At 68.9% G+C, this 115,343-nt stretch carries 85 protein-coding genes (1 of these 85 only partly in view); 51 read left to right on the top strand and 34 right to left on the bottom strand.

What is annotated here, in order from left to right:
- Positions 1-104: 104 nt before the first annotated feature.
- A complete protein-coding gene (locus ACGF7Y_RS22840; RefSeq protein ID WP_393236600.1) occupies positions 105-581 on the top strand; it encodes a LysM peptidoglycan-binding domain-containing protein in 477 nt (158 codons plus the stop codon).
- 9 nt (positions 582-590) lie between these two features.
- Entirely contained in the window at positions 591-776 is a 186-nt protein-coding gene (locus ACGF7Y_RS22835) for a LysM peptidoglycan-binding domain-containing protein (RefSeq protein WP_051175252.1), read from the top strand.
- Between the two features lie 212 nt (positions 777-988).
- Here the strand turns inward: ACGF7Y_RS22835 and ACGF7Y_RS22830 are convergent, their stop codons facing one another.
- The 3 genes from ACGF7Y_RS22830 to ACGF7Y_RS22820 form a co-directional block, all read right to left on the bottom strand.
- Positions 989-1,318 (bottom strand): DUF3140 domain-containing protein, encoded by a 330-nt coding sequence (locus tag ACGF7Y_RS22830; RefSeq protein WP_393236599.1) that lies wholly within the window; start codon positions 1,316-1,318, stop codon positions 989-991.
- 4 nt (positions 1,319-1,322) lie between these two features.
- On the bottom strand, positions 1,323-1,541 hold the full coding sequence (locus tag ACGF7Y_RS22825; protein WP_393236598.1) for a DUF2945 domain-containing protein: 219 nt from the start codon (positions 1,539-1,541) through the stop codon (positions 1,323-1,325).
- A gap of 139 nt (positions 1,542-1,680) precedes the next feature.
- Positions 1,681-2,550 carry an NAD(P)-dependent oxidoreductase gene (locus tag ACGF7Y_RS22820; protein ID WP_393236597.1) on the bottom strand — a complete coding sequence of 290 codons (870 nt, stop codon included), beginning with the start codon at positions 2,548-2,550 and terminating at the stop codon, positions 1,681-1,683.
- 143 nt (positions 2,551-2,693) lie between these two features.
- On the opposite strand from ACGF7Y_RS22820, the gene ACGF7Y_RS22815 reads away from it, so the two are divergent.
- From ACGF7Y_RS22815 to ACGF7Y_RS22790, 6 genes are all read left to right on the top strand, one after another.
- Positions 2,694-3,050, top strand: coding sequence for a winged helix-turn-helix transcriptional regulator (locus ACGF7Y_RS22815; protein ID WP_393236596.1), 357 nt, complete (start codon positions 2,694-2,696; stop codon positions 3,048-3,050).
- A gap of 171 nt (positions 3,051-3,221) precedes the next feature.
- On the top strand, positions 3,222-24,926 hold the full coding sequence (locus ACGF7Y_RS22810) for an SDR family NAD(P)-dependent oxidoreductase (RefSeq protein ID WP_393236595.1): 21,705 nt from the start codon (positions 3,222-3,224) through the stop codon (positions 24,924-24,926).
- Positions 24,923-36,904 carry a thioester reductase domain-containing protein gene (locus tag ACGF7Y_RS22805; protein WP_393236594.1) on the top strand — a complete coding sequence of 3,994 codons (11,982 nt, stop codon included), beginning with the start codon at positions 24,923-24,925 and terminating at the stop codon, positions 36,902-36,904. The genes ACGF7Y_RS22810 and ACGF7Y_RS22805 overlap by 4 nt, the downstream gene beginning before the upstream one ends.
- Positions 36,901-38,730 carry a thioesterase domain-containing protein gene (locus ACGF7Y_RS22800; protein ID WP_393236593.1) on the top strand — a complete coding sequence of 610 codons (1,830 nt, stop codon included), beginning with the start codon at positions 36,901-36,903 and terminating at the stop codon, positions 38,728-38,730. The genes ACGF7Y_RS22805 and ACGF7Y_RS22800 overlap by 4 nt, the downstream gene beginning before the upstream one ends.
- 15 nt (positions 38,731-38,745) lie before the next feature.
- Positions 38,746-39,162 carry a hypothetical protein gene (locus ACGF7Y_RS22795; RefSeq protein WP_040867020.1) on the top strand — a complete coding sequence of 139 codons (417 nt, stop codon included), beginning with the start codon at positions 38,746-38,748 and terminating at the stop codon, positions 39,160-39,162.
- Between the two features lie 88 nt (positions 39,163-39,250).
- Positions 39,251-39,976: an NAD-dependent epimerase/dehydratase family protein gene (locus ACGF7Y_RS22790; RefSeq protein ID WP_393236592.1), complete on the top strand. Its 726-nt coding sequence runs from the start codon at positions 39,251-39,253 to the stop codon at positions 39,974-39,976.
- Here the strand turns inward: ACGF7Y_RS22790 and ACGF7Y_RS22785 are convergent.
- Positions 39,954-40,682: a polyprenol monophosphomannose synthase gene (locus ACGF7Y_RS22785; RefSeq protein ID WP_357044323.1), complete on the bottom strand. Its 729-nt coding sequence runs from the start codon at positions 40,680-40,682 to the stop codon at positions 39,954-39,956. The two genes, ACGF7Y_RS22790 and ACGF7Y_RS22785, sit on opposite strands and share 23 nt — an antisense overlap.
- 116 nt (positions 40,683-40,798) lie before the next feature.
- Here ACGF7Y_RS22785 and gmd point away from each other — a divergent pair, with 116 nt between their 5' ends.
- From gmd to ACGF7Y_RS22745, 8 genes are all read left to right on the top strand, one after another.
- Complete coding sequence (gene gmd, locus ACGF7Y_RS22780) at positions 40,799-41,821, top strand: GDP-mannose 4,6-dehydratase (RefSeq protein ID WP_393236591.1); 1,023 nt, start codon at positions 40,799-40,801, stop codon at positions 41,819-41,821.
- Positions 41,818-43,071, top strand: coding sequence for a class I SAM-dependent methyltransferase (locus ACGF7Y_RS22775; protein WP_393236590.1), 1,254 nt, complete (start codon positions 41,818-41,820; stop codon positions 43,069-43,071). The genes gmd and ACGF7Y_RS22775 overlap by 4 nt, the downstream gene beginning before the upstream one ends.
- A gap of 1 nt (position 43,072) precedes the next feature.
- On the top strand, positions 43,073-44,020 hold the full coding sequence (locus ACGF7Y_RS22770; protein WP_393236589.1) for a GDP-mannose 4,6-dehydratase: 948 nt from the start codon (positions 43,073-43,075) through the stop codon (positions 44,018-44,020).
- 1 nt (position 44,021) lies between these two features.
- Positions 44,022-45,206 (top strand): class I SAM-dependent methyltransferase, encoded by a 1,185-nt coding sequence (locus ACGF7Y_RS22765; protein WP_393236588.1) that lies wholly within the window; start codon positions 44,022-44,024, stop codon positions 45,204-45,206.
- A gap of 4 nt (positions 45,207-45,210) precedes the next feature.
- Entirely contained in the window at positions 45,211-46,389 is a 1,179-nt protein-coding gene (locus tag ACGF7Y_RS22760) for a nucleotide disphospho-sugar-binding domain-containing protein (RefSeq protein ID WP_393236587.1), read from the top strand.
- 55 nt (positions 46,390-46,444) lie between these two features.
- Positions 46,445-48,013: a glycosyltransferase family 87 protein gene (locus tag ACGF7Y_RS22755; RefSeq protein WP_393236586.1), complete on the top strand. Its 1,569-nt coding sequence runs from the start codon at positions 46,445-46,447 to the stop codon at positions 48,011-48,013.
- A 115-nt stretch (positions 48,014-48,128) separates the two neighbouring features.
- Complete coding sequence (locus tag ACGF7Y_RS22750; protein WP_393236585.1) at positions 48,129-49,406, top strand: flavin-containing monooxygenase; 1,278 nt, start codon at positions 48,129-48,131, stop codon at positions 49,404-49,406.
- 11 nt (positions 49,407-49,417) lie between these two features.
- Entirely contained in the window at positions 49,418-50,767 is a 1,350-nt protein-coding gene (locus ACGF7Y_RS22745; RefSeq protein WP_393236584.1) for a cytochrome P450, read from the top strand.
- Between the two features lie 107 nt (positions 50,768-50,874).
- Here the strand turns inward: ACGF7Y_RS22745 and ACGF7Y_RS22740 are convergent, their stop codons facing one another.
- On the bottom strand, positions 50,875-52,110 hold the full coding sequence (locus ACGF7Y_RS22740; RefSeq protein ID WP_393236583.1) for an MFS transporter: 1,236 nt from the start codon (positions 52,108-52,110) through the stop codon (positions 50,875-50,877).
- Between the two features lie 81 nt (positions 52,111-52,191).
- On the opposite strand from ACGF7Y_RS22740, the gene ACGF7Y_RS22735 reads away from it, so the two are divergent.
- On the top strand, positions 52,192-52,671 hold the full coding sequence (locus ACGF7Y_RS22735; RefSeq protein WP_393236582.1) for a winged helix-turn-helix transcriptional regulator: 480 nt from the start codon (positions 52,192-52,194) through the stop codon (positions 52,669-52,671).
- Between the two features lie 58 nt (positions 52,672-52,729).
- Positions 52,730-53,062: a hypothetical protein gene (locus tag ACGF7Y_RS22730; RefSeq protein WP_393236581.1), complete on the top strand. Its 333-nt coding sequence runs from the start codon at positions 52,730-52,732 to the stop codon at positions 53,060-53,062.
- Positions 53,063-53,151: 89 nt separating this feature from the next.
- Here ACGF7Y_RS22730 and ACGF7Y_RS22725 read toward each other — a convergent pair whose 3' ends face one another.
- The gene (locus ACGF7Y_RS22725; RefSeq protein ID WP_393236580.1) at positions 53,152-54,078 is read right to left on the bottom strand and encodes an NAD-dependent epimerase/dehydratase family protein; all 927 of its coding nucleotides are present in this window, start codon (positions 54,076-54,078) and stop codon (positions 53,152-53,154) included.
- Positions 54,079-54,169: 91 nt separating this feature from the next.
- On the opposite strand from ACGF7Y_RS22725, the gene ACGF7Y_RS22720 reads away from it, so the two are divergent.
- Entirely contained in the window at positions 54,170-54,532 is a 363-nt protein-coding gene (locus ACGF7Y_RS22720) for a hypothetical protein (protein ID WP_393236579.1), read from the top strand.
- Positions 54,533-54,552: 20 nt separating this feature from the next.
- Here the strand turns inward: ACGF7Y_RS22720 and ACGF7Y_RS22715 are convergent, their stop codons facing one another.
- Positions 54,553-56,979: a beta-ketoacyl synthase N-terminal-like domain-containing protein gene (locus ACGF7Y_RS22715; protein ID WP_393236578.1), complete on the bottom strand. Its 2,427-nt coding sequence runs from the start codon at positions 56,977-56,979 to the stop codon at positions 54,553-54,555.
- A gap of 107 nt (positions 56,980-57,086) precedes the next feature.
- Between ACGF7Y_RS22715 and ACGF7Y_RS22710 the strand changes: the two genes are divergently transcribed.
- The 4 genes from ACGF7Y_RS22710 (at position 57,087) to ACGF7Y_RS22695 (ending at position 60,428) form a co-directional block, all read left to right on the top strand.
- Positions 57,087-57,590, top strand: a complete 504-nt coding sequence (locus ACGF7Y_RS22710) for a GtrA family protein (RefSeq protein ID WP_393236577.1) — start codon at positions 57,087-57,089, stop codon at positions 57,588-57,590.
- Positions 57,591-57,718: 128 nt separating this feature from the next.
- Positions 57,719-59,080: a M20/M25/M40 family metallo-hydrolase gene (locus ACGF7Y_RS22705; RefSeq protein ID WP_393236576.1), complete on the top strand. Its 1,362-nt coding sequence runs from the start codon at positions 57,719-57,721 to the stop codon at positions 59,078-59,080.
- A gap of 22 nt (positions 59,081-59,102) precedes the next feature.
- Complete coding sequence (locus ACGF7Y_RS22700; protein WP_393236575.1) at positions 59,103-59,636, top strand: YbhB/YbcL family Raf kinase inhibitor-like protein; 534 nt, start codon at positions 59,103-59,105, stop codon at positions 59,634-59,636.
- A gap of 366 nt (positions 59,637-60,002) precedes the next feature.
- A complete protein-coding gene (locus ACGF7Y_RS22695) occupies positions 60,003-60,428 on the top strand; it encodes a hypothetical protein (protein ID WP_393236574.1) in 426 nt (141 codons plus the stop codon).
- Between the two features lie 436 nt (positions 60,429-60,864).
- Here the strand turns inward: ACGF7Y_RS22695 and ACGF7Y_RS22690 are convergent, their stop codons facing one another.
- Complete coding sequence (locus ACGF7Y_RS22690) at positions 60,865-61,071, bottom strand: DUF397 domain-containing protein (protein WP_393236573.1); 207 nt, start codon at positions 61,069-61,071, stop codon at positions 60,865-60,867.
- Positions 61,068-61,910: a helix-turn-helix domain-containing protein gene (locus ACGF7Y_RS22685; protein WP_393236572.1), complete on the bottom strand. Its 843-nt coding sequence runs from the start codon at positions 61,908-61,910 to the stop codon at positions 61,068-61,070. Before ACGF7Y_RS22685 ends, ACGF7Y_RS22690 begins: the two co-directional genes overlap by 4 nt.
- Positions 61,911-62,287: 377 nt before the next feature.
- On the opposite strand from ACGF7Y_RS22685, the gene ACGF7Y_RS22680 reads away from it, so the two are divergent.
- Positions 62,288-62,683, top strand: a complete 396-nt coding sequence (locus tag ACGF7Y_RS22680) for a DNA-directed RNA polymerase subunit beta (RefSeq protein ID WP_393236571.1) — start codon at positions 62,288-62,290, stop codon at positions 62,681-62,683.
- Positions 62,684-62,782: 99 nt separating this feature from the next.
- The gene (locus ACGF7Y_RS22675; protein WP_393236570.1) at positions 62,783-63,010 is read left to right on the top strand and encodes a hypothetical protein; all 228 of its coding nucleotides are present in this window, start codon (positions 62,783-62,785) and stop codon (positions 63,008-63,010) included.
- A 12-nt stretch (positions 63,011-63,022) separates the two neighbouring features.
- On the opposite strand, the gene ACGF7Y_RS22670 is transcribed toward ACGF7Y_RS22675, so the two are convergent.
- The 4 genes from ACGF7Y_RS22670 to ACGF7Y_RS22655 all read right to left on the bottom strand — a co-directional run bounded on the left by ACGF7Y_RS22670 (position 63,023) and on the right by ACGF7Y_RS22655 (position 68,024).
- Positions 63,023-63,667 carry a class I SAM-dependent methyltransferase gene (locus ACGF7Y_RS22670; protein WP_393236569.1) on the bottom strand — a complete coding sequence of 215 codons (645 nt, stop codon included), beginning with the start codon at positions 63,665-63,667 and terminating at the stop codon, positions 63,023-63,025.
- 112 nt (positions 63,668-63,779) lie between these two features.
- Positions 63,780-65,612, bottom strand: coding sequence for an AMP-dependent synthetase/ligase (locus ACGF7Y_RS22665; protein ID WP_393236568.1), 1,833 nt, complete (start codon positions 65,610-65,612; stop codon positions 63,780-63,782).
- 190 nt (positions 65,613-65,802) lie between these two features.
- Entirely contained in the window at positions 65,803-66,546 is a 744-nt protein-coding gene (locus tag ACGF7Y_RS22660; protein ID WP_393236567.1) for a GTP cyclohydrolase II, read from the bottom strand.
- The gene (locus ACGF7Y_RS22655) at positions 66,543-68,024 is read right to left on the bottom strand and encodes a carbohydrate kinase family protein (protein ID WP_393236566.1); all 1,482 of its coding nucleotides are present in this window, start codon (positions 68,022-68,024) and stop codon (positions 66,543-66,545) included. The genes ACGF7Y_RS22660 and ACGF7Y_RS22655 overlap by 4 nt, the downstream gene beginning before the upstream one ends.
- 742 nt (positions 68,025-68,766) lie before the next feature.
- Here ACGF7Y_RS22655 and ACGF7Y_RS22650 point away from each other — a divergent pair.
- A complete protein-coding gene (locus ACGF7Y_RS22650; protein ID WP_357124762.1) occupies positions 68,767-69,150 on the top strand; it encodes a hypothetical protein in 384 nt (127 codons plus the stop codon).
- Positions 69,151-69,162: 12 nt separating this feature from the next.
- Here the strand turns inward: ACGF7Y_RS22650 and ACGF7Y_RS22645 are convergent, their stop codons facing one another.
- From ACGF7Y_RS22645 to ACGF7Y_RS22635, 3 genes are read right to left on the bottom strand one after another with little or no spacing between them, the layout of a single operon-like run.
- The gene (locus ACGF7Y_RS22645; RefSeq protein ID WP_393236565.1) at positions 69,163-70,239 is read right to left on the bottom strand and encodes a quinone-dependent dihydroorotate dehydrogenase; all 1,077 of its coding nucleotides are present in this window, start codon (positions 70,237-70,239) and stop codon (positions 69,163-69,165) included.
- Positions 70,240-70,243: 4 nt separating this feature from the next.
- Positions 70,244-70,543 carry a DUF5703 family protein gene (locus ACGF7Y_RS22640; protein WP_245663831.1) on the bottom strand — a complete coding sequence of 100 codons (300 nt, stop codon included), beginning with the start codon at positions 70,541-70,543 and terminating at the stop codon, positions 70,244-70,246.
- Complete coding sequence (locus ACGF7Y_RS22635; protein WP_393236564.1) at positions 70,543-71,556, bottom strand: YncE family protein; 1,014 nt, start codon at positions 71,554-71,556, stop codon at positions 70,543-70,545. The genes ACGF7Y_RS22640 and ACGF7Y_RS22635 overlap by 1 nt, the downstream gene beginning before the upstream one ends.
- Before the next feature lie 151 nt (positions 71,557-71,707).
- Here ACGF7Y_RS22635 and ACGF7Y_RS22630 point away from each other — a divergent pair, with 151 nt between their 5' ends.
- From ACGF7Y_RS22630 to ACGF7Y_RS22620, 3 genes are read left to right on the top strand one after another with little or no spacing between them, the layout of a single operon-like run.
- The gene (locus ACGF7Y_RS22630) at positions 71,708-72,064 is read left to right on the top strand and encodes a hypothetical protein (RefSeq protein WP_391467908.1); all 357 of its coding nucleotides are present in this window, start codon (positions 71,708-71,710) and stop codon (positions 72,062-72,064) included.
- Between the two features lie 6 nt (positions 72,065-72,070).
- Positions 72,071-72,604 carry a hypothetical protein gene (locus tag ACGF7Y_RS22625; protein WP_393236563.1) on the top strand — a complete coding sequence of 178 codons (534 nt, stop codon included), beginning with the start codon at positions 72,071-72,073 and terminating at the stop codon, positions 72,602-72,604.
- Between the two features lie 16 nt (positions 72,605-72,620).
- A complete protein-coding gene (locus ACGF7Y_RS22620; RefSeq protein WP_393236562.1) occupies positions 72,621-74,714 on the top strand; it encodes an MMPL family transporter in 2,094 nt (697 codons plus the stop codon).
- A 205-nt stretch (positions 74,715-74,919) separates the two neighbouring features.
- On the opposite strand, the gene ACGF7Y_RS22615 is transcribed toward ACGF7Y_RS22620, so the two are convergent.
- From ACGF7Y_RS22615 to ACGF7Y_RS22590, 6 genes are all read right to left on the bottom strand, one after another.
- Positions 74,920-75,504, bottom strand: a complete 585-nt coding sequence (locus ACGF7Y_RS22615) for an isochorismatase family protein (RefSeq protein ID WP_393236561.1) — start codon at positions 75,502-75,504, stop codon at positions 74,920-74,922.
- A gap of 111 nt (positions 75,505-75,615) precedes the next feature.
- Positions 75,616-76,896, bottom strand: a complete 1,281-nt coding sequence (locus ACGF7Y_RS22610; protein ID WP_393236560.1) for an MFS transporter — start codon at positions 76,894-76,896, stop codon at positions 75,616-75,618.
- A 423-nt stretch (positions 76,897-77,319) separates the two neighbouring features.
- Complete coding sequence (locus ACGF7Y_RS22605) at positions 77,320-78,153, bottom strand: heme ABC transporter ATP-binding protein (protein ID WP_393236559.1); 834 nt, start codon at positions 78,151-78,153, stop codon at positions 77,320-77,322.
- An 88-nt stretch (positions 78,154-78,241) separates the two neighbouring features.
- Complete coding sequence (locus tag ACGF7Y_RS22600; RefSeq protein WP_393236558.1) at positions 78,242-79,336, bottom strand: FecCD family ABC transporter permease; 1,095 nt, start codon at positions 79,334-79,336, stop codon at positions 78,242-78,244.
- Entirely contained in the window at positions 79,333-80,391 is a 1,059-nt protein-coding gene (locus tag ACGF7Y_RS22595) for a hemin ABC transporter substrate-binding protein (RefSeq protein WP_393236557.1), read from the bottom strand. The genes ACGF7Y_RS22600 and ACGF7Y_RS22595 overlap by 4 nt, the downstream gene beginning before the upstream one ends.
- 10 nt (positions 80,392-80,401) lie before the next feature.
- Entirely contained in the window at positions 80,402-81,364 is a 963-nt protein-coding gene (locus ACGF7Y_RS22590; protein ID WP_393236556.1) for an aldo/keto reductase, read from the bottom strand.
- 279 nt (positions 81,365-81,643) lie between these two features.
- Here ACGF7Y_RS22590 and ACGF7Y_RS22585 point away from each other — a divergent pair, with 279 nt between their 5' ends.
- The 7 genes from ACGF7Y_RS22585 to ACGF7Y_RS22555 all read left to right on the top strand — a co-directional run bounded on the left by ACGF7Y_RS22585 (position 81,644) and on the right by ACGF7Y_RS22555 (position 87,818).
- Positions 81,644-82,573 (top strand): undecaprenyl-diphosphate phosphatase, encoded by a 930-nt coding sequence (locus ACGF7Y_RS22585; protein ID WP_393236662.1) that lies wholly within the window; start codon positions 81,644-81,646, stop codon positions 82,571-82,573.
- Between the two features lie 16 nt (positions 82,574-82,589).
- Entirely contained in the window at positions 82,590-83,348 is a 759-nt protein-coding gene (locus tag ACGF7Y_RS22580) for a histidine phosphatase family protein (RefSeq protein WP_393236555.1), read from the top strand.
- 73 nt (positions 83,349-83,421) lie between these two features.
- Complete coding sequence (locus tag ACGF7Y_RS22575) at positions 83,422-84,006, top strand: DUF3090 domain-containing protein (protein ID WP_063020586.1); 585 nt, start codon at positions 83,422-83,424, stop codon at positions 84,004-84,006.
- Between the two features lie 4 nt (positions 84,007-84,010).
- A complete protein-coding gene (locus ACGF7Y_RS22570) occupies positions 84,011-84,817 on the top strand; it encodes an SCO1664 family protein (protein ID WP_393236554.1) in 807 nt (268 codons plus the stop codon).
- Positions 84,818-84,892: 75 nt separating this feature from the next.
- The gene (locus tag ACGF7Y_RS22565; protein WP_393236553.1) at positions 84,893-85,315 is read left to right on the top strand and encodes a hypothetical protein; all 423 of its coding nucleotides are present in this window, start codon (positions 84,893-84,895) and stop codon (positions 85,313-85,315) included.
- 137 nt (positions 85,316-85,452) lie between these two features.
- Positions 85,453-86,691 (top strand): cysteine--1-D-myo-inosityl 2-amino-2-deoxy-alpha-D-glucopyranoside ligase, encoded by a 1,239-nt coding sequence (gene mshC, locus ACGF7Y_RS22560; RefSeq protein ID WP_393236552.1) that lies wholly within the window; start codon positions 85,453-85,455, stop codon positions 86,689-86,691.
- 47 nt (positions 86,692-86,738) lie between these two features.
- Complete coding sequence (locus tag ACGF7Y_RS22555) at positions 86,739-87,818, top strand: MBL fold metallo-hydrolase (RefSeq protein WP_393236551.1); 1,080 nt, start codon at positions 86,739-86,741, stop codon at positions 87,816-87,818.
- Positions 87,819-87,839: 21 nt separating this feature from the next.
- Here the strand turns inward: ACGF7Y_RS22555 and ACGF7Y_RS22550 are convergent, their stop codons facing one another.
- Together ACGF7Y_RS22550 and ACGF7Y_RS22545 are read right to left on the bottom strand one after the other, a co-directional pair.
- The gene (locus tag ACGF7Y_RS22550; RefSeq protein WP_393236550.1) at positions 87,840-88,490 is read right to left on the bottom strand and encodes an enoyl-CoA hydratase-related protein; all 651 of its coding nucleotides are present in this window, start codon (positions 88,488-88,490) and stop codon (positions 87,840-87,842) included.
- A gap of 36 nt (positions 88,491-88,526) precedes the next feature.
- Positions 88,527-89,132, bottom strand: a complete 606-nt coding sequence (locus tag ACGF7Y_RS22545; protein WP_393236549.1) for a TetR family transcriptional regulator — start codon at positions 89,130-89,132, stop codon at positions 88,527-88,529.
- 211 nt (positions 89,133-89,343) lie between these two features.
- On the opposite strand from ACGF7Y_RS22545, the gene ACGF7Y_RS22540 reads away from it, so the two are divergent.
- A complete protein-coding gene (locus ACGF7Y_RS22540) occupies positions 89,344-89,892 on the top strand; it encodes a TetR/AcrR family transcriptional regulator (RefSeq protein WP_040867073.1) in 549 nt (182 codons plus the stop codon).
- Between the two features lie 10 nt (positions 89,893-89,902).
- Here the strand turns inward: ACGF7Y_RS22540 and ACGF7Y_RS22535 are convergent, their stop codons facing one another.
- Positions 89,903-91,759 carry a Na+/H+ antiporter gene (locus tag ACGF7Y_RS22535; RefSeq protein ID WP_393236548.1) on the bottom strand — a complete coding sequence of 619 codons (1,857 nt, stop codon included), beginning with the start codon at positions 91,757-91,759 and terminating at the stop codon, positions 89,903-89,905.
- A 127-nt stretch (positions 91,760-91,886) separates the two neighbouring features.
- Here ACGF7Y_RS22535 and ACGF7Y_RS22530 point away from each other — a divergent pair, with 127 nt between their 5' ends.
- Positions 91,887-92,789 (top strand): alpha/beta fold hydrolase, encoded by a 903-nt coding sequence (locus tag ACGF7Y_RS22530; protein ID WP_393236547.1) that lies wholly within the window; start codon positions 91,887-91,889, stop codon positions 92,787-92,789.
- A 151-nt stretch (positions 92,790-92,940) separates the two neighbouring features.
- Entirely contained in the window at positions 92,941-93,912 is a 972-nt protein-coding gene (locus tag ACGF7Y_RS22525; protein WP_393236546.1) for an enoyl-CoA hydratase/isomerase family protein, read from the top strand.
- 60 nt (positions 93,913-93,972) lie between these two features.
- On the opposite strand, the gene ACGF7Y_RS22520 is transcribed toward ACGF7Y_RS22525, so the two are convergent.
- Entirely contained in the window at positions 93,973-94,119 is a 147-nt protein-coding gene (locus tag ACGF7Y_RS22520) for a hypothetical protein (RefSeq protein WP_393236545.1), read from the bottom strand.
- A 148-nt stretch (positions 94,120-94,267) separates the two neighbouring features.
- Positions 94,268-94,699: a 4-oxalocrotonate tautomerase family protein gene (locus ACGF7Y_RS22515; RefSeq protein WP_393236544.1), complete on the bottom strand. Its 432-nt coding sequence runs from the start codon at positions 94,697-94,699 to the stop codon at positions 94,268-94,270.
- Between the two features lie 94 nt (positions 94,700-94,793).
- Here ACGF7Y_RS22515 and ACGF7Y_RS22510 point away from each other — a divergent pair, with 94 nt between their 5' ends.
- Positions 94,794-95,387, top strand: a complete 594-nt coding sequence (locus tag ACGF7Y_RS22510; RefSeq protein WP_393236543.1) for a TetR/AcrR family transcriptional regulator — start codon at positions 94,794-94,796, stop codon at positions 95,385-95,387.
- Positions 95,388-95,461: 74 nt separating this feature from the next.
- Here ACGF7Y_RS22510 and ACGF7Y_RS22505 read toward each other — a convergent pair whose 3' ends face one another.
- Together ACGF7Y_RS22505 and ACGF7Y_RS22500 are read right to left on the bottom strand one after the other, a co-directional pair.
- On the bottom strand, positions 95,462-97,675 hold the full coding sequence (locus tag ACGF7Y_RS22505; RefSeq protein WP_393236542.1) for a molybdopterin oxidoreductase family protein: 2,214 nt from the start codon (positions 97,673-97,675) through the stop codon (positions 95,462-95,464).
- Between the two features lie 386 nt (positions 97,676-98,061).
- Positions 98,062-98,646, bottom strand: a complete 585-nt coding sequence (locus ACGF7Y_RS22500; protein WP_393236661.1) for a YitT family protein — start codon at positions 98,644-98,646, stop codon at positions 98,062-98,064.
- A 1,018-nt stretch (positions 98,647-99,664) separates the two neighbouring features.
- Between ACGF7Y_RS22500 and ACGF7Y_RS22495 the strand changes: the two genes are divergently transcribed.
- Positions 99,665-100,594 carry a hypothetical protein gene (locus tag ACGF7Y_RS22495; RefSeq protein WP_393236541.1) on the top strand — a complete coding sequence of 310 codons (930 nt, stop codon included), beginning with the start codon at positions 99,665-99,667 and terminating at the stop codon, positions 100,592-100,594.
- A 132-nt stretch (positions 100,595-100,726) separates the two neighbouring features.
- Here the strand turns inward: ACGF7Y_RS22495 and ACGF7Y_RS22490 are convergent, their stop codons facing one another.
- Positions 100,727-101,761, bottom strand: a complete 1,035-nt coding sequence (locus ACGF7Y_RS22490) for a hypothetical protein (protein ID WP_393236540.1) — start codon at positions 101,759-101,761, stop codon at positions 100,727-100,729.
- A gap of 386 nt (positions 101,762-102,147) precedes the next feature.
- Here ACGF7Y_RS22490 and ACGF7Y_RS22485 point away from each other — a divergent pair, with 386 nt between their 5' ends.
- From ACGF7Y_RS22485 to ACGF7Y_RS22470, 4 genes are all read left to right on the top strand, one after another.
- A complete protein-coding gene (locus ACGF7Y_RS22485; RefSeq protein ID WP_393236539.1) occupies positions 102,148-102,672 on the top strand; it encodes an AAA family ATPase in 525 nt (174 codons plus the stop codon).
- A 361-nt stretch (positions 102,673-103,033) separates the two neighbouring features.
- Positions 103,034-103,750 (top strand): metal-dependent hydrolase, encoded by a 717-nt coding sequence (locus tag ACGF7Y_RS22480; protein WP_062970672.1) that lies wholly within the window; start codon positions 103,034-103,036, stop codon positions 103,748-103,750.
- Between the two features lie 326 nt (positions 103,751-104,076).
- Positions 104,077-105,075 carry an SMP-30/gluconolactonase/LRE family protein gene (locus tag ACGF7Y_RS22475; protein WP_393236538.1) on the top strand — a complete coding sequence of 333 codons (999 nt, stop codon included), beginning with the start codon at positions 104,077-104,079 and terminating at the stop codon, positions 105,073-105,075.
- Between the two features lie 44 nt (positions 105,076-105,119).
- Positions 105,120-106,370 carry a lipase family alpha/beta hydrolase gene (locus ACGF7Y_RS22470; RefSeq protein WP_393236537.1) on the top strand — a complete coding sequence of 417 codons (1,251 nt, stop codon included), beginning with the start codon at positions 105,120-105,122 and terminating at the stop codon, positions 106,368-106,370.
- Between the two features lie 46 nt (positions 106,371-106,416).
- Here ACGF7Y_RS22470 and ACGF7Y_RS22465 read toward each other — a convergent pair whose 3' ends face one another.
- Entirely contained in the window at positions 106,417-107,508 is a 1,092-nt protein-coding gene (locus tag ACGF7Y_RS22465; RefSeq protein WP_393236536.1) for a hypothetical protein, read from the bottom strand.
- Positions 107,509-107,609: 101 nt separating this feature from the next.
- On the opposite strand from ACGF7Y_RS22465, the gene ACGF7Y_RS22460 reads away from it, so the two are divergent.
- The 4 genes from ACGF7Y_RS22460 (at position 107,610) to ACGF7Y_RS22445 (ending at position 112,208) form a co-directional block, all read left to right on the top strand.
- Entirely contained in the window at positions 107,610-108,407 is a 798-nt protein-coding gene (locus ACGF7Y_RS22460; RefSeq protein ID WP_393236535.1) for a HugZ family protein, read from the top strand.
- A gap of 82 nt (positions 108,408-108,489) precedes the next feature.
- A complete protein-coding gene (locus tag ACGF7Y_RS22455; RefSeq protein WP_393236534.1) occupies positions 108,490-109,809 on the top strand; it encodes a family 1 glycosylhydrolase in 1,320 nt (439 codons plus the stop codon).
- Between the two features lie 116 nt (positions 109,810-109,925).
- Positions 109,926-110,753 carry a proteasome subunit beta gene (prcB, locus tag ACGF7Y_RS22450; protein ID WP_393236533.1) on the top strand — a complete coding sequence of 276 codons (828 nt, stop codon included), beginning with the start codon at positions 109,926-109,928 and terminating at the stop codon, positions 110,751-110,753.
- A gap of 651 nt (positions 110,754-111,404) precedes the next feature.
- Positions 111,405-112,208, top strand: a complete 804-nt coding sequence (locus ACGF7Y_RS22445; RefSeq protein WP_393236532.1) for a hypothetical protein — start codon at positions 111,405-111,407, stop codon at positions 112,206-112,208.
- Between the two features lie 144 nt (positions 112,209-112,352).
- Here the strand turns inward: ACGF7Y_RS22445 and ACGF7Y_RS22440 are convergent, their stop codons facing one another.
- Complete coding sequence (locus ACGF7Y_RS22440) at positions 112,353-113,651, bottom strand: NtaA/DmoA family FMN-dependent monooxygenase (RefSeq protein WP_393236531.1); 1,299 nt, start codon at positions 113,649-113,651, stop codon at positions 112,353-112,355.
- Positions 113,652-113,734: 83 nt separating this feature from the next.
- The gene (locus ACGF7Y_RS22435) at positions 113,735-113,905 is read right to left on the bottom strand and encodes a hypothetical protein (RefSeq protein ID WP_393236530.1); all 171 of its coding nucleotides are present in this window, start codon (positions 113,903-113,905) and stop codon (positions 113,735-113,737) included.
- 182 nt (positions 113,906-114,087) lie between these two features.
- On the opposite strand from ACGF7Y_RS22435, the gene ACGF7Y_RS22430 reads away from it, so the two are divergent.
- Positions 114,088-114,342: a hypothetical protein gene (locus ACGF7Y_RS22430; RefSeq protein ID WP_393236529.1), complete on the top strand. Its 255-nt coding sequence runs from the start codon at positions 114,088-114,090 to the stop codon at positions 114,340-114,342.
- Positions 114,343-114,374: 32 nt separating this feature from the next.
- On the opposite strand, the gene ACGF7Y_RS22425 is transcribed toward ACGF7Y_RS22430, so the two are convergent.
- On the bottom strand, positions 114,375-115,013 hold the full coding sequence (locus ACGF7Y_RS22425; protein WP_393236528.1) for a TetR family transcriptional regulator: 639 nt from the start codon (positions 115,011-115,013) through the stop codon (positions 114,375-114,377).
- A 174-nt stretch (positions 115,014-115,187) separates the two neighbouring features.
- Here ACGF7Y_RS22425 and ACGF7Y_RS22420 point away from each other — a divergent pair, with 174 nt between their 5' ends.
- Positions 115,188-115,343 carry the 5' portion of a VOC family protein gene (locus ACGF7Y_RS22420; protein WP_393236527.1) on the top strand. 387 nt of this gene lie beyond the right edge of the window, so 156 of the gene's 543 nt are visible here — the first part of the coding sequence; the start codon lies at positions 115,188-115,190; its stop codon lies beyond the right edge, outside the window.

The raw sequence follows: 115,343 nt of genomic DNA, 5'->3' as shown, positions 1-115,343 counted from the left end.
GTCGTTCCGGCTGTACGCTGAGATCGTCGATCCGGAATCCGGAATCATTCGCCGGGTTCTCGACATTCCTACGAAATTCTGCAGTTCCACGAGAGGGTCACTCAATGATCAATACACACACGGTAGTCGCAGGAGACACTCTCTCTGCGATTGCGAAGAGATTTTACGGCCAGGCCGCGCTTTTCGAACTCATCGCCGTGGCCAGTGGCGTTCCGGATCCCGATTCGATACGCGTCGGGACGGTGCTGATCATCCCCGAGGTGAACCGCAAGCACACAGTGGTGCGAGGCGAAACACTGTCCGGATTGGCAGGGCATTTCTATCGCCCGCAGAACTCGCATCTGTTCCCGCTGATCACCGCGGCGAACGGAATCGACGATCCCGACCAGATCCACCCCGGTCAGGTATTGATCATTCCCGGCATCTCGTACAAAGTCGTTTCCGGCGACACTCTGTCCAAACTCGCCAAGCGCTTCTACGGTGATGCCACGCTGTTCCCGCTGATCGCCGACGCGAACGAGATCCTGGACCCCGACGTGATTCACGTCGGCCGAGAATTGATTATTCCCCCGAAGAACTAGGAGATAACCATGGCAGCCGAATGGCATACGGTCGTCGCTGGCGAGACCCTGTCGGGAATCGTCAAGAAGAAGTACGGTGATCTGAGATTCTTGCAGAGGATTGCCGACATCAACGGTATCGAGAACCCGGACTTCATCAGAGTCGGCCAGCAGATCATGCTCCCCTTGCGGTCCATCCTCGCCTCGGCGGGCTAGACCGGATGCCGAGTCGTCCTCGCAATTGCGGCGGCCTCCGATCGCTCACTCGGGACAGCAAGGGCCGACGGTATTGCGGTTGCCCTCCCAGCAGCGGATGCTCCCCTCCTGGGAGGGCAACGTTTCGCCGCCCGACGGGATCGCGCAGGCGACCGGCGACCCGATCGGTCACCCGGCAGGAGAACAGCGACCAGTGGAATCGTCGGCCTCCGTCAGGGTTTGAGCGGATCGTGGCCCCAGTTCATCAGCGAGTACCGCCACTTGCTGTCGACGATGTCCCCGGAAGGTCGTTGCTCGAGATGGCGGTGCGCGTACCCGACGACTTTGCGCATGTGCGCGTAGTCATCGTCGGTCAAGTCGTTCTTCTCGAGGATGTCCACGATGCGGCGTCCGCTCCTGTGCCCGGTCGACTCGCCGCCGCCTTCCGATTTCTGTCCCACCGATTTCGACTCGTCGGTGTCGAGCCAACGACGTAGTTCTTTCGCCGTCATATTGACGAGGTTTTCGAATTCCGCACGCGTGTCCTTCTTGTCTGTCGTCATGATTTCAATCGTCCTGCCGACGAAGAGCGTCGGGTTTGTGCACCGCGTCACGACCGCTTTTCGCACTGCGCACCCGGTATTGCGGATCTTCTTCGGATGCTCGGACGGTCCGACCGGCGGCTTCGGTGTCCGATGTGATCACCTCTTCCACCTCGCCTTCGGCAGTACTGCCGTGGCTCTTCCATTCCACTTTGTCACCTTTGCTGAAGGATCGCTTACTCATCGCAGTTCCTTATCTATTCCCGTTTCCGACGTGCATGTCGTACCCCGGCCGGGACGCCGCAAACCGATAGCTGAAGCGATGCTGCGTCGTTTGGGCATCGGTGCGGAGGGGTCGCGGAAATGAAACCGTGACGTGCGGGTCAGAGGAGTTCTTCAAATGTTCGTTCGAATCCCAGCGCGCCGCGGCCGTCGGCGACCTGACGGTCGAGAAGGTTTTTCAGGGGAGCGACGAAGTCGGGGGTGACATTCGCGTCGCGACCGGCACGGTGGATCGCGTCGAGTGCGGACTTGTGAAAGGCGATGGATTGGATGGGGTCGCTGTATGCGGCGGTGTCGATGACGGCGCCCTGATGCGGCAGGGACTGGGCCATCGCGCCGACCCACGCGGCGGCGCGCCGACCGAATTCGGCGGCTGGGACGCCGACGGAGCGCATCATGGCCGCGCCGTGCAGGAAGCCGCCGAACATGGCGTACATGGTGGCAAGCAGGGCGAAGTCGTAGGTCGAGGCGAAGCCCGCGTCGTCGCCGAAGTATTCCGCGGCAGCGAGCAATTCGAGGGTTTCGCGGTGTGTGTCGAAGACCGTCCGGGAGCCGCTGTAGAGGATGGAGGCGCCGGGTTGGCCGATCATGGGTGGCACCGCCATGATTCCGCCGTCGAGGTAGTCGCAGTCGTGACCGGCCGCCCAGGTGGAGAGTTCGCGAGCTTCGCCGGGGGCGGTGCTGGTCAGGTTGATCAATTGTCGTCCAGCCAGTCGGGCGGCGACCGGGTCGAGGGTGGCGTGCACCGAGGCGTGGTCGAGCAGTACGGCGATGATCGGGCCGTCGGCTGCGATCGCCTCGGTGACGGTCGCGGCGGTCGCGGCTCCGGCCGCGAGGAGTTCGGCGTCCTTGCCCCGGGTGCGGTTCCAGACGGTTGTCGGCACGCCGGCCTTCAGGAATGTCGCGGCCAGCGCCTGGCCCATCGCACCGAGTCCCAGGATGGTCACCGGGGTCTTCGTGTTCTCCGCCATCGCGGGTTCAACTCCTTGGGTTCGAGAAACGTCCTGGTCAGCGCGCTGTGACCAAGAGTGCTCGTTGCCCGGCGGAGAGGCAAGTACCTACTATTTTGTCCGGTACTTACCAATTGGTTTGTGAGCAGGTAGCGAGGTGGACGGTGGGCGCGAAGCGATCGGGACCATACTTCTGCGGTATCGACGCCGCGATGGATGTGGTCGGCGGCAAGTGGAAGGCGCTGATTCTCTGGGAGCTGGAGAACCACGGCGTGCGGCGCTTCGGCGAGCTGCGCAAGGGGCTGCCGGGAGTCTCGGAGAAGATGCTGATCCAGCAGCTGCGGGAGCTGGAGGAGGACGGGATCGTGAGCAGGACCGTCTACCGCGAAGTGCCGCCGCGCGTGGAGTACCGGCTGACCGAGAGCGGCGTCGCGCTCAACGCGGCACTGGAGCCGCTGGGCGCCTGGGGACGGGACCGGATCGATCGGATCGGAGCGCTGCGCGTGCATCAGCAGTCCTGAGGTGAATCCTTCAAAAGTGAATGTTTCACTCGGGCAACATCGTTCAGCGGAAGATCAAGCTACTAGTTGGTAACTTGAGTTACTTTTGTGCACACCCGGTGTAATTGACGCATAACCGGGCCCGTCGTATGTTCCACGTCACAACTTTGCAAGATGTGGGTGGCAGCGCAGATGTCGGATGATGGGTATGACCTACGGGTCTTGCTGACGCGGGCGCTCCGCCGGATACAGGAGTTGGAGGCGCGGCCGCAGCGCGAGCCGATCGCCATCGTGGGTATCGGCTGCCGGTTTCCCGGTGGTGCGGAAACGCCGCGGCAGTACTGGGAACTGCTGTCCTCGGGCCGCGACGCGATCGTCGAGGCACCGCAAAGCCGTTGGGCAGTGGCGGATTCCGCTCCTCGGCGAGCGCGGCGGCGGGCGGGCCTGCTGGCCGGTCCCATCGATGCCATCGATGCCGAGTTCCTCGGCATCGCGCCGCGCGAAGCGGCGTCGATGGATCCGCAGCAGCGGCTGGCGCTCGAAGTCGCCTGGGAGGCAATGGAAGACGCGGCGCTGGCACCGGACACCCCGGCGGCGGCCCGCACCGGGGTCTTCCTGGGCGTCAGCTGGCAGGAGTATCAGCGCACGATCACACCGGATTGGGTGAGTTCGGTGGACGCGCACACGCTCACCGGGACGATGTCGAGCATCGTCGCCGGGCGGGTGTCCTATGTGCTGGGGTTGCGCGGTCCCGCCGTGGCGATCGACACGGCGTGTTCGTCATCGCTGGTGGCGGTGCATCAGGCATGTCGCAGCCTGCGGGCGGGGGAGTGCGACGTCGCGTTGGCGGGCGGGGTCAATCTGCTGCAATCCGAACTCACCTCGGAGGCGCTGGCCCGCATGGGTGCGCTTTCACCGGACGGGCATTGTCGTCCTTTCGACGCTCGCGCCAACGGGTATGTGCGCGGCGAGGGCGCGGGAATCATTGTCCTGAAGACGCTTTCGCGGGCGATCGCCGACGGCGACGCGATCAGGGCGCTCATCCGCGGCTCGAGTGTGAACCACGACGGTCGTTCCATGGGGTTGACCGCGCCGAACCCGATGGCCCAGCGCGAACTGCTGCGCGACGCGCTGACCGACGCCGGATGCGCCGCCGACGAGATCGGTTACGTGGAGACGCACGGCACCGGCACGCCGCTGGGCGATCCGATCGAGATCCAGGCGCTGTCCCAGGTTCTCGGTGCGCCGCGGGCGGACGGGTCGGTGTGCCTGCTGGGGTCGGTGAAGTCGCAGATCGGTCACCTCGAGGCGGCCGCGGGTGTCGCCGGGCTGATCAAGGTGGTGCTGCAACTCGAGCACGAACGCGTTCCGCGTCAGCACGATTTCGCCACGATGAACCCCAAGATCACGCTCGACGGCACGGCGCTGGCGCTGCCGACCCGCGATGTCATCTGGCCGCGCGCGGAGCGGACGAGGCTGGCGGGCGTGAGCTCGTTCGGTTTCGCGGGCACCAACGCGCATGTGGTGCTGGAGCAGGCGCCCGCACCGCAGCCGCGTGCGGACCCGGAAGGACCGGCGCTGCTCGCTGTTTCGGCACGCACCCCGTCCGCGCTCGACATCCTGTCTCGCCGCTATGCCGAGCAGTTGGAGCGGCCGGAGGTGCCGCTCGCCGATGCCGCCGCCACCGCCGCGCTGGGCCGCACGCATTTCGTGCATCGTCGCGCGGTCGTGGCGCGAACGGCCGAGGAGGCGGCGCACCGGCTCGCGGAACCTTCACCTCGATCGACGGACTCGATCCCGGGCAAGCCGCGGATCGCGATGCTGTTCACCGGACAAGGCGCACAGTATGCGGGGATGGGTGCGGCACTCGACCGCAGATATCCGGCTTTCCGCGCGGCGCTCGACCGCTGTGACGAGTTGCTCGGACCGCTTCCGGGCGGAATCCGTCTGCGGTCGCTGCTGTCCGAGGCGAACGAGGAGTCGCTGTCCCGCACCGAGTACGCGCAACCGGCTCTGTTCGCGATCGAGTGGGCGTGCACCGAACTGTGGGCGGCGTTCGGCATTCGACCCGATGTCGTGCTGGGACACAGCCTCGGTGAACTGGTCGCGGCGACGGTCGCGGGGGTGCTCGATCTCGACACCGGGTTGCGACTGGCCGCCGAACGCGGCCGGATGATGCAAGCGGTGCCCCAGCGCGGGGCGATGGCGGCGGTCTTCGCCGCACCCGAGGAATTCGGAACGCTGTGGGAGGAACTCGCGGCGAGTGTGTCGGTGGCCGCGGTCAACAGCCCCGGACAGTTCGTCGTCTCCGGAGCGGTGGACGCGGTGGAGCAGGTGATGCGAGCCGCCGATCAACGGTCGATCCGCACGGTGCGGTTGCCCGGCACGACGGCGTTCCACTCGCCTCTGTTGGATTCGATGCTGGCGGACTTCGAGGTCCGGGTCGCCGAGTTGGTGCCCGCCCCGCGCGTGGCGGCGATTCCGCTGGTGTCGAACGTCACCGGCGCGCGGCTCGAAGGCCCCGTGGATGCCGCGTACTGGCGTGCGCATGCTCGCGGCACCGTCCGTTTCGCCGAGGGCGTGCGCGCGGCCGCCGAGTTGGGCGTGGACGCCTACCTCGAGGTGGGACCGCATCCGGTGCTGCTGGAATTCGGACGGCACGCCGATCCTGATGCCTCGTGGCTGCCGAGTATGCGCCGGACCGCCACCGACGATGAGGTGCTGCTGACCGGTCTCGGCGCGCTGTACTGCGCCGGCGCGGAGATCGAGTGGACCTCGGTGGTGCCCCCGGACGCGCGGCGGCGCAACGGTCTGCCCACCTATCCTTTCGAGCGAGAGCGGGTCACCGTGCCGATCGCCGGCACCGCGCCGCGCACCGGATACCTTGCCGAGCACCGGTTTCGGGACCGGGCGGTGGTGCCCGCGGCGGAACTCGCGCTGCGCGCGTTGCGTGCGGCCGGAGGACCCGACGACGAGCTGATCGATTTCGTCGCCGCGCGGCCGGTGCCGCTGGAGGAACTGGCCGAGCCGCACGTGTCCGTCGCGGGAGACCGCACCGAAGTGCGGTTTCACGTCGACAACGGCAGTGTCACCGCGGTATCCGCAGCGGTTCGCGCCGCCGCGGGTGAGGCGCGCGACCCCGGCGAACTGTCCGCGGCGCGGCTCGCGCTGACCACCGAATGGGATGTCGGAGACTTCTATCGTCGCTGCGCGGACGCCGAATTGACGTTCGGTCCACGCTTCCGCTGGCTTTCGCGGTTGCAGCTGGGCGAGGGCAGCGTGCTGGCCGAATTGAAACGCCCGGCCGAACTGGCCGACGAACCAGACGCCTGGCTGCCCTGTCTGCTGGATGCCGCGGTGCAGACCGGTCTCGCGTTGGTGTCCAGGGACAGCGACACGGCTCGGCTGCCGATTGGTATCGGCCGTTTGCGTTTGTCCAGCGTGAACGCGGGTGCCACTGCGTGGGCGCTGGCCGAGCGCACCGACCGCACGGTTCGTATCACTGTTTTCGATACCGCCGGCGCGGTGGTCTGCGATATCGAAGACGTATGGTTCGCCGAGTCCGGCACTGCCGGGCAGTCGCAGGATCGGGATCGCATGTCCGGCCTCACTCACCGCCCCCTCTGGGAACCCGCCGTGGGGTTGCCGAGCGGACGGGGCCCTGCCGCCGTGTTGGTGATCGGCGTCGGGCCACAGGCCGAGCGGCTCGCCGCAGCCTTGCGTGCCGCGGGCACCGATGCGGTGACAGTGGAGCGCACGACCGATCCGGCACGGTGGCCCGGCGACGAGCGGGCAGTGATCTATCTGTCCGATGCCGAAGCGGACGACAGTGCCGAAGCGGCGCGTGTGGAAACGCGATTCGCTCTGAATGCTGTGCAACGGATGGCTCGGGCAGTCACCGACGCACCGCTGTACCTGGTGACCGTCGGGGCAACCGGAGCACTGTCCGGCGAACCCGTGCGCCCGGCCGCCGCAACCCTGTGGGGACTGGGGGCGGTGGTGCGCACCGAGCTTCCCGAGTTGCGCTGCCGTCTGATCGATCTGCCCGTCGGCGCGCGCTGCGACGACCACCGCCTGGTGAGCGAAATCTGTTCCGATGCGGCGGACTTCGAAGTCGCTTTGCGCGGACGCCACCGCTACACGATGCGGATGCAGCCCTCCGATGAACTCGGGGCAATGCCTCGGCTGGACCGTGGCGGGGCGTATCTGGTCACGGGCGGTCGCGGAGCGCTGGGGTCGACCGCCGCGCGCATCCTGGCGGAGGCCGGTGCGGGCATGGTCGTGCTCGCCGGTCGCAGCGCCCCTGGCCCGGAAGACGAGCAGGAGATGGCGCGGATCGCCGCTTCGGGGGCGGATGTCGAGACCGCGGTGGTCGATGTAGAAGACCGGGAGGCGTTGTCCCGGCTGCTCGCTCGCTTCGGTCGCGAGCTTCCGAGGCTGGCCGGGGTGGTGCATTGCGCGGGTGTTCTGGACGACGCCCTGCTGATCGAGCAGACCCCGAGCCACATCGATCGGGTGTTCGCGGGAAAAGTCGTCGGCGCTTGGCACCTGCACGAGCTGACCGCGGACAGGTCGCTGGATCTGTTCGTGCTGTTCTCGTCGGTCAGCGCCGTGGTGGGCACGGCCGGGCAGGGCAACTACGCCGCGGCGAACGCGTATCTCGATGGCCTCGCCCGCCTGCGTGCGGCGCAAGGGCTGCCCGCGGTAAGCATCGCGTGGGGCCCGTGGACGGGTACCGGCATGGCCGCGGGACTGAGCGACACGGCCCGCCGAGCGTGGGCACGCCACGGCGTCGCCGAACTGGCCGCCGAGGACGGTGTTCGAGCGCTGCGCTCGCTGCTGTCGGCCGAGGGAGTCGTCGCGGTATTCCCCTCCGTCACGGTCGTTCCGGCGGAGCAAGAGGCGATAAAACAGGGCGACTCGCAGGATGTTCGAATCACACGTGAGCCGGCGGAACTGCTCGATCTGGTGCGCACCCACGCCATGACGGCGCTCGGCCGCACGACAGCCGTTTCCGATCGCACGCCCCTGCGGGAACTCGGGCTGGATTCGATGATGGCCGTCGAGCTGCGCAACGCGCTCTCCGCTGATCTGGGAGTGCGACTTCCGGCGACCCTGCTGTTCGATCATCCGACCGTCGCCGCGGTGTCCGAGGAGATCGCCCGGCTCGATGCGAAGTCAGCGCCCGGTCGCACGGGTCCAGAGCAAGCCGCACAGCGACCGACCACGCGCACCTCCGAGCAGCTCACGCCCCCGGTGTACCCACCTGAACTCCCGGTTACACCTAGTACACCGAACGTGGCGCAGCTCACATCGGGCGAAACAGGCGCTGCCGCGGACGATTACGCCGACGCCATCGCGATCATCGGCATGGGCTGCCGCTATCCCGGTGGCGTGCGCAACCCTGCCGACCTGTGGCACTTGCTCACTACCGAAACCGACGCGGTGACCGAGGTGCCCGCGCAGCGCTGGGATGTGAACGCCGTCTTCGATCCGGACCCGGACGCCGAGGGCAAGACCTACACGCGTTGGGGCGGCTTCGTCGACGGTGTCGAGGATTTCGACGCGGGATTCTTCGACATCTCCGTCGGCGAGGCGCGGATGCTCGACCCGCAGCAGCGGTTGCTGCTCGAAACGTCCTGGGAGGCCCTGGAACATGCCGGATATCCCGCGAGCCGTCTGGAAGGCAGCCGGACCGGCGTCTTCGTCGGTCTGATGTCCAATGACTATGCCGAACGGATGGCGCGGGCCGGTGTCGCGCCTGACGCGTGGTTCGGCACCGGCAATCTGTCCAGCGTCGCCTCCGGGCGGCTGTCGTACTTCCTCGGCGTGAACGGTCCGAGCCTCACCATCGACACCGCGTGCTCCTCGTCGCTGGTGACGGTGCATGCGGCGGTGCGCAGTCTGCGCAGCGGCGAATGCGATCTGGCGTTGGCCGGCGGTGCGACGGTGGTGCTCACGCCCTCGCTCGACATCTACTTCGCGCGGGCGCGCGGCCTGGCCGCCGACGGCCGGTGCAAGACCTTCGACGCGCGTGCCGACGGGGTGGTCTGGAGTGACGGGGCGGGAGTGCTCGTGCTCAAGCGGCTGGCGGACGCCCAACGCGACGGCGATCGGGTGCTGGGGCTGGTGCGCGGCTCGGCGGTCAATTCCGACGGTCGTAGTCAGGGATTGAGCGCGCCGAATGGTCCGGCGCAGGAACGAGTCATCCGTGCGGCGCTGGCGGACGCGGCGGTCGAAGCGGGCGACATCGAGTACATCGAAGCGCACGGCACCGGCACCGCGCTCGGTGACCCGATCGAGGTGCACGCCCTCGCCTCGGTGCTGGGCGAAGACCGCACCGAAGCCGCGCCGCTGTGGATCGGGTCGGTGAAGTCGAATCTCGGCCACACCCAGGCGGCGGCAGGCATCGCCAACATCATCAAGGTGATCGAGTCGATGCGGCACGAGCGCATTCCCGCCTCACTGCACTTCCGTTCGGGCAATCCACACATCGATTGGGATTCGATCGCGGTCCGCGTTGTCGCCGAGGAGCGACCGTGGCGGCGTTCGCGGCGACCGCGCCGGGCGGGGGTGAGCGCGTTCGGGATCAGCGGGACGAACGCGCACGTGGTGATCGAAGAAGCGCCTCAGGTCTCCGAACCCGGTGCGGTGGCCGTTTCCGGTCCCTACCTGCTGGCGCTGTCGGCGAAGAGCGCCGCGGCCCTGCGTGCGCTGGCGGCTCGCTACCGCGATTTGCTGGTCGCCCGTCCGGAGACGGCATTGCTGGATGTGTGCGCGTCCGCTGCCGTCGGCCGTACACATTTCGGTGAGCGCGTCGCGATCGGCTTCGATACCGCCGCGCAGTTGCGCGCCGCACTCGAGGATGTCGCCTCGGGAGTGACCGCGAGCGGGTCGGTCGTCGAGGTGACGAGTGGTTCGGTCGAGCTGGGTCGCCGGTATGCCGCAGGGGACGAGATCGACTGGGCGACAGTGTATTCCGATCGCCGGTGGCGCCGTGTCGACCTGCCGACGTATCCGTTCCAGCGGAAACGGCACTGGCTGGAGTTCGAGCCGCGCTCGGAGGACACCGGCTCGTCGCACACTCTGCGGCTGGCACCGGAGATGTTCGACGGGCACCGGCTGCGTGGCGTGCCGACGGTACCCGCGGCGTGGTTGTGCGTTCATTTGAACGACATCGCCGCTCGGTTGCCCGGGAAGTGGGAGGTCGCCGGGCTGCGATTGATCAAGCCGCTGGAGGTCACCGCCGAAGCGGTGGTGCGGGTCGTGCTCGAACCCGGCAAGGACGGCTACGACGTGCGCTTCGTCGGCCCCGGCGATGCTCGGATCAGCTTTGCGACAGCGACTCTCATGGCCGCGGCCGATGATTCGGTCGAATCGCACGATGGTGTGACGAGTGATTCGGACGCGCGGGTCTGGCCCGCCTACTACGACACCGTGGCTGGGCTGGGCCTCGAGTTGGGCCCCGACTACCGCCGCGCCCTCGACTTCCGGCGGATCAGCGACACCGAGTCCGAGGCCGTGTTCCGCGTGCCGGATAGCGGCACACCCGTGCTCGACCCGATCGTGCTCGATGCCTGCCTGCACAGCATCGTGGTGACCGCCAACGCAGGCGAAGGGATGTTTTTGCCCTCCGAGATCGGTCGTGCCCGATTCTTCGGCGGTCCGGCGCTCGGAGAATCGATCGTCCGATGCCGGGTGCGGGTGACCGAACACAGTGCGCGCGTCATCGTCGGTGACGCCACGCTGCACTCGACGTCCGGGCGACCGCTCGCCGCATTGCGCGGGGTGAGCCTGCTCAGCGCGAAACCCGATGCCGTATCGAAAGCCGTCGCAGCCGACTCGTCCAGGCTCGGACGTCTGCTGCACCACCTCGAATGGGTTCCCGTCGAAAGTGGAGAATCGGCGAGAGAGCAGCCGGCAGGTCGCTGGTTGATCTTCGGTGACGGGCCGGTCGGTGCTGCCGTCGCCGCCGGACTGGGCGCGCGCGGCATCGAAACCGTGGTTGTTCGCCCGGAGGACGAGCACGCGACCGACACCGTTTCGTCGGCGACCACGCGCCCGTTCCATGGTGTCGTGTTCGCGTGGACGTCGGCGTCCGCGCAGACTCGTATCGAAGCCGTTTTGCGGTTGACCCGCGCGCTGGATTCGCTGGCGCACCGTCCTGCCGCGCTGTGGTTGCTGACGCTGAACGCCCAGCGTGTGGCACCGGCCGACCGGCCGGATCCCGATCAGGCACTGTTGTGGGGCTTCGGACGCACACTGGCCACCGAGCACCCCGAGTTCGGGTGTCGCTTGCTGGATCTGTCCGCCGGATCGTCCGTCGACAGCGCACCGATCGTCGACGGCTTGCTCGGCGGTCGCACCGGAGAGTTCGCGATTCGGGACGGCCGTTGGCTGACCGCACGTCTCGCCGACGGCCTCGCGCCCGCCGACGACTACCGGTTGGTCGCGGACCGCTCCGGCGACTTCGACCGGATGCGGCTGACGTCCGCAACGCGGCGCGCACCGACGTCCGGTGAGGTCGAAATCGCTGTCGCCGCGACCGGTCTCAACCCTCACGACCTGTGGGTGGCCTCGGGCATACATCCAGAAGGTGTGCTGCCGTTGGGTTCGGAATGCGCGGGCCGGATCACGGCGGTCGGCGCCGGCGTCGAGGGACTCGCGATAGGTGACCGTGTTGTCGCCTTGGCGACTGACGGTTTCGCTCGTCACGTGACGGTGAATGAGGGCATGGTGGCCCGGCTGCCGGATCACCTCTCCTTCGCCGAAGGCGCGACCGTGCCGTACTCCTTCACCGCGGCCTGGCATGCGCTGTTCGACCTCGGCGAGCTGCGCGCGGGGGACCGTGTACTCGTCAACGCCTCCGCCGACGGCATCGGCATGGCCGCGGTCCAGCTGGCCGCGCACGTCGGCGCGCAGGTGCTCGCGACCGCCGCGCTGTGTCGCTGGGCTGAGAGCGCGGGTCTGCCGGTCACGCGGATCGAAACCTGGCGCCGCGACGAGGTGGGTGAACGCGTTCGGGCGGCGACCGCGGGGCGCGGAGTGGATGTCGTCGTCGACAACTTGGGGGACGGCTTCGCCGCGCACGCCCACGAGATCCTGTGCGCGGGAGGTCGATTCGTCGAGGTCATCGATTCGGTGCAGACCGGCACGGTCCACCCGCGCGACGATGCCGACCATCGGCCGTTCGATCCGGCCGCTGTCGGCCCGCGGCGGCTCGGCGCGATTCTGCGCGGCGTGATGGACCTGTTCGACCAGCGTGCACTGACTGCGCTGCCGCACGCGGTGCACGGTATCGACCGTGCCGCCGAGGCGTTTCGCGCCATGTCGCAACGAAATCATCCGGGTCGCGTCGTCCTGCTCGGCAGGGATGGCCCCGCCGCGCGCGGGGACCGGTTGCCCGATGGCACCTACCTGGTGACCGGAGGGTTCGGCGGCCTCGGCGCGGCGGCCGCACGGTGGCTGGCCGACCGTGGCGCCCGGCACCTGGTGCTGGTCGGCAGACGCGCACCGGACGCGGCCGGGGAGCGGCTGCTGGAATCGCTGCGCGCCGTCGGAGTCGGTGTGACGGCGCGGCAGGCGGATGTCAGCGAGCGTGCGGCGGTCGCGGCACTGTTGCGCGGCATCGCGGAGTCCGAGTTCCCACCGCTGCGCGGCGTGATCCACTGCGCGGGAGTGCTCGATGACGGTGTGGTGACCGAGCAGACCTGGTCGAGGTTCGAGACCGTGCTCGGGCCCAAGTATCACGCGGCGCGTCACCTCGACGAGCTCACCCGAGACCAGCGATTGGAACTTTTCGTCACCTACTCCTCGGTGGCGGGCCTGCTCGGCACCCCGGGTCAGGCGAACTACGCCGCGGCCAACGCGGCCTTGGACGCGCTGGCCTGGCGGCGGCGGGCCGAGGGACTGCCCGCCCTGAGCGTCGGGTGGGGACCGTTCGCGGATGTGGGTATGGCCGCCGATCGCTCCGATGTCACCGCGCGGCTCGTGCGGCGCGGTCTGCCGCCGCTGTATCAAGACGATGCGGTCGCGGCGCTCGAGCATCTCCTTCGGCACGACAGCACTGCTCCGGGCGTCTTCGAATTCGCGCCGGAACGGTGGTACGCGCACCGGGCGCCGCACGCCGCGATGACAGCGCCGCTGCGAACCCGACCGGAGACCACTCGGCGATCGGAGCCGCCGGAGGCGTCGAACGACATCGCCTCCCTGGAGGCGCTGGTGCAGCGCGTCGCGACGCGCGTACTGGACAGGGCTGGAGAACTCGATCCGGATGTGCCATTGCACGACACCGGGGTCGACTCCCTCACGGGGATGGAGTTGCGCGCCGCGCTCGCCACCGAGGTGGGGATGCCGTTGCCGGCCGGGCTCGTCTTCGACTACCCGACCGTGCGTGACATCGCGCGGTTCCTGCACCGAAAGGGTGCGCTCGCTTCCCCTGGAGGCGAGCACGAAACCGCCGATTACGTGCCTCCGGTCACGCCCACGGCGCACTCTGCGGTTCCGTCCACGCCGCAACCTCCGGTCACGCCCACGACACACTCTCCGGTCGCGCCCACGCCGCAACCTCCGGTCACGCCCACGACACACTCTCCGGTCGCGCCCACGCCGCAACCTCTGGCCACGCCCACGACACACTCCGCGGTCACCTCCACGCACCGACCTCCGGTGCCACGGCCGCGAGAACAGCCGGTGGAGGGGAACATTTCGGCCGAACGGGAGCCCAGAAGCGACCAGCCCACCGACGACCCGATCGTCATCGTCGGCATGAGCTGCCGTTTCCCCGGCGGAGTGCGCACACCGGAAGACTTCTGGGACCTGCTGTGGCATGGACGTGACGCGATCACCGAGGTGCCGCCGCAGCGCTGGGACGTCGACGCCTACTACGACCCCGACCAGGCGGCCCTGGGCACGATGTACACCCGCTGGGGCGGTTTCGTCGACGGCGCCGACGAATTCGATCCCGCGTTCTTCGGTATCGGTGCGGCGGAGGCGCGCGCGATGGACCCGCAGCAACGCCTGCTGCTCGAGACCAGCTGGGAGGCGCTGGAGCGCTCGGGCCGCGCACCCGGCACGCTGGCGGGCAGCCGCACCGGCGTATTCGTCGGACTGTGTTTCAGCGAGTATCCGGCAACACCGACGCGTGCCGCCCAGCCGACCGCGATCGGCGCCTACTCGGTGATCGGTTCGGCGCCGAGCGTGGCGGCCGGGCGCTTGGCCTACGTCCTCGGACTGCAAGGCCCGGCGATGACACTCGATACGGCGTGCTCCTCGTCGCTGGTGGCGCTGCAAGCCGCCTCGGACGGATTGCGCGCGGGCCGTTGCGATCTGGCGCTGGTAGGTGGAGTCAACCTCCAACTTGCACCGGAGACCACCATCGGCTTCTGCCGTCTGGCCTCGCTCTCGCCCGACGGACGGTCGCGCGCGTTCGACGCCGACGCCAACGGCTACGTCCGCGCCGACGGTTGTGGCGTGCTGGTGCTGACCCGGCTGTCGCAGGCCCGCCGCAACGGCGATCGGGTGCTGGCCGTGGTGCGTGGCGTCGCGGTGAATCACGACGGCCGATCCAACGGTCTCACCGCACCCAACGGCCCGGCCCAGCAACGCGTCATCACCGACGCTCTGGAGAGGGCGGGCGTGCGGCCGGGCGCGGTGGACTATGTCGAGACACATGGCACCGGCACCCCGCTCGGTGATCCGATCGAGGCCACCGCGCTGGCCGAGGTGTATGGGGCGGGCCGCACGCAGCCGCTGCTCATCGGGTCGGTCAAGACCAATATCGGCCACGCCGAGGCGGCGGCCGGTGTCGCGGGGGTCATCAAAGCGGTGCTGATGTTGCAGCACCACCGGATACCGCCGAGCCTGCACTTCCACACACCCAATCCGCTGATCGACTGGGCCGCACTGCCGCTGGAAGTCGTGCGCGAAGCGCGGGACTGGCCGCGCACCGGCCACGAACCGGCGATCGGGATCAGCTCCTTCGGGATGAGCGGCACCAACGCGCACGTCGTTCTGGCGCAGGGCGACCCGGCGCAGGCGCCGCGACCGGAATCGCCGGCCCCCGAGGTACTCGTGCTGTCCGCGCGCGACGAAACAGCCCTCACCGACAGCGCCCGGCGTTGGGCCGACGCAATCGACTCGACGGGCGCGTTATTCGCGGATCTGGCCTATACCGCCGCGACCGGCCGCACCCATTTCGAAGAGCGGCTCGCGGTGGTCGCCGAGACCGGCGACGCCGCGGCGCGAGAGCTGCGGAACCGGTCCAACCTGATCCGCGGCCGGGTGGAGCGAACAGCGCGCGCGAAAGTGGCGCTGCTGTTCACCGGGCAGGGATCGCAGTACCCCGGCATGGCACGTGAGTTGTTCGATTCCGAGCCGGTCTTCCGCGACGCCCTGCGGCGCTGCGACACGGTGCTGGGACCGATCGCGGACGGAATCGGGCTTGTCGAAGCCGTATACGGAGATCACGGGCCAGAGTTGCTGCGTAGCACGATGTTCACCCAACCGGTGTTGTTCGCCGTCGAGTGGGCGCTGTGGGAACTGTGGCGGGCATGGGGGATCACTCCGGCGGCGGTGCTCGGGCACAGCGTCGGGGAGTACGTCGCCGCCTGCGCGGCGGGCGCGATGACCATGGAGGACGCCCTGCGCCTGGTCGCCGCGCGGGGGCGGCTGATGCAGCGCCTGCCTGATGGCGGTGGGATGGTGGCCGTCGACGCTCCGGCCGAGCAGGTCTCCCCGCTGGTGGCACGGCATGAACCCGCGGTGTCGATCGCCGGCTACAACGGACCGGCACAGGTGGTGGTCGCCGGACCACGAGCCGCGCTCGATCTGCTGCGGGAGGAGTTCTCGGCGGGCGGTATCCGGACCGCCGAGCTCGCCGTCTCGCATGCCTTCCACTCCGCGGCCATGGATCCGATCCTCGACGACCTCGCCGCGGCGGCCGCAGGCGCGACGATGACCGACCCCGCGATCCCGCTGGTCTCGAACCTCACCGGTGCGCCGCTGCGCGCGGGGGATCTCACGCCGGAGTACTGGGCGCGGCATGCGCGTCAGCCGGTGCGGTTCGCCCAGGGCATACGGGCCATGGCGGAGCTGGGCATCGGCGACTTCCTGGAAATCGGTCCGCAGCCGACGTTGTCCGCGCTCGGCGAGCGAGCGCTGGGCGGCTCGGCACGGTTCGCCGCGTCGCTGCGACGCGGACGCGGTGACCGCGAGACGATGATGACGGCGCTCGGGCAGCTGTATGTGGCGGGCGTGCCGGTGGACTGGGAGCAGGTGCACCGGCCGCGCGATCGGCGGCGTGTGCTCGCCCCGACGTATCCGTTCCAGCGGCAACGTTATTGGATCGACTCTCGACCCGAGGCAGCCGTGTCGACGCCGCCGGATCACTCGGGGCCGAGGCCGGATCTCGCGGTGCGATCCGAACGCGCACTCGCGGAGCGAGACACCGCGCCGGTGCGATTCGCGGGCCGCTCATCACGACCCGACGACGCGCCGCTTCCGGATCCGAACCCCGCTGCCCCTGAGTACTCCAGCGCTCCGGTGCCGACTCCCGCTCGACAGGCAGGCCGTTCCGGGTATCCGAATCCGCGCGGGGCGGCGTCTTTCGATCTGGTGCTCGGGCCGGAGTCTCCGCGCTATCTGGCCGATCACGTCGTCGATCGGGCTGTCGTCGTGCCGGGAGCGTGGTTCGTCGCGACGATCGCCGATGCCGCGCGTGAACTCGTCGCCGGTGACATCGTCGCGATCGAGGACCTCGTCATCGCCCGCGGTCTCACGCTGAGCGGCCCGCAGCCGGTGCGGGTGAACGTCGAGCCGACCGGCGACGGGTGGGCGGTGCAGGTGTCGACCGAAGGTTCCGGCACGCACGCCCGCGCGCACGTCCACAGCGGAACGCGCCGGATTCCGGGCGGTCCCAGCCTGGCGGAGATCCTCGGCGACTGTCCGGAACACCTCGCCGCAGCGAACTTCTACCAACTGCTGGCCCGAGCGGGCCTGCCCTACGGCCCGGCGTTCCGCCGTGTCACCGGCGTGCGCTATGGCCGCGGCGAAGCCCTGGTCACGTTGTCGGATCCCGACATCGAAAGCGGCGCGGGCATGGTGCATCCGGTTCTGCTGGACGCGGCGTTCCAAGCCACCTACGCGGCGATGTCGCCGAGGGCCGAGGAGCAGACGTGGGTGCCGTTCGCGATCGACCGGGCACTCGTCTCGGTCGCGGCGGGCACCGTTCGATTCGGCCATGTGCGCGTCGTCGAGCAGACGCCACAGCTGTGTGTCGCCGATGTTCGACTGCTCGATGAGGAGGGTCGCCCGGTGCTGGTCGCGAACGGATTGCGCGTGATGCCGACACCCACGCCGAACGCGGGCGGGCAGCCGTCCGGTGTGCCGCACGATCGGACCGTCACGGACGCCTACCGCATCGCCTGGCTGGAGACCGGCGCGGCGCTGCCCGCCTCGGCGGCCGGGCGCTGGCTGATCATCGGCGCGCCCGGAGACTTCACCGAGGGACTCGCCGACGCTTTGCGGGCGCGCGGCGCGGAGTGTGTCCTGGCCCGGCCCGGAAATGGTTTCGCGTTCTGTGCCGAAAACGAATTCGAGGTCGACCTGAGCGTCCCCGCGGCGGTGCGTGCGCTGCTCGGCGCGGTGAGCGACCGGCGAACATCGTTGCGCGGGATCGTCTCGGCGGTCGCCCTCTCCGCTGACGATGCCCCGGCGCCGGTCGCCGCGGAACGTCTGGTGGTGGGCGCTGTGCATCTCGTGCAGGCCGCGGCACTGGCCGGAGAGCCCGCGGTGTGGCTGCTCACCCGCCACGGTCAACGGGTCGATCCCACCGATCAGGTGGCTCCCGAGCAGTCCGCGCTGTGGGGCTTCGCCCGCAGTGCGCAGCTCGAGCACCGCGAAATCGGCTGTCGCATTGTCGATGTCGACCAGCTGGGCGACATCCGCTCGGTGGTCGACGCGCTCGTCACGCCGCAGGCGCCGCGCCAGCTCGCGCTGCGCCGGGGACGTCGGCGTGTGCCGCGGCTGGTGCCGTTGGAAGTCGCGCCGGGCGAGTCGGCGGTGGCGTCCGCGGCGGGGCGGACGGTGCTGATCACCGGTGGTCTCGGCGGAGTCGGCTTGCGGCTGGCTCGCTGGTTCGTCGACCAGGGTTGGCCGGAGCTGGTGCTCGCGGGGCGGTCGGCACCCGATGCCCGAGCGGAGTCGGTCATCGCGGAGTTGCGGGGGCGGGGGGCGCGGATCGTGGTGCGGTCGCTCGACGTCGCCGATCATGACGCCGTGGCGGCCACGCTGGACTGGATCGACCGCGAGCTGCCGCCACTGGCGGGCGTGGTGCATCTGGCCGGGGTGCTCGATGACGGCGTGGTCGCCGAGCAGACGGCGACACGCGTCGGGCGGGTTCTCGCGCCGAAGACGTTCGGCGCGTGGCACCTGCACGAGTTGACCGCGGGTCGTTCTTTGCGTTTCTTCCTGCTGTTCTCCTCGGCCGCGGCGGTGGTCGGTTTGCCCGGGCAGTCCAGCTACGCCGCCGCCAACGCCTTCCTCGACGGTGTGGCCGAGTCGCGTAGGTCGGCGGGCTCGCCCGCGCTGTCGATCGCGTGGGGTCCGTGGGCGGACACCGGGATGGTCGAGCGACTCGGCAGCGGTGCCGTGCGGCGGCTGGCCCGGCGTGGCTACGGCATGCTGCGCCCTGAACAGGCCTTCGACACGCTCGCCCACCTCCTCGGTTCGGTACTACCGGCGGCGGTCACCGTGCTGCCGCTCGCGCGGCCGGAGGCAAGCGGAGCCGACGTGCCGGACGTGCTGCGGGATTCGGTCGCGCCCACTGTCGCGGATGTCGACAACGTCCCCGCCGCAAGCGATCCGACCGCCGAGATGGAGGGCCTGGTTCGGCGCTGCCTCGGACTGGCGCCCGGTGACGACCTCGATCGCCCGCTGCACGAACTCGGGCTCGATTCGGTCGCGGCCCTCGAGATTCGCGACGAACTGTCCCGCCGCAGCGGTCACCGCCTGCCCGCGACGCTGGCGTTCGAGTACCCCACCCCGCGCGCAGTGGTCGGCCTGCTGGTGCGGCTCGGATCCGCCGCCGAGCCGTTCGTGCCGCCGTCGATCGAGAGCCATGGCGATTCCTCCGATCGACCGGCGGCGCGGACGCCCGCTCCTACGAGGCACAACACGGATGCTCCGATCACACCGAACGGGGACGCTCGACCGCAGACGGCCGACATCGGATTCGCGGCACGCACCGACGAGCCCGCAACCAACGGTGCGTCGGCTCCCGCCGGCCGCTCATTCGCGGACGACCGGCAGCTCACACACCAGCCGCTCGATCAGCGCGTCGCGGCCGACTCGTTCGCGACACCGACCGCAGTCGACGCGGCCCCCGCTTCGGATGCCGGCCGCGACACCGGCGCGGTAGGGGACATCGCGATCGTGGGTGTCAGCGGCCGCTACCCGGGCGCCGACGGACTCGACGCGTATTGGCGGGTGCTGGTCGAGGGACGCGACTGCGTCACCGAGATCCCGCCGCACCGCTGGGACCACACCCGCTATTTCGTTCCCGACCGGCACAACCCGTTCACCTCCTACACCAAGTGGGGCGGATTCCTCGACGACGTCGACTGTTTCGATCCGCTGTTCTTCGCCATCTCTCCGCGCGAGGCGGAAATCCTGGACCCGCAAGAGCGGCTGTTCCTGCAAACAGCCTGGGCCGCATTGGAAGACGCCGGGCATTCCCGCGCCGACCTGGCCCGTGGCGGCCTGCGCCCGGAGCAGGCCGGGGTGTTCGTCGGCGTCATGTGGGGGACCTACCAGATGTTCGGGGCCGAGGAGTCGCGGCTCGGGCGCGGCACGCTGCCCGGGTCGACATTCTGGAGCATTCCCAACCGCGTCTCGCACGCCTTGGACTTCCAAGGGCCGAGCATGGCGGTGGACACCGCGTGCTCGTCCTCGCTCACCGCGCTGCACCTGGCCTGCCAGAGCATCCGCACCGGTGAATGCAGGCTGGCGGTGGTCGGCGGCGTCAATCTGTCCTTGCATCCCTACAAGTTCGTCGCGCTCAGCCAAGGGCAGTTCGCCTCCACCGACGGCCGCTGCCGCTCCTTCGGCGCGGGCGGCGACGGGTATGTGGCCAGTGAGGGCGTCGGGGCGATGGTGCTGCGGCCGCTGGCCGACGCCGAAGCCGACGGTGACACCATCTACGGCGTCATCAAGGGCACCGCGATCAATCACGGCGGTCGCGTCAACGGGTTCACGGTGCCCAATCCCGACGTGCAGGCGGCGGTGATCCGCTCGGCGCTGCGCGCCGGTGGGGTCGACCCGGCATCGGTGTCCTACATCGAAGCGCACGGCACCGGCACCGCACTGGGTGATCCGATCGAAATCGCGGGTCTGTCCAAGGTTTTCGGTCGCTCCGGTGTGTCCGAGCTACCGATCGGCTCGGTGAAGTCCAATGTCGGCCACCTCGAGGCGGCGGCCGGTGTCGCGGCCATGACGAAGGTGCTGCTGCAACTGCGTCACCGGACCATCGTGCCGTCGTTGCACGCCACTCCGGCCAACCCGAACATCGACTTCGCGGCGACGCCGTTCCGGATTCCGGCCGAGCCGCTGCCGTGGCCCGGCGGGGATCCGGCGCGCCCGCGCCGGGCGACGGTGAGCTCGTTCGGAGCGGGCGGGGCCAACGCCAACGTGGTGATCGAAGAGTATGTCGACCGCAGGCCGCCGACCCGGTTCAGTGGCGGGCAGGTCGTTCCGGTCTCGGCTCGCGACCAGCAGCGGCTGGCGGAGTATGTCGCCGCGCTGGACCGTTTCCTCGCCGCGCAACAACCGAACCTCGCCGATCTGGCCTACACGATGCAGGTGGGCCGTCAGGCGGGCAGCGCACGCGCCGCGTTCGTCGCCCGCGACATCGACCAGTTGCGCGCCACCGTACGCGCCTGGGTCGACGACGCACCCGGCGCCAGGTCGTGCCGGGATGCGGGGGAGGACTCCCGGATCGCGCGCTGGCTCGACGGCGGTGACATCGATTGGGCCACCGTCCGCGATCCCGGACCTCGCCGTCGCATTCCCGCGCCGACCTATCCGTTCGCCCGGGAGCGATACTGGATTCCGGACGTCGCGCCGGTGCCCGGCTCCGCTTCCGCGCCGAGCCCGCAGACCGTGCCGGGCTCCGATTTCGTCACGAAGCCCACGCCCGGCCGGCAGTCGGCGTCCGAGCCGGACAGCGCATCGCCGCAACCCATGTGGAGTCGACGGTCTGCGCCCGGGTCCGTCACGGTGCCGCAGCCTGCGCAGGAGGGGGGATCCGCGTTCACGCCGGAGTCGCGGCCACGACCCGCATCGGCGCAACAGTCGGTGTCGGGGTCGGTTCCGGTGACGCCTGCGCAGAATGGCGGGTACGCGCCCGCGCCGGGGCTTGGACAGGGCTTGGTGTGGCCTGCCCCGGGTGGGGAGTTCACGCCGGAGTCGATGCCGCAAGCCTCGGCAGGTTCCGGCACCCCGAGACCGCCGATTTCATCGGACCGGATCGCCGCGGAGTCCGTATCGCCGCAATCCTCCTCGTGGTCCACATCCGCCGGCCACCCTGCGGCGATGCGGCAACCCGCATCAGCCGAACGCCGATTGCTGGTTCCGGTATGGCGAGAAGCTCCGCTCCCCAGCGGTGACCTGCGCGCCCGCCGCAGCTTGATCGTGTACGACGCACGCACTGCCCACCCTCTGGTGGAGGCTCTCGTCGCCGCGGCGGGCGATCGGGGCCGTCTGGTGCGGCTGTCGGACCTGCCGGGCGACCTGAATCGCGACGACTTCGCCGCGGGCGCGGCTCTCGGCCGGGCGCTCGCGGCGCGCTACCCCGATACCGACTGCGTGCTCGACGTGTGCGATCTCGCTCCCGCGGCGGCAGGTAGGCCCACGGGTGACCTCGGCCGGATGGGGCTGTATCAGGGTGTGCTCGAGGCGCGCGCCGGTTCGCTCGCGCTGGTGCACATCGGCGGCGGCCACGTCGGTGCCGACGGCCCGGAAGCCGCGCCGCTGGGCGGTCTGGTCGCCGCGCTCGCCGCGGAAATCCGTGACGTGCGCACACGCAGCGTCCATGTGGTCGCCCAGCGAGAGGCGGTGTGCGCCGATCCCGCGCGATTGCTGGCCATCCTGGGTGCGGAGTGCGCCGCCACCGAGGACAGCCGCCCCCGGGTGCGGTATCGCGACGGAATCCGTGAAGCCGTCGAACTGGCGGACGCGTCCGCACGTGAGGGTCTCGTCGTCGATCCCGCCCGCACCTACGTGGTGACCGGCGGGACGCGCGGACTCGGCGCGGAGTTCGCGGCGGCGCTGGTCGAGCGTGGGGCGCGCCGCTTGGCCGTGCTCGGCCGGGATCCGCTGCCGCCGGAACCGGAATGGGACCGCGTGGCCGCCGGATCCGGGCCGGTGGCGGAGAAGGTGCGGCGGTTGGTCGCGTTGCGTGATCGCGGCGTCGCGGTGCGGACCTACTTCGGCAGCCTCACCGACGAGACGGCGCTGTCGGGGTTCTTCGACCGGGTGCGGCGCGAGCTGGGTCCCATCGGTGGCGTGCTGCACTGCGCGGGAAGCGTTTCCGGCGAGAGTCCGGCGTTCGTGCGCAAGACCGGCCCCGCCATCGCGACCGTGCTCGAACCCAAGCTGGCGGGTACGGCGGTCCTCGCCGACGCGCTCGCCGCCGACCGTCCGGACTTCTTCGTGTTGTTCTCGTCGGTGTCGGCCGTGCTGCCCGGCTTGGCGGTGGGTCTGTCGGATTACGCGATGGCCAACGCGCATTTGGACCGCTTCGCCGAAGCCCAGCACGCGCTGGGACGGCCCTATTTCCGGTCGGTCGAGTGGCCGTCGTTCCGCGGCACCGGGTTCGGTGAGGTGACCAGCGCGGCCTATCGGGCCACCGGCCTTCCGGCGCTGAGCGCAGCGGAGGGGTTCGAACTGCTCGACGCGGTGCTCGGACTGCCTGCGCCGGTCGTATTGCCGTATCACGGTGCGGCAGCCAGTCTTTCGACACGCGCCGGTCGGCCCGCGCCGGAAACGGTGGCCGCACCGGCTGCGCGGCCCGCGGCCGCGACCGGGTCCGAGGAGGCGTATCAGGAGCTGCTGCGGATCTTCTCCGACGAGTTGAAGCTGGCGCCGGCCCGTTTCGAGGGCGACAAACGGTTCGAGGAGTACGGTGCGGACTCGGTGCTGATCGCCTCGGCGGTGCGCCGGATCGAGCAGGTCGTCGGTCAGCCCTTCGACCCGGCGCTGGTGCTGGAATTCCCGACGCTCGACGAGCTGGCGAGTCTGTTGACCTCGCAGTATCCGGAACGCTTCGCGCCCGCACCGCCACCGGATTCGCCTGCCGACCCGCAGCGTGCGTCCAGTGCCCCACCGCAGACAGGGCAGCGCGGAAAGTCCCGCCCCACCGCGGCCACCTGGGCGGCCGACGCACGCCGCGGCCGGGCAGCCGAGCCGATCGCCGTGATCGGCATCGGCTGCCGGCTGCCCGGCGGGGACACTCCGGAGGCGTTCTGGCGGCTGCTCGCCGCCGGTGCGTCCGGCATCCGCGAGGTCGACCCGGCTCGCTGGGATCCCGCCCGGTTCTACCGCCCGACCGGCGGGCCCGGACTGACCAACAGCAAGTGGGGCGGCTTCGTCGACGGTGTGGATCTGTTCGATCCAGAGTATTTCGCGGTCACCGACGAACTCGCCTGGCAGATGGACCCGTTGCAGCGGCTACTGCTCGAGACCTCGGTGCTGGCCACCACCGATGCCGGATACCGGCGTGACGAACTGGCGGGCAAGCGGGTCGGCGTCTACGCGGGCAGCCGAGCGGCGAACTACTTCAACCGGATTCCGGTACCCGACCGACACACCGTGATCGGCATCGGGCAGAACTTCATCGCCGCGCGCGTCTCCGACTTCTTCGACTGGCACGCGGGCAACGTGGTGCTCGACAGCGCGTGCTCGTCGTCGCTGTTGTCGGTGCATCTGGCCTGCCAGGCGCTGCGGTCGGGCGAGGTCGACGCGGCGCTGGCCGGTGGTGTGGAGGTGTTGCTCGACGAGATGCCGTTCGTCACCCTGTCGGCGGCGGGGGTGCTCTCGCCGCACGGGCGGTGTGCGACGTTCTCCGAGGACGCCGACGGTTTCGTGCCGGGCGAAGGTGCGGCGCTGCTGCTGCTCAAACGGCTCGACGACGCCCTCGCCGACGGCGATCGGGTCTACGCGGTGCTGCGCGGCTCGGCGATCGGCAACGACGGGCACACCATGGGCATCACCACCCCGAATATGCGCGCGCAGATCGAGGTGGTCACCGCGGCGCTCGAGGCGGCGGGCATGTCGCCGGACGCGCTGTCGTATCTCGAGGCGCACGGCACCGGCACCATGATCGGCGACCCCATCGAACTGAAGGGATTGGCGACCGTGCTGGGCGACCGCTCGCGGGGCCCGGAGCCGTGCGCGGTCGGCAGCGTGAAAACCAATATCGGCCATCTGCTGTCCGCGGCCGGCATCGCCGGGGCGGTCAAGACGATCCTCGCCGTGCACCACGCGGCGCTGCCCCCGTCGCTGCACTGCGACAACCTCAATCCGCGTTTCAAGTTCACCGGTTCGCCGCTGCAGGTCAACCGGGAACTGCGCCCGTGGCGGCCCGCCGACGGCAGGCCCCGCGCGGCGGGCGTCAGCTCGTTCGGCTTCGGCGGCACCAATGCCCACCTCGTCATCGAACAGGCGCCCGACGGGCACCGGCCGACGCGCCACCCCCTGGATCCACCCGCCTTCCGCAAGAGGAGCTTCATGCTGCCGAAAACGGTTCCCAGCACATCGACGGAGCCCGCGTCGCGGATCGTGGTCCCGCTGACGCCGAGCGCACCCGCGCCGTCGTTCCTGCGGGTGGAGCCGCTGCGATGAGCGGGATCGACCTGGACAGCTTCGCCACCACCCTGCGAGCCGAGGACCCGGTGGTGCGTGACCACCGGGTGCACGGTGTCCGCATCCTGCCGGGCGTGGTGTATCTCGACATGATCCTGCGTGCGGCGATGGCCGCGGGTTACCGGCCCGGCGACCTGACGATCCGGGAGGCGTTGTTCCAGCGTCCGGTGGCCCTCGGTGACGACGGCGCGGTACGCATCGCGTTCCGGGTCGATCGCCCGACCGGCCGCATCGCCATCGACGTGCAACGCTTGGACGCGGCGGGCCTGCCCGCCGGGCCGCGCGAGCCGGTCGCGGAATGTGTCGTGCTGCTCGCCGATTCGGCCGTCGAGCCGCCCGGAATCGACGTCGCCGGGTTCCGGGCGTCGGCGCAGGCGCGCGGTATGGCCGAGATGTACGCCCAGAGCGGCAGCCGGGGTATCGAGCATCGCGACTTCATGCGCGCCACAGGATATTTCGACCGCCGCGACGACCTGGTCACCGCGGCACTCGGTCTCGGCCCCGAGGCGGCCGCGCATCTGCCCGGATTCCTGCTGCATCCCACGTTCCTGGATGCCTCCACGATCGTGCCGTTCATCGATCCGCATCGCCTCGGCGTGGACGACGACAGCGCGTTCATCCCGATCTACTTCGGAGACGTGCGCGCTTGGCGGGCCACTTCCGAGGAGGTCTTCGTGCGGGCCACCGTCCGTGGCGGCGGGCACCGCGGAGACCTGCTCGAAGCCGAGGTAGCCGTCTACGACCGGGACGGATCGCCGGTGGTCGGCTATCGGCTGACATCCAAGCGGGTACGGGGCAGCGCGGACATCCAGCGGTTGCTGACACAGCCGGAGTCGACATCCCCGCCGCGACCAACCGCTTCCACCCGTGTGACCGTTGCCTCCGGTGATCCGCGTGCGGTGATCAGCGCCGACTTGGCTGCTCTCGTCGCGAGCGAACTCGGCGCCGATCCCGCCGGCATCGCGACGGATGTGGGGTTCTATGAGCTCGGCCTGGATTCCGGGCGTCTGCTGCGGTTGACCGCGGAGCTGGAGGCGCGGGTCGGCGAACCGCTCTATCCGACGCTGCTGTTCGAATACCAGACCATCGAGGCGCTCGCCGGACATCTCGCCGACACCGTCGGCACGAATTACCGGCCCCATGACGCGATAGCGCATCCCGCCCCCGGTACTGCCTTCGACGAGCCGGTCGTGACCGCAACAGAATCCGTCGCGGACGTGCGCACCGCCGAGACGCCGACGGAAGCAGTCACAGCCGTCGCCCCCGCCTCGGTTCCCGCAGGGCCGGACGACCTGATCACCTTCGGATTCGACTGGGAACCCGACGCCACCACGCATCCGCGTCGCGCACCGGAGGGGCTGCTCGTCTTCGACACCGCCGAGCACCCTTACCCGCACGACGAGGCCGCCACCGTCATCCGGGTCCGGCCGGGTATCGAATTCGCGTCCGGTGCAGACGCTTTCGTCGTCGACCCGGCGAATTCGCAGCACATGCAGCTGCTGGTCGCACAGCTGACAGCACGGCGGCTGCGCTTCGACGCCGCGTTGTATCTGTGGCCCGAAGCGGCCACAGATCCGCAGACGTTGATCGAGCGGGTGTACCTGCCGCTGCGCGATTTACTGCGCGCGGCGGCGGGGGTGCCGCAGTCGCCGGTGCGCCGGGTGCTCGCTTTCACGCCTGCTACCCCCGCGGGTGAATCGAGCTGCGCACTTTTGGGCGGCTTGGCGCGCACGCTGCGGCTCGAGCAGCCGCAACCGCTTCTGCGTGCCGTGCAGCGCGACCCCGCCCAGGCGATCGGCGACCTCGTGGCCGCCGAGCTGGGCATCGATGAACGCGATCCCGACACCGAGATCCGCTACCACGGCGGACGACGCCAGGTCCGCCGGGCCCGCCTGCTCACCGATTCCATGGCGAGTTCAGGCGACGCGGTGCTGCGCCCGGGATCGGTGGTCGTCGTCACCGGAGGCTTCGGTGGAATCGGGCAGCAGCTGTCTCGCCGCCTCGCCGGCGAGTACGGCGCCCGCCTGGTCCTGGTGTCGCGCCGTCCGCTCGACGCGGCGGCCGCCGAGCTGCTCGCCGAAATCGCCGGCCTCGGCGCGGAAGCCGTTCATGTGCGCGCTGATGTGTCGGTGGCCGCGGACGCCGAACGCGTCGCGGCGATAGCCCATGCCACCTTCGGGCCGGTCGATGTGCTCTACCACGGTGCGGGACAGTTGCGCGACGGGCTGCTGTCGAGCACCGGCCGCGACGACGCGCAATCCGTTCTGGCACCGAAGGTCTACGGCGTCGAGCACTTGACGCGGGCACTGCCGGAGACCCGGCTGACCGTGTTGTTCTCCTCGGTCTCTGCGGTGCTGGGCAATCCCGGGCAAGCCGATTACGCGGCGGCCAACCGCTATCTGGACGTCTTCGCCGAACAGCGCGATCGGGCCGGAAGCCGGACGATCAGCGTCGGCTGGCCGCTGTGGGCCGAGGGCGGCATGCGTCCGCCCGCCGAGCAGATCGCCGCGCTGCGGCGGGCCGGTGCCGGATTGCTGCCCACCGCGACCGGAATCGACCTGCTGTTGTCGTGCGCCACGCTCGACCGCGCGCAACTCGCGGCGATTTGGGGCGAGCCCGAAGCACTGCGGGCGCGACTGCGACCGGCAGCCGCGTCCACCGCCGCTGCCGCCGAGCCGGTACCGGGCGACGAGCACCGCGCGCCTGCCGAGGAACCCATCGCGATCGTCGGCATCAGCGGCCGTTATCCGGACGCCGACGATATCGAGGAGTTCTGGCGCAATCTGCGCGACGGGCATGACGCGGTGCGCCCGGTCCCCGCCGAACGCTGGTGGCTCACCGCCGTCGAGGGCACTCCCGGCGCGCCGCCGATGATCGGCGGATTCGTGCGCGATGTGGGCGGTTTCGACCCTCGGTTCTTCCGGATCCCGCCCGTCCAGGCGCCGTTGCTGGACCCGCAGGAGCGTTTGTTCCTGCAGCAGGCGTACGCGGCGCTGGAGCACGCCGGCTACCACCACACCGATCCGGCCGTGCGGGCACGCCGCGTCGGTGTGTTCGTGGGCGCCACCTGGAGCGACTACCGGCTGCTCGGCGTCGCGGCCACCCGCGACGGCGATCCCGTCGCGGTGGCCTCCGTCCCGTCGTCCATCGCCAACCGCACCTCCTACACCCTCGGCCTGCGCGGCCCGAGCCTCACCGTGGACACCGCGTGCTCGGCGTCGCTGACCGCGCTGCATCTGGCGCGGCGCAGTCTGCTGGACGGTGAATGCGACGCGGCGCTCGTGGGCGGGGTGAATCTGCTGCTGCACGAGGACAAATTCCTGCTGCTGAACAGCCTGGGCATGATGTCCGACAGCGGCCGATGCCGGCCATTCTCCGCCGGTGCCGACGGCTATGTCCCCGGCGAGGGCGTCGGCGCGCTATATCTGAAGCCGCTGTCGGCAGCCCGTGCCGACGGCGACACCATCCACGGCTTGATTCTCGGCAGCGCGGTCAACCACGGCGGGCAGACCTCGGGATACAGCGTGCCGCACCCCGGGTCGCAAGCCGAGGTGATCGGCGAGGCCCTGCGCGCGGCCGGGGTCGACCCCACCGCGATCGACTACCTCGAGGCGCACGGCACCGGGACACCGCTCGGCGATCCGATCGAAATCGCCGGGTTGGCGGCCGTGTTCGGCAGGTCCGGCGGCAGCGGTCGCTCCCGCGCACTCGGGTCCACGAAATCGAACATCGGCCATTTGGAAGCGGCCGCGGGCGTCGCGGGCCTGACGCGCGTGCTGTTGCAGATGCGCCACGGCCGGATCGCGCCGACGCCGCACGCCGCACAGGCTGATCCGGCCATCGCGTTCGACTCGGTGCCGTTCCACCTGCCACGGGAACTGGAGGATTGGCCACGCCGCACCGTCGACGGCGTCGCGGTGGCGCGGCACGCGGGCATCAGCGCGTTCGGCGCGGGCGGCGCCAACGCGCATGTGGTGCTCGCCGAATTCGTCGACGACCGGATCGCCCCGGCCGGGACGGGTGAACCCGAGATCTTCGTGCTCTCGGCGCGCACCCCGGAGCGGCTGCACCGCTACGCCGAGACCATGGCGCGGCACTTCCGCACCCTCGATCCCGCGGACTTCCTCGACGCGTTGCGCACCTTGCAGGTGGGCAGGCCCGCGCTGGCACACCGTCTCGCGGTGGTCGCCTCCTCCCCGGTGGAGGTGGCCGACGCGCTCGACCGGTTCCGCACCGACCGAATCGGTCCGGTGGTCACCGGAACCGTCGACGCACAAACCCAGCCGCTGCTCGCGCCGGTGACCGGCGACCAGGAACTGGCCCGCCGGTGGGTCGCGGGCGCCGACATCGATTGGCGTGGGCGCGGCGGGCCGCGGCGCCGGATTCCGTTGCCCGGCTATCCGTTCGAGCGCACCGACTACTGGATCATCGCCCCGCCACGCTCGAGCTTGGATACCGCGGTGCGGCGATTCGAGGCGGCGTTGCAGCCCACCGGCATCGTGGAGCCCGGTAGAGCCGAACTCGGCCGTTACGCGGCGATGCTGCTGTTCGCCACGCTCGAGGGCATGGGACTCACCGCGGGGGAGTGGACCGCGGAATCCTTGGACGCGCGCCTGGGCGTGCGCCCGGGGTTCGATCGGCTGCGCACCAGCTGCCTGGCCATCCTGCAACGACACGGGCTCGTGCGCCGGCACGACGACCGGTTCGAGGTCCCGGGCCCGCCACCCGGCACCAGCGGGATGCGCGCCGACCTGCTGGCCCGCTTCCCGGAAACCGCGCCATACGTGGCATTGCTGGATGCCTGCCTCGCGGCGTATCCGCGCGTGCTGCGTGGGGAGCTGTCCGCGACGGAGGTCCTGTTCCCCGGCGGCGACCTCGCATTGGTGGGCGCGATCTATCGAGGCAACGCCGCCTACGACTTCACCAACGGCTTGCTCGCCGAATTGGTGTCGGCGCTCGGGCAGCGGACCGGTGACACGCGGCCGCTGCGGATCGTGGAAATCGGTGCGGGGACGGGCGGTTCCACGCACGCGGTGCTCGACGCGCTCACCGCGCGCGCGATCGCGTTCGACTATCACTACACCGACGTCTCGCACAGTTTCCTCACGCACGGACGGCGTACCTTCGGCACGCGCGAGAATCTGCGTTTCGCGGTGCTGGATATCGACGCCGATCCGGTCGCGCAGGGATTCTCCGCGCACGAGGCCGACCTGGTGCTGTGCGCCAACGTTCTGCATGCGACACGGTCGATCGATGCGACCCTGCGCAACATCCGGCGGTTGCTGGCGCCCGGCGGTGTGCTCGCGTTCACCGAGGCGACCACCGACCTCGAGGTGCTCGCGCTGACCTTCGGGCTGCTGGAGGGCTGGCACGGCTACCGCGATCCGGAGGCGCGTATCCCGCACTCCCCGTTGCTGTCCGAGTCGCAGTGGCAGGCCGCGCTGTCCGCGGCGGGATTCTCCGGAGTCCGTTCGTGGGGTCCCGGGCTGTCGGCGGACGAGGAGCCGAGTTTCCGGCTGTTGGCGGCGGTCAGCGCCACCGCGCCCGCCGCTGCGCAGCCCCCTCCCGCTGCCGCCGCGCCGGCCACCACCGCGCAGCCCTCCCTCGCGGTCACCGCCGAACCCGCCGCCCGTGCGCAGCTCCACCCGGGGGCGGCGGCCGGACCGGCTCCCGTCACGCAACGTCACTTCGCGGCCGAGCCGGCTGCCGCCGCTGAACCGGCCGCCGTTCGGCAGGCCGAACCTTCGGTCGCCGCGCAACGGCTCCCCGCGGCGCAGCCCGGCAATGCTGCGGCGCTGGAGGCCGAACTCGTCGCCATCGTCGCCGACGGACTGGGTGTGGCGCGCGGCGAGGTGCGCGCGGACCTGCCGTTGTCGGAGTACGGGGTCGATTCCATTCTGGCGGTGAAGATCATCGACCGGGTCAACGCCCGCTACGGCTCGGCGCTGCGCCCCACGGTGGTGTTCGACCATCCGTCGGTACGGCTGCTCAGCGCTCACCTGGCCGGACAAGGAGCCACGGCGGCGAGCGCATCGGCGGCACAGATGCCCGCCCGGACATCTCCCGTCTCGAACGTGGCGCCGTCGGGCGCCCGAACCGTCGCTGCGCAGGCGGCGCAGTCCAGCGAGAGGTCGGCATCGATGGACGTCGCCATCATCGGCATGTCCGGGCAGTTCCCGGGCGCGGCGAATCTCGAGCAGTTCTGGCGCAATCTCGCCGATGGCCGGGACTCGGTGACCGAGGTTCCCGTCACGCGCTGGCCGATCGCCGACTACTTCCGGGCGGGGCAGGTGACGCCGGGCAAGACCTATTCCAAGTGGGGCGGATTCCTCGACGGTGTCGAGGAGTTCGATCCGGCGTTCTTCGACCTGGTGCCCGCCGAAGCCGACTACATGGACCCGCAGCAGCGGCTGTTCCTGGAGCACAGCTGGCTGGCGCTGGAAGACGCCGCCATCGACCCGAAGTCGTTGCGGCGCACCCGGTGCGGAGTGTTCGCCGGGTCGCCGGGGTCGGACTACGCCAACCTGCTGCGCAACCGTGGAGCGGCCGGTTCCCACCACATGTTCACCGGCAACAGTCCGGCCATCCTGCCCGCCCGGGTGGCCTATCACCTCGATCTCACCGGTCCGTGTCTGGGGCTGGACACCGCCTGCTCCTCGGCGCTGGTCGCGTTGCACCAGGCCTGCCGCAGCCTCGCCGCGGGCGAGTCGGAGCTCGCGCTGGCCGGGGGCGTCGCGGTGTTCGTGACGCCCGAGTACCACCTGCTCGCCTCCTCGATGGGCATGCTGTCGCCGCGTGGCCGGTGCGCGAGCTTCGACGCGGGCGCCGATGGTTTCGTGATCGCCGAGGGCGTCGGCGTGGTGGTGCTCAAACCGCTGGCCGCCGCCGAACGCGACGGTGACCCCATCCACGGGGTGATTCGCGGGATCGGCATCAATCACGACGGCCGCACCAATGGCATCACCGCCCCGAGCGTGCGTTCGCAGACCGAACTGGAACTGGCGGTGTATCGCGACGGCGAGATCGATCCGTCCACCATCGGTTACGTCGAAACACACGGCACCGGAACGCGGTTGGGCGATCCGATCGAGATCGAGGCGCTCACCGCCGCCTTCCGGCGCTACACCGGCGCGGTCGGCGCCGTGGCGGTGGGGTCGGTGAAATCGAACATCGGGCACGCTTCACATGCCGCGGGCATGGCGAGCCTGTTCAAGGTGCTGCTGGCCATGCGCGCCGGACAGCTGCCGCCCTCGCTGCATGTCGATTCGGTGAACCCGCTGCTCGGATTGGACGAGTCGCCGTTCTTCGTCAATACCGAGCTGCGCGCGTGGAACAGCGCACCACGGCGGGCCGCGATCAGTTCCTTCGGTTTCAGCGGCACCAACGCGCACGTGGTGGTGGATGGCGCACCGGAGCCGGTGACGGCCCGCCGTGACATACCGGGCGGCCCGCAGCTGGTGGTGCTCTCGGCCCGCAGCGCGACGAGCCTGGCCCGGATGGCACGGTCGCTGCGCAGGCACCTGGCCGCGCATCCGGAGCTGCCACCCGCGGACATCGCGCGCACGCTGGCATTCGGGCGCGCCGGATTCGAGCATCGGCTCGCCGTGGTCGGAGACTCGGTGGACGCGATCGCGGCGCGGCTGGCCGCTTTCGCCGAGGGCGACCGCGTGGCAGGCGTCTTCACCGGAACCATCGACACCCCGTCCACGGACCGGGCCGGAGCCATCGTGCTGGACGACCCGGTGGCAGCGGCACGGCAATGGGTCGAGGGTGGACATGTCGAACACACGGGCTGGATCGACCCGGCCGCGCGCCGTATTCATCTGCCCGGTTACGAGTTCGACCGAGAAAGGTGCTGGGCGCCGGAGGTGGGTGGTCCGGCGTCGTTCGCGCCCGACACGACGGCACTCGATGACACTTCGGCCCCGCGACAGGCCGCCGCAGGCTCGGCGGTACCGGCGGCCGCACCCCTGGTCGACAGCGGACTCCAGAATGCCGCCCACGACCCAGCGCGGGGATCTGGGGCGTCTGCTGCCGACCAGCAGCCGCATGGACTCGTGACCCCTGCTACCGAGGTCTCGCCGTTGCGACAGGCCGCCGAAACCTACCTCAAAGGTCTACTCGCCCAGTACTGCCGACTCGACCCGCGACGGATCCGCACCCGCGTTCCGTTGCAGGACTACGGCATCGATTCGGTGCTGATCAGCAAGATGAACGACCGGCTGGAATCCGATTTCGGTCCGCTGCCGAGCACCCTGTTCTTCGAATATCAGACCGTCCGCGACCTCGCGGGCTATCTCGCCGACGAGCACTCGCCGCGCGTGGCCGCCCTCACCGCCGACCCCGCTGCCGTGACGCCGTCACCCGTCGTCGCGCCCGGGACAGCGCATACGGTTGCTCCAGAAAGCGTTGCTGCCGGATCCGCCGAGCCGATCCTCGACGATGCGCACGATTGCGAGGACATCGCCGTCATCGGCATGGCGGGCAAGTTCCCGATGGCGGGCACCGTCGAGGAGTTCTGGGCCAATCTGATCGCAGGCCGCGACTGCATCGTCGAGGTCCCGCCGCAACGCTGGGATCACGGCGAATACCTGTCCGTGGACCCTGACGAGCCGGGCACCACCTACGCCCGCTGGGGTGGGTTCCTCGACGACGTGGACAAGTTCGACGCCCGCTTCTTCGGCATCACGCCCAAAGACGCCGAGGAGATGGACCCGCAGCAAAGGTTGTTCCTCGAAACCTCTTGGGCCGCACTGGAGGACGCGGGTTACTCGGCGGAGCGGGTGCGCCGCAGCGCCGCGGCCCGCGGCCTGCCCGATGCCGGGGTCTTCGCCGGCGTGGGCTACGCCGAGTATCAGGCATTCGTCGGTGTGCCGATCTCGGGCTATTTCGCGGTGGCGAACCGGGTCTCCTACCACTTCGGCTTCAACGGCCCGAGTCTCGCGGTCGACACGGCGTGCTCGGCATCGCTGACCGCGCTGCATCTGGCTTGTGCGAGTCTGCGCCGCGGCGAAGCGGCCTACGCGCTGGCCGGCGGGGTGAACGTGTCGATCCACCCCGGCAAGTACCTGCTGCTCGGCTACGGCCGCTGGGCCTCCACCGACGGCCGCTGCCGGTCGTTCGGCGCGGGCGGTGACGGCTACGTGCCGGGCGAGGGTGTGGTCACTCTCGTGCTCAAACCGTTGCGGCACGCGCGCGCCGACGGTGACCGTGTCTACGGCGTGATCCGCGGCAGCACCCTCAACCACGGCGGGCGCACCAACGGGTTCACCGTGCCCAACCCGGTCGCTCAGGCCGACCTCATCGGCCGGGCCCTCGACGCGGCGCGCGTCGACGCGGGCGACATCGGCTACGTGGAAGCCCACGGCACCGGCACCGCGCTGGGTGATCCCATCGAGATCGCGGCGCTGACGAAGGCCTATCGCCGCTCGACGTCCGCGAGTGGCTATTGCGGCATCGGCTCGGCGAAATCCAGTGTGGGGCATCTGGAAGCGGCGGCGGGCGCGGCGGGCGTGGTGAAGGCGCTGTTGCAGCTGCGTCACGACACCATCGCGCCGAATCTGCACAGCGACCCGCCGAACCCGGGAATCGACTTCGCCGCGACCCCGTTCCGCGTCATCGACCGGCCCACGCCATGGCCGCGGCCCGCCGACGGCAAGCCCCGCGTCACCGCTGTCAGCTCGTTCGGTGCGGGGGGCTCGAACGCCCATGTGATCCTCACCGACGCCGAGCCCGTCGCGCCGACTGCCGAAGACGGGCGACCGAGGATCGTGGTGTTGTCCGCGCGCGACGCCGACCGGCTCGCGGAACTGGCCGCCCGCACCGCCGACCGGCTGCGCGAGCATCCGCTTCCGCTGCCCGACGTGGCGTGGACGCTGGCCGTGGGCAGGACCACATTCGAGCATCGCCTCGCGGTGGTCGCCACCTCCACGGCCGAACTCGTGGAATTGCTCGACAGCACAGCCGATTCGAGCGCACCGGCACCGGCCGAAGGCCTCCTGGTCTTCCGCGGGGTGGCCCGCACCCACCGCGACCTCGACGAGTTGCCCGGCGAGTCGGACGCCGAGCGCGCCGAGGTGGGCGCACTGCTGCGCTCCGGCAATCTGCCGCGGGTCGCCGAGTTGTGGGCCGGCGGGTGGACCGTGGACTGGGAACAGGGTTACGGGCGGCCGTTCGGCCGGATCGTGAGCCTGCCCGGTTATCCGTTCGCGCGGCGCAGGTACTGGATCGTGCCCGAGGACTACCAGCGGCGATCCCACCCGGCGCCGCAGGTGGTCGCGAAGACGGTGGTCGCGCGGGAAACCGAGCCGCCACCGGCGGATCGGCGCAACGGACACTCCACGAACGGCGCAGCGCACCGAGACATACCGGTGCCCGCCGAACCGGTGCAGACACCCCTCGAATCGGTCGCCACCGAGCCGTCCGGCGACGAATTCGACAGCGCGTTGCGCGATCGGCTCGCCGAGCACATCCGCGACATCTTCGCCGATCTGACCAAGACCGATCCGGCCGATCTCGACCTCGACGCGGATTTCACCGACTTCGGGTTCGACTCGGTGGCCACCGTCCGGATGCTCAACCGGCTGATGAAGCACTACGACGTCAAGATCCCGGCGGAATCGACCGAGCTGTATCCGACCATCGCGTCGCTGTCGCACCATCTGGTGGCCGAGGGCATCATCACCGGCGCGGCGCAAGACGCCCCGCGCCCCACCGCCGTCAGCGCGGCCACCGCGACCCAGCAGGACATTCCCGCGGTGACCATGGACGCCCCGATCCCGGTGCGATCGGTCTTCATCACCGGCGTGACCGGTGTGCTGGGCGGCAAGCTGCTGCACGATCTGCTCACGCGCACCGACGTGCGGGTGACCTGCCTGGTCCGCGGCAAGACCGTGGCCGTGGCCGAGCAGCGGATCAAGCACTTCCTGGCTACCTACGACCCCGACGCGACCCTCGAGCGGGCATTCGCCGAACGCGTCACCACCGTGCTCGGCGACGTCTCCAGCGAACGGCTCGGCCTGGACGAGGACACCTGGCGCCGGCTCGCCGACGAGGTGGACCTGACCATCCACGCCGCGGGCCGCACCACCCTGGTCACCTTCTACGACGCGCTGGCCCCGATCAACGTCGAAGGCACCCGCCGCGCGGTGGACTTCGCGCTGCGCTCACGCGGCAAATACCTGATGTACGTGTCGAGCTTCAGCGCGCTGGGTGATCGGCTCAACTTCAACAACCCGCCGTTCACCGAGCGCGACCTCGAACTGGGCCAAGGCTACGACCATCTGCCCTACCAGCAGACGAAGTACGAGTCCGAGAAGCTGATCCGGGCGGCGAGCGAGCGCGGACTGCTGTGGGACATCGTGCGCCCCGGCAACATCATGGGCGACAGCCGCACCGGCCGGTACCCGTTCTCCGAGGTCAGCGTCAAAGGCGCGTACTACGACATCCTCAAGACGATGATCGAGACCGGCGAGACGATGCTGACGCCGGTGCACTGGGACATCACCCCGGTCGATTACGTCAGCGCCGCGATCGTGCACATCGCCCTGCACCGCCCCACCTACCGGGAGACCTACCACCTGACCAACCCCGATATCCGGCGCTACTACGACGTGGTCCGCTATGTCCAGCGCGCCGGCTACGAAGTGGATCTGGTGCCGCTCGAGGAATTCCATCGCCGGGCCACCGACCGGCAGATCTACCGGCTGGGCAGCGACGAGGTCTACGACAGCCAGACCCTGGAGATGTTCAAGTACGGCATCGAGCTGTTCGGCACGATCCACTACGAGGAGAGCTCCTACGCCGACTGCGCCTACACCCGGCGGGTGCTCGGCGCCGCGGGCATCGACTGTCCGCCGACCGAGGATCTGGTGCGGGTGTATCTGGCGCACTGCGCCGAGGTGGGATACATCCCGGCGCCGCGCGGGGCCCAGCCGGCCGCGGAGGTGCTGCGATGAGCGCCGAGTGCACGATCGTCTTCCCCGGCCAGGGCGCCCAGCGCACGGGGATGGGAGCGGACTTCTGCGCCGAATACCCTGTAGCCCGGGAGACTTTCGCCGAAGCGAGCGCCGCGGTGGGCGAGGACCTGCTGCGGATCTGCGTCGAGCGCGATCCGCGCTTGCATCGCACGGAGTACACCCAGCCGTGCGTGCTGACCATGGAGATCGCCGCGTACCGGGTGCTGGTGACCGAATTCGGTTTCCGGCCGGTCGCGTTCGGCGGGCACAGTCTGGGCGAGTATGCCGCGCTGGTCGCGGCGGGCGTGTTCGAACTCGCCGACGGGGTTCGCCTGGTGCGCGCGCGTGGCGCGCTGATGCAGCGCGCCGCGCCGGAGGGGGCGGGCGCGATGGCCGCGCTGATCCTGCCGGATATCGCCGGCTCCGGAGTGGCGGAGCTGGTGGCCGAGGCGGGCGCGGAGGTGGCCAACGACAATTCGACCGATCAGCTCGTGATCAGCGGTGCGCGCGAGGCGGTCGCGGCCGCGCGCGTCGTCCTCGCCGAACGTCATCCGGAGTTGCGTTTCGTCCCGTTGCGGGTGAGCGCGCCGTTCCACTCCCGGTGGATGCGCGGCATCGAGGCCGAGTTCGCCGGACATCTCACCGACTGCGCGCCGCGCATCCGCACCGAGCGTTCGGTCACGGTGACCTCGAACTACACCGGGGAGTTCCACCGGCCCGAAACGCTCGCCGAGCATCTGGCGCGCCAGATCTCCGCTCCGGTGCGCTGGACGGCGAACATGCGCGCGTTGCTGCGCTCGGGCGCCCCCCGCTACGAAGTCGGCCCGTCGGCGCCGCTGTCGAAGTTCTTCGCCACGTTGGGTGCACCGGTGACCCGGATCGCGACGGTGGGTGATCTGCGCGCCCTACCCGGGACAGCGGCCTCGGAGAACACTGCCGCCGACAATCTCCCGGCTTCGACGGCATCCGAACCGGAAAGCTCCACCACCGGAATCACTTCGGCGGCGGAATCTTCGGCCGTCCTTCAGCCGGAACCGGCACTATCGGCCGCCCCCGGACCGGCGCGATCGACCTCGACGGATGGGCTCACCATCCACCGCAAGACAGCGGGCACTCCCAGGCTGCGGTTGTTCTGCTGGCCGTTCGCCGGCGGAAAAGCCGCCACCTACACGCCGTGGCGGCGCGAGCTGCCCGACTGGGTGGAGCTGTGCGTGGTCGAACTGCCCGCCCGGCAGCGCCATCTGGCGCAGACACCCATCCGCCGCTTCACCGACCTCGTTGACGCCGCGTTGGCCCAGGTCCTGCCCCTGACCGATCTCCCGTTCGCCTTCTTCGGTCACAGCCTCGGCGCGCTGACCGCCTACGAGGTGGCCCGCCGCCTGCCCGATCCGATCGCGCCGAGAGCGCTGTTCCTCGGTGGCGCGGTGGCCCCGCACCTGCCCAGGCCGGGCCGCTTGTCGGATCTGCCGGATCACGAGTTCGTCGCCGCGGTCGGTCATTACGGCGGCATCCCGCCCGAGGTGCGCGAGACCCCGGAGGTGATGGCGTTGTTCCTGCCCGCCTTGCGCAGCGATTTCGAGATCTTCGACGACTACCGGTTCACCCCTGCCGCCGCGCCGTCGTGCCCGGCCCACCTGTTCGGTGGCCGGGACGACCGACAGGTGGCGGTCACGCAGTTGGAGGCCTGGCGTGACGTCCTGCCGGGACTGCGCTCCACCGAGCTGTTGCCCGGCGGTCACTTCTTCCTCGTCGAGCAGCGGGCAGCGCTGCTCGGCTCGCTCGCGGACAAGCTCGCCGGTGTCCGCCCCCACGCGGTATCCGCCTGATGAAGGGATGCAGTAATGAAGGTCGAAGTCCTCACCCCCTCGTGCAACCTCGACACCGTCCGCGATGGGCGCGGCGGGATTTTCACCTGGGTACCGCCCGAACCCCTGCTGGAGTTCAACCTGATCTACATGCACCCCGGCAAAGTGCGCGGCCTGCACTACCACCCGCACTTCGTGGAGTATCTGCTGTTCGTGGAGGGCAACGGCGTGCTGGTGACCAAGGACGACCACGAGGATCCGGACTGCCCGGAGGAGTTCATCCACGTGTCCAAGGGCATCTGCACGCGCACGCCGATCGGGGTGATGCACACCGTGTACTCGATCACCCCGCTGACGTTCATCGCCATGCTGACCAAGCCGTGGGACGAGTGCGATCCGCCGATCGTGCAGGTGGCGCCGCTGCCGCACACCTTGGAAGGCAACGGCGCGTGAGCCGGCCCGGGCGCCGAAGTGGACGCGGCGTACAGGCGCGATGGCGCATGCCCGCGGCGGCCGACGCGCACGCCGGAAAGGACTGCGTGTGAACCGATTACGTGTGGCCGTGGTCGGCGCCACCGGATACGTGGGCGCCGCGCTGGTCGACGCGCTCGCGAGAAGCGGTCGGTGGGAGGTGGTGGCGGTGGCACGCGCCGACCATGAACGTCACCGCGCGGCCGGTCGCTACGACGTGCTGATCAATACCGCCTGCCCGTCGAAAAGGTTCTGGGCCGAGCATCATCCGGACGCCGACCGCCAGGAGACGGTGGACAAGACGCGCCTGCTGCGCGAGCAGTGGGACTGGGACCGGTTCGTGCAGATCAGCAGCATCTCCGCGCGCACCCAGCTGGACACCGTCTACGGCCGCCATCGCGCGGAAGCCGAGCAGATGTGTTGCACGCCGGACAGTCTCGTCGTGCGGCTCGGTCCGATGTACGGCGGGGACTACCGCAAGGGCGTGCTGGCGGACATGGCCGCCGACCGTCCGGTGTTCGCCAGCGGCCGCTCGCGCCAGAGCTTCGCCCCGGTGGAGTGGTGCGCCGACTGGATCGCCGCCCACCTCGAGGACACCGGCCTGCGTGAGGTCGGCGCGCGCACCACCGTCACGCTGGCCGAGGTGCGCGACGCGGTGGGCTCACGCTCGGAGTTCGCCAAAGATCATGTCGACGACCAGTTCCCGATCACCGCCACCGGCCCGGACTGGCCGGAGGCGGCGGCGGTGATCGACTGGCTGGCCGGGCGGAGGGTCAGCGGTGTGCGGGCGAACTGAGGCGATGCCTGCTGGGGCGCAGATACTTCTCCGCGCACAGCACCAGCAGGAAACGCACGCTGGTCGCGACGTCGCGGGTGCGCATCTTGGACGCGCCCGCGGTGCGGTTGAGGACGTGGATCGGCACCTGCTCGATCCGGAACCCATTGGCGGCGAGAATGTAGAGACTTTCGAAGAAGAAGGAGTACCCGGTCGAACGGACACGATCGAAAGCCGCCACCGGAACGGAGTCCAGCCGGTAGTATCGGAACGCACCGGTGGCATCGTAGGGCATCCGCAGCAGTGTCACGGTGAGGAAATGCCCGACCCGGGTGAGGACCTTGCGGAAGGGAGTCCAGTCGGCGAGGCTGTCCTCTTTCAGATACCGCGATCCGACCACGACGTCGAAACCGGCCGCAGCGGCGCGCAGCGCCGGAAGATACGACGGCGGATGCGCGAAATCGGAATCCATCGTGATGATGTGCCGATATTCTCGCGCGTAGGCCCAGCGAATTCCGGCCTGGTGTGCGGAGCCGACGCCTTGGCGCCCGGCCCTGTGCAGCACGTGGATGCGGGGCGCGTGCTGTCGGGCCAGCTCATCGAGCAGATCTCCGGTTCCGTCCGGGGAGTTGTCGTCGACGAACAGGACATCGAAATCGGTGCCTTGTTCCAGGATCTGAGCGAGCAACGGGCCTACGTTGCGACGCTCGTTGTACGTCGGAATCATTACCAGAGTTTTTTCGGAGGCCGCGCTCATGCAATCGAATTCTAATACCGGCGGCGACCGAAAGATAGGTATTGCCCGCTTTTTGGCCACCGGTTAGTCTCGGGGTTGGAGGTTTGATGAGAAAGGCGCTGATAACCGGTATCACCGGCCAGGACGGGTCTTATCTGACGGAATTCCTGTTGCAGCAGGGATATGAGGTGCACGGGATTATCCGGCGTGCGTCGAATTTCAATACAGACCGGATAGATCACCTGTATCCCGATACGCATTCCCAACGCCGGCTGTTCCTGCACTACGGGGATCTGATGGATTCCAGCAGCCTCAACCGGATCCTGGAGGACGTGCGCCCGGCGGAGATCTACAACCTGGGCGCGCAGTCGCACGTGCACATCTCGTTCCAGATCCCGGAGTTCACCGCCGAGACCAACGCGATCGGCACGCTGCGCATCCTGGACGCCATCCGCAAGACCGGCATCGCCACTCGGTTCTACCAGGCTTCGTCCTCGGAGCTGTACGGCGGACTGCACGATGTGGCCCTCAGCGAGGACACGCCGTTCCATCCGCGTTCGCCGTATGCCGTGGCGAAGCTGTACGCGTACTGGATCACGGTCAACCATCGCGAGGCCTACGGGATGTACACGGTCAACGGCACCTTGTTCAATCACGAATCACCCCGGCGTGGCGAGGTTTTCGTCACCCGCAAGGTGACACGCGGCGCGGTGCGCATCGCGCAGGGCAAACAGGACAAGCTGTTCATCGGCAATCTGGACGCCCGCCGGGACTGGGGATACGCCAAGGAGTACGTCGAGGCGATGTGGCTGATGCTGCAACAGCCCGAACCCGACGACTACGTGATCGCCACGGGCGAGACGCACAGCGTGCGCGAGTTGTGCGAGACCGCCTTCTCCGCCACGGGAGTCGAATTGATCTGGGAAGGAACAGGTTTGGCGGAGAAGGGAATCGACCGGCGCACTTCGCGGGTGCTGGTCGAGGTGGATCCGACCTATTTCCGGCCCGCCGAGGTGCATCATCTCACCGGAGACCCGAGCAAGGCGCGCGAGAAGCTCGGGTGGGCGCCCCGCACGAGTTTCACCGAACTGGTCGAGTTGATGGTCGCCCACGATATGGAGAACGTGTGACGCAAGCAGTGGCGGTGCAGGGTTGCCGGGTGTGCGGGAACACCCGGCTCGAGACGGTGGTCGACCTCGGCACGATGGCGCTGACCGGGGTGTTCCCGGCCACCGACCCGACCGAGGTGCCGCGCTACCCGTTGGAGTTGGTGCGCTGCGTAGCCAGCGGCAGCGAGGAATGCGGGCTGGTGCAGTTGCGCCACACCGCCGACTTCGACGAAATGTATTCTCCCGGATACGGATACCGCTCCGGACTGAACAAATCGATGATCGACCACCTCGCCCACCGGGTGGCGCGGATCCGGCAGCGGGTGCCGTTGTCGCCGGAGGATGTGGTGATCGACATCGGCAGCAACGACGCGACGCTGCTGCGCGCCTACCCCGAAGGGTCGGCGACGATCGTGGGCATCGACCCGCTGGGGGAGAAGTTCCGCCGGTTCTATCCGCCGCATGTGCGGCTGGTGACCGGGTACTTCACCCGCGAGCTGGTCGAATCGGCGTTGGCGGGGCGACGGGCCAAGGTGATCACCTCGATCGCCATGTTCTACGACGTCCCCGCGCCGCTGGAGTTCATGCGCGCGGTGTACGACAGCCTCACCGAAGACGGTATCTGGGTGCTGGAGCAGAGTTATCTGCCCGCGATGCTGGCCACCACCTCCTACGACACGATCTGTCACGAGCACCTGGAGTACTACACCCTCGACCAGATCGAATGGATGGCGCGGCGCTGCGGCTTCGTGGTGCTCGAGGTGGAACGCAATGCCGTCAACGGCGGCAGCTTCGCGCTCACCTTGGGCAAACGGGGCGAGCCCTCGCCTGCCGATGCCGCCGCGCTGGATCGCATGCGCCAGGAGGAGTCCACGCTGGGGCTGCACACCGCGCGGCCGTACGCGGACTTCGCCGAACGAGTCGACCAGCATCGCGAACGGGTCCGCGACTTCTTCGACCGCTCCCGCGAGGCGGGCCTGCGCACGCTCGGTTACGGAGCCTCCACCAAAGGCAACGTGGTGCTACAGCACTGCGGGATCGGCCCGGAGGATCTGACGTGCATCGCGGAGGTCAACGACGACAAATTCGGCAAGTTCACCCCGGGCAGCGCGATCCCGATCGTGTCGGAGGCACGAGCCCGCGAGCTGGCCCCCGACCAGTTCTTCGTACTGCCCTGGCATTTCCGCACGATGATGCTGGAGCGCGAAAGCGCCTTCCGCGCGGCGGGCGGGCGGCTGGTGTTCCCGCTGCCGGAGCTGGACGTGGTGTGAGATGACCATCGTCGTCACGGGCGCGGCCGGGCAGGACGGCACCCTGCTGTCGGACCTGCTCACCGCGCGCGGTGAGCGCGTGCTGCGGATCGGCCGCGACGGCCCGGTCGACATCACCGACGCGGCCGCGGTCGAGGAGCTGATCACCGCCGCGCGCCCCGCGCAGGTGTATCTGCTCTCAGCGGTGCAGCACTCCTCGCAGGACGACCACGGCGACCCGCGCGAGCTGGCCCGCGCCTCGCACCGGGTGAACACGCTGCCGGTGCAGCATTTCGCGGAGGCGATCGATCGTCACCGGACGGGCACGCGGCTGTTCTACGCGGCCTCCTCGCATGTCTTCGGCTCCGACGGCGCCGCGGTGTGCGACGAGAACAGCGGGCTGCGACCGGACTCGATCTACGGGGTGACCAAAGCGGCGGGCCTGCTGGCCTGCCGCGCCTACCGCGCCCGCGGTGTGTTCGCGGCCGCGGGAATCATGTTCAACCACGAATCACCGTTGCGGGCCGAGAAGTTCGTCACCCGCAAGATCGTGCGCGCCGTCGCCCGGATCCAGCGCGGTGAGACCACCACGGTGGAGGTGGGCAGGTTGGACGCCGGCGCCGACTGGGGGTACGCGCCGGACTACGTCGAGGCGATGACGCGCATCCTGGCCCTCGACGAGCCGGACGAGTTCGTCGTCGCCACCGGCGAACACCACACGGTCGCGCAGTTCTGCGCGGCGGCGTTCGGCATGGCCGGACTGGACTGGAACGACCATGTCCGCGAACGTTCCTCGGTGCTCACCCGCAGCAGGCGACCGCTGGTGGGTGACGCGACGAGGCTGCGCGAGCGGACCGGGTGGCGCCCTTCGGTGGACTTCCACGGCATGGTGCGCGCCATGCTCGTCGCCGAGGGCGTGCGCCCGGCGGAGCAATCGAGGCCGGTACGCACCGGCGGAACGGATGGATGACGTGCCATTGAACGACGAGAATGTCCTCGCCGCCCACTTGATCTCCGTCGCCGACGGCGTCTACGAGGAGACCGCCGCGCGGATCGGCGAGATCGGCACCGAGGCGGTCGCCGACGCGGTGCTGAAGGAGATCGCCTGGCGCGCGAACTACGGATCCCGGCCGGGGCAGCCGGTCACGGCGGTGTTCGAGCTGACCCACGAGGGCAAACAGCTCGACTATCTGCTCACCTTGGGCGCCGAGGAGCCCGCGATAGCTCCAGGCTCCCTGGAGGATCCGTGGCTGGTGGTGCGGCAAGATCTGGTGGAGTTGCTGCGTGCGGTCTACGGCCCGCCCGACGCGGCGCTCGGCACACGCGCCATCGCGATCAAGGACGAGCCGGGGCCGGGCAGTTTCGCACCCGACGACCCGTGGCGGCTGGCCCGCGACGCCGCCGCGGTCGCCGCCGACGGGATCGTCACCGCCTGCCGCCCACAGCATTACGACCTCAACGCCCTGTCGCTGCACTTCGGTTCGGACAAGTGGGGCGGGCACTGGTACACCCAGCACTACGAGCGGCATTTCGCGCCGCTGCGCGACAGCCGCGTACGCATCCTGGAACTGGGCATCGGCGGCTACACCGCACCCGATGTGGGCGGCGCGTCGCTGCGGATGTGGAAGCAGTACTTCCGCCGCGGGCTGGTGTTCGGGCTGGACTACTTCGACAAGTCCGGCATCGCCGAGCCGCGCCTGCAACCGCTGCGCGGCGATCAGGGCGACGCGACGTTCCTCGACGAGCTCGGCAGCTCACTGGGCCCGTTCGACATCATCATCGACGACGGCAGCCACATCAGCGGTGACGTGATCGCCTCGTTCCGGGCGCTGTTCGCGCACCTGCGGCCCGGCGGGCTGTACGTGGTGGAGGACACCCAGACCTCCTACTGGTCGGGCTGGGGCGGCAGCAGCACCGCCACCGACGACCCGGCCACCAGCATCGGTTACCTGAAAACCCTGGTGGACGCCTTGCACCACCAGGAATTCGAGAAGGAATCCGGCCGCGCGACAGGCCCTTTCGACGACTGGATCGGGGCGCTGCACTTCTACCACAACATCGTGGTCGTCGAAAAACGCCGCAACGCCGAGCAATCGGCTCCATCATGGGTGCCTCGGCACACCAATCCGATGGAGTGGATGAAGCCGAAGGAGTGATCGGATGAAGTTTCTTGTCGTGCCGGTGCCCTCGTCGGGCCACCTGCTCGCGATGGTGCCGTTCTGCTGGGCGCTGCGGCTGGCCGGGCATGACGTGCTGGTCGCCTCGCGCGACGACGTGACGGCCACCGCGCTGCGCTCGGGGCTCAACGCCGTCGAGATGACCGCGCTCAACGTGCCCATGGACCAGTTGCGCACCCAGGTGAATCCGGGCATGTTCCCGCTTCCGCTGTTCGCCGACCGCGACCTGTCCAGCGGGCAGGGCCTGTGGCAGATCGCCGCGCAGAACTGGCACAACCATGCCCGCCGATACCTCGAGGCGTTCGCCGAGGTGGCCACCGACTGGCAAGCGGAGGTGATCCTCACCGACCCGCTGGCCACCATCGGCCGGGCGCTCGGCGCGCAACTGGATCTGCCGGTGCTGGTGCACCGCTGGGGCATCGACCCCACCGGCGGGCCCTTCACCGAACGCACCGCCGCACTCGCCGCCGAAGCGGGCACCCGGCTGGCCGACCCGGTCGCCGTGCTCGACATCTGCCCACAGCGGCTACAAGCGCCCGACGCCGCGCCGGGCACCCCGCTGGGCTACGTCCCGTTCAACGGCACCGGCGCGCTGCCGCCGTGGCACCGCAACGAGCACGGCCGCAAGCGGATCGCGGTGTGCATGGGCGGCAGCACGCTGGGCCTGACCGGTCCGCGGCCGCTGGAATCGGTCCTCGCGGCGCTGGCCGACATCGACGACGCCGAGGTCGTCGTCGCACTGTCGGCATCCGACCGGGCCACCGTCGGCGAGCTGCCCGGGCATGTCCGGGTCGTGCAGGAGGTTCCGCTCAACCTGTTCCTGCCGAGCTGCGATCTCTTGGTGCACCACGGCGGCTCGACCACCGGCCTCACCGCGGGCTGGTTCGGGTTGCCGCAACTGGTGCTGCCCCAGATGTTCGACCAGTTCGACTACGCCCGCGGCCTGGTGCGCAGCGGGGCCGGGCTGGCCGCCGAGACCCCCGCGAGCCAAGGCGACATCGACGCGCTCACCACCTCGATCCGCACGCTGCTGCGCGAACCCGGATTCCGCGCCGCCGCCGAACAGATCGGCGCAGACCTGCGCGCCGCACCCACCGCGGGCGACGTGGTGTCCCAGGTGGTTCCGCTGCTGACCGGGCACGCCACAGCAGCGACCAGATAGACCATCCGCGCGGCCCGGACCGGGCGGCGCGGGAACCGAAAGCCGTAGGTTGCAGATGATATCCAGGACATGGACCACGTTCCGTGGTTCGCTCGACTACTTCGCCGCGATGTACGCGGTGTTCGTCGTCGGCATTCTCGTCCCCGTCGTGATGATCGTGCTCTCGCTCACCGGCCTTCCCGGACCGGTGACCGCCGTGCTCGGCGTCGTGTGCGCGGTGGCGCTGTTCGTGCTGTTCGTGCCGACGGTGCCCGCCGAGTGGCGGGAGGTGGTGCGCAGCAAATCGATCGTGGTGCGGGTGTTGTGGAGCGTGGCCATCCTGCTCGTGGTCGCGGTGCTGGCCCGGTTGACGCAGTTCATCCTCGACGCCGACAACGTCGACGCCTCACTGTCGGCCGACGACGAGTTCCTGGTCGAGAAGACCCACCTGTCCGGTTACATCAGTGGCGCGCTCATGGCCGAACACGACCCCGCGAGCCTCTATGACCGCCACCGCTACGAATCACCCCAGGCGGATTCGATCCTGCCCGCGGTGACGCCGCAGGATCGCGACGCCTACCTCTACCCGCCGCCGTTCCTACTGCTGCCTCGGTTGCTGCTGCTGTTCAGCCACGACTTCGCCACGCTGCGCGCGCTGTATTACTCGCTGTACGTGGCGATCGTGCTGGTGGCGATGTTCGCCATCGCCCGCTGGGTCGGCGGCAGGCAGGGCGGGGTGCTGGCGGCGCTGACCCCGGTGGTGTGGCTCAGCCTGCCGACCCTGGCGACTTTGCAGATCGGCAACATCCACGTGCTGGTGCTGTATGTCGGCGGGGCGGGCGCCATGGTGCTGTTCCATCTGCGGCGCAATATCTTCGGCGGCGCGGCGCTGGCGTTCGCGATCATCGCCAAGGTGTCCCCGGCGATCCTGCTGGTCTATCTGCTGGTTCAGCGGCGCTGGCGGCCCGCGGTGTGGACCGCGGTGTTCGGCGTGCTGTATTCACTGGCCACGCTGGCGATCTTCGGCTGGGAGCCGTGGCGGCAATTCCTGTCCGACGGCACATGGCAGCGGCTGGCCAGCGGGGAGTTCCACCAGTTCGTGCTGGTGGAGCGAGCCAATCAGCTGGTCAATTATTCGCCGTTCGGGCTGCCGTACAAGGCGAACATCATGGGCTGGGATATCGGCGATCCCGTCGGGCCCGCTCGCGTGATCACCAATATCTACACGTTGTTGCTGTTGATCCTGGTGGCGGTTACCGCGGTCCGTATCCACCGGCGGCTGTCGGCCGGGGCGGAAGGGCCGCGGGTGCGCGCCGAGCAGCTGGCCATCTGGCTGGCGGTGCTGACGCTGGCGTCGTTCCGCGCTCCGTTCGGGCCGTGGGTGTACATCGCGGTGGGCGCGGTGTGGATGCTGGCGGTGTATGCCGGGCTGATGCGCGGTGGCAAACGCACCGTCGCTGTGCTCACGGTGGCCTGGCTGATCGTCGCGGTCTACAACGAGAACGTCTACTTCACGCTGGTGGCGCAGACGGTCATCTACGTCGCCTGCTTCGTGGTGGCCTGGCGGGCGAGCACGGGCACCGATCCGGAACCCACGCCGCCGCAGGAAGACACTCCACAAACCGAACGGGTCGGCGCGGCATGAGCGGTCAGGCCCGGAGGCGGCAGCGCAGCGTGACCACGCAGGGCCCCGCTCGTGCCGACAACAAACACAGCATGAGCGGTCGAGCCCGCAGGCGGCAGCGCAGAGGGGACAGTGCATGAGCGGCTATTGCGTGATCGGCGCCGGTGCGGCGGGTTTGGCGACCGCGCGTGAGTTCGCCTCGCACGGTTTGGATTTCGAGGTGCTCGAGGCGGCCGACGGGATCGGCGGGATCTGGGACGCACGGCGTCCGGACTCACCGGTCAGCCACAACACGCACGTGATCGCGTCCAAGGGTGTGCAGGCGTTCTCGGGATTCCCGATGCCCGAGAACTATCCGGACTATCCGGGGCACGAACTCGTGCTGCGCTATCTGCACTCCTACGCCGACGCCTTCGACCTGTGGCCGCGCATCCGGTTGAACACCTCGGTGCAGCGCGTCGAACCAGGGGAAGGCGGCTGGGTGGTCACTCTGGCCGACGGCTCCGAGCGACGCTACGCCGGGGTGGTCGTCGCCACGGGGCACGACCGCACCCCGCGGCGCATCGATATCCCCGGCTCGGGCACGGTGCCCGTGCTGCATTCCAGCGAGTACCGCCATCCCGAACAGGTGCTCGGCAAGCGAGTGCTGGTGATCGGGGCCGGGCAGTCGGCGGCCGACATCCTGTCCGACTGCGCGGTCAACGCCGCGCTGACCCTGCACAGCAGCAGGCGCGGGTTCTACTGCATGCCCAAGTACATGCTGGGCCGCCCGACCGACAGCATGTTGCAAGGCAAGATGTGGCGGCCACTGCGCAAGCGGGCCTTCGAGCGGCTGTTCTCGTATCTGCGCGGCCGCTCCCGCACCTTCGGGCTCCCGGTGCCGGATTTCACCGACGGCATCGTCATCCCGATGCTCGGCGACCAGCTGCATCACCACTACACCCACGGCGACATCACGCCCAAACCGGACGTCACCGCGATCGACGACGACCGGGTGACCTTCACCGACGGCACCGAGGAGAAGGTCGATCTGGTGGTGCTGGCCACCGGCTTCGTGCCGAACTATCCCGTCGTCGACCGGACCCATCTGAACTGGGCCGGCGACAGCCTGCGACCGGGCCTGTATCTCAACATCTTTCCGCCGCACACCCGCGACCTGTTCGTCGTCGGGATGGTGCGGCCGATCGGTTCGCACTGGGATGTCTACGAGAAACAAGCCGAGCTGGTCGCGCAGTACCTGCGGGCCAAGGCGAGCGATCCGCGGCGGGTCGAGCGTTTCGATCGCGCCACCGAGGGCCGCCAGCCAGACCTGTACGCCGGGTTGCGGCTCTACCACGCCGACCAGTACCCGCTGGTGGTGGAGAAGCAGGACTACGTGAACCAGCTGCGCAAGCACGCCAAGCTCTTGAAGTGAAAGGTCGTTCCATGAAAGCACCCGGGCCAGGTCTGGTGGAAACCGGACGCATGCTGCCGAAACTGGCGAAGAACCCGCTGACGACGGTGGGCGCGCTGCTGGAGGGCTACGGCGACGTCGTGCGGGTCAAGGCCGGCCCGATGCTGGTCTACCTCGTCGCGGACCCGGCGATGACCGAGTACGTACTCAAGGACAACTACACCAACTACCGCAAGAGCCCGATCTACGACGAGTTCAGCATCCTGCTCGGCGAGGGGCAGCTGACCACCAACAACCTGGAGTACTGGCGCACCCAGCGCAAGTTGATCTCCCCGGCGTTCTCCCATTCGCACGTCAAGGGTTTCGCCGACGACATCACCGACAGCGCCGCGGCGATGCTCGACCGCTGGGACGCCGCGGCCGGGCAGTTCCGCGACATCTATGACGACTACGTCGCACTGCTGCTCGCGGTGACCGGCCGGATCCTGTTCGGCCTCGACCTGTCCACCGACACCAGCCAGGTGACCGACGCGATGCGCGCGGCGTTCGCGCTGATCATGAAGCGGGTGAACGCGCCGGTGAAGCTGCCGCAATCCTTCCCGACACCGGAGGCCCGCCGGGTCGCGCGCAAGGTCGGTGAACTCGACGACGTGGTACGCCATCTCATCGACGAACGCCGCCGCGGCGGTGACACCACCGACGTGCTCACCGCGCTGGTGCGCGCCCGCGACGAAGGCGGTCAGGGCATGCGCGAGGAGGATCTGCTCAACGAGATCAAGACCCTGCTCGTGGCCGGGCACGAGTCCCCGGCCAACGCGCTGTCGTGGGCATGCTACCTGCTGGCCACCCATCCGGAGATCCAGGAGAAGCTGGCCGGGGAAGTGCGCGCCGTGCTCGGCGACCGCAGCCCGTCCTTCGCGGATCTGGGGCAGCTGAGTTACTGCCGCATGGTGATCGAAGAGACGATGCGGCTGTACCCGCCCGCCTGGATCGTCGAGCGCACCCCCATCGCCGACGACGAGATCGGCGGCTACCATGTGCCCGCGGGCGCGCGAGTCACGTTGTGCATGTACTACATCCACCGCGACAAACGGCTGTGGGACGACCCGGAGGAGTTCCGTCCGGAACGTTTCGCCGACGCGGCGGTGGCCGAGCGGCACAAGTTCGCGTTCTTCCCGTTCTCCGGTGGCCCGCGTATCTGCCTCGGCAAGGACATGTCGATGACGGAGATGGTCCTGATCCTGGCCATGACGGTGCAGCGTTTCCGGCTCGAACTCGACCACACCCACCCGGTGGTACCGCTGGCCTCGGTGAATTTGCGCCCTGAATCGGGCATCCGCATCCGCCCGGTCCGCCGCGTCACCGAGCCCGTGACGACCTGACCGGGCTGTCCGGCCACCCCGTGGAGCGGGTTCGACATCTCACCGGTCGGGATGTCGTATGCCCGCTGGGGTGTTCGGGAGGCGGGTGATCCGCGCGCGGTCGCCGCTCAGCATGGCAGCGCTGCCGCGTCCGGACACTTCGGTCGAGGACCGGGCGCACCCGCGGCCCCGGACCGGGTGATGCCGGTGACCTGGGCCAGTCCCCACACAACCAGTGCGGCGAGGGAGTAGGCCGCGCCGGCCCAGCAGGAGGCCTGCCATCCCCGGGTGCTGTATGCCCAGGTGGTCGTGAGTGCGCCGAGGGCGGATCCGAGCGAGTAGAAGGCCATATAGGCGCCGATGACGCTGCTGGCCTGGTGCGGATGTGCCGTGGTCAGCAGATGCTGGCTACCGACATGTACTGCCTGGACGGCGAAGTCGAGGAGAACGATGCCGATGGCGAGCAGCCACAGGGTTGTTTCGGTCCGGGCGATGAGCGACCAGGAGGCGGTGAGCACCACCAGTGCGGATCCGGTGATCGCCTGTGCGTGTCCGGAGTCGGCCCATCGTCCCGCGCGGGCGGCGCCGAGAGCTCCGGCCAGGCCCGCCACTGCGAACAGGCCGATCTGCGTGGTGCCGAAGTTCCACGGGTCGGCGCCGAGGGGCAGGGCCAGCCCGCTCCAGAGGGTTCCGAAGGACGCGAAGGCGAAGAACGCGATCAGGCCTCGGCTCACAAACAGGCGATCCGTGCGCGCGAGCCGCCCCATCGATGCCAGCACCTGCGCGTATCGCGCGCCGGGAGTTCCGCAGTCCGGGTCGAGTGCCGCGCGGACGGTGAGGGCCAGAGCCAGGCAGAGTGCGGCGAGCAGCGCGTACACCGCACGCCAGCCGACCGTGTCGCCCGAGACCCCGGCCAGGACGCGGACGCCGAGGATACCGATCACTACCCCGGAGGTGACCGCGCCGATATTGCGGCCCCGCTCGCCCGGCGCGGAGACGGCGGCGACGTAGGCGACGGTTACCTGAACCACGACCGCGAACAGTCCCGCCACCGCCAGCCCCGCCACCGCGACGGCGCCGTTCGGTGCGGCGGCCGCGACTGCGGCTCCGGCGGCGGTGAGGACCAGATGCACGGTGATGAGCCGCCGACGATTCACCACGTCGCCGAGCGGGACCAGCAGGATCAGACCGGCGAAGTACCCGACCTGCCCGGCGGCGACCAGCACGCCCAGCGACTCGGGTGCCACTCCCAGGCCGGCGCCCGCTGCTTCCAGAACCGGCTGTATCGCATAGATCGTCGATACGGCCACTGCGCACACCAGCGCCAGGACGAATCGCTGCGGCCTTGTGACTCCTGTCGCCACCACACCTCCCACATCAGTAGCAAAATGCAACCATTCGAGAATAGGTAATAATGGTTTCGAATTGCAACTGATGGGAGGCTCATGACCACGACGCTCGGTACCGGCCGCGAGTGGACCGATCCCACGTGCCCGGTCGCGCGAACCGTCGACCTCGTGGGCGACCGGTGGAGCCTGCTGATCGTGCGCGACGCCATGGACGGCGCCGCGAGCTTCACCGACTTCCAGCAGCGGCTCGGGATCGCCCGCAACATCCTCACCGATCGCCTGCGCAGGTTGGTCGACCACGGCATCCTCACCACGAGCACCGCCCCTGGCGGCAAGCGACACAGCTACGCACTCACCGGAGCCGGCCAAGACCTCTTCACCCTCGTCGTGGCGTTGCGCCAATGGGGAGAACGCCACACCTTCACCGACGACGAACCCCACTCCACGCTCGTCGACCGTGACGGCAGCCCCGTCGCCCCCCTGCGCACCGAAAACCACAAGGGCGAGCGCGTCACCGCGGCGACCACCCGAGTTCGCAAGGTGAGCGAACACGACACTTCGGTGGCCGACGCGTAATCGGACGCACGGCGACTACGCCGAATCCGTTCCGCGGTGCGGCTACCGGAACCCGGGGGTGTTCCAGGCGAGCGACGACATTGGCTTCCAGTTCGAACCGTCTGCGCAGTTCTTCGTCCTCCGACACCGCGCGATTGAGCAGTTTGAGCGCCACCAGTCGCGGCAGCCGTGGGTGGCGGGCCAGATAGACGGTGCCCATACCGCCTTGCCCGAGCACTCCCTCGATCAGGTAGCCGGCGAACGACTCGTGCTGCCCAACATCTTTCGGCCCCCTTTGGATACAGCCCACCCGGACCGAGGGCAGCATATCCGCTTCCGGATCGGAGGTCCGGCTGCCCTCGTTCCGGCTGCCCTCCGGGTGGGCCGCGTCACCGAGCCGGTGACGACCTGACGACCATTGGAGCCGCGCCGCCGGTCGACGCCCGCGCCGCCCTCCGGCGCGGCGGCTTCGGGAGCGGCCGAATGCTCGACCCGCGGGTCCTACACCTCGGACGAGCCCCTGCCAGGAGCGGCGGTAGCGAGCCACGCCTCGCGGGCACTGGGGTAGCGCGGAGACCAGGAGGTGGCGGCACGAAAGCGGCTGTTGCTCACTCGAAGTGATCGGGTCAGGGACGTGAGCCGGTGACCGCCGAGCAGCGCGGCCCGGCCGGGGACACGCAGCCAGGGCCGTTTGCCCGCGGCCGCGGCCAGGGCGGTGGCGTACTCGCGTTTGGTGAGCGGTTCGTCGTCGACGATGTTGTAGGTGCCCGCTGGGGCGGTGAGCGCCGCGATGACGGCCGCGGCCGCGTCGGTCAGGTGAATCGTGGAGGTGTATGCGTCGGCGCGGCCCAGTACCGGCGCGATGTGGCGGCGGGCCATGGCGAGCATTTGTTCGCTGTGGGCGGCACCGACGCCGCAGAAGACACCGAAGCGCAACACGATTCCGCTTCCGCCCGCTGTTGTGAGGCGATGGGCGTTGTCCTCGGCGGCGATGCTGCACAGGGCGCGGGGGTAGCGGTCGGCGCGGACGTCCTCGGTGATCCACTCGGACCCGCTGTCCGGGTAGATCATGCTGATCGATTCCTGGATCAGCCGGTCGACACCGGCGGCCAGTGCGGCATCGACCAGGGCCGTCGACCCGTCGATGCGAACATGCTCGTTTCTGCGCCAAGCGCGGTCGGACATGAACTGTGCGACCGAGGGCAGGGCGCTGGCCATGTTCACCACGGCGTCGTGCCCGGCGATCGCGGCGCTCAGTTGGTCTCGATCGAACAACGACGCCGTGACCGGCCTCGCCCCTCGAGCGCGCACCACGGCCGCCTTCTCGTCGGTACGCACCAATGCCGTCACCTCGTGGCCCGCTTCGACCGATGCCGCGACGACATATCGTCCGATCGCGCCGGTCGATCCCGCGACGAAGACCTTCATGACCAGATCCTAGTGCGAACGAGAGTGTCGATGCTCGAGCACCGCATCGGCGTTACCAAGCGCACCCGCGCCGACGCGGATGCTCGCCGAATTGGAAAGCCGCCCCACCCCCGCACAGCAACTCGCCGCGATGGCAGGTTACGACCGGCGCCTGTTCGAACGCGCCGGCGACCTCATCGTCTTGATCCGTGATTCCGGGCGCACCGAACCCGAACTGGCCACCCTCTACGCGCAGGCGCGTGCAGTCGCCGACCGAATGCGCGCCGAAGTGTTCTCGTCGTGGCCACACGGCACACTGCGACCCGGCCTGGACGTATCCACCGCCACCGACATCTACGCCGCACTGTGCAACATCGACGTCTACGCCACGTTCATCACCGAACGCACCTGGTCACCCGAGGCAGTCGAACGCTGGTGGAGCGAAGCGCCGGCCCGCGAACTGCTGGCTCCGTGAGCGGACCCGGGTCGGCTGGATCAACGCGATTGTTCGCGGGTCCCGGTGCTGCCCAGTAACTCTCGGCTCAATGCCACCAATTCGCTGATCGTGAGAGCTTCCTCACCCGGAGCCGGGTTCGGATCGGCCGCAGGGGTTGTGGGGGGATGCTCGGCTGCCGGGTACGGCGCTGTGAGCCGAGTGCTCAGTTCGGCGGCCAGTAGCTCGACCGTGGGGCAGCCCCAGATGATGGCGGCGGGCACGTCGATGCCCAGGCGGGCAGTGAGGCGGGTGGCCAGTTCCACGGCGTGCACCGAGCCGATGCCGAGCTGGTCGAAGTTCTGGCGGACGGCGACGCGGTCGGGGACGATGCCGACGACTTCGGCCAGTTCCCTGGTGACCAGCGCGGCGAGCGACACGGTATCGGGCTCGGCGGTGTCTTCCGGCGCGCTGAGCGCGGCAGCCGGCTCGATCGTCGCCGGCTGCGTTCCCGAATCCTTGACGCCGGCTTCGACCGGTGCGGAATTCTGCGCTGACGACACGACCGGCGCGGCACCGGTCGTCTGCCCGATGGGTGCGCGATCACGAACCGGACGATCAACGGATTCGGACGAAAGGAGATCGGCTGCCGAATCGCGCGCGGCGACGCCGTGTGCTTCGGCGTGCGTCTCCGCAACCGCCCAGTGCCGTTCCCGCTGGAACGGATAGGTGGGTAGCGTGATCGGCCGCCCGGGCGGGTTCACGGCCGCCCAGTCCGGCTCGATGCCACGCTGGAACAGCATCCCCGCCGCGGTGAGCAAGTCGCGACGGGCGACGGTGCCGGGCCGTAAGGCCGCCGAGAGCACGAGACTCAGCGCTTCGTTCTCCGTGCCGTCGACGTCGCCGGATACGGTCCCGTCGAGGAACTCGACAACCTGGCCCACGTCGTCGGCTACCACCGAAAGCCGGTGCTGAAAAGGCCTTCTCGTCGCCAGAGTGTGCGCGAGGTCACCGAGGAGCACGCCGGGGTTGTGCACCAGATGCTCGCGCAGCCGGAAAGCGTGCGCCCGAAGCGCGGTCTCGGTGCGCGCCGACAGCACCACCAGGCGCTCGGAGGAGTCGGGGGCGGTCAATGGGTCGGGCGGAGGGGCCGCTTCGGCGATGACGTGAGCATTGGAGCCTCCGAAACCGAAAGCGCTCACCGCGGCGCGTGCCGGACCATCGTGCTGCGGCCACGGCATTGCGGTATCGGCGACACGCACTCCAGCGCTCGCCGGGTCGAAATATCCGGGCGCACGGTCGAAATGGAGACTACGCGGAATGCGGCGGTGCGACAGAGCGAGCGCGACCTTCACCAGTCCCGCCATACCCGCGGCCGCCTCGGTGTGCCCGATATTCGTTTTGATCGACCCGACCCTCAGCGGCGAGCCCGGGGCGCGGCCGATGCCGTAGACCTCGGCCAGCGCGGACAGTTCGGCGCGATCACCGACCGCGGTGCCGGTGCCGTGCGCCTCCACGTAGTCGATCGTCAGCGGGTCCACCCCGGCCTGCGCGCAGGCGCGACGGATCAGTTGCCGCTGCCCGTCTGCGCTGCTGGCGGGCATGGATCGGTGCCTGCCGTTGTTGTTGGTGGCGCTGCCCAGCAGGGTGCAGTACACGCGGTCGCCGTCGCGCAACGCCTGCCGCAGTGGTTTGAGGATCACCACCGCGCCGCCTTCGCCGCGGGCGTAGCCGTCGGCGGAGGCGTCGAAGGTGCGGGACCGGCCCTGCGCGGACAGCACACCCAGCGCGGACAGCCCGATCGCGGTCTCCGGTATCAGATTCAGCTGCACCCCGCCCGCGACCGCCAGCGCGCTCTCACCCGCCCGCAGCGCCTGGCAGGCCAGATGCACCGCGACCAGCGATCCCGCGCAGGAGGCGTTCACCGTCATGCTGGGGCCGTCGAAACCCAGGAAGTACGACACCCGGTTGGCGATCACGCCTTCGACATCTCCGGTACTGGTGAACGGGGTGATGGCGGTGGCGCCACGGGAGAGTTTGACGGCGCGATAGTCGTTGAACTTATTGGCGAAATACACGCCGGTCCGCGGCACCCGATCGGGCCGGATAGCCGCGTCCTCGAACGCCTCCCACGCCAGTTCCAGCGCCAAGCGTTGCTGCGGATCCATATCGGCCGCTTCCCGTGGGGTAATCCCGAAGAATTCGGCGTCGAAACCCGCTACATCCGCCAGATACCCACCGGCGACCGACACGGTCTTGCCCGCGGCGGCGCGGTCGGAGCCTCGGTAGTCACCCGACCAGCGCCCCGGCGGCGGTTCGTCGGCGACCGCGTCGGTCTCCTCGATCAGCAACCGCCACAACGCTTCCGGAGAATCGGCGCCCCCGGCGAAGCGACAGCTCATGCCGATCACGGCGATCGGCTCCGCGGCGCGGGCCGCACCGTTGAATGCCGTCTGCTGAGAACGGGTGCGCCGCTTGGCCTTCTTCACGCTTCTCACCTACCCGCATTCCACCGACCGTGCACCCGTGGAACAAGCGGTGCGGTGAATCTGCCGATCTTGTTGTGGGGTCGGGACATGTGCCGGAGACTTTACCTGTGCTGTTTTCCGAACGCCCCGTTTTCGCTCGGGTGACGTCCGCGCTGGGGGGCGAGGCACGGCGTCGAGAACTCCTCCGTTTCGCCTCTGTCGGTGTCGCCGCGTTCACGCTGGACACCGCGGTGTTCCTGACCTTGAAGAGCACCGTGCTCGAGGCGTATCCGGTCACGGCGAAAGTGGTCGCGGTGCTGGCGGCGATCACATTGTCGTATGTGCTCAACAAGCAGTGGTCCTTCGACGGGCGCGGCGGCCGGCGCGGGCACCACGAGGCGGCGTTGTTCTACTTGGTCAGTTTCCTGGCCGTCGCGATCAACACCGCACCGCTGTGGGTGTCGCGGTATGTGCTGCATCTCGAGGTGCCCGAGGTCTCCCGTTTCACCCAGAACGTGGCCGACTTCGTGGCCGCGCAGCTGATCGGCACCGCGCTGGGCATGGTGTTCCGTTTCTGGGCATTCGTGCGGGTGGTGTTCCCGGACGAGGTCGAGCGCCCCGGCGCGGGGTGAGCCGGCCAGTTGCGCTCAGCCTGATGACAACCCTGTCCGGCGCGATCGCCCACCGTGCGGGCCGCGGCGCCCCGCCGCGATACCCCGGCCGCGCGTTCGCACGCCGCGCGGGTGGTAGGAAAGGGGGCGTGTCCGCAACTGGCGAAGGAATCGACCCGAACAGAAGCTCGCGCGCGGTGTCGGAAGTGGTGGAGCTGGTCAGTACGCTGATCCGCTTCGACACCTCCAATACCGGTGATCTGGCCACCACCAAGGGTGAGCGCGAATGTGCGCAGTGGGTGGCCGACCAGCTGCACCAGGCGGGATATGTCACCGAATACGTCGAATCCGGCGCGGAAGGTCGGGGGAATGTCTTCGCGCGGCTGGAAGGCGCCGATCCGAGTCGTGGCGCCCTGATGATCCACGGACACCTGGATGTGGTGCCCGCCGAGGCCGCGGACTGGAGCGTGCATCCGTTCTCCGGCGCGGTGCGCGACGGCTACGTGTGGGGTCGCGGCGCGATCGACATGAAGGACATGGTCGGGATGGCGCTGGCGGTGGCCCGCCAGTTCAAACTCGAGGGGACGGTGCCGCCGCGCGATCTGGTCTTCGCTTTCCTCGCCGACGAGGAGAACGGCGGCAAGTGGGGCTCGCAGTGGCTCGTGGACAACCGCCCCGATCTGTTCGACGGCGTCACCGAGGCGGTGGGGGAGGTCGGCGGGTTCTCGCTGACCGTGCCGCGCCCCGACGGCACCGAACGCAGGCTGTATCTGGTGGAGACCGCCGAGAAGGGTCTGGGCTGGATGCGGTTACGCGCCAAGGCCCGCGCGGGCCACGGGTCGTTCCTGCACGAGGACAACGCGGTCACGATCCTCGCCGACGCGGTGGCCCGGCTGGGCAAACACACCTTCCCCGTGGTGCTCTCGGAGTCGGTGGCCGCCTTCCTGGCCGCCGTCGCCGAGGAGACGGGTCTGCAATTCGATCCGTCGAGCCCGGACATCGAGGGCCAGCTGGCGAAGCTGGGCACCATCTCCCGCATCATCGGCGCCACGCTGCGCGACACGGCCAACCCCACCATGCTGCAAGCCGGCTACAAGGCCAACGTGATCCCGCAGACCGCCGAGGCCGTGGTGGACTGCCGTGTGGTGCCCGGGCGGCAGGCGGCGTTCGAGCGTGAGGTGGACGAGCTGATCGGCCCCGACGTCGAACGCGAGTGGATCACCAAGCTCGACTCCTATGAGACGACCTTCGACGGCGACCTGGTCGACGCGATGAACAACGCCGTGCTGGCCCACGACCCGCGCGGCCGCACCGTGCCCTACATGCTCTCCGGCGGCACGGACGCGAAAGCGTTCGCCCGGTTGGGCATTCGATGCTTCGGTTTCGCACCGCTGCAGTTGCCGCCGGAGCTGGACTTCACCGCGCTGTTCCACGGCGTCGACGAGCGGGTGCCGGTCGAGGCGCTCGAGTTCGGCACGCGCGTACTGGAACATTTCCTTCTGCACAGCTGATCCGATCCGGAAGAGAGGTTTCATGACCTACAACCCCTACGACGCGCTTCCGCAGGTGCCGTCGTTCACCCTCACCTCCACCGACGTCACCGACGGCCAACCGTTCGACAACGAGCAGGTCAGCGGCATCTTCGGCGCGGGGGGCAAGGACATCTCCCCGCAGCTGTCCTGGTCGGATTTCCCTGCGGAGACCAAGAGCTTCGCGGTGACGGTGTACGACCCCGACGCCCCCACCGCCTCCGGCTTCTGGCACTGGGCCGTCGCCGACATCCCCGTGAGCGCGACTTCCCTGCCCGCGGGTGCGGGCAGCGGTGAAGAAGGCGGCGCACTGCCGACCGGCGCGATCACCCTGCGCAACGACGGCGGTTTCCACGGCTTCGTCGGCGCCGCTCCGCCGCCCGGCCACGGCCCGCACCGCTACTTCATCGTCGTGCACGCCGTCGACGTCGAAAGTCTCGGCATCGACGAGAACGCCACGCCCGCCTACCTCGGCTTCAACCTGTTCTCCCACACCCTCGCCCGCGCGATCTTGATCGCCACCTACGAGCAGCACTAGAGCCCCGTCACGTGATTGTGGCCCTGAGCGAAACGCTCGGGGCCACAGCGCTTTCCGATGCACCTCATCCCAGGTCTCGGGTGGTTCTGCGGCACGCTCTGGCGTCCTGTCTGCTTCTGATCCTCCGGCGCGCGAACGACGAAACCCACGACGGCTACTCGCGCCGTGGGTTTCGATCCACAAGCCCCCAGCCGCGCGGCGACACGAACTCCATCTCGGCCAGGCCCGCGCGCCGCGCGCTAACCCGACCAGTCGGTATTCCCAGGAGTGGGTTCGCTGTCGTCGCGCCGCCACTGTCCGCAAGCGCTACGCTGCCGCTGGACAGCCGCCCAAGTGGGCGCGCGAAGGACTGATGAGGGTACGAACTTGATCATTCGCACGGAAACCGCCTGGGTGCTCTTCTTCGCCGGGCTCATCTTCCTGTGGGCGCTGGTTCTCGGCGTGTGGAAATGGCAGGCGATGACCACCTCGCCGGACGGTCTGGCACACCCCTACGTCGACATCGCCCACCGCGCCGCACTGCTGTACTCGTTCGCCACCGGATTGATCGCCTGGTTCGTCGAATTGTCCGGCTGGCCGACGGCGGTGAACGCCACCGCGGCCGGGGCGATCATCGCACTGTTCGTGGTGACGATCGCGAACTACATCCGCCTGGGATTGCAGCGCGAGACCGACAACCAGATGCGCAACCCTCCGCCGTCGATGCGTTTCGTCCTCGCCGCTCTGATCATCGGTGAGATCGGCGGATTCTGCGTACTCCTGGTCGGCTTCGCCGTAGAGCAGTTGGCGTAGTCCCGGCTCACTACGCATGCGGGGTACGGCGCGATCCTCTACCGCCGCCACCAGCTGGTCCACACACTGGTAGGCATCGCATAAGCCGTTCGCGAACCACTCGGCATCGAGCAGCGGGAAGTAATCGTGCCACGAGCAACGCGCGAGTTCGTTCGTTGAAGTCCGCCGTCAACGAACGACGTATTCTGCGGTCGCCGAACCGCGCAGAACGGGGCGGCAAGAATCGCCGTAACTAGCGAGCGCGGGGCTCTCCCTCGTCGACCAGCAGCGCACACTCGACGGTCGGGTCCGACTGCGGTTCCCTCCATCGGTTGCGCGCGACGCGCCGGACCTCCCAAGCGGCTGCGGAGCGGGCCCCGGGCCGGGACGAATGCAAACCTTCAGCGCCACGAAATCCGACCAGGGACACAAGGCTGTCGCTGGGCTTCTGCTCGTGTCAGGGCCGGTCGAATTCACCTCGAGCTACTGCAGTTGTGAATGCGTCCCAGGCGCTATTGGTGAACATGAGGGCTGAACCCGTCGGGTTTTTGGAATCTCGCGTGCCGATCAGCCCGCCGTCCAGGAATGCCACCTCGACGCAATCCTGGTTAGGTCCGCTGCGACTGCTCTTGAACCACGCCGCCTTCGCCAGGTCGGAATTCACCCGCCATACTCCTTAGCGATCTTCAACACCAGTTCCCTGGTTTCCTGCTCATCCAGCGCGGCGGCGCGAATCGCCTTGCACGCCGTCCTGTACTGGTCGATCTCAGTGGGCTTGTCCAGGTAGAGAGCACCCGTGTAGCCCTCAACGTACACCACCGGCGGCTCGGTGAAGGACTGCAATGCTGGGAACTCCATGAGCGTGAAAGATCCCGTTATCAGGGGAATCACACGATCGGTGTCGAATGGCACCACGCGAAGCGTCACGGTGGGCAACCGCGAAACAGCCAGGATATGGTGGAGTTGTTCCGTCATAACCGGTGGCCCACCAACCCGGTATCTCAGCCCCGCCTCTCCGAGGTACACGTTCATGCTGAAGCGGTCGCGCGATTCCTGTAGGCGCTTCTGGCGCGTGGCCGCGATCTCGATCCGACGCTCGACATCGGCTGTGGGCATTCCGGGATACGCGCCCCAGATCACCGCACGCCGGTAAGCAGGGGTCTGGAGCAAGCCGGGAAGCAAGGTGAGATGGAAGGTGGTCAGCTTCTTGGCCGCTTCTTCCAATCCGAGATAGAGATCGAAGTAGGTGGGCACCGCATCGCCGTAGGCATGCCACCATCCGGTCCTCTTGGTTTCACGAACCAGGCCCATGAGCGCTGCCGTGTCATCCTCGTCGACTCCATACAGTTCACAGAGGGCCTTGATGTAGATGTCCTTGAGCTTCACACCCTGACCTCCTTCCAACCGCCACATGGTTTGCGGGGACACCTCGATGACTCTGCATGCCTGCGCGACTGTCACACCGGAAGCCTCGCGTAGCTGACGCAGTCGGCGGCCCAACATGCGACGCGGAACTGTAGAGCCCGAACTCTCGGTCATTAGCCAACCTCACGGCGGTAGGTGAATTTGGAAGGATCTGCACAGCCACTCTGGAAGATGGAGAAAAATCCAGACTACTCGCGCGCTGGAATATTCCAAATGCTGCCGCATGGGCGTCTACTAGGGGTGCGTCAGGCACTCCGAGCGAAACACGAAGTCGCACGGGGCCGTCGACTCCCCTCAGCGAAAGGCTGACTGCGGCGAACCGGGCGCGACTCATCCAGTTGTGCAATCCAGTAGGGGGTTCCATGGTTCAGATAGCTTTCGGACGCACACCACTGTCCCGGTGCGCCTACTACCGGCAGGTGTGCGACCTGCCCGCGGAGGTGGATCCACCTCAGGTGGGGCGCATCGTGCTACGTATGGGGGTGGCGTGGGCGGTGATCATGCCAGCCACGCTGGGCCAGGATGTGAAGGTCTGGATGCAGCGGCACCACCATCGGATCGGCCCGATCATGTCGCATCCCCGGTCGAAACGGTGGACGTATCTGACGCAGCCCGACCTGCCGGATGACATCTCGCTGTTCGCCGAGATGTTCCGGCTCGACGTCTCGTTGGTGCGCGCCGGCGGAACCGTGGCGCTGCCGAGTCCGGCCGATCGGGGGACTACGTTCCGCGCCTGGGTCGCTCGCCCCGACAGCGCTTTTCGTCCCTCCGGAAGCGTCGTGGTGGCCGCTATCCGTGGATGCGTGGCGGAGCGGGTTGCACGACGGAAGCGAGGCTTCACGTATGCCTGAAAGGTATTGCAGGGCATGGAAGGTTCCGGCGTACCACGGGATCGGCCCCCTCGGATTCCAGCAGGCCGATAGGCACGACGACCCCACGGAGCGGCGGCGGTGAACGGTGCTGAGCGCCGCGGTTCTCCGCTACCGTCCGAGCCGGATGTCCACTTGTCGGTGTTCTGGCACGGCGCCCGGATGGATTACATCGCCTGCGTCACCGCGGCGTGCCTGTTCGTGCAGGAGTGGCGTGCCCGGCACTGGCACGACGCGGTCGAGGTGTCGATGCACGACATCGAGGGGTATCCGCGATTGCCTTGTGAGCGGTTGTATCTGGAGCCGTGAAGGTCCACGCCGTCAGGAGGGGGCGTCGTAGACCAGGGTGTAGCGCCAGAACAAGCGACGGCGGATTCGGGCGCCGGGCAGTTCCCGCGCGGCGGCGGCGCGGATGTCGGCGAGGGTCTCGGTCGGCTCGGCGGTGGGTGCCGTCATGTGCGGGGGCAGCGTTTCGGCGCGAGCCGGGTGCTTGATCAGTCCCATGACGGGGTTGGCGGCGATGGCCGGCAGGTCGGCGAGGACATCGAGGGGTCCGCAGTGGCGGTAGCAGCCGACGACCGCGAGTCGCCCGCCCGGGGCCAGACAATCGCGCAGTTCCCGCAACGTGGGCACCAAGGGGAGGTGATGCAGGACGGCGACGAGGGTGATGGCGTCCCAGCGTCGCTGCTGGTCGCGACCGGAGAAGTCGGCTTCGACGATGGTCATCGCGGGGTCGCCGGCGAAACGTCGCGCCGCCAGGCGGGCGGTCGCGGGGTCTGGCTCGAGCGCGGTGACGGTGGCGACGCGGTCGCGCAGCCGGGCGGCGAGGTTGCCTGTGCCGCATCCGACGTCGAGGACATGATGGGCTCCGGCCGCTGCCACCTGGCGTACGACCCACCCACCGTAGTGGTCGTTGTGGCTCCACGGATGTCGCCGATTGAACCGGTCGAGTCGAGACAGCAGCACCGTTCCATTCTCACGGCGGCCGCGGCGGTCGGCATCCTGGGCCTCGAGGATCGAGCGTGAAAGACTGTGGCCCTGGACGTAATGCCCAGGGCCACAGTGCGTTCCGGCGAGCTTACTTGACGCTGATCACCCGGTCGGAGGGTTCCTTGGCGTACAGCGCCTCGATCTCGGCCTGATATTTGGCCGCGATGGGGGCGCGCTTGAGCGACATCTTCGGGGTCAGTTCGTCCCCGCCGGGCTCCCAGACGGCGCCGAGGACGGTGAACCGTTTGATCTGCTCGACGCGGGAGAGCTTGGCGTTGCCCGCCTGGACCGCCGCCAGTACCTCGTCGATGATCTGCCTGCGGGTGGCCAGGGCGGCGATGTCCTCGCCGGTGGCGTCGAGTTCCTTGGCGCGGATGGCGGCGACGTCGGGGTCGAGCACGATCAGGGCGGCGATGTAGGGCTTGGCGTCGCCGATGGCGACGACTTGGCCGATCAGCGAGGAGGCCGCTTTCACCGAGTTCTCGATGCTGGTGGGGGCGATGTTCTTGCCCGCCTCGTTGATGATCAGTTCCTTCTTGCGGTCCACGATCCGCAGGTAGCCGTCGGCGTCGAGCGTGCCGATGTCACCGGTGCGCAGCCAGCCGTCGGAGTCGATGGCCTCGGCGGTCTTGTCGGGCATGTTGCGGTAGCCGCGGGTGACGATCGGGCCGCGCACCAGCACCTCGCCGTCGGCGTCCAGGCGCAGTTCCATGCCGTCGACCGCGCGCCCGACCGAGCCGGGGCGGGGCTTGTCCAGCTCGGTGTAGGTGCCCACACCGGTGGTCTCCGACATGCCCCACACCTCGCTGACGGTGAAGCCGAGGCCGAGGAAGTATTCCAGGGTCTCCGGCGGGATGGGGGCGGCGCCGGAGGAGGCGACGCTCAGCTGATCGAGCCCGAGCGCGTGGCGCAGCTTGGACAGCACCAGCGTCTCGGCGATCTTGTGCTGCGCACCGAGCAGGGGACCGCGGCCTTTACCGGCCAGATCGGCGCGGGCGGCGGCGATTCCGGTGCTGATCGCCCAGTTGGCCAGCGCTTTCTTGACCGGGCTCGGTTCTTCGGCGAGTTTGCCCTCCACCCCGGCTTTGATCTTCTGCCACACCCGCGGGACGCCGAAGAAGATGGTCGGGCGCGCGTCGGGCAGGGCGGCGGCGACCTCACGCGGGTCGGGCACGGTGGTGATCTGGATGCCGGTGAGCAGGTTGATCGCGTGGCCGGAGATCCGGTCGGCGACGTGCGCGGCGGGCAGGTAGGACACCGCGCGGTCGTCCAGGCCGACCTGCAGCGGGCCGTTGACCAGGGCGATGATCTGGGCGAGCACGTTGCGGTGGGTGATCTCCACGCCCTTGGACGGGCCGGTGGTGCCGGAGGTGTAGATCAGGGTGGCCAGGTCGTCGGCGCCGACGGCCTGCCAGGCGGCGTCGAAATCGAACTCGGCGGCGGGCGCGGCCTCGACCTGTTCGAGGGTGACGGCGCCCTCGGCGGGGCCGTCGACCATGATGATGTGCTCGAGCGGCACCCCCGCCGCGGTGATCCGGTCGAGGAAGACCTGTTCGGTCACGACGACTTTGTTGCCCGCGTTGGTGAACAGGTGGGTGATCTGCTCGGGGGAGCTGGTGTTGTAGATGGAGAACGGGGTGGCGCCCAGGTGCAACGCGGCGGTGTCGACGAGATTGAACTCGGGACGGTTGGTGAGCATGATGCCGACGGTGTCACCGTGGCCGACGCCGAGTCCGGCCAGACCCGCGGCGATCGAGCGCACCCGTTCGGCGTACTGGCGCCAGGTGTATTCCTGCGTGCCACCCACCTTGCGCAAGGCGATCTGGTCGGGACGCAGCCGTGCGGTCTCCTGGAATGCGGCGGGGACGGTGTACACCGTTTTGCCCGACTGGTGCGCGTATCCGATTTCTGTTGTCGTCATATCCCTGTTCCCGATAGCGCTGGCGTGAACCGGACGCCGGTATCCACCGGCGCACGATCCGGGACCCGAATGCTGACGCGGCGCGGCGAATGCACTGTCAGTCTCTCACGAGTCGGCGCGCCACATGTGGCGCGGCTCACTCATGGTAGCCACAGGAGGGAAGCGGGGTGGGGCAAACTTCAACAATCCTTCAGGCACCGATCAGATCCGGCGCGGAGCCGGGCCCGGGACGCGAACGGAAGTTCTCACCAGGTGAGAGGACAACGGGGTCGGCGGCAGGCGGCTCACCGGCCGCCGCCGACATGCCGCCCGGCTCGTCGAGTGCCCACGGCGCGGCATCGGTCGGTATCCAATGCTTGCGCCGGGTGCGCTTGGCCTCCAGATAGTCGCGGGCCCGCTCGCTGAGCGCCCGCGTGCGCAACGGCACCGCGGTGACCTGCAACCCCTCCTGGCGCAGCGCCTCCACCTTGGCGGGATTGTTGGTCAACAACTGCACCGAACGCAATCCCAGCTCGGCCAGCGCACGAGCGGTGCTGACGTAGCTGCGGGCATCGGCGGGGTAGCCCAGGGCCTCGTAGCTGGTGAAGGTGTCCGCGCCGGAACGCTCGCTTTCCCGGTAACCCAGGGCCTTGGCGATCAGTCCCGCCCCACGGCCCTCCTGCTCCAGATAGACCAGCACGCCGCTGCCCGCGGCCTGGATGAGATCCAGCGCCTTGTCCAACTCCGGCCCGCAGTCGCAGTCCTGCGAACGCAATGCCTCCCCATACAGGCAGCGGGAGTGCACCCGCACCAGGCAGCCGTCGGCAACCGCGCCGAACAGCAGCAGGTGCCCCCGCTCACCGTCCCCGTTCACCTCCACCACCCGAACTCGCAGATCTTGCCCGTTGCGACGGAACCGATGTTCGGTGTCGGCAGGATCCACAACGTTGGTCAATGCTCCTCCGTAGCGAGTTTGAAAATTCGCTCGACCTCACTCACCAGTGGCATCGACCCGGGGACGTCCCCGATCGATTGCGTCGCCACCATCGCGGCGGTCGCCCAGACGTAGTCGTTGCGTGCGGCGGGGCGGCGCGTCGAAACGAGACGATATACCAGGGCGGCGGAGAAGGCGGCGTGAGCGCCGACCGAGTCCTGCAGCGCTGTCGGAAACGGCTGAAAGCGGTCGCTGACCTGCTCCGACCACACCGCGCACCGGAAATCTCGGATCGCGCAGACCGCGCCGACTCCGAGCGCGCGCAGCCGGGTGGCGGTCTGTTCCGCGTCCGGCGCCGCGCCGTCGGGCGACATCGCCAGTGCCCGCAGGTCGTTGTCGCCGCCGACGAGGTAATCCACCACACCCAGGTGCTGATACAGGTATTGGGGCCGATCCAGCCGCGGCGCCGGGTGCACCACCACCAGCGGCCGGTCCGGCAGTCCGCGCAACTGCGCCATGACCTGCTCGATGACGCCGGTGGGTTGTTCGAAGGTCAGCTGCACCGCATCCGACGAGGCGATCGCCGAACCGATCGCCTCGCTGCGTAAATCCTGGGCGCTCAATCGGATTCGCTCGTCTTTGCAGCCGATCGTGCTCGCCGCGCCGGTGCCCGCCACGATCACCGCGGTGACCGGGGTCGGGGCGTAGGGCACCACTTTGACCAGTTCGGTCTCCACGCGTTCGCTGCGCAGGTATTCCAGGATGCGGCCCCCGGCCTCGTCGTCGCCGACCGCCGAGATCAACCGCACCCGCAACCCGAGCCGCGCCGCGGCCACAGCGCGCGTGAGCCCCTTGCCGCCGGGATGTCGCCGATAGCCGCCGCGCGCGGTGCCACCGGGTCCCGGGATCCGGTCCACCACATATATATGGTCGATGACCGCGTCGCCGATCACGGTGACCACACCACGGGTGTCCACCGGATCAGGTTCGGCCGCAGAGGTTTCGGCAGCCGCGCCGAAGTCGACGGCGTGCGCGCCGTCGAACACCGAGGCCGTGGCCAGCCGCGTGGCCAGCTCGGTGAACGCCCGGCGCTCGGGAGCCCCGCGCAGCGAACGCACCGTCAACGTGTCCGGAACCAGTTGCACCCCAAGGGCTTCGTGCAGCACCGTCCACTGCGCGGCGAGGTATTCGCGCCGCTCACCCAGATCCGCGGCGTAGAGCCGGCCGGGATCGACACCGGCGGGCGGGTTTTCGCGCAGCAGACCCAGCGACAGCTCCGCATCCACCACGAGCCGGTCGGTGATATCCAATCGCAGGGCCAGCTCGCGCACCAGTGGCGGCACCGCTTGCTCCCGGTCGATGCCCGCGCGCCGCGCGTACTGCCGCACGGCCAGCAGATCCAGCAGGGGCGATACGTCGATTTCGGTGCTGCGCAACCGATCCGAACTCAGCCCTGAGCGTTTGCACAACCGGGTGAGGATGTTGCGAACGGCAACCATTCCCGAATCCTGCGGGACCATGGCGATGCCACCCCTTCCATCGGCGCGACACGGAGTGCCGGGCGCATGTTGGCCACGCAAATCGGGTTTAGCCAGCGGGAAATTGTCAATTACCAAATTACAACGGCAATTGCGCTCGGGGAACGGCAAATGCCACACTGGAAGTGGCGATCCCCATCGCACCACCAGGCAATCGGGAGGGCTGGTGACGAGAATGATTCTTCAGATACGACAGCCGCGACGGCGGCGGCCCCACCGCCCCGCCGGATCCGATATCGAGCTGGTGCCGAAGCCGGTGATGGACTGAACGAGCCGCCGGACATCCCGCGCGACAACGCACCCGTCATCGCCCCGGCCCGCCGGTACGCCGATCACGCACCTCAGCTGCCCTCGGACGCCGCTATGCGGCGCGTCTGCCGGGCCGAACCGTAGCCGCGGCGCACTCGACCGCGACAACACTTCGCACACCCCCATCGACGCGCAGCCGCGCCTTCAGCCACCGGCTTGCCCGAGACTGCGGCTTCCCCGGCTGCCGCACACCTCCGAGCCATCCCTCGGACCACCCGGCCCGCCGAGAGACTTCCTCGGCCCGGGTACCCACCACGGCCGCAGGCCCGGCGGAATTCACGGTGCGGCGCGACCACCGCGCCACACCAGCGGATGCACGACGAGAGGCATTCGTGATCATCGAACTCAGCACCCTGGAGCCGGCCTCACTCCACCTGTTGCACCGGAGACCGCGATGACCATCCACACCACCGAATGGACGATGACCAGTGACATAACCCCGGAATCGGCCTACCGTGACACCGACGCGACCGACTCCTGGCGGCTGAGCTGGTTGCCGGACCGGCGGCTGACCCGCGCGCAGGCACTGGCCGGGATGTCGCTGGACGAACTGCTCAGCGACCCGCACGCCGTGCACGACCGCATGACCCAGGCCCGCGTCGAGGTCTATGCCGACCAGCTGGGCATCCTGCGCGACCACGCGGTGATCCTGCTCGCCAAGGCGATGGCGGCACGCCTGGGCCGGGAACTGGGACCGAAGGGAGACCCGGCCCCGCCGGGGCACAGCACCCGGCGCGGACGCACCCGCACTGCCGAACCGCCGTTCGTGCACGGTTGAGTCCCGCTGATGTCAGGCGTGCGCTTTGTGCTCCGCGCCGACGGCTTCGCCGATGCTGCCGTACCCGCCGGCACGCAACCGCTGCGCCAAGCCCCGATGGATCCTGCGCATCCAGAACGGGCCGCCGTAGATGAACCCGGTGTAGCCCTGCAACAGCGTCGCCCCGGCCAGAATGCGCTCCCACGCCTGGTCGACGGTTTCGATGCCACCGACCGAGATCAGCACCAGCCGGTCACCCACCCGCCGGTACAGCCGCCGCAGCACCTCGAGCGAACGGTCGGCGACCGGCGGGCCGGACAAACCACCGGCACCCATGGCGGCCACCGCCGCGGCGTCGGTGCGCAGACCGTCGCGGCGGATGGTGGTGTTGGTGGCCACGATGCCCGCCAATCCGAGTTCGACGGCCAGGTCGGCGACCGCGTCGATGTCCTCATCCGACAGATCCGGCGCGATCTTCACCAGCACCGGCACCCGCACACTGTCGAGCACCGCCCGCAGCAGCGGACGCAGCGATTCGACCGCCTGCAGATCACGCAGGCCCGGCGTATTGGGGGAGCTGACGTTGACCACGACGAAATCGGCCAGCGGCCCCAGCAGCGCGGCGCTGACGGCGTAGTCGGAGGCCGCGGCCTGCGGTTCGACGATCTTCGTCTTGCCGATGTTCGCCCCGATCGGCACCCCGCCGCGGCGTGCGCGCAGTCGCTCGGCCGCCGCGGCCGCACCGTGGTTGTTGAATCCCATCCGGTTGATCAGGGCGCGGTCGGCGGGCAGCCGGAACAACCGCGGCGCGGGATTGCCCGGCTGCGCCTGCGCGGTCACGGTCCCGATCTCGGCGAAACCGAACCCCAGCGGCGCCCAGGCATCGACACCGTCGGCGTTCTTGTCGAAACCGGCGGCCAGCCCCAGCGGCGCGGGGAACTCGACCCCGAATGCCTCGGCGCGCAGGATCGGATCGCGGGTGACGAGGACCTTGCCCATCACCCAGCGCAACGGCGCGACCGAGGCGGCCGACCGCATGGCCGCGAAAGCGAGATGGTGGATGCGTTCCGGCGCGAGGAGGAACATCAGTCGGAGTAGCAGGGCGTACATCGGCTCACATTCCGGGTTCGGGCTGGGGTAGTAGGGCGGATTTTCGCCGCCGCAGCAGCACCCGCCTGCTGCCATCGGTGTAGGCGCGCACCCGCGAGAGTTCCCAGCCCCCGAATTCGGCCTGGATCGCCAGCCGCATGGACGCGGTCACCCGCGTGACGTCCGGCGGCAGCCGCAACGGCACGTACTCGTAGTCGTCGCTGGTGGTTTCCCAGCCCGCGGGCAGCGCGCGCCCGCGCCCCCGGTGCGCTGCCGGATCAGCAGATGTCGCGGAATCATCGCCCGCGCGTGGTGTCCGAGCCATCACTGCCCTCTCTTCCGATCGTCCGCACCGATCCGTTGCAGACCGTCGCCGGTCGCGGACCCCACGAACAGATCTCCGGTGCGTTGCTCGACGGCCACCGCGTTCGGCTGCCGGACGGTGGCGTAGCGGCCCACTTCCTTCGGTATACCAGTCGAGAGGTCGAATCCGACGACCTCGTTGCGCTGCGTGCACGTCACCCACACGGTGTCGGACCGTTGATCGTAGGCAAGTGCGTAAGGCGAAGATCCTACCGGGAAACGCTGCCGCAACACGAGTGGTCCCGCGGTGTAGACCAGCAGTTCACCGCCCGCGGTGTCGGTGACAACGAACCGGCCGCGCGTGTCGCCGATCAGCCGCGTGGCCCCGTCCCCGGCCCGCAGCGCCAGCCCGGGCCGTTGCTCGCCGGGATCGAACTCGAAGATCGCGCTCTGATGCCGGTCGAGCACCGTGAGCTTGCCGTCGGCTTCGGCGAGTTCGTCGGCGGAGACCAGCCCGGACACGGTGCCGACCACCTTCCCCTCCGGCGCCAGTTCCAGCACGCGGCCGTCGGCGGTGCCGACCAGCAACGCGCCGTCCGGTCGGGCGCGCACCGACCGGACGTCGCCGTCGACGCTCACCTCGGCGATCACCCCGGACGCGAGGTCCACCCGCAGCACCCGGCCCGGCGCGGCCGCCAGCATCTCACCCGGCCTGCCCGGCGTGAGACCACTCGCGCGCTCGGGCAACCTCACCGTGCGCACCACCGGCTGCGCGGCGGCCGGGTCGAGGACGGTCATGGCGTCGCCGTCCAGGCCCGCCAGCAACCCGCTCGCGGAATCGGCGGCCAGCTCGGCGACCGGTCCGGCGGGCAGCACCCGCCCGACCGGCGGCGTCGTCACTGCGGGCGCGGGCGCCGCGGTGGCCGGCTCCCTGGTCGGCAGGTCGGGACCGCCGGGGCCGGAGGAGCATCCGGCCGACAGCACCAGCACCGCCGCACCCGCGAATGCCGAGACGAGCAAGGCGCGAGGGCGCATCCACCGAACTCCTTCTACCGACGAATCTTCCGCAACCTCACCATCTGACCATGATGACGCAACCGGCCGACCGACCGGGTTCGCCTCGAGCGGAATGTCGGTGACCAGGGTTACGGTGGAGACCCCACCGTCCGATATAGGGAGAACCGGGTTGAAAGCCGACCATTCGTCGGGATTTGCCATCGACGACCTCACCGTCGGCGCGTACGCGCACGGCTTCGGCACCACCGCCGACGGCCACCCCTTCGCGTTCCGCACCATCCGCGCCACCTTGACCCTGGAGGTCTACCGCCGCGACCTCGGCGACGCCGTCCCCGGCCCGGAGGACGTGCTCGCGGTCGCCGAAGCCACGGTCACCGACATCGACCTCGACGACGAACGCAGTGTCGCCGCCTTGGTGCGGGATATGATCCCCGACGCCGCGACGATCGACGCCGCCGCGGAACGGGACGTCACGACCGTGCGTGCCCTACTCGGACGGCTCAGCTCCGTCATCGAAGGTATGTAGGAAGTGATGACCCACACACGACTCGCCCGCGCCGCGCTCACCGCCGCGGGCCTGCTGCTGGCGGTGGCCGCCGCCGCGTGCGACAGCGGAGCCGACGAGGCCGCGGTCGACGCCGCCCGCTCCTCGGCCAACGCCTCGCTGTCGTCCTCGATCGCCGTCTCCTCCAGCGCCGCCCACCCGCCGCTGCCCACCGCCGCCGACCTGGACGCCCAGATCAAGCGGGCGCTGGACCCGGCGCTACCCGACAGCGAACGCACCGCGCTCATCGAGGACGGAGAATCCTTCCGTCAAGCCATCCCCGACATGTACAAGGCGCTGCAGGACAACCCGCGCGCCGTCTACGGCGTGACCGACCCGGTGTTCGACAACCACGACGGCACCCTGACCGCCACCATGCGCCTGGACAAGGACGGCACCGGCGCCGCGGTCCGCACCACCGTCGTGCACTTCGTGCTCGTCGACGGCAAGTGGAAGATCTCCCGCACCGACCTGTGCGGCATCCTGCGCTCGGCCGACTACCGCACCCCGGCCTGCGGCTGAGCGGGACCGCCACGCGATGCGCCGTTCCGGATCACTGCGGTGGGGGCGGTTCGTCCACCGCAACCGCTTCCTCGTCCTGGGCTTCTTCGCGCTGTTCGTCCTGGTCTCCGGCTGGTATGGCCGTGACCTGGCCGGGCGGCTGACCCAGGAGGGCTGGTTCGACGAGAGCAGCGAATCGGTGGCCGCGGCCGAACTGGCCGACCGCACCTTCGGCCGCGACACCGACAGCGACCTGATCCTGCTCTACACCGCACCCGAGGGCGCCACCGTCGACGACCCTGCGGTGCGCGGACCGGTCACCGCGCAGCTGGCCGGATTGCTGGGCGCCTATCCCGACCGCATCCAGAAGATCGACAGCTACTGGGACAGCCCGTTCTCCGCCCAGGCCACCGACGCCACCCACACCCATGCCTTCGCCAGCGTCGGATTACGCGGCTCGGGCACCGCGACCGTCGAGAACTACCTGGCGATCAAGGACCATCTCGGCGCCGGACGCGCCGGCGGCGGCCCCGGCGGCACGACCGTCCAACTGGCGGGATTGCAGCCGATCGTCGAAGGCATCAACACCGGAATGCAACGCGACATCAGGCGCGCGGAGATGATCGCCCTGCCGCTGGTGGCGATCCTGCTGTATTTCGTGTTCGGCGGCGTGATCGGGGCACTGCTGCCGGTGCTCATCGGCGGCATGACGATCCTGGGCACCCAGGGCGGGCTGCGGGTACTGACCGACCACATCCAGGTCAACGTCTTCGCCAGCGCCGTGCTGACCCTGGTCAGCCTGGGCCTGGCGATCGACTACGGCCTGTTCACCGTCACCCGCTTCCGCGAGGAACTCGCCGCGGGCCACACCGTCGAAGAGGCCACCGCCCGCACCGTCGCCACCGCGGGACGCACCGTGCTGTTCTCGGCGGCGATCATCGCCCTCAGCCTCGGCGCGCTGTTCATCTTCCCCAACGGGGTGCTGCGCTCGGTGCCGCTGGGCGGCATCAGCTCGGTCCTGCTCGCGGCACTGCTGTCGGTGACCGCGTTGCCCGCCGCGCTGAGCATCGCCGGACACCGCATCGACTTCCTGGGCTGGAAACGCTTCTCCCGCAGCAAGACCGAAGCGCAGATCGACGCCGGATTCTTCTCCCGCCTGGCACTGTGGGCGATGCGCCGCCCCCTGGCGGTGGCCGTGCCGATCGTGCTCACCCTGCTGGCGCTGAGCATCCCGATGCGCCACATCGAATTCGGCGGACTCAGCGAACGGTATCTGGCCGACGACAACTCCGCGCGGGTCGCGCAGGAACGTTTCGACGTCCTGTTTCCCGGTTTCCGCACCGAACCGCTGAAACTGGTGGTGGTCGGCGCCGACGCGCGGCAGCTGAGCGACATCCGCTACAGCGCCAACCAGATCCCCGGCCTGACCGGACGCTTCGAGCCCGCCGCACCCACCACCGACGGCATCAACGTCCTGGCCGCCGGGCTGACCGACAAACGCGACGCCGACCGCGTGATCGCCGCGCTGCGCGCCATCCCCGAACCACCGGGGGTGGCGGTGATGGTCGCCGGTGTGCCCGCGCTGGAACGCGACAGCATCAACGGACTGCTCGACGGCCTGCCCCTGCTGCTGGCCCTGCTGGTCTCCGCGGCGCTGGCGCTGATGTACGCGGCGTTCCGCTCGCTGGTGCTCGCGCTGAAGGCCGTGGCGATGAGCGCACTCAGCCTCGTGTCCACCCTCGGTGTGCTGACCTGGGTATTCGTCGAGGGCCACGGGGCGGGGATCTTCCACTTCACGCCCGGACCGTTGATGTTCGCGGTACTGGCGCTGATCGTGACAGTGGTGTTCGGGCTGTCCACCGACTACGAGGTGTTCCTGCTGTCGCGGGTCTCGGAGGCACGCACCGGCGGCGCGGACGCCCCCGAGGCCATCCGCTACGGCATCGCCCACACCGGCGGCGTGATCACCTCCGCCGCCGCCATCCTCATCGTGGTCACCGGCGCGTTCGGGTTCTCGGACCTGGTGCTGATGAAATACATCGCCTACGGGATGATCGCGGCGCTGATCCTGGACGCCACCGTCATCCGCATGCTGCTGACACCCGCGGTGCTCAAACTCATCTGGCGATAACGCCGGTCCGGCTGGGCGGTCGGCGGCGCGGCGCCCCCGGCCGCGTCGCTTTCGCGACCCACCAATGTGTCAGCACCGGTATGGCCCGACGACCCGCGCCTACGGCCGACGGAGCGTCGAACCGGCTGTCTGACCTCGGCGCCCGCTGCGCGTCCCCCGCCCACGTGCGACCCGGACGAGAGCAACTGCCCCGGCGGCCCGGGGATCAGTTGAGGGGCGTGGCGAGCATTTCGATTATCTCGGTGGTGTGACCGGTCTCGCCGAGGAGCGGGAAGATCCGATCGATACTGTTGCGGTGCGCCTCGATATCCAGATCGGCCATGGCGTCGGTCGCGAGGGTGACGTGGTAGCCGTGTTCGTAGGCGGCACGGGCGGTCGACTCCACGCCGATACTGGTGGTGAGCCCGGCCAGCACGATCTGTGTGACGCCGCGGCGGCGGAGTTGCAGGTCGAGGTCGGTGCCGTGGAAAGCGCCCCAGGTGCGCTTGGTGACCGTGATGTCGTCGGGGTGGCCGGCGAGGTCGTCGACGATGACATCCCAGTCCTCGGGCAAGCCACCGGCCCGGCTGGGGATCTCACTGCGGCCGGGAGCGGCATCCGATCCGTCCGCTCGGGCCGTGACCCGCACCAGGACGACCGGGGCGCTGCGCTCGCGGAAGGCGCGGGCCAACGCGACCGCCCGGGCCACCACCTCAGGGCCGGTATGGGGGACCGTGGGCGCGTCGATGACGGCGTTCTGCAAGTCGATGAGGACCAGCGCGCTGGAGGAGTCGAGTGCGGTGACAGTCATGAATGGTGCCTTTCTGCATCGGCGGCTCGGCCGCGATATCCGATGGGCGGCTCGGAGCCGGTCCTTGCTGTCGTCGCGTGGCTCGCAGGCTGAAAGCGGTCGGCCGCTGGGCTATTCGGCTCGGTGCGAGCCGCCTGCCGCCTGCGGTCGGGCATGCGCCGTGGTCACCGCAAGCTCGGATACGGAAGCGGCATCCGCGCGACGCGGTAGCAGCAGCGGGCTCGCGAGGATCAGCAGTCCTGCGATCGTGACAGCCGTGCGCGGACTGGTGACGTCGGCGAGCAGTCCGCCAAGCGCGCTGAGGATGGCGATGGCGGCGCTGCTGCTGATCGACCAGGCCGACAGAGTGCGGGCGATGCGGTCGTCGGGTGTGTGCTCGAGTCGATAGGTGGCCAGTACCGGGTTGTACAGGCTCATGCTGATGATGATCGCGAGTTCGACAGCGATCACTGTCGCGAGGCCCGCGACACCGGGCTGGACGAAGGCGAGGCCGATCAACCAGACCGCGCGCAGTGTGCCGACTGTTCGCAGGACGCGGTGGTGGCCGTAGCGGGCCATGACAGTACCGGCGAGGCGTGAGCCGATGAGTCCGCCGAGGCAGGGGGCGGCGAAGGCGAGGCCGTACTGCCAGGGCGGGAATCCGAGCTGGCGCAGCAGCAGCACCGCGAGCAACGGCTCGGTGGCCATGATCAGTCCGTTGACGAGCAGCTGGTTGAGGTAGAGCGCCCGCAGGCCGGGATGAGCCAGCAGATGCCGCCAGCCGTCGAGCAACTCACTCGCCCGGGGCTGTCGCTTGTCGGTTCGCTGCGAGTGTTGTTCTCGGCCGCGAATCGCTGCGATCCCCAGCGCCGAGAGCAGGTAACCGATCGCGTCGGCCACCACGGTCGTGACCGGCCCGAACAGGCCGATCGCCGCCCCACCCAGCGGCGGCCCGACGGCGATGGAACTCCAGTTCGTCGACTCGAACCGCGCGTTGGCCACGAGCAGGTCTCCTGGCCGGACCAAGGCTTTGAGGTAGGCGCCACTGGCCGCATTGAAGGCGATCTTGGCCGCGGCGACCACGGCCGAGACGACCATCAACTGGACGAAACCGATCCGGCCGAAGGCGTAGGCGACCGGGATCGACATCATCGCGGCGAACCGGACCAGGTCCATCGTGATCATCACCGGTCGCTTACGGCGAAACTCCACCCACGGCCCGAGCGGCAGCGCGATCAGCGCACCCACCGCGGGCCCCACCGCGGACAGCGCGGACACCTGAGCCGGGCCGGCGTGCAACACCAGCACGGCGATCAGCGGTAGTGCGCCGAACCCCAGCCCGGAGCCATAGGCGCTGACTGCGTAGGACGCCCACAACCATCCGAACTGCCGACCCAGCGATCGTCCTGCCACCGAATCGCCTCCATCCCGCTCCAAGAACTCGCTGTTGACAGCAGTGATCAAAGCAAGGCCGAGAGGCCGGAATCAAACAACCGACCGGCGGCGAGCCACAACCGTGTGTTGTGCGAAAAGGGGTCTGCCGCATGGATTTCGACGCCGTGCGGCCCTGGATCCCGCTGCGGACGCCGGCCGGTCCCGAAAGCTGCCACGACGTCGGCGTTCGCTCCGGTAAGCCAACCCGCATCGGCACTCTCACCAGCGAGGACGCCACATTCGTTGGGTTCGGCGCGCACAGCCGGACCCCGAATGAGCAGGTCGGCCGACATGGTTACCGGCCATGCGACTCGCATCCGAGCACCGACGATCCGGCGCCCGCCACGCCGCCGCGTGCGCAGCGACGACCACACGTCGCGCCCGCTGGCCGATCTGCGCGGGTCAGCGGCGAACGGGAAGCACTAGTTGCGCCCCCGTCACCGGATGATCGAGAACTTCCACCGGATGCTGGTAGACGCGGCTGAGCAGTTCGGTGGTGAGGACGTCACGGGGTGGCCCGTCGGCGGCGATGCGGCCGGCGTCCAATACCGCCACGCGATCGGCGTAGGCGGCCGCGATACCCAAATCGTGCAGGACGACGACCACCGCGGCACCGTCGGCGGCGCGGGCGGCGGCCAGGCGCAGCACGGCTTCCTGGTGGCCGAGGTCCAAGGCGGCGGTCGGCTCGTCCAAAAGCAGGGTGGCGGTGTCCTGCGCCAGCACGCGGGCCAACGCGACCCGGGCGCGTTCACCGCCGGAGAGGGTGGGGAAAGCGCGGGTGGCGAGGTGTTCGATGTCGGTGGCGGCCATCGCGGCCGCGATGTGTTCCTCGTCGAGTTCGCGACGCTCGGTGCGCACCCAGGGCGCGCGGCCCATCGCCACCACTTCGCGCGCGGTGAAGGGGAAACCGACGGTGTGGGTCTGCGGCAACACCGCCCGCCGCCGGGCCATGTCCAAGGTCGTCCAGTGCGCCAACGGCCGTCCGTCGAGTTCCACCGATCCCGCGCTGGGCGTCAATTCGCCCGCCAGCGCCGCCAGCAATGTCGACTTACCCGCGCCATTGGGCCCCACCAGCGCCACGACCTGCCCCGCGACCGCTTCGAAGTCGATGCCGTCGAGCACCCGCCGCGCCTGCCCTCCGCTGCGACGGTCCACGCTCACCCCCGCCGCGCGCACCGTCGCCTCCCCGCTGCGCGGCCACCCCGGCAACTCGTGCACCGTCCGCAACACACTCACCCCACACCTCCCGGCCACCAACGGCACACCATCGAGAAAGCTTCCCGGCGTGCACCGCAGCCATGTGCCACACCCACGAGAGGGACGGTCATGCCCAGCCTCCGGAGCGGGCCCGGGTGCGGCGCAGCAGCCAGAAGAAGACGGGACCGCCGATCAGGGAGGTGAGCATGCCCAAGGGCAGGTCGGCGTTGTCGACCAGGGAGCGGGCGGTGACGTCGGCGGCCAGCAGCACCACCGCGCCGACGACGGCGCTCAGGGGGATCAGCACCCGGTGCGCGGGCCCGACCAGCATCCGCACCAGGTGCGGCACGATCAACCCGACGAACAGGATGATGCCGGTGAACGCGACCCCGGCGGTGGCCAGCACCGCCACCACCACGATCACATTGCGCCGCAAACGCTCCACGTCGACACCCAGGTGACGGGCCGCCGACTCACCGAGCGCCAGCAGATCCAGCCGCGGCGCCAACAGCACCGCGGCGGCGACACCGACCGCGGTCAGCGGCGCCACCACACCCACCGACTCCCACGTGGCCCCGTTCAGCGAACCCAGCTGCCAGAACACGATCTGATCGCGGGCGGCGGGGGAGGCCACGAACAGCAGCAGCGCGATCAACCCGCCCGCGAACGCGTTGATCGCCACACCGGTGAGCACCAGCGTCACGACCTCGGTGCGCCCGCCCGAGCGCGCCAGCAGATACACCAGCGACGTGGTCGCCAGCCCCGCGACGAACGCCGCCGCCGCCACCGACCAGGCCGCCACGAACGCCCCGCCCACCACGATGACCGTGCCCGCGCCGACCGCCGCCCCCGCCGACACCCCGATCACCCCCGGCTCGGCCAAAGGGTTGGCGAACACACCCTGCAACAACGCACCCGCTGTCGCCAGCGCCGCCCCGACCAGCATCGCCAGCACCACCCGCGGGAACCGCACCTGCCACAGCGTCACCTCACCCGAGGGATGGGCGGGCACCGGCCCGATGTCCCACCCGATCCGGTGCAGCACACTGCCCGCCACCTCGACGGGCGTCGTCGGCACCTGCCCGATCGCCGCCGACGCCAACGCCAACGCCACCAACCCGGCCACCGCGACCGCGAACACCAGCACCACCCGCGAACGGCTACGCGACTTCGGCACCGGCGTCACCGGCGGCCGCGCCGCGTCGGTCTGCGAAACACTCATGCGTGCCCGGTGCCGTACACCGCCGCGCTCAGCGCCGCGATCACCCGGCCGGTGTTGGGGCCGAAACTCAACAACACCGCATCGGACATGTCCACCACACGCCGGTCGCGTCCGGCCGGGGTCTGCGCGATACCGGGCACCTTCTGCAACCCCTCCACCCCACCGACGGACTTCAACCCGTCCGACATCACCAACAGCACATCCGGCGCCGCACCGATCATCGCCTCACTGGTGATCGCGGTGAACGGCTCGGTCACCCCGGCGACCGCGCCCGCGTCCCGCGCACCCAGCGCCGCGATCAACGCATCCGCACCCGACCCCGGACCGGCGAGCATCGTGATCGCGCTCGACCGCAGATACAGGAACGCGATGGTCAACCGAGGATCCTGCGCGGGCACCGCGGCACTCGCGGCGGCGATCTCGTCGCGGGTGCGCCGCGCCAGCGCCTGCCCCCGCTCCGGCACACCCAACGCGGCCGCGACCGCCTCGATCTGCGGCCCCACCCCGTCCATGGTGCGCTCCGGGTCGAAATAGACCACCGTGACACCGGCCGCGCGCAACTGCTCACGCACCGCGGGCGCGGCGCTGGTGGTGTCGGTCAAGAACACCGACGGCCGCATCGCCAGCACCGACTCCACATTCAGCGACCCGTTGCCCCCGGCCACGTTCGGCACCTCCCGCACCGCCGGAAACGCCGCCGACGTACTGCGCCCCACCAGCTTGGGCCCCAACCCGAGCGCGTACACGATCTGGGCGAGGGTGCCGTAACGGTCCACGGCGATGATGCGGGAGGCATCGGCGACGGTCACCTCGGCGCCGTCGAACGACCGCACGGTCACCGGCAGCGCGGGCGCGGGCTCCGGCCCGATCGGCACCGGATCCAGATCGCTCAACGTCGCCGTCGTCGGCCCGTGCCCGCCGTGCGAGGAACCGGCGTCCGTGGCACACGCGACCGACCCGGCCAGCAGGCTCGCCGCGAACAGGGCCGCGAGCCCACGCCACCACCCGGTTCGGACTCGGTTCCCACGCCCACCCCCGGTCGCTGCAGTGCTCATGCAGGCAAGGCTAATCCGCGGCGCGCGCACTGACGTCGTCGAGGGCCGCGGCGATCGCCCGCGGCAGCTCCAGGGTCTCCGCGGCCAGCACGCCGGTGAGCTGCCCGATATCACGGGCGCCGACGATCATGCTCGCGATGCCGGGCCGGTCCCGGATCCAGGCCAGCGCCACCGCCAGCGGCGAGGTACCCAGCCCGTCCGCGGCGGTCACCAGCGCATCCACCACCCGGGTGGCGCGCTCGTCGAGACCACTGCGGATCTCCGCCGCGGTCGCCTCGTCGGCGCCCCGGGAATCGGCGGGAACACCGTCGCGATACTTGCCGGTCAAGATGCCGCCCGCCAACGGCGCCGAGGCGATCACCCCGACCCCGTGGAACCGCGCCGCCGGCACCACATCGGCTTCGGCACCCCGCGCCAGCAGCGAATACGGCGTCTGCGCCGCGGTCACCGGCGCCACCGCGGCCAGGCTGGCCAGCTGCCAGGCCCCGAACCCGCGCACCCCCGCGTACCGCACCCGGCCCGAGCGCACCGCCTGCTCCAGCGTCGAGGCCACCTCCTCGAGCGGCGTGCGCGAATCCCACACCGCCACATTCCAGATGTCGAGGTGATCGGTGCCCAACTCCAACAGCGTGCGATCCAGTTGACGCAGCAACGCCCGCCGCGAGGTATCCACCGTGACCTGCGCGGGCACCGGCACCCCCGCCGGGGGAAACCCCCACGGCGCGGTCCCCGCGCACCCGCTGAGCACCAGCTCGTCCCGCGAGACCAGATCACCCAACAGTTCGGCCAGGATGCGCTGCGCGGCCCCGCCCGCATAGGCGGGGGAGGTGTCCACCAGTGTGCCGCCCGCCTCCACGAACGCCACCAACTGCCCCGCGGCGTCCTCGGCGTCGGTGTGCGAACCCCAGGTATGGGTCGCCAGGCCCATCCGCGACACCCGCAGGCCGCTACGGCCCACCGTCCGCTGTTCCATCACCGTGTCCGCGCATTCGTCACGGCGCCAAGCCTAGAGTGTGGATACGCGACTGGGCGTCCACCAGCACAGTGGGTCGCGCTTCGGTGCGCGCGCCAACCGTCACCCTCCCGGTGGCGGCAGCCCCACAGCCGGGCACGCCGACGCCGCCTCGACACTGTACTGTCGCTGCGAGATTGGGGCGGCAGTCACCGAGAAGCGACCGACCGCTGCACCAATGCCCAGGTAGGAACGCGTATTTCGGGCGGAACTGGAGGATGGTTCGTGGTTGGCGAGTCGATGACCTGGGTGCAGGCCTTGGTGCTGGGTCTGGTGCAGGGACTGACGGAGTTCCTGCCGGTCTCCTCCTCGGCGCACCTGCGCATCGTGTCGACAGTCTTCTTCGGCGACGACGCGGGCGCCTCGTTCACCGCGGTCACCCAGCTCGGCACCGAGGCCGCGGTGCTGGTGTTCTTCGCCAAGGACATCTGGCGGATCGTGTTGGCCTGGTTCGCGGGTCTGCGCGAGCGGGTGGGCGCGCGCGATCGCCGGGAACTGCCGCTGCACGACCAGCCCACCACGAAACTTCCCGTCCTCACCGCCGACCATCGGCGCGTTCTCGACGAGCAGGCCCAGCGCGAACTCGACTATCGAATCGGCTGGTATGTGATCATCGCCACCATTCCCATCGGGGTGCTGGGGTTCTTGTTCAAAGACGAGATCCGCACCGGCGCCCGCAATCTGTGGCTGGTGTCGTTCATGCTGATCTTCTTCGCCCTGGTCATCGCCGCCGGTGAGCACTTCGGCCGCAAGGAACGCTCGATCGAGCAACTGACCACCCGCGACGGCCTGGCCATGGGTTTCGCGCAATGCCTGGCGTTGGTCCCCGGTGTCTCGCGCTCGGGAGCGACCTCGACCGCGGGCCTGTTCCTGGGCTTGGAGCGCGAAGCGGCCGTGCGGTTTTCGTTCCTGCTCGCCATCCCCGCCGTGACCGCCTCGGGCCTGTTCAGCCTGCCGGACGCGTTCGAACCCGCTGGTGAGGGCCTCAACGCCAGTGGGCCGCAACTGCTGGTGGCCACCGTGCTGGCGTTCGCGGTCGGCTACGCGTCGGTGGCGTGGCTGTTGCGTTTCGTGGCACGACATTCGCTGTACTGGTTCGTCGGCTACCGCGTCGTGCTGGGCGCGATCATCATGGGCCTGCTGGCGGGCGGGGTGGTCTCGGCGACATGATCGCTAGGCTGGCCGCATGACGGTGATCCTGTTGCGCCACGGTGTGTCGACCTCCAACAGCGCCCGCACCCTGGCCGGTCGCAGCACCGGCGTCGAACTCACCGAGCGCGGCGAGGAGCAGGCGAGGGCCGTGGCCGAACGCCTGGCCGGGCTGCCGATCGAACGCATCGTGCACTCCCCGCTGCTGCGCTGTCAGCGCACGATCGCACCGCTGGCGGAAAAGTTCGGGCTGGAACCGGTATTCGACGACCGGCTGCTCGAGGTGGACTACGGCGAGTGGACCGGCCGCCCCATCGCCGAACTGCTGGAAGAACCGCTGTGGAAAGTCGTGCAGCGCCACGCCTCCGGCGCGGTGTTCCCCGGCGGGGAGGGTCTGGCGCAGGTGCAGGCGCGCGCGGTCGCCGCGATCCGCGACCACGACCGCGCCCTGGCCGAGCAGCACGGCCGCGACGCGCTGTGGGTGGCGTGCACGCACGGGGACGTGATCAAGTCGGTCCTCGCCGACGCGCTGGGCATTCACCTCGACGGCTTCCAGCGCATCGTCGTGGAACCCGCCTCGATCAGCGTCGTGCGCTACACCCCGACCGCGCCCTACGTATGGCGGCTCAACGACACCGGCGCCGACCTGTCGGCCCTCGCCGCGGCCGGCGCGCAACGCCCGGCAGCGACCTCGGCAGCGCCCGGACCGGAGACCTCCGGGCCAGTCCCCGGTGGCGAGCTCGGCAATACCGGCAGTGCGGATAATGGGAATGCGGAGCGTCGAGATTCCTTGTAAACAACCGAGCGGTCGTTGTATGGAATCCCCGCACCGCGGGTAGTCGATCAGGGTCACGTATCAGGAGGTGCATGTGTCACGCGCAATCCATGTATTCCGCACCCCCGATCGTTTCGTCGCCGGGACCGTCGGTGAGCCGGGCGATCGCGCGTTCTATCTGCAGGCGGTGCAGGAGCCGCGCGTGGTCAGCGTGCTGCTGGAAAAGCAGCAGGTCAAGGTCCTCGCCGACCGGATGGGTCTGCTGCTGGACGAGGTCGCGCGCCGCTTCGGCGCGGAAGTGCCCCCGCAGGCCGAGGACGTCAGCGACAACGCGCCCCTGCTCACCCCGATCGACGCCGAGTTCCGCGTCGGCACCATGGGCCTGGGCTGGGACGCCGACGCCGGGGCGGTGGTGGTGGAACTGCTGGCGATCACCGAGACCGAGGTCGACGAGTCGGTGGTGCTCGACGACACCGAAGAGGGCCCCGACGCGGTGCGGGTGTTCCTCACTCCGATCCAGGCCCGCGAATTCGCGCTGCGCTCCACCCGGGTGATCGCGGCGGGCCGCCCGCCGTGCCCGCTGTGCGGGGAGCCGCTGTCGGCACGCGGGCACATGTGCGTGCGCACCAACGGCTACAAGCGCGGTGACATCTTCGGCGCGGCCGAACTAGAGGAGTGATTCGGTGGCCGAGACCGGGGACGGATTCCACAGCGGCGAACTGACGGTGATCGGGCGGATCAGCACCGCCAGCAACGTGACCCTGATCTGCGACGTGAACGACACCGCCGACGACGCGCCGCTGCGGGTGGTCTACAAACCGATCCGCGGCGAACGGCCACTGTGGGACTTCCCCGACGGCACCCTGGCCGGGCGTGAGGTGGCCTCCTACCTGATCTCCGAGGCCGTCGGCTGGGGCGTGATCCCCGAAACCATTCTGCGCGAGGGCCCTTTCGGAATCGGCATGGTGCAACGCTGGGTCGTCGGCGTGGACAACCACACCGACCGCGGCGACCGCCTGGACCTGATCGACCTGTGCCCCGCGGGCGCGGTGCCCGACGGATTCCGCGAGGTGCTGCGCGCGGTGGACGACGCGGGCAACGAAGTGTCACTCATCCACGCCGACGATCCGCGGCTGCAGCGCGTAGCGGTACTCGATGTGCTGCTCAACAACGCCGACCGCAAGGGCGGGCACGCGCTGGAAGGGCTCGACGGGCAGGTCTACGGCGTCGACCACGGCATCTGCCTGCACGCCGAGTACAAACTGCGCACCGTACTGTGGGGCTGGGCCGGCCAACCCCTCGGCGACGGCCTGATCGCGGACATCACCGCGTTCGCCAAGCAGCTGCCGGGCGCGTTCGCCGACACCCTCGCCGAGCACATCACCGACACCGAGATCGACGCGTTGATCGAGCGCACCCAGCAGTTGCTCGACGAACCGGTGATGCCGGTGCCGCGCACCTCCCGCCCCATCCCGTGGCCGGCCTTCTGAACCCGGCGCCGCGCACGCCGGATTCCTGGCACAGTTGAAGCTTCGAACGCTCGGCGCCACGACGAGGAGGACGCGATGCCCCACTCCACTCCGGACCGGGCGGCACCGGCGGTGCGGATCGTCATCGGCGCACCGACCTACCGCATCGCGCTGCACTATGTGCACCTCTACGACAAGAAGCCCTATCCCGACACCGCCCTGCACCTCTACGACAACGGCGTCTACTGGCTGAGCTCGGCGGGGGAGAACCACTTCGGCGTCTACGTCCTCACCGAAGGCTCGGTGGACTCCGGACGGTTCACCATGCGGTTCATCTCTTTGCCTTCCGCGGACTGGGGCGATACGGTCGCTTATCACGAACTCGAGTTCGATGTCGCCCGCGGCGAATTCACCCAGCTCGCCCTCGCCGACACCGATCCCGACATCCCCGAGCTGGACGGCACGTTCGCGATCACACCCAACACGATCGCCGATCCCACCCGCCGCGCAGGCAGCTGATTCAGCGAAACCGAAATCATTGACATCCCACGATTTGCTGGAAGACGCAGGTCGCGACCGGCGGGCGCATCCGCCCGAGGGTCGCGGGCACCGGGCCGGGGACCGATGACCCCCACCACACCTTTACCCTCGTAAGCATGCAGTCCTGGTCCGATACCGCCCTCCCCACCGTCCCCGGAGCAGGACCGCCGTTGCGGTTGTACGACACCGCCGACCGTCAGGTACGCCCGGTCACCCCCGGCTCCACCGCGACGATGTACGTCTGCGGCATCACCCCCTACGACGCCACCCACCTCGGCCACGCCGCGACCTACCTGACCTTCGATCTGGTCAACCGCCTGTGGCGCGACGCGGGCCACGACGTGCACTACGTGCAGAACGTCACCGACGTCGACGACCCGCTGTTCGAACGCGCCGCCCGCGACGGCGTGGACTGGCGCGAGCTGGGCGCCGCGGAGACCGATCTGTTCCGCGAGGACATGGCCGCGCTGCGGATCGTGCCGCCGCGCGACTACATCGGCGCCATCGAATCCGTCGACGAAGTCGTGGAATTCGTTCAGAAACTGCTGGCCTCGGGCGCGGCCTACATCGTCGACGACGCCGAATTCCCCGACGTCTACTTCCGCGCCGACGCCACCGAGCAGTTCGGCTACGAATCCGGCTACGACCGCCCCACCATGGAGCGGCTGTTCGCCGAACGCGGCGGCGACCCCGACCGCCCCGGCAAACGCGACACCATCGACGCACTGCTGTGGCGCGCGGCGCGTCCGGGCGAGCCCTCCTGGCCCGCCCCGTTCGGCCCGGGCCGCCCCGGCTGGCACATCGAGTGTTCGGCGATCGCACTGAACCGCATCGGCCCGGAATTCGACATCCAGGGCGGCGGCAGCGACCTGATCTACCCCCACCACGAATACTCCGCCGCGCACGCCGAGTCGCTCATCGCCGGGCGCCGCTTCGCCCGCCACTACGTGCACGCCGGCCTGATCGGGCTGGACGGAGAGAAGATGTCGAAGTCGCGCGGCAACCTCGTTCTGGTCTCGGCGCTGCGCCGCGACGGCGTCGACCCGGCGGCCATCCGCCTGGGCCTGCTGGCCGGGCACTACCGCCAGGACCGGATGTGGACCGACGCCCTGCTCGAGCAGGCGCAGCGACGGCTGGACCTGTGGCGCGACGCCGCCGCCCGCCCGGCGGGCCCCTCGGCCGCCGACACCGTCGCCCGCATGCGTCAGCACCTGGCCGACGACCTGGACACCCCCAAGGCGCTCGACGCGCTCGACAGCTGGGCCCGCCGAGCCCTCGACTACGGCGGCCAGGACACCGACGCGCCGGCGCTGATCGCCACCGCCGTCGACGCGCTACTCGGTATCCGCCCGTAGAACCGCTCCTCTTGCCCGCATCCCCGCGCCCGTGATGGGGTAGCCGCGTGTGCAAGCTTCCCGGTGCGGGTCTGTTCGGTCCCGGCGGCAAATTGGCGACCCTGGCGGCCGGACGACTACGGCCCGCGACCGACCCCGCCGATCCACGCACGATCGCGGCGCGTACCCGGTTCTTCGGCGCCGACACCGTCGACCCCGCCACCGGCGCACCGCGCAGCGACCGGGTCGTGCTGTCGTGGGTCGGCTGCACCACCTACGCCCTGGCCATCGGCGGTTCGGTTTTCCTGCTCGATGCCTGGGTGCCGCGGCTGACCAGCACCGGATACGTCCCGGCCACCCCGCAGCAGTTGGCGGACCTGGCGCCCGCGGCGATCTTCATCGGTCACGGGCACTTCGACCACGCGGGCGACGCGGGCCGCATCGCGCAGGCCACCGGCGCCACCGTGCACGGCACCGCCGAGCACTGCGCGGCTATCGCCGCGCAGGTCGGCGACCCGGCGTTCCCCACCGTCGCGCACGGTGACGCGCACACCCCGATCGGCACCCGGGAGGACTGCACCGTCGGCGCGGTCGAGGTCACCGTCGTCCGGCATCTGCACTCCGCACGCACCCCACCCGATCCCGTCGGCGGCTCACCACGGTTGTTCCCCCGCCCCGAACCGGGAATCGTGCGCACCCACCCGCCGACGCTCGAAGGCCTGCTGCAAGCAGTCCCGCGGCTGCGCGACGCCGAGGGCGGGGTGCTGCTGTACCAGTTCCGGGTACCGGGTTTGCGCCTGGTGTGGCACGACTCGACCGGGCCGCTCACCGAACGCGCATCACACGTGTTCGACGTCCTGGCCGCGCTACCGGCCACCGACGTGCAGATCGGCGCCGTGCAGGGCTACAACCAGATCAGCAACGGCCTGCGCGATCCCCGCACCTACCTCGAGGCACTGTCGCCGGGACTGTTCGTACCGTCCCATCACGACAACTGGCTGCCCGGACTCACCGCGAGCGCGGCGACCTACGACGCGCCGCTGCGCGCGGAGCTGGACAAGATCCCCGCGGCACGACGACCGGAACTGCGCGCATTACACGACCCCGCCGACTACATCCGGCCCCAGCGCCTGACGTTCACGCTGTGACGGCGCACCGCGGCGCACCTCTCAGGCGGTCAATGCCGCGACGGCAGTGGCGTACATGGTGTTCTTGATCGCGCCGAGCGTGCCGGGATCTTTGCCGCCCAGCGGAGCGAGCATGGCCACGGCGGTGTCGGTGACCGCTCCTTCGACGGCGGTGGCGTCGACGATGTCGAGGGCCGCGGCGTCGATGCCACCGAAGCGGCGGCCGGTGGTCATCGAGGCGACGGCGCTCTTCGGGGTGAGTTTGGCCTGGATGAGCGCGGCCATGCCGGGGGTGAAGCGGATGTGGATGTCGACTTCGGGGAAGCAGAAGTAGCCGCGGTCGGCGCGCATGACGCGGTAGTCGTGAGCGATGGCGAGCATGGCGCCCGCACCGAACGCGTGGCCGGGCAACGCCGCGGCGGTGGGCATGGGCAAGGTCAGTACGCGGGCCAGCAGCGCCTGCACCTGCTCGACGTACCATTCGGCGCGCTCGGCGTGGGCGCCGAGCCAGTCGAGGTCCAGTCCGTTGGAGTAGAACTTGCCGCTCGCGGTGGTGACCAGGCCCTGGGCGCCGTCGGCCACAGCGGTGTCGAGGTGGGCGCCGACCTGGTCGAGGAAGTCTGGGGAGAAACGGTTTTCGTCGCCGCCCAGATCGAGAACGGCGATCTTGTCTTGATAGTCGAGGGTGGGCATTGGTGTTCCTTTCATTCGAGGGTCGGTGGTGGGGGATCACACCGGCGGCGGGCCGACGGCGAGTACGGCGCGCACGGCGCCGCGCAGATACTCACGCGCGCGCGGATCCGCCAGCCGGTCACGGCGCAACAGCACGGCGGTGGGCAGATCGACCAGGCACAACGTCATGACGTCGACGGCGTGGCGATCGCCGCGCTGCCACAGCCGGTGTGACAGCCGCACCAGCAGCTCGACCAGTACCGCGTCGGTGGCCGCCAGGTCGGCGGCCACGCTGTCGGGCACCTCGCCCAGCAGCTCCTCGCGCCGCACCGCGAGCAGCAGCCGCGAGGAGTCCGGGTGGCGCTCGGCGAAGACGGCGGGCGCCTCGGCGGCCGCGACCACGGCCTCGACGTCATCGTCGTGCCGATCCAGCGCCGCGGTGACCAGGGCGGTTTGCAGGTCCAGGAAGCGGCGCGCGGCGCGCAACCAGGTGCGGCCGAGCAGCTCCGCGCGGGATCCGAAGGTGTGGTAGATCGCGCCGTTGGAGATGCCGGTGGCGGCGGCGACCGCGCGGGTGGTGACCGCGGCGGGGCCGGAGCCGACGGCCAGTGATTCCGCGGCGTCGAGCACGGTGTCGGGGTCGTGGGTCCGGGGGCGGGGCATGCCGACACGATAACAGAGCAGATGCTCTGTTATCGAGCGCGTGGCGGCCGGGAGCGCATCACGTTCGGGCGCTAGATATTTCAGCAGGTAACAGGTACCGAAGAGTCTTCTCGGGATACGCCGCGGTACTTCCCGGGCTCGGTCCGGCCGACGCTACGATGCGGTACTGTTCGGTCCCTCCCCCTGACCGAACGAAGAGAACGGCGCACGCATGTCACGAGTGGTCACCAAGGAGCAGTACTTCGACACCGGGTTGGAAGTGCTCGCCGAACTCGGCTTCAAGGGTCTCAACATCGGCGTGCTGTGCCGGCAACTCGGCGTCACCAGCGGGTCGTTCTACCACCACTTCGGCAGCTGGCAGGGATTCGTCGACGCCCTGCTCGAGCACTGGGAGAACCGCCAAGTGCGCATCCTGGGCACCATGCCGTTCAACAAGGGCAACCCCGACGACGACATCCGCGCGATGTCCGACCTCGCCGCCGGACTGCACCATGCCGCCGAAGCCGCCATCCGCGCCTGGGCGGCCAACGACGAATCGGTCAACCTCGCCCTCAAACGCGTCGACGAATCCCGCAGGCGCACCGTGCACAAAGCGGTCAAAGGCATCGTCCGCGACGACGACACCGCCGCCGTGGTCACCTCACTGGGCATGGCGATGCTCGTCGGCTACCAGCAGATCGCCGCGGGCGGGGAGAACCTGTCGCTGGACCAACTGCTGGCCGAATACGCGCGCCTGATCTACAGCCACGCCCAGCGCTGACCCAACCCGGCTAGCCCAGCAGTTCATCGACATAACACCAACGCCACGCCTCGCCCGGCTCCACACTGCGCATCACCGGATGACCACTGGCCCCGTGATGCTTGGTCGCGTGATTGCCCGGCGAGGAGTCGCAGCAGGCCACGTGCCCACACGACAGGCACATCCGCAAATGCACCCACGCCAGCCCCTCCGCGACGCACTCGGCGCATTCGTCGGGCCCGGCGTGCGCACGCACCAGCGGCGCGTCCCGCAGATGCGCGCACACCTCCTCACCCACCGGCGCGGCCAACGGTTCCGCGCGCTCCTCCTCGGCCTCATCGAAGCGATCGATGATCGACTCCTCCAGATCCAACTGCGCCAGCACATGCTGCAGGATCTGGTAGTCGACCGTGCCCGAATCCCGCACCCGCAACACCGATTCGCGTTCGGCACGCAGCATCGCCAACCGCAACCGCCGATACTCCGCGGTGGGCGTCACCAGTTCCGATTCCGCCCGCCCCAGCCGCTCCCACGCCGCATTCGCCTTCCACGACACGCGATCACGCAACGTCTGCACCACCCCGGGCGGCGTATCCGCGGTGATCTGCTCTTCGAGCGCGGCCAAACCGGCCGCCGTCGCCTGCTGCAACACATTCGCCTTCTGCAACGCGTCCTCGGCGCGACTGGGCGCACGCAACCGCAGCCACCGCACCAGCCACGGCAACGACGTCCCCTGCACCAGCAACGTCCCCGCCACCACCACCAGCGCCAGCAGCTTCAGCACGGCCAACAGCGGCGTGTCCTCCGACAGCAGCAACACCGCCGCCAGCGTCACCACACCGCGCATCCCCGCCCACGACACCACGACCAGTTCACCGGCCGGCACCGCCGCACCGTTGCCGAGACTGTGCGACACCAGCGAGGAACCGAACACCCAGATCGGCCGCGCCAGCATCGTCACCGCCACCACCGCCAGCGCCGACAGCACCAACGTGGCGTGATCCAGATCGCTGTGCCAAGCACCCTCCACGATCCCGCGCACCTGCAACCCGATCAACACGAACACCGCACTCTCCAGAATGAACTGGATCGTCCGCCAATTGATGCGCTCGGCGATCCGCGACGCGGCACTCTGCCAAGCCGGCGCGTTGTGCCCGAGGATCATGCCGCACACCACCACCGCGATCACCCCGGAGGCATGGATGCTCTCCGCAGGCAGATACGCCGCGAACGGCGCCAGGAACGACAGCGTCGTATCCATCACCGGATCGGTGATGCGCCGCCGCAGCATCGCCAGCAGATACGCCACGACCACCCCCACCGCCGCGCCGCCACCGGCCGCCAGCAGGAAATCCGCCCCCGCCTCCCACACCGACACCGTGCCCGCCGTCGCCGCCAGCGCGGTCCGCAACGCCACCAGCGCGGTCGCGTCGTTGAACAACGACTCGTCCTCCAGGATCGTCACGATCCGCCGCGGCATCCCGATCCGGCGCGCCACCGCCGTCGCCGCCACCGCGTCCGGCGGAGCCACCACCGCGCCCAACGCGACCGCCACCGCGAACGGCACCGGCAACAGCCACCACACCACCACCGCCACGGCGAAGGTCGTGAACAACACCAACCCCACCGACAACAACGCGATCGTGCGCACATTCGCCCGGAAATCCACCAGCGACGTGCGGATCGCGGCGGTATACAGCAAAGGAGGCAGGAAACCGAGCAGAATGATCTCCGGCTCCAGGTGGATCTCCGGCACGAACGGCAGATACGACGCCGCCACACCGCCCACCGTCAGTACCAACGGTTCGGAGACCCCGAACCGGCGCGCCAGCGCCGCCAACGCGGCCGCCGACGCGACGAGAACAACCAAGCCGATCGCGACATGCACGGTGGAATTCTCGCAGAGCGCACGATCGGCAAACCGCCCGCGCGGTAGATGACACGTGCGCGGTCGGCCGAACTACTGTGCCCGGGCGCACCCACGCGCCATGCTTGTCGACGACAAGGAGGTAGACATGGAGGAGTTCGCGTCCTGGCGGGCGAACGGACGACGCCACACTCATCGCGGCCACCAGATCTTCTGGCGCGACGGAGGCTCAGGCGCCGACGGGACGCTGGTATGCATCCACGGATTTCCCACCGCGTCCTGGGACTGGCACCGCATCTGGCCCGGTCTGTGCGAACGTTTCGCCCGCGTCATCGCCCCCGACATGATCGGTTTCGGCTGGTCGGCCAAACCTCGCCACTACGACTACCGCATCACCGACCAAGCCGACCTGCACGAGAACCTGCTCCGCGAACAAGGCATCAGCCGATTCCACATCCTCGCCCACGACTACGGCGACACCGTCGCGCAAGAACTCCTGGCACGCGACGCCGAACGCCGCGCGGCAGGCGACGAATCGCTGGTGATCGAATCGGTGTTCCTGCTCAACGGCGGCCTGTTCCCCGAGGCCCACCGCGCCCGTCCGGTGCAGCGACTGCTGGCAGGCCCCCTCGGCCCGCTCGTCGGCGTCCTGGGCACCGAACGCACCTTCCACCGCAGCCTGGCCACCGTGTTCGGACCCGACACCAAACCCACCGACGTCGAACTGCACCAATTCTGGCTGCTGTGGTGCAGCAAACACGGAAAACGCAACGGCCACAAACTCATCCGCTACATGGCCGAACGCCGCAAACAGCGCCAGCGCTGGGTGGGCGCACTACAGCAGGCCCAAGTCCCGATCCGGCTCGTCGACGGCGTCACCGACCCCGTCTCCGGCGGCCACATGGCGCACCGCTACCGCGAACTCATCACCGACCCCGACGTGGTGGAACTGCCCCGAATCGGCCACTACCCACAACTGGAAGCACCGGAACAGACTCTCACGGCCCTGCTGGAATTCCACACCGACCGAGTACACAAGCCCACCGCCTGACCCCCGCCGGCGAACCGTGTTCCGGACCGGCTGCCAGGCCGGTCCGGAACACTATCGTGTAGACGACCGTCGAGGATGGGGCCGCCCCAACCGAAACAGGTTCGCGTGCAAACCCTCTCGCGATCCCCGCCGAGCACCGAAGGAGCCGCCGATGCCCGCCGCCGACCTCCACCTGGACACCATCGAACTCGACCGCACCGGGCGAGTACTCACCGCACGCGTCGTCGCACCCCCGCTCAACTTCGTCACCCCCGCGGTCGTCCGCGACCTCGACACCCTCACCGCCACGGTAGACACCGACGACACCATCGGCGCGGTCGTGCTCACCGGGGGACTACCCGGCCGCTTCCTCACCCACGCCGACCCCGCCGCCCTCGGCGGCATGATCGACCGGCCACATCCCTTCGTCCCCGCCCGCGCCGCGGCACCGTTCCTGCGCGCCGCCGCGGCCGCGCTCCGCGTCCCCGGCGCGACCGACCTGATCGAACGCCACGGCGGCGGCCTCGGCGCGGGTCTGGTCTGGGGCCACCGCTGGAAGCGCACCACCTTGCGGATGAACCGCTCCCGCGTCGCCTACCTCGCCGCCATCAACGGACCCGCACTCGGCGGCGGCCACGAGATCGCGCTGGCCTGCGACCTGCGCTACGCCGCCGACGCCGAGCACGTGCGCCTCGGCCAGATCGAGACACTCGCCAACCTCATCCCCGGCGGTGGCGCCACCCAACGCCTCACCCGCCTGCTCGGCGCCGCCAAAGCCATCGAGATCACCCTCGAGGGCACACCCTTCACCGCCCGGGAAGCGCTGCGCCTGGGACTGGTTCACCGTCTACTCCCCGCCGAAGACCTGCTCGCCGAAACCCACGCCACCGCGGCACGACTGGCCGCCCGCAACCCGATCGCCATCGCCGAACTCAAACGCGCCGTCTACTTCGGCTCCGACAAATCCCTCTCCCGCGGCCTGGACGCCGAACAAGCCGGATTCATCTCCGTCGGCACCACCGCCGCGGCCGCCCGCACCACCAAAGCCTTCTTCGAAGACCTCGACCGTCTCGCCGACACCCCCTTCCTCGCCGACCCGCAACCATGGTTGGACGGCACCCGCGTCGACCAGGTGAGCAAGTGACCAGCAGCGCCGCCGCCGCCCACGCGCGGCACCCGGACCGCTACGGCGACAGCCTCCTCCTTATCGGTCGGCGGCGACGGCGTGCAGTGGCTCGCGGTGCAGGACCAGCTTGGTGGTGCGGGCCTTGTAGGCCTCGGGTGCGTCCTCCCAGTCCGCGGTCAGGGTAGTGACCTGTTCGGCGGGGAAGTCCTGTACACCGAGCTGCATCGCGCGAGACACACGCCGAGGGATCGGCAGGATGTCACCATCGCATCGACCCGCCACGAAGGGACGCACGATCGCATCGCGCGCATCGGTCAACACGGGTGTGGGCCGGTCCCGCCATTGCAGGTGCCCCGTGCGAACGAGTTGCAGCTCACGCATTCTCGCGCTGCCCCTGCGCCAGTGCGGCCAGCTCCTGGAATTTCACGATGTTCCCGGCAGCGCCCCACGTGCCCTCCGGCTGTTCGCGGATCAACACCCACACCCGCAGCGCGTCACCCGTGGTGAGACCGGCGGCCGCGAGTATCCGCTCGGTGACCTCCTCGACGAGCCCGGCCTTGCGCCGTTGCGAAAGCCCGCCTTCGGGAACGGTCACATCCACGCGGAACCGCGGCAGGTCGTCCTCCAGTGCGGCGAAGCACCCGTCGGCCACCTCCTCGACTCGGCACCACGCTTGCGCACGGAAAAACGCGGTATCGGGCGCGCCCTCCCATTTCAGCAGGGTTTTCGGCAGCGACTTCATCAGCTCGCCGCGCGCTTGAGCGGTCAGGACTCCGGTGGGCAGGGTCAAGTGGATCATCGGCATCGGCGTTCTCCCTCGCGTCGGTCCGCCGTCTATAACGGTCGTTATAATCCGGGGACGCTACTATATGACAGCTGTCATAGACAAGGATGTAGGGATGCCGGAATCTCCGGACTCACGCCAAAAGCTCGTGGCCGGAGCCGCCGATATGATCCGGCGACGCGGCCTCAACGCCACCAGCGTGCGCGAATTGGCCAAACACGCCCACGCACCGCTGGGATCGACCTACCACTACTTCCCGGGCGGCAAGACCCAACTCGCCACCGAAGCGGTCACCTTCGCCGGCGAACTCACCGCGACGCTGCTCGCTCGCGAGCTCGAGAACGGACCCGTCCAGGGATTACGCGTCTTCCTACGGATGTGGCGAAAGATAGTGGTGGACTCCGACTTCCGAGCCGGATGTCCGGTGCTGGCGGTCTCGATCGAAGACCTCCCCGAAACCGAAGGGGCGCCACACGAAGCAGCTGCCGCCGCCTTCGGCCGATGGACCGACCTACTGACATCGTCGCTGCGCGAACACGGCGCCGACCCCGCCGATGCCGAACTCACCGCCACGCTGATCATCACCGCCGTCGAGGGAAGCGTGGCGGTGTGCCGTGCCGAGCGCAGCACGCGAGCGCTGGACCGCATCAGCCGAAAGCTCGAACTGATCGTCCAGAACACGATCGCGCGAACGCCCGAGGAGAACTGATCGCTCCGCGATCCACCGGCGTTCGGTGACTCCATCAACCACAGCCGGTGCAAAGTGGCACGATCCGCACCCCGTCAAGCAGTCGGCGCGGGCTCACGCTCACTCACGCCGACCTGCTCCCCGGAATCGACCGACGCCCGCGTCACCGCCACCCAGGTGTTGTTCACCGCCGCCGTCCCCGAAAACGTGTCCGTCAACGCCGGATCGTGCAGCAGGTTCACATTCGCCCCCGGCAACGACGCCGCCACCGTCCACCCGACACCCGGCTCCTGATGACCCCACCCATGCGGAATCGCCACCGTCCCGACCCGGATATCATCGCTCACCTCCACCGGCACCACGATCGACCCGGTCCGCGAACGCACCGTCACCGGCTCACCGTCCCGCAACCCCCGCGCCGCGGCGTCCTCCGGATGCATCAGCGCCGTGCAGCGATCCCGCCCCTTCACCATCGAAGGCACATTGTGCAACCACGAATTGTTGCTGCGCAGATGACGCCGCCCGATCAACTTCAAGTCATAGCCGTCCACCGGCGCGGTCACCGCATTCCCGCGCTGCGCGTCCGCCAGGACCTCACGCGCGGCCGCCACGAAATCCTCCGGCGCCACCTGCACCTTCCGATCCTTCGTCCCGAGCAACGACCGCAACCTCGGCCGCAACGGCCCCAAATCGATCCCGCCCACCGCCGCACGCGCCTTACCCACGGTCAACCCCTTCCGGCCCCGCCGCAACACCCCGTACGGACCCGCCGCAACCCCGAGCGCAGCGATCCGCACCGGACTCACCCGATCGAACAACCCGTTCAGCACCCGCGCGGTGAACCGACGCGCAGGCAGCGGCACCACCTCGGTGACCAGCCGCGCCATGATCTGCCAATCCTCCAGCCCATCGGCAGGCGGCTCGAACACCCGCGCGTCGAAACGCAAGTTGTTGCGCACACTGAACACCGGGAACAGGATGTTGACGTCCTCCCGCTCCAACGGCGAGATCGGCGGCAGGATGATGTCCGCGTGCCGCGTCGTCTCCGTGATGTACATGTCCACGGCCACATAGAAATCCAGCGAGTCCAGCGCCGCCCCCAGCCGGCCGCGCTGCGGCGTCGACAACACCGGATTGCCCGCATACGTGATCATCGCGCGGATCCGGCCCGGCCCGTCGGTCAGCATCTCCTCCGCCAGCGCCGCCACCGGCAACTCCGAACGAAACGACTTGTAGGTCCCGGAACTATCCGTCCACGCCCCGTACCCCACCGGCAGATACTTCGCATACCGCGGCGCATCGATCGGCGGCGTCGCGAACATCTGACCGCCCGCCCGATCAAGATTGCCCGTCACCGCGTTGATCGTGTTCACCAACCAATGCGTCAACGTACCGGTCACCTGCTGACACACCCCGATTCGCGCGTACAGCACCGCCGAGGAGGCCGCCGCGTGCTCCCGGGCCAACCCGCGAATCGTCTCCGCGTCCACCCCCGCGTACACCGCCATCCGCTCCGGAGACGCCTCGGCCACCAGCGCGCACAACCGCTCCCAGCCGGTGCTCGACGCCCGAATCGCCTTCTCGTCGCAGAGAGCCTCGGCGACCAGCACATGCAACATCGCCAGCAGCAGATACACATCCCCGCCCGGCGCCACCGCGACGTGCTGATCGGCCAGCCGCGCCGTCTCGGTCCGCCGCGGGTCGATCACCACGACCTTCCCGCCACGCCGCCGCACATCCCGAATCCGCTGCTTCGCATTCGGCATCGTGGTCACCGACCCGTTCGACACGGCCGGATTCGCGCCCAGAATCACCAGCCGATCGGTGCGATCGATGTCGGTCACCGGCATCAACACATTCGAGCCGAACATCCGCCACGCGACGAACTCCTGCGGGAACTGATCGATCGACGAGGCCGAGAAGAAGTTCCGCGTCATCAGCAACGTCCGCAGCAGCACCGCGTACAACACCGACGAGCTATGGGCCGCCGGATTACCGAGATACATGCCGACCGCACTGTTCCCGTGCTCGCGACGTACCCGCCGCAACCGCTGCCCGATCTCGCGGAACGCCTCGTCCCAGCCGATCGGCTCGAACGACGAACCCACCCGCCGCACCGGCGTACGCAACCGATCCGGGTCGTGATGCAACCCGCCCATCGCCGTCGCCTTCGGGCAGATGTACCCCTTCGACAGCACGTCCTCGGGATTACCCTCGATCCGCGTCACCTGGTCATCGGAGACCGTGACGAGAATTCCGCAGTGCGCCTCACACAACGTGCACTGCCGGGCAATGGTGGTAGCACTCATGTTCCACAGGCTAACCGGGGACACCACATTCCGTACAGGGCTGTACGTAAGATTGACACGGGCACGCACCGCGACCGCTCCGCCCCCTCGGCGCGCAATCCGGGGCTGCGCTGACACTTCCGGGCGCACACCCTACTTCTATCGCCGCACAAATTATTTCGGAGATCTACGGCCTCATGATCACGCCGCCCGGTCGGCCGACGACCTCTCGGCTCCGAGCTGAGCGATCAGGGCAAGCATCCGAGACGATTCGCGCCGCCGCGACTCAGCTCCAGGACACCGAACGACGCGGCTACCGAGAGACATGGCCGGGGTCCTCACTCAGCCCTAAGCGTCACTGTGACACTTAGGGCTGAGCCCAAGCGGGGATCGGCAGGGGAGACGAGCTACGCCGTCGGTACCCCGGCGGCTTCACGGGCGGCAGGCGCCGGCTTCGCCGCCGCGAATCCCGGCAGGAATCGGTTCACCACGGGAATCATCAGGTGAATCAGCGGGCCGATCCCGAAGGCGTACACCAGCGTTCCGATGCCGACGCTGCCGCCGAGAACGAACCCTGTCGTCAGCACGGTCACCTCGATCGCCGTGCGCACCACCCACACCGATCGCCCGGTTCGCCGCACCAGGCCAGTCATCAGTCCATCGCGTGGTCCCGGACCCATACCCGCGCCGATGTACAACACACTCGCCACCGCGTTGAGCACAACGGCGGCCCCCATGGCGCCGACCCGCACCGCGAGCAGATCCCACGACGGCAGCCACGCGAGCCCGGCATCAACCGCCACGGCGATCACCACGACATTGCTCACCGTGCCCAGACCGGGCATCTGCCGCAGCGGAATCCAGGCCAGCAGCACCGCCATGCCGGTAACCGCCGTGACGGCACCGAAACTGATCGGCACCTGCCGCGCCACGCCTTGATGGAACACATCCCACGGATCCAGTCCGAGCCCCGCCCGGACCATGACGGCCATCGAGAACCCGTACAACCACAATCCGACATACAACGCGATCAACCGACGAACCAGCACCGACTCAGCCTGCCCGCAACTGGACACCACAACCAGAGCCAATCACCGACCACTGGACCTTAAAACAACAGCCACCGAAGGCAACCTCCGCCCCGGAGCGGCTCGAAATTCGTCACTGTGACGTTTATACGCAGCCGGGATATAGATCAGGGGAGCCCACTCTAGGGAAAACCCAAGATTAACCAACCAAGCCAAGAATCGCCGGAAAATTTCCACTAAGCGGACAAATGCGCCAAAAGGGTTCGACAGCCCGGCAGCGAACACCACACACCCGAGAGCCCACAGTCGACTCGACGGCACCGCGAGGGCGGTGAACCACACACAGCGGCAACGACATACCGCGATAAGCCACTTCCCACGACTTGCGCCGAATTTGCGCCGATAATCAACATTATGTCAACTAATCCGCGCCCCGGCCTCTTTCCCCTGCGCTTACACCTACACACGCGCCCATCCCTCGCTTGGTGCCGGACGATCGTCCTTGTAGTGCGAACGACCGATAGCCCCCCGCCGTTGAGTCTTGTTAGGTTCAGGCCTCGACCTCGGCCGATCCGTGCCGACAGCGACCACGAAGTGGGACGGAATGAATCGCACGTCGAGATTTCTAGCTGTGCTGGCCGTGACGGTATTCGGCGCTACCGCATGCTCCGCCGGTGCCGGCGAGGATTCGGTCACACCGGCGAAGTCATCCACGGCGGTGCCGGCTACGCCTGGTACTACACAGCCCCCGGCAGCGCCCGCCACGATTCGATTCCCGACCGGCGATCAGGTTCGGCGCAGTCCAGCAACGATTCACTCCGGTTGCTCCTCGGATCGCGGTGCGGAGTTCACTCGAGGCGGGGAAATCCTCGACCCCGCGACCGGAAGCTATCTTCCACTCCCGCAACCCACTATCGCAGCACCCGATCAGCTTGTCAGCCAACGTTGCCTTGTAGTCGGCACCCCGCAGAAGCTACGGGTTGTGTATCTCCTCGAGGTCCGCACCCCGGCCTCAGGACTACAGGCCGAAAAGGTCACCAATCGCCTCGAGTCGTTCGGCCCTTCCGACCAGGCGCCGATCGTCCACGCGGCGTGGCCGGCGGACCTGGAATTGGACAAGTTCTCCCGAATCGCTCCCACCGAATACGGGTTCATCGTTCGGATCGAGTCGCGCATCGTCGGATTCGATCTCGATTCCCTGACCGTGGCATGGCGGGTCGAGGACGGCCAGACCTACAACGATCAATACAACGGAATAAGTTTCGCTCGCGAGGTCGGCGTCTCGAGTGGTCGGCTGATCGTCTTCCACAGCACGCGGGACGGCGCCGAGATCGGTCGCCTCGACGACTTCGCGTTGGCGAGTAACCTGGCGGTAGGCACCGAACTGCTCACCGCCGACAGCGGATTCTTCGTCGAGCACTACAAGGATCTCGACTACTCGCTGCACTACTTCGATGCGGTGCACGGGCAACTCGTCGGCCCTATCGCGCCGCGCGAGGATTCCTTCCAAAGATATGGAGACCTGCTGCTCAGCTACGGCTGGGGTGACGCCGGCGGTAAGAACAGCTATCTGAAGGTCTACGATCTCCGGCGACGCATGTTCATCCTGGAGAAGACCGATGCCGACGCGATCGGGCTCGGCTTCACGAAGGTCTTCATCGCCGGAAACTATCTCTACCTGCTCAATGCCGATGACAGCCCCGTCATCGACCTCACCACCGGGGCCAAGGTCTCCAGCGGTTGGACCCACCGCCCTGTCGATACCATCGCCGGGGCATGGACTCTCGTCGCCACCGGCGACTCCGCCAAGTCTTTTGCGACCTGCTTCACCGGCGACAACAAGTACTTCTGCGGCAACAATGCCACTGTGCAGCACAGTCCCGACGGCGTCTATACCGGCCGCTGGTACTGACCCCGCTCGCGGTTCGCGACCGACAGTACGGACGACCGGTCACGCCTCGGCGGCCCCGGCCGCGGTCCCGCGCTTATCGGCCTCCCGCGCCGGGCCCAACCCCGAACATGGTCCGGCGCAGGAGGTTCGAACTCAGGCCAAGATCTCCGCCAGTTCCGCGTGCAGATCGAACAGGGCCGGAATCTGATCCGCGGGCCGGCGTCCCATACCGCACTCGGTGGCGATGCCGAACGCGGTGACCGCGGAACGGGCGGCTTCGATACGCTCCAGTGCCCCCGCACGGCCGTCGGTGGCATGCACCAGGCCCAGGTACAGGTCGGTTTCGGGTGCAAGGACGAGGTCGGCGAGTGGCTTGAAATAGTCGGCGTCGGTACGTGAGCGTGGGACCGGCAGGTGGAGCCAGTTGACCGGCCGGTCCAGCCCGGCCAGGATCCGGGCGGCGACCGCCGCCAGCCGGCCGGTGTCGGTGGGCTCCGCGAAATGACGGTGACCGAAATCGCCGTAGCAGAGGTGGTAGCCGAGTTCGACCGTTTCGGGCACCGCGGCACCCAGCCGCACGAGCCGCTGCCCAACTTCGTCGAGCTGCGTCGGGTAGTCCGACCCGAACCACGAAGGGAAGATCCCCTCGAAGATGGCGAACTCGACCGCGGCATCCCATTGCACCGCGAGGTCTTCGGCCGGGATCGCGGCGACGATGGCGGCGAGTTCGTCGAGCAGACGCGCCTCGTATCTCCGTTCCAACTCCCCCTGCGGTCCCGCGACGAATGCCCCGATCACCGCGATAGGGGTCGGCAAGCTCACCTGGAACCGGATGCCCGCCGGGATCGTCCCGTCCTCGCGCAGCTGCCGGAACACCTGCCAGGATTCCAGGGCCGCCTCCGCGTAGCCCAGTGGACCGAAGTCGATCGACGCCGCGTCCACGCCGGGCTTGGGCTGCACCCGTTCGCTCGGCCCGTACTCCGGGCTCGGCGGCGGAACGGTTTCCAGGTCGGGATGCGCCTGCATCTTCGGCAGCTGCCACACCACCCAGTTGTCCCGGATCCCGGTTTCACCGTCCGGGATGCGTTTCAAGTGCGGCCCGATCCGCCGCGCCGCTTCAGAGAAGACCGTCCGCGCGTCCGTCAACGGGACACTGCCGCACAGATGAACTCCGCGCCCCTCACCCACCGCAACCTCCTACACATGGCCTACCGTTGATCGAGCCGACCTGCTCGAAACCAGACATTTGCCACATCAATACCCGAAACTCGGAGCCAGAGCGGGCAATCGATCAGGTCGCACTACGCGATGCAGCGTAGGCGCGCACTGATGGCCCAGATCCCCAGTTCTGGGAAACAACCAGCGATCGGTTCACTGGCGGAACACCGGCAGGGCGACTCCCCTGTCCCCCGGGCCGAACCGAATCGTTCAGGGGTCTTGCCGAACATGCTGTCGGGCAACAAGAATCACGACACGACGGTCGAACCTCCGGCGGTCACCGCTGTACGCCATTCGCCGACCCCGGCATTCACGGGCCGCTCAGGAGGTTGTGTCACATCTGCGAACTACTCATCATGGTCAACGGCCTCCCCGGCTCCGGGAAGTCGACATTGGCCGCGCCCCTGGCACGGGAACTCGGCGCGCACTTGATTTCCAAAGACCTGATCAAGGAGGCGCTGGGCTCCGGGCTCGACGACACCACTGTGCTGCCGAACATCGGCGCGATCGCGATGGAAGCAGGGTGGGCGCTCGCCGCCGCACTCCCCGGCGTCGTCCTGGTCGACTCCTGGTGGTTCAAGCCGCGCGACGCGCGCTATGCCGCCACCGGGCTCGCGACTTCCGGCGCAACACGCGCGGTGGAGGTCTGGTGCGCGGTGCCATCCGAGGTTGCCCGTGCGCGATTCCGCGGCCGCGCGCGCGCCGATCTCTACCAGGACGACGCGCATCTGGCGCTGGATTGGGATCGATGGGCGCGATTGGCCGAACCCCTCGCGCTCGCTCCGGTCGTCACCGTCGACACCACCGCTCCGATCGACTGTCCGGAACTCGCACGCCGGGTGATGGCCGCGGCGACAGTCGCCATCGGCGACGTCCTCTAGCGAGATCTGCTATCCGGATTGCCCCGGACTACCGGGGGTGCCCCCGGCTCTATGCCTCTTTTGGATGGTCTGGATCCTTCGGGCTAGGTGCTGATTGGGTATTACATATGTATAGATATGCATAGGAGCGTACCGCCATCTTTCTTTGCTCGGCTGGGATGCGAGACTTCGATGAAACAGTCAGCGACTGGTCAGCTTCGGCGGCACCTTGCCACATCTTCGCGCCAGAGCTTCACGGGCGTCGCACCGCACCAGCACTCCCCTACTTCATCACAGCCGAGGAAAGTCCCCGCACCAGGCTGCTCCCCCGCGCGACAACGGCATTCGCGAACCCATAGCAAGCTGAACTAACGTTCGAACGGTGCTTGGACATTCACATGCGACCAGTGGCGCGTTGGCCTGGTCGGCGGCAGTGGCGACGCTGCCGGTAACGATCTTGACGTTTCCGGCTCTCCAGGATGCGACGGGACATCTCGGTACCGTCGATCTGCTGCTGGGGGTCTTTCTCACCGCCGGGGCCGCGTTGCTGCCCGATGCCGACCACCCCCAGGGCACGATCTCGCACGCCCTCGGTCCGATCACGCACACTGCGTGCAAGCTGATCTCCTGGGTCTCGGGCGGCCATCGCGGTGCCACCCACTCCTTGGCATTCGTCGCGGCCGTCGCCTACGGCACGTGGGCCGGCGAGCACTGGCTCGGACGCTGGTTCACCCTGAGCCTGGTCTTCTTCCTTCTGGCCCTGGCCGTGCGCGCACTACATCTGTGCCCGTCCGGCAACAACTTCAAGGCGTGGGGTCCGATCGTGGCGCTCGCCTCCGCGGGCACCTTCGCGATGGAGCATTGGATCGCCGACAAGCCGGTCTGGTTGCCGTTCGCGGTGGGGCTGGGCGCGCTGGCCCATCTGATCGGCGACTGCCTCACCGAGCGTGGCTGCCGCCTGTTCTGGCCCTTCGACCTCCGCGTCAGCCTTCCCATCATCGATCGCACCGGGAACAAGGTCGAAACCTTCATCGTGGCACCATTGTTCACGCTCGGCACACTGGCCATCCTCTGGTACACCATCACGCACCAGCCCTGATACCTCGGCGCTGCTGCCAGGCGTTGCCTTTCCCGGCTCCGGCGAGGTAGTCGCGACACACGCCGGCAGCAGCGCGATCCCGGGCGAACCTGCCCGCTTCGCGTAGCCCGCCGCCGAATTCGTTTCGCCGGCCCCCTCCCCTCCTTGTTGCTCTTTGGGATGTTCTGGAGTTCGGCGGGTCTATAGGAATACATTGTTAGATGCGCATATCTACGTAAGTAGATGTTAATATCCGGCCGACCCCGATGCCCACCTCCGCCGAAGCGGGCTCGCCTGCCCGGCATCGTTTTTCCGGAACTCCGCACTCACGGGACTACCCTGATGCAATGCTCGCCTCGACCATGCAGCCGCAGCGGTGGACGCCGCCGCCCTCCCCTGCTCGGGCACGTCAAAGCCGCAGTACCCCTCCCCTTCCGGGAGTACGGCGTCTCGAATTGCCCGACGCCGGACCGGAGGATGTGGTGCTCTCCCCCGACGGCAGGATCATCGCGGGCGTAGCGGGCGGTGCGATTCTCAGCATCGATCCGGCGACCGGAGACGTACGGGAGCTCGCCAACACCGGCGGCCGCCCGCTCGGTCTGCATGCCGACGCCGATGGACGTCTGCTGATCTGCGATTTCGAGCGTGGACTGCTGGAGCTGGACACTTCGGGCGCGCTGACCGTACTGGTGGACGAGATCGATGGCGAGCGACTCCGATTCGCCAGCAATGTCGTGCGCGATCCCGACGGCACGATCTACTTCTCCGCGTCCTCGCGCCGGTACTCACTCGACGAGTACATGGGCGACATCCTGGAGCATTCCGGTACCGGCCGCTTGTTCCGCCGAGATCCCGCGGGCAAGGTGGAAACGCTCATTCACGATCTGCAGTTCGCCAACGGAGTCGTCCTCGCGCCCGATCGTTCCAGTGTCGTCGTCGCGGAGACCGGCGGCTACCGGCTCACGCGCTATTGGCTCACCGGTCCGAAGGCGGGCACGCAGGAACGGTTGATCGAGAATCTGCCGGGCTTCCCCGACAACCTGGGGCTCGGCAGCGACGGCCTGATCTGGATCACCCTCCCTTCGCCGCGAAATCCGTTGCTGGACCGCCTCCTTCCACTTCCGGGCATTCTGCGGCGCATCGTGTGGACGCTGCCGGAGTGGGTGCAGCCGAAGCCGGCGCGGACGGTGTGGGTGATGGCGGTCGATTTCGAGGGTGAAGTCGTGCACGACCTCCAGATGGAGGGCACCGACTATTCGATGGTGACGGGTGTGGTCGAGCAGGACGGCGTGCTGTATCTGGGCAGCCTCAGTGAGCCGGCGGTAGCCGTGTCGCGAGTGCCGTAGGACTCCTCCGCCCATTTTTCAGTGTACACTTGTACACTCATGCCATGACGGAAGAGGCGCGCCGACGGCAAGCGGAGGTCAGGGCGCTGGCCCGGCTGGCTGGTGACGAACTCGGTGGAGCGGTCGACGGGATCGCGGCCGTGCACCGCGCGATAGCGCAGCGAGTGTTCGCGGCCGTGCGCTGGGGCGTCGGCCCGGCGGCGGCTCCGGTCGAGCTGATGCACGATGCGATCGCCGAGAGTGTCTATCGTGTGGTCAGCGGATCGGCAGTGGCGGCGGGCATGGTCGCGGAACGGACCGCGGATCTGCCGGGGGCCGCGCCGTCACGCACGGTGTTCGGGTCGGGTTTGCTCGCCGCGGTGCAGGGACTCATCGGTGACGAGCTCGAGCGGGAGCGACCGATTCTGGCCGGGCCGATGACCTTCCGGATCGACGGCGCTCCCGTGCCCGCCGAGTTGGTCGGTGCGCGTGTGCGGCGGCCGGGTGCGCATATCGTGGTTTTCCTGCACGGGTTGGTGGAGACCGAGCACGCGTGGCGGCTGGGTGGCGGGCCGACCTATGCCGAGCGACTGGAGTCCGATACGGGCTGCACGGCGCTACAGGTCCGGTACAACAGCGGTCTGCACATCTCGGAGAATGCGGCACAGTTCAGCGAACTGATGCGATGCCTGATCGAGCGGTGGCCGGTGCCGGTGGAGCGGGTTTCGCTGGTGGGTCATTCGATGGGCGGGCTGGTCGCGCGGGGCGCGTGTTTCGTGGCGAGCGAAGCCGGGTTGCCGTGGGTGCGGCTGGTGCGGCAGGTGGTGTGTCTGGGTTCACCCCATCTGGGTGCTCCGCTGGAGCAGTTGGTGCACCACGCGTCGGCGGCGCTGGTGCGGTTGCCGGAGACTCGTCCGTTCGGGCGTCTGCTGCGTCGTCGCAGCGCCGGCATTCGTGATCTTCGGGATGGCTCGTTGGTGGACGAGGATTGGCGGGATCTGGATGCCGACGCGTTGCGTCGCCGGGTGATCCGCGAGGTGCCGCTGCTGATGAGTGCGGAGCACTATTTCGTCACGGCTACCGTCACGCGCAGCCCGCGGCATCCGCTGGGCCGCGTGATCGGTGACGGGCTGGTTCTCGCACCGAGCGGCGGCGGCCGTAACCGGACGCGCCGTATCGGTTTCGACGTGGACAAGGGTATGCATCTCGCGTCGGCGCATCACTTCACGTTGCTCAATCATGATGCGGTCTACCGCGCGCTGCGCACCTGGTTGGCCTCGCAGGCAGTGGCGGTTCCCGGCGAAGTCTCCTGTTGAGCGATCCCCGGGCGGGACAGGGCGCGGCCGTGTCCCGCCCGGGCGTTCAGAGGAGGTCTTCGGGGTCGGCGTCGGCTTCGAGGCGCACGTCTTCGGCGAAGTGGGATTCGGGGTCGTCGTGGTCGGTGTTGGCGGCGTAGAGCAGCAGGCAGCCGCGGATGCCGTCGAGGAGGTCTTCCAGGAGGTCGAGGGCGGGGCGGGCGGGGTCGAGGCGGCTGATGCGGAATCCGGTGAGCATCGCCTCGCGGGTGTCGGCGTCGACGCCGAAGCGGTGGGCTTGGGTTTCGATTTCGGCGACGCGGGCGACGAGGCTCCACGGGGCCGCGACGCGGCCTTCGTGCACGGCTATCGCTTCGGCGATCAGTTCGAGGACGACTTCGGTGGGGGTGTCGCCCGCGGCGAGTCGTTCGAGGACGAGGGTGGGGGTCTCGACTTGGAGTGCTTCGATGTCGTCGGCTTCGGCGACGACATCGGTGGTGGGTACGCTCGCGGCCTCTCCAGCGACTTCGGCGGCGGCGTAGAGCCAGTGCGCCGCGGCGACGGAGGCGGAGGCGGGGTCGAGTTCGGTGAACAGTTCGATGCTGCCGAGCGGGTCGGCGCGCAGGAGTGCGTCGGCGGCGTGGACCTGGGCCGGGGAGACGTCGGGGCGGGACAGTTCGACGGCTTGGCGGGCGCGGCCGGAGAGGTCGCCGCGTTCGGCGGATTCGATGGCTTCTTGTTCGGTGCGTACTTCGGCGGCGACGGTGTCGAGCAGGGCGTCGTCATCGATGTCGTGCAGGGTGCGTCCGATGCGGTGGGCGGATTCGACGACGCCGCTGTAGGAGACGAGCAGTCCTTCGTCGGTGGGCAGATGGGGGCTGCGCAGTCCGGTTTCGACCTCTTTGAAGTTCCGGCGTTCTTCGGCGCGGCGCCATGCTTCGCTGTTGGGGACGTCGGGGTCGCCCGCGGCGCTGGCCGGGTGGGTGTAGGTGCGCCATTGGAACCGCGAGAGGGTGGTGAGGTTCGACGCCAGATCGGTTGCCTGGTCCTTGGTCACCTGCGGGGGCAGGGTGGCCACCGTCTGGGCGAGGTCGCCTCGTCCGGTCGCCCAGGTGGCGACGAGGGCGGCGCGGTCGGCGTCGAATGCGTATCTGGTCACTGGGCAAGTCTGGTCGATCGGCGGCGGATGCGCTCGGTCAATTGCTTCGCTCGTGTGAGGTTGTGCGGCGTTTCGCCCGGACGCGCTGGAAGGATGGGGGCATGACTGTCGATCATGGTGCTCCTGGTGACGGGCCTTCGGTGCCGCCGCCGCTGGCGCCGGTGTTGTGTCCGGTTCGGCCATCGGCTGCGGAGGAGGCGAGAACCGTTGCGGCGTCGGTGAATACCGCGACGCTGGCGAGTCTGGCGGAGGATGGTTCGCCGTGGGCGTCGTTGGTGACGTATGGGTTGTCGGCGGGGCAGCCGGTGTTGTGTGTGTCGCGGCTGGCCGAGCACGGGCGCAATCTGGCCGCGGACGGGCGGGCGAGCTTGGCGGTGGTGGCGCCGGATCCGCCTGCGGACCCGTTGGCGGGGGCGCGGATCACGCTGTCGGGTGTGGTGGAGCGGCCGGTGGGTGGCGAGGCGGTCGCGGCGAGGGAGGCGTATCTGGCGGCGGTGGCGGCGGGGCGGATGTATATCGACTACAGCGATTTCTCGTTGTGGGTGTTGCGGGTGCGGCGGGTGCGCTGGGTCGGCGGGTATGGGCGGATGGATTCGGCGAGTGCGGAGGAGTATGCGGCGGCGGAGCCGGATCCGGTGATTCCGGTGGCGGCTCGGGCGGTGGCGCATCTCAATGATGATCATGCCGAGGCGTTGCTGGCGATGGCGCGGCGGTTGGGCGGGTACCCGGATGCCACCGGGGCGAGTTGTGAGCGTGCCGACCGGTACGGCTTGGATTTGCGGGTGGTGACGCCGCGGGGTGTGGCTCGCACCAGGGTCGGGTATGCGGAGCGGATCAACGCGGTCGAGGAGTTGCGGGCGGCGACGGTGGAGTTGGCGCGGCAGTCGCGGATGGTGTGAGCGCGGATCGTGACGGTTGTTCGACCGGCGACACGCGATCTCATGCCCGGGCAGCCAGCAATCTGACAGCTACGCTACGGCGATGCGTACACGCACTCACCGGCGCGGGTTCGCCGCGCTGTCGGCTGCCGCGGCGGTGCTGATGGCTTCGGGTGTTTCCGCTGCTCAGCCGAGTCCGGCGCTGTCTGCGTTCGATGCGGAGTTCCTGTGGGGTGTGGCGTCGTCGGGGTTCCAATCCGAAGGTCATGCGCCGGACAGCAACTGGTCGCGTTTCATCGCGGCGGGTGGGACGGCGGATCCGTATCGGGATTCGGTGGACTTCGCGCGCCGCTATATCTCCGATATCGATCTGGCGGCGCGTCTGGGGGTGCGGGTCTACCGGGTGGGTATCGAGTGGGCGCGGCTGCAACCGGCGCCGCATGCCTGGGACGAGGCGGCGTTCGGGTTCTACGACAATGTGATCGCGCGGATTCTGGCGGCGGGGATGCGGCCGATGCTGACCTTGGATCACTGGGTGTATCCGGGGTGGGCGTTGGATCGGGGCGGGTGGCGTAACCCGGGCATGGTCGAGGATTGGCTGGCGAACATGCGCAAGGTGGTGGGCCGGTATGTCTCGCGTGATCCGCTGTGGGTGACGTTCAACGAGCCGGCCGCGTATGTCGGCACGGAGTTGCGGACGGGTGGGGTCGGTGTCGATGAGGCGCCGGTGATGCTGGATCGGATCGCGCTGGCGCACAACGAGATCTACGACGTCATCCACGGTTTTCGGCCGGATGCGCAGGTGACCAGCAATCTGGGCTATGTGGCCGGTGCGGAGACGGAGGTGAATCAGCCGATCGTCGATCGGATCTCGGCGAAGCTGGATTTCATCGGTGTGGATTACTACTTCGCTCGGCTGCCGCAGACGGGTGAGTCGGCGCAGGGCGGTGCGGAGGGAGGTCCCGCGATGTGGGAGCTGCCGGTGCATCCGGAGGGTATCTACTACGCGTTGCGGCATTACGCGCGCCAGTTTCCCGGGCGTCCGCTGTATGTGGTGGAGAACGGTCTTCCGACGGAGAACGGGCAGGTTCGTCCGGATGGGTACAGCCGCGCCGATCATCTGCGGGACACGGTGTATTGGCTGCAGCGGGCGAAGGCCGACGGGATGAATGTCATCGGTTACAACTACTGGAGTCTGACGGACAACTACGAGTGGGGTTCGTACGCGCCGCGGTTCGGGCTCTACACGGTCGATGTGCTGACCGATCCGACGTTGGCGCGCCGCGCGACCGACGCGGTCGATGCGTATGTCCGGCTGATCCGCGCGGGTGGGGTGGGGTCGGATTATCAGCCGACGCGGGCTCCGCTCCCCTGTGTCCGGATCGATGCGCCGGACACCTGTGCCGGGCACGACCCGGCTTAGGACCGCGCGGGGGTGGATGCCGGTTGCGGCCGAGCGGGGGTGGTGTTCCGGTAACGTCGGCGGGAGTGCACGTGTCGCGTTCGCGGGTGGGGCAGCGTCCGCCCGGAAAGGTGATCATGACGACCGATAGTCACCTGCCGCTCGGTTTGCAGTACCCGGCGGCGTCCTTCTCGGAATTTCTGCGCCGGTACGCGCCGCGGTTGTTGCCCGATGTGGGTTTCGAGGCGGGCGGCGGTGGGGACGGCGCCGCGGCGCACGGGACGACGATCGTCGCGATCAGTTATCGCGGGGGTGTGCTGGTGGCCGGTGACCGCCGGGGCACGATGGGGCATCTGGTGGCGGCGCGGGATATGCGGAAGGTCTTCGTCACCGACACCTATTCGGCGGCCGGTTTCGCGGGCACGGTCGGGATGGCGTTGGAGATGATCCGGTTGTTCGCGGTGGAGCTCGAGCATTACGAGAAGATCGAAGGGGCTCCGCTGACGTTCGACGGCAAGGCCGCGAAGTTGTCGGCGATGGTGCGCGCGAATCTGCCCGCGGCGTTGCAGGACATGGCGGTGATTCCGGTGCTGGTCGGCTATGACCCGGACGCTGCCGAGCCGCAGCGGGCGGGGCGGATCGTGTCGTACGACGCGGTGGGTGGCCGGCAGGAGGAGCGTTTCGGTTACACCGCGGTTGGTTCGGGGTCGGTGTTCGCGAGGTCGTCGTTGAAGAAGACCTATCACCGCGATATCGATGAGCAGGCGGCGTTGCGTCTTGCGGTGGAGGCGCTGTTCGACGCGGCCGATGACGATACGGCGACGGGTGGCCCGGATCTGCTGCGCGATCTCTATCCCACCGCGGTGCTGGTCGACGCCGAGGGCGCGGTCGAGGTTTCGGCCGAGCGCCTGGCGGAGATCACCCGTGGGGTCACCGACGCGCGGGCGGCGGCGCAAGGACACTGAGCGGCGGTAGGTCGTTCGCAGTCCGGCTGTGCGCCACGTGATGACCGGGTGGTGGGACCGGATCCGCGAGCGCTCGCTCTCGATATGGGCGTGATCCGGTTTCGGAGGTCTCGACCCGCTGCGGGTGGATGCTGATCGAAATACGGTCCGGCACCGTGTTTTCCATTTTTCGGATGTTTTCACCGGATGTGGTGCAGGTTTGTGACCAACGTCGCAGTGCGCACTTGTTAGGCCTGTCACAGCAATTCGGTTGCGCCGGGCAAGTAATTGTCGCGGTGAAACCGTGAAGGCCGAGTTCAACGCTGTGCGCGAAATGTTACTCACCGGTTGGGTCACTCTACGGTCGGACGCGGCGGGAGCTGCGGTGATGCGTGGGACATCGATCACGCTTGCCCGGTGTCGCCGCGGTGCTTACGGTGAATTCCGTCGATGGCCGATGACGCCCGATCGAATTACATCTCATTGATGTGCCGCGTTTTCCCACCCTTCAGGCAATTTCATTGTTATTGCTTTGGGCGGCAGCGGAATTCATGCGGCACCGGCGAAACTGGAGCAATGGTACAACCAACCCCCTGGCAGGCAACCGAAGCGCGACACCGCCGGAGCCGTGGCTCCGGACGCCCGGCACGAAGCGCGACGCCACCACGGGGAGTGGACTGGGGCTTCTTGTTCGCCGCGGCCGCGAGTGCGGTCACGTTCGCCCTGCTGTTCCAGCCGTGGCTGTCGGCGTCGGGTTCGGGTGGCCAGGTGGATTCGGACGCGTTCGGCCGGGTCACCGGTGTCACCAACGGTTTCGACGAGTGGTCGGTGTCGAAATTCCGTGAGATGAACATCAGCGGTGCCTGGGGTCTGCTGGCCGCCACCGCGGCGGTCGTCACCGTATTCGCCGCGGTCGCGCAGGTGCGGTCGCGCTCCCGTGCGCTCGCCGCTCTGGTGATGGGGTCCAGTGTGGCCGTGACGGTTCTGGTGCTCATCTGCTTGCTGTACCTGGATGCCAAGGGGCCGGAGTTGCGGACGCTGATCGATCCGGGTGAGGGTTTCGGTTCGGGCTGGCTGCGCCGGATCTTCGACGAGGACGGCACGGCCGTTTCGAGTGCCGGTGAGCAGCGGATGGCAGGCGCCGGACTGACCCCCGTGGCGTTGCTCGCCGGGGTGCTGAGTTCCGCCGCCGCGGTGGCCGCCGTCGCGCAGGGCGCCCGTCGTTACGGCCTCAGCACGATGCGGGCGTTGTCCTGGCTGGTGACGCCGCTGCCGACCGAGACAACGCCGCCTCCGGCCGCCGCGGAGGCGCCCCGTCCGGCTGTGCGGCCGACGCCGGATGCCGCCGAGCGGGTGCTGTGGGACGAGTTGGTCTTCGATGACGACCTCATCGCCAACGTCACCTGGGTGCGCAATACGAACACACCGGGGAGTGAAACCTCGGCTCACCGTTCGACGCCGGTCCTCACCCGGTAGCGGTCGGCGGCTCGTCGGTCCCGCGGCTGTGCTCGCGTTCGGGCGGCCATAACGCGCGTGATCTCCGGATGAGCCCCACCGTCTCGATGGCGAAAATGGCTGCGGGCTCATCTCGCCGAGGGGTGTGACTGCGGCCTCGGGCGGTCAATCCGGCAATGGGGGAAGTTCGAGGTTTTCACGGAAGGTCGCGCCGACGTAGTCGGAGCCGACGATGCCGCGGCGGCGTAGTTCCGGCAGCAGTCCGTTGACGACGAAGTCGCGGGTGCGTTCGTCGGCGAGCCCGCCGAGGGAGATCACGTCGAGGACGCCCGCGTCGTAGCGTTCTCCGATCGCGTCGGCGAGTTGCTCGGGTGTTCCCACGGCCGCCCAGTGGCCGGTGTCCTTGGCGGCGATGATGAGCTCGCGCAGTGTTTTTCCCGAACGGGCGAAGTTGCTGAAGATCTCCACGCGGCCGCGTCTGCGGTGCACGGCCGTCACGTCGGGCAGCAGACTCTCCGGCAGGGGCTTGTCCAACGGTAGGCCGGACAGGTCGACGCCGCCGCCGAACATGTCGGCGAGGGCGGCTCGTCCGGCCTCGAAGTCGGTGGCCTCCGCTTGTTCCCGCGCCAGGCGTCTGGCTTCGGATTCCGTCGCGCCGTAGGTGGCGTGGAAGGAACTCATGATCAACGGCAGGCCGTCGGCGCGGCCGAGTTCGTTCGCGCGGGCGCGGATGCGCTTGGTGTAGGTCACCGCGTCTTCGAGGGTCGGCAGCGAGGTGAACACCACTTCGGCGAACCGCGCGCCCAGTTCGATGCCGCCGGCCGACTGCCCTGCCTGGAACTGGACCGGCCTGCGCTGCGGCAGGGGCGGGATGTTCAGCGGCCCGCGCACGGTGAAGTACCGCCCGGTGTGCTCGATGGGCCGCACTCGGGTGGGGTCCAGGATCGCGCCACCGTGCCCGTCGGCGCTCAGGGCGCCTGGCTGCCAGCTGTCGAACAGCGCGTTGACCACCTCGAGGGATTCGGTGGCGCGGGCATAGCGGTCTTCGGGGCTCGGCAGTTCTTGGTCGCCGTAGTTCTCCTCGCCCACCGAGGAGGTGACGGCGTTCCAGGCCGCGCGGCCGTTGCTGATGTGGTCGAGGGTGCCGAAGAGCCGGGCCAGATTGTAGGGGTGGTGGAAGGTGGTGGTCACCGTCGCGATGAGCCCGACGTGCGAGGTCACGGCGCTCAACGCGGACAGGAAGATCAGTGGTTCCTGCGCGCCGATCGCACCCTGCGCACCGAAACTCAGGAGGTCGGCGGCGAACAGAGCGTCGAACCTGTGACGCTCGGCGATCTTCGCGATCTCGATCGATGACGCGATCGTGGTCGCGTCCGGATCGATGGCCGCCGCGTACACGCTGACCGCTCCGCTGACTCCCGTGACGGTCTTCAGCGGCCGCCGCCGCCCACCAGCATTGCCCATTGCGGGGACGCTACCGGCGCGCACCGCCGAGGCAACGGTTTGCGATCAGCGAGATGTTTTCCGCGCGAGCGGGATCCGGAATGTCATGCCTGCTCCCGCCGGTCGTCGGCGGTGGGTGGTTGCGCGCGCGGCACCCGGACCACGCCGGTGTCGAGATCGATGTCGAACCGCGGCGTGTAGGCCTGTCCGTCGCTGTCCTCGCTGCCCTCGTGGGTCAGCTTCTTACCTGGGAACAGCTCCCCGATGACGCCCATACGATCACGATACGCCGGGAGTGGGATGGCCAGTCGCCACGCGATAGCCATGAGACGGTTCCATTTCGGCACCTGTGGGCTGGGGCTCGGTTAGCATCAGTTTTGCTCCGATCGGCCGAGGACCGCGGCACGGGGAGTACTGGGCGACCGACACCGTAATCGAACGACAGATCGGCCAGCGCATGGAACAAGACGCCGACCTCGCCCAGGCCCGGGTCTTCTTGGAGTTGCTCACCCGGCGAGCCCAGACATTGGCGCGGGATATCGAATTCTCCTACCGCGGCGATCCCGCCGCACGCCACGAGTTGCACAGCGAGTTGTGTGCCGTGCGCCGCTTCATCGACCGGTTGCACCGCAGATTCCCGGAAGCAGCGCAGCCACAAGCCGATCGGCAGCCGGCCGCTGTCCGCGTCGGGGCGCGGCGGACGTCGGGTTGAGGCAGCCGTGCCGGTATCCGGTCGCGCCGGTGTCAGCGGCGCGGGGCGGCGGCTGGGTGGTCGTGGACGGGCACGGTGAGCATGGCGACGATCATGTCCACGATTTCCGCGGCGTCTCCGGGGTGGGCGGTGCGGACGCCCGATTCCAGGGTGCGCTCGTAGTCGGCGATCAACGCGAACATGACGGTGGCCATCGTCTCCAGGCGCTGTCTGCGCAGGCGCCGCGGCAGCCCGGTCAGCGCGGCGTCCAGGCGGGTGGTGATGATGCGGACGGCGGCGCGGTCGGCGCCCGCGAGGCGGTGGGCGTCCGCCACCACGGGGTGGGTGCGCACGACGTCCAGGAACCGGCCTAGATGGGTCACCCGGTCGTGGCCGAGCAGTTCTAGGATCGGGGTGGCGAGCATGGCCACGAGGGCGTTCACGTCGTTGGCGCGGCCGTCGGCTTCGTGGGCGGCCAGCAACTGCATGCGGCGCTGTTCGAGCCGGTTCATCCGTCGCTCGACGATGGCTTCGATCAGTCCGGTGCGCGATTCGAAGTAGTAGTGCACCGCGGAGTTGTTGCGCTGACCGGCGGCGGCGGCGATGTCGCGCAACGGCACGTCGACGCCGCGTTCGGCGATGAGGCGTTCCCCGGCGTCGAGCAAGGCAGCGCGCGATTCGTCGCTCGGCATATCCGCACTGTACTAAACACGAGCCTTGACGATGTTAAACACAGATGATTAATTGAACGGCGTGGATGATGTGGCGGTGGTCACCGGTGCCGCGTCCGGCGTCGGCGCCGCGCTGTCGCGTCTGCCGGCCGCGCGGGGCGTCGCGGTCGTGGCCATCGAGGTGGTTGCCCCCCGATGGTGTCCGAACTCGATGAGCCGCCTCGGGGGCCGGGGATGATCACCGGCGGCCCTATCTTTCAACTGTGCTGGGTGGTGGCCGATCTGGCCGCGGCCACTCGGGCGTTCACCACTCGGTACGGAGTCGGCGACTGGTTCACCATCCCGGAGGTC

The organism is Nocardia sp. NPDC047654, from assembly GCF_043205035.1.
Classification (GTDB): Bacteria; Actinomycetota; Actinomycetes; order Mycobacteriales; family Mycobacteriaceae; genus Nocardia.
This window is presented reverse-complemented; position numbering and strand designations above follow the sequence as displayed.

What these genes read in the sequence shown, in the direction of transcription:
- ACGF7Y_RS22840 (WP_393236600.1), top strand. Translation starts at nt 105, where the DNA reads ATGATCAATACACACACGGTAGTCGCAGGAGACACTCTCTCTGCGATT.
- ACGF7Y_RS22835 (WP_051175252.1), top strand. Translation starts at nt 591, where the DNA reads ATGGCAGCCGAATGGCATACGGTCGTCGCTGGCGAGACCCTGTCGGGA.
- ACGF7Y_RS22830 (WP_393236599.1), bottom strand. Translation starts at nt 1,318, where the DNA reads ATGACGACAGACAAGAAGGACACGCGTGCGGAATTCGAAAACCTCGTC.
- ACGF7Y_RS22825 (WP_393236598.1), bottom strand. Translation starts at nt 1,541, where the DNA reads ATGAGTAAGCGATCCTTCAGCAAAGGTGACAAAGTGGAATGGAAGAGC.
- ACGF7Y_RS22820 (WP_393236597.1), bottom strand. Translation starts at nt 2,550, where the DNA reads ATGGCGGAGAACACGAAGACCCCGGTGACCATCCTGGGACTCGGTGCG.
- ACGF7Y_RS22810 (WP_393236595.1), top strand. Translation starts at nt 3,222, where the DNA reads ATGTCGGATGATGGGTATGACCTACGGGTCTTGCTGACGCGGGCGCTC.
- ACGF7Y_RS22805 (WP_393236594.1), top strand. Translation starts at nt 24,923, where the DNA reads ATGAGCGGGATCGACCTGGACAGCTTCGCCACCACCCTGCGAGCCGAG.
- ACGF7Y_RS22800 (WP_393236593.1), top strand. Translation starts at nt 36,901, where the DNA reads ATGAGCGCCGAGTGCACGATCGTCTTCCCCGGCCAGGGCGCCCAGCGC.
- ACGF7Y_RS22795 (WP_040867020.1), top strand. Translation starts at nt 38,746, where the DNA reads ATGAAGGTCGAAGTCCTCACCCCCTCGTGCAACCTCGACACCGTCCGC.
- ACGF7Y_RS22785 (WP_357044323.1), bottom strand. Translation starts at nt 40,682, where the DNA reads ATGATTCCGACGTACAACGAGCGTCGCAACGTAGGCCCGTTGCTCGCT.
- gmd (WP_393236591.1), top strand. Translation starts at nt 40,799, where the DNA reads ATGAGAAAGGCGCTGATAACCGGTATCACCGGCCAGGACGGGTCTTAT.
- ACGF7Y_RS22770 (WP_393236589.1), top strand. Translation starts at nt 43,073, where the DNA reads ATGACCATCGTCGTCACGGGCGCGGCCGGGCAGGACGGCACCCTGCTG.
- ACGF7Y_RS22760 (WP_393236587.1), top strand. Translation starts at nt 45,211, where the DNA reads ATGAAGTTTCTTGTCGTGCCGGTGCCCTCGTCGGGCCACCTGCTCGCG.
- ACGF7Y_RS22755 (WP_393236586.1), top strand. Translation starts at nt 46,445, where the DNA reads ATGATATCCAGGACATGGACCACGTTCCGTGGTTCGCTCGACTACTTC.
- ACGF7Y_RS22750 (WP_393236585.1), top strand. Translation starts at nt 48,129, where the DNA reads ATGAGCGGCTATTGCGTGATCGGCGCCGGTGCGGCGGGTTTGGCGACC.
- ACGF7Y_RS22745 (WP_393236584.1), top strand. Translation starts at nt 49,418, where the DNA reads ATGAAAGCACCCGGGCCAGGTCTGGTGGAAACCGGACGCATGCTGCCG.
- ACGF7Y_RS22735 (WP_393236582.1), top strand. Translation starts at nt 52,192, where the DNA reads ATGACCACGACGCTCGGTACCGGCCGCGAGTGGACCGATCCCACGTGC.
- ACGF7Y_RS22725 (WP_393236580.1), bottom strand. Translation starts at nt 54,078, where the DNA reads ATGAAGGTCTTCGTCGCGGGATCGACCGGCGCGATCGGACGATATGTC.
- ACGF7Y_RS22700 (WP_393236575.1), top strand. Translation starts at nt 59,103, where the DNA reads ATGACCTACAACCCCTACGACGCGCTTCCGCAGGTGCCGTCGTTCACC.
- ACGF7Y_RS22685 (WP_393236572.1), bottom strand. Translation starts at nt 61,910, where the DNA reads ATGTTGGGCCGCCGACTGCGTCAGCTACGCGAGGCTTCCGGTGTGACA.
- ACGF7Y_RS22665 (WP_393236568.1), bottom strand. Translation starts at nt 65,612, where the DNA reads ATGACGACAACAGAAATCGGATACGCGCACCAGTCGGGCAAAACGGTG.
- ACGF7Y_RS22655 (WP_393236566.1), bottom strand. Translation starts at nt 68,024, where the DNA reads ATGGTTGCCGTTCGCAACATCCTCACCCGGTTGTGCAAACGCTCAGGG.
- ACGF7Y_RS22650 (WP_357124762.1), top strand. Translation starts at nt 68,767, where the DNA reads ATGACCATCCACACCACCGAATGGACGATGACCAGTGACATAACCCCG.
- ACGF7Y_RS22645 (WP_393236565.1), bottom strand. Translation starts at nt 70,239, where the DNA reads ATGTACGCCCTGCTACTCCGACTGATGTTCCTCCTCGCGCCGGAACGC.
- ACGF7Y_RS22640 (WP_245663831.1), bottom strand. Translation starts at nt 70,543, where the DNA reads ATGGCTCGGACACCACGCGCGGGCGATGATTCCGCGACATCTGCTGAT.
- ACGF7Y_RS22635 (WP_393236564.1), bottom strand. Translation starts at nt 71,556, where the DNA reads ATGCGCCCTCGCGCCTTGCTCGTCTCGGCATTCGCGGGTGCGGCGGTG.
- ACGF7Y_RS22625 (WP_393236563.1), top strand. Translation starts at nt 72,071, where the DNA reads ATGACCCACACACGACTCGCCCGCGCCGCGCTCACCGCCGCGGGCCTG.
- ACGF7Y_RS22620 (WP_393236562.1), top strand. Translation starts at nt 72,621, where the DNA reads ATGCGCCGTTCCGGATCACTGCGGTGGGGGCGGTTCGTCCACCGCAAC.
- ACGF7Y_RS22615 (WP_393236561.1), bottom strand. Translation starts at nt 75,504, where the DNA reads ATGACTGTCACCGCACTCGACTCCTCCAGCGCGCTGGTCCTCATCGAC.
- ACGF7Y_RS22600 (WP_393236558.1), bottom strand. Translation starts at nt 79,336, where the DNA reads ATGAGTGTTTCGCAGACCGACGCGGCGCGGCCGCCGGTGACGCCGGTG.
- ACGF7Y_RS22595 (WP_393236557.1), bottom strand. Translation starts at nt 80,391, where the DNA reads ATGAGCACTGCAGCGACCGGGGGTGGGCGTGGGAACCGAGTCCGAACC.
- ACGF7Y_RS22590 (WP_393236556.1), bottom strand. Translation starts at nt 81,364, where the DNA reads ATGGAACAGCGGACGGTGGGCCGTAGCGGCCTGCGGGTGTCGCGGATG.
- ACGF7Y_RS22585 (WP_393236662.1), top strand. Translation starts at nt 81,644, where the DNA reads ATGACCTGGGTGCAGGCCTTGGTGCTGGGTCTGGTGCAGGGACTGACG.
- ACGF7Y_RS22580 (WP_393236555.1), top strand. Translation starts at nt 82,590, where the DNA reads ATGACGGTGATCCTGTTGCGCCACGGTGTGTCGACCTCCAACAGCGCC.
- ACGF7Y_RS22565 (WP_393236553.1), top strand. Translation starts at nt 84,893, where the DNA reads ATGCCCCACTCCACTCCGGACCGGGCGGCACCGGCGGTGCGGATCGTC.
- mshC (WP_393236552.1), top strand. Translation starts at nt 85,453, where the DNA reads ATGCAGTCCTGGTCCGATACCGCCCTCCCCACCGTCCCCGGAGCAGGA.
- ACGF7Y_RS22550 (WP_393236550.1), bottom strand. Translation starts at nt 88,490, where the DNA reads ATGCCCACCCTCGACTATCAAGACAAGATCGCCGTTCTCGATCTGGGC.
- ACGF7Y_RS22545 (WP_393236549.1), bottom strand. Translation starts at nt 89,132, where the DNA reads ATGCCCCGCCCCCGGACCCACGACCCCGACACCGTGCTCGACGCCGCG.
- ACGF7Y_RS22540 (WP_040867073.1), top strand. Translation starts at nt 89,344, where the DNA reads ATGTCACGAGTGGTCACCAAGGAGCAGTACTTCGACACCGGGTTGGAA.
- ACGF7Y_RS22530 (WP_393236547.1), top strand. Translation starts at nt 91,887, where the DNA reads ATGGAGGAGTTCGCGTCCTGGCGGGCGAACGGACGACGCCACACTCAT.
- ACGF7Y_RS22525 (WP_393236546.1), top strand. Translation starts at nt 92,941, where the DNA reads ATGCCCGCCGCCGACCTCCACCTGGACACCATCGAACTCGACCGCACC.
- ACGF7Y_RS22520 (WP_393236545.1), bottom strand. Translation starts at nt 94,119, where the DNA reads ATGCAGCTCGGTGTACAGGACTTCCCCGCCGAACAGGTCACTACCCTG.
- ACGF7Y_RS22515 (WP_393236544.1), bottom strand. Translation starts at nt 94,699, where the DNA reads ATGCCGATGATCCACTTGACCCTGCCCACCGGAGTCCTGACCGCTCAA.
- ACGF7Y_RS22510 (WP_393236543.1), top strand. Translation starts at nt 94,794, where the DNA reads ATGCCGGAATCTCCGGACTCACGCCAAAAGCTCGTGGCCGGAGCCGCC.
- ACGF7Y_RS22505 (WP_393236542.1), bottom strand. Translation starts at nt 97,675, where the DNA reads ATGAGTGCTACCACCATTGCCCGGCAGTGCACGTTGTGTGAGGCGCAC.
- ACGF7Y_RS22500 (WP_393236661.1), bottom strand. Translation starts at nt 98,646, where the DNA reads ATGGCCGTCATGGTCCGGGCGGGGCTCGGACTGGATCCGTGGGATGTG.
- ACGF7Y_RS22485 (WP_393236539.1), top strand. Translation starts at nt 102,148, where the DNA reads ATGGTCAACGGCCTCCCCGGCTCCGGGAAGTCGACATTGGCCGCGCCC.
- ACGF7Y_RS22475 (WP_393236538.1), top strand. Translation starts at nt 104,077, where the DNA reads ATGCTCGCCTCGACCATGCAGCCGCAGCGGTGGACGCCGCCGCCCTCC.
- ACGF7Y_RS22470 (WP_393236537.1), top strand. Translation starts at nt 105,120, where the DNA reads ATGACGGAAGAGGCGCGCCGACGGCAAGCGGAGGTCAGGGCGCTGGCC.
- ACGF7Y_RS22460 (WP_393236535.1), top strand. Translation starts at nt 107,610, where the DNA reads ATGACTGTCGATCATGGTGCTCCTGGTGACGGGCCTTCGGTGCCGCCG.
- ACGF7Y_RS22455 (WP_393236534.1), top strand. Translation starts at nt 108,490, where the DNA reads ATGCGTACACGCACTCACCGGCGCGGGTTCGCCGCGCTGTCGGCTGCC.
- prcB (WP_393236533.1), top strand. Translation starts at nt 109,926, where the DNA reads ATGACGACCGATAGTCACCTGCCGCTCGGTTTGCAGTACCCGGCGGCG.
- ACGF7Y_RS22440 (WP_393236531.1), bottom strand. Translation starts at nt 113,651, where the DNA reads ATGGGCAATGCTGGTGGGCGGCGGCGGCCGCTGAAGACCGTCACGGGA.
- ACGF7Y_RS22435 (WP_393236530.1), bottom strand. Translation starts at nt 113,905, where the DNA reads ATGGGCGTCATCGGGGAGCTGTTCCCAGGTAAGAAGCTGACCCACGAG.
- ACGF7Y_RS22430 (WP_393236529.1), top strand. Translation starts at nt 114,088, where the DNA reads ATGGAACAAGACGCCGACCTCGCCCAGGCCCGGGTCTTCTTGGAGTTG.
- ACGF7Y_RS22425 (WP_393236528.1), bottom strand. Translation starts at nt 115,013, where the DNA reads ATGCCGAGCGACGAATCGCGCGCTGCCTTGCTCGACGCCGGGGAACGC.